This is a genomic window from Priestia sp. YIM B13486 (genome assembly GCF_042787865.1).
GTDB classification, from domain to species: domain Bacteria; phylum Bacillota; class Bacilli; order Bacillales; family Bacillaceae_H; genus Priestia; species Priestia megaterium.
The window spans coordinates 170,051-280,555 of record NZ_JBHZOZ010000007.1 but is presented as its reverse complement, the minus strand read 5'-3'; the positions used below and the strand labels follow the sequence as shown (position 1 = coordinate 280,555).

The 110,505-nt window shown below is 38.6% G+C and carries 104 protein-coding genes, 4 tRNA genes, 6 pseudogenes and 1 other annotated feature (1 of these 115 running past the window's edge); of the genes and pseudogenes, 96 read left to right on the top strand and 18 right to left on the bottom strand.

Features of this window, described 5'->3' with window-relative positions; genetic code table 11:
- The first annotated feature begins 70 nt into the window (after nt 1–70).
- From ACFX4G_RS19640 to ACFX4G_RS19595, 10 genes and pseudogenes are all read left to right on the top strand, one after another.
- Nucleotides 71–144 (top strand) — tRNA-Pro (locus ACFX4G_RS19640).
- A 63-nt stretch (nt 145–207) separates the two neighbouring features.
- A tRNA-Ser gene (locus ACFX4G_RS19635) sits at nt 208–300 on the top strand.
- 69 nt (nt 301–369) lie between these two features.
- Nucleotides 370–446 (top strand) — tRNA-Ile (locus ACFX4G_RS19630).
- Nucleotides 447–485: 39 nt separating this feature from the next.
- Nucleotides 486–557, top strand: a tRNA-Glu gene (locus tag ACFX4G_RS19625).
- 211 nt (nt 558–768) lie between these two features.
- Entirely contained in the window at nt 769–1,116 is a 348-nt protein-coding gene (locus ACFX4G_RS19620) for a hypothetical protein (RefSeq protein WP_025753676.1), read from the top strand.
- Nucleotides 1,117–1,164: 48 nt separating this feature from the next.
- Entirely contained in the window at nt 1,165–1,371 is a 207-nt protein-coding gene (locus tag ACFX4G_RS19615) for a hypothetical protein (protein ID WP_016766132.1), read from the top strand.
- Nucleotides 1,372–1,851: 480 nt separating this feature from the next.
- Entirely contained in the window at nt 1,852–2,262 is a 411-nt protein-coding gene (locus ACFX4G_RS19610) for a hypothetical protein (RefSeq protein WP_043983110.1), read from the top strand.
- Nucleotides 2,263–2,732: 470 nt separating this feature from the next.
- Complete coding sequence (locus tag ACFX4G_RS19605) at nt 2,733–3,011, top strand: hypothetical protein (protein ID WP_028408159.1); 279 nt, start codon at nt 2,733–2,735, stop codon at nt 3,009–3,011.
- A 255-nt stretch (nt 3,012–3,266) separates the two neighbouring features.
- A complete protein-coding gene (locus ACFX4G_RS19600) occupies nt 3,267–4,268 on the top strand; it encodes a DUF3231 family protein (RefSeq protein ID WP_377576347.1) in 1,002 nt (333 codons plus the stop codon).
- A gap of 160 nt (nt 4,269–4,428) precedes the next feature.
- Nucleotides 4,429–4,778: pseudogene (locus tag ACFX4G_RS19595) on the top strand (DUF805 domain-containing protein).
- A 32-nt stretch (nt 4,779–4,810) separates the two neighbouring features.
- Here the strand turns inward: ACFX4G_RS19595 and ACFX4G_RS19590 are convergent.
- Nucleotides 4,811–5,995, bottom strand: coding sequence for an iron-containing alcohol dehydrogenase (locus tag ACFX4G_RS19590; RefSeq protein ID WP_043983104.1), 1,185 nt, complete (start codon nt 5,993–5,995; stop codon nt 4,811–4,813).
- Between the two features lie 158 nt (nt 5,996–6,153).
- On the opposite strand from ACFX4G_RS19590, the gene ACFX4G_RS19585 reads away from it, so the two are divergent.
- The 4 genes and pseudogenes from ACFX4G_RS19585 to ACFX4G_RS19570 form a co-directional block, all read left to right on the top strand.
- Complete coding sequence (locus tag ACFX4G_RS19585) at nt 6,154–7,254, top strand: sugar diacid recognition domain-containing protein (protein WP_377576344.1); 1,101 nt, start codon at nt 6,154–6,156, stop codon at nt 7,252–7,254.
- 127 nt (nt 7,255–7,381) lie between these two features.
- Nucleotides 7,382–8,650, top strand: coding sequence for a GntP family permease (locus ACFX4G_RS19580; protein WP_377576341.1), 1,269 nt, complete (start codon nt 7,382–7,384; stop codon nt 8,648–8,650).
- 22 nt (nt 8,651–8,672) lie between these two features.
- A complete protein-coding gene (locus tag ACFX4G_RS19575) occupies nt 8,673–9,809 on the top strand; it encodes a glycerate kinase (protein ID WP_377576338.1) in 1,137 nt (378 codons plus the stop codon).
- 284 nt (nt 9,810–10,093) lie between these two features.
- Nucleotides 10,094–10,396 (top strand): annotated as a pseudogene (locus tag ACFX4G_RS19570) (alpha/beta fold hydrolase); the annotation flags it as partial.
- Nucleotides 10,397–10,482: 86 nt separating this feature from the next.
- Here ACFX4G_RS19570 and ACFX4G_RS19565 read toward each other — a convergent pair.
- Nucleotides 10,483–11,235, bottom strand: coding sequence for a hypothetical protein (locus ACFX4G_RS19565; protein WP_377576335.1), 753 nt, complete (start codon nt 11,233–11,235; stop codon nt 10,483–10,485).
- Between the two features lie 333 nt (nt 11,236–11,568).
- Between ACFX4G_RS19565 and ACFX4G_RS19560 the strand changes: the two genes are divergently transcribed.
- From ACFX4G_RS19560 to abc-f, 6 genes are all read left to right on the top strand, one after another.
- Nucleotides 11,569–12,603 (top strand): LacI family DNA-binding transcriptional regulator, encoded by a 1,035-nt coding sequence (locus ACFX4G_RS19560; protein WP_377576332.1) that lies wholly within the window; start codon nt 11,569–11,571, stop codon nt 12,601–12,603.
- Between the two features lie 311 nt (nt 12,604–12,914).
- Nucleotides 12,915–14,174, top strand: coding sequence for an ABC transporter substrate-binding protein (locus ACFX4G_RS19555; RefSeq protein WP_377576329.1), 1,260 nt, complete (start codon nt 12,915–12,917; stop codon nt 14,172–14,174).
- An 89-nt stretch (nt 14,175–14,263) separates the two neighbouring features.
- Entirely contained in the window at nt 14,264–15,196 is a 933-nt protein-coding gene (locus ACFX4G_RS19550; RefSeq protein ID WP_013083531.1) for a carbohydrate ABC transporter permease, read from the top strand.
- Nucleotides 15,196–16,026 carry a carbohydrate ABC transporter permease gene (locus ACFX4G_RS19545; protein WP_043983089.1) on the top strand — a complete coding sequence of 277 codons (831 nt, stop codon included), beginning with the start codon at nt 15,196–15,198 and terminating at the stop codon, nt 16,024–16,026. The genes ACFX4G_RS19550 and ACFX4G_RS19545 overlap by 1 nt, the downstream gene beginning before the upstream one ends.
- Before the next feature lie 26 nt (nt 16,027–16,052).
- Nucleotides 16,053–17,375 (top strand): alpha-glucosidase/alpha-galactosidase, encoded by a 1,323-nt coding sequence (melA, locus tag ACFX4G_RS19540; RefSeq protein ID WP_377576326.1) that lies wholly within the window; start codon nt 16,053–16,055, stop codon nt 17,373–17,375.
- A 370-nt stretch (nt 17,376–17,745) separates the two neighbouring features.
- A complete protein-coding gene (gene abc-f, locus ACFX4G_RS19535; RefSeq protein ID WP_377576323.1) occupies nt 17,746–19,374 on the top strand; it encodes a ribosomal protection-like ABC-F family protein in 1,629 nt (542 codons plus the stop codon).
- A 221-nt stretch (nt 19,375–19,595) separates the two neighbouring features.
- Here abc-f and ACFX4G_RS19530 read toward each other — a convergent pair whose 3' ends face one another.
- Nucleotides 19,596–21,728: a GDYXXLXY domain-containing protein gene (locus tag ACFX4G_RS19530; RefSeq protein ID WP_377576320.1), complete on the bottom strand. Its 2,133-nt coding sequence runs from the start codon at nt 21,726–21,728 to the stop codon at nt 19,596–19,598.
- 336 nt (nt 21,729–22,064) lie between these two features.
- On the opposite strand from ACFX4G_RS19530, the gene ACFX4G_RS19525 reads away from it, so the two are divergent.
- The 5 genes from ACFX4G_RS19525 to ACFX4G_RS19505 all read left to right on the top strand — a co-directional run bounded on the left by ACFX4G_RS19525 (nt 22,065) and on the right by ACFX4G_RS19505 (nt 28,367).
- Entirely contained in the window at nt 22,065–22,418 is a 354-nt protein-coding gene (locus ACFX4G_RS19525) for a YwqH-like family protein (RefSeq protein ID WP_377576317.1), read from the top strand.
- Between the two features lie 6 nt (nt 22,419–22,424).
- The gene (locus ACFX4G_RS19520) at nt 22,425–22,697 is read left to right on the top strand and encodes a DUF5344 family protein (RefSeq protein ID WP_377576314.1); all 273 of its coding nucleotides are present in this window, start codon (nt 22,425–22,427) and stop codon (nt 22,695–22,697) included.
- 205 nt (nt 22,698–22,902) lie between these two features.
- Nucleotides 22,903–25,293 (top strand): T7SS effector LXG polymorphic toxin, encoded by a 2,391-nt coding sequence (locus ACFX4G_RS19515; RefSeq protein WP_377576311.1) that lies wholly within the window; start codon nt 22,903–22,905, stop codon nt 25,291–25,293.
- 21 nt (nt 25,294–25,314) lie between these two features.
- Nucleotides 25,315–25,671 (top strand): Imm3 family immunity protein, encoded by a 357-nt coding sequence (locus ACFX4G_RS19510; RefSeq protein ID WP_328241230.1) that lies wholly within the window; start codon nt 25,315–25,317, stop codon nt 25,669–25,671.
- A gap of 1,193 nt (nt 25,672–26,864) precedes the next feature.
- Nucleotides 26,865–28,367, top strand: a complete 1,503-nt coding sequence (locus ACFX4G_RS19505) for a malate:quinone oxidoreductase (protein ID WP_013083523.1) — start codon at nt 26,865–26,867, stop codon at nt 28,365–28,367.
- A gap of 116 nt (nt 28,368–28,483) precedes the next feature.
- Here ACFX4G_RS19505 and ACFX4G_RS19500 read toward each other — a convergent pair whose 3' ends face one another.
- Nucleotides 28,484–29,050: a DUF6434 domain-containing protein gene (locus ACFX4G_RS19500; protein ID WP_377576307.1), complete on the bottom strand. Its 567-nt coding sequence runs from the start codon at nt 29,048–29,050 to the stop codon at nt 28,484–28,486.
- A gap of 191 nt (nt 29,051–29,241) precedes the next feature.
- Between ACFX4G_RS19500 and ACFX4G_RS19495 the strand changes: the two genes are divergently transcribed.
- The 9 genes from ACFX4G_RS19495 (at nt 29,242) to ACFX4G_RS19455 (ending at nt 38,091) form a co-directional block, all read left to right on the top strand.
- Nucleotides 29,242–30,171 (top strand): ADP-ribosylglycohydrolase family protein, encoded by a 930-nt coding sequence (locus ACFX4G_RS19495; RefSeq protein WP_377576305.1) that lies wholly within the window; start codon nt 29,242–29,244, stop codon nt 30,169–30,171.
- A gap of 51 nt (nt 30,172–30,222) precedes the next feature.
- Complete coding sequence (locus ACFX4G_RS19490; RefSeq protein WP_377576365.1) at nt 30,223–30,729, top strand: hypothetical protein; 507 nt, start codon at nt 30,223–30,225, stop codon at nt 30,727–30,729.
- Between the two features lie 174 nt (nt 30,730–30,903).
- Nucleotides 30,904–31,812: a phosphotransferase gene (locus ACFX4G_RS19485; RefSeq protein WP_377576302.1), complete on the top strand. Its 909-nt coding sequence runs from the start codon at nt 30,904–30,906 to the stop codon at nt 31,810–31,812.
- Between the two features lie 79 nt (nt 31,813–31,891).
- Nucleotides 31,892–33,604 (top strand): TcaA NTF2-like domain-containing protein, encoded by a 1,713-nt coding sequence (locus tag ACFX4G_RS19480; RefSeq protein ID WP_377576299.1) that lies wholly within the window; start codon nt 31,892–31,894, stop codon nt 33,602–33,604.
- Nucleotides 33,605–34,040: 436 nt separating this feature from the next.
- Entirely contained in the window at nt 34,041–34,682 is a 642-nt protein-coding gene (locus ACFX4G_RS19475) for a DNA/RNA non-specific endonuclease (RefSeq protein WP_377576296.1), read from the top strand.
- Between the two features lie 5 nt (nt 34,683–34,687).
- A complete protein-coding gene (locus ACFX4G_RS19470) occupies nt 34,688–35,167 on the top strand; it encodes an immunity protein YezG family protein (RefSeq protein WP_377576293.1) in 480 nt (159 codons plus the stop codon).
- Nucleotides 35,168–35,880: 713 nt separating this feature from the next.
- Complete coding sequence (locus ACFX4G_RS19465; RefSeq protein WP_377576290.1) at nt 35,881–36,111, top strand: hypothetical protein; 231 nt, start codon at nt 35,881–35,883, stop codon at nt 36,109–36,111.
- Nucleotides 36,112–36,381: 270 nt separating this feature from the next.
- On the top strand, nt 36,382–36,786 hold the full coding sequence (gene imm48 / locus ACFX4G_RS19460; protein ID WP_162214400.1) for an Imm48 family immunity protein: 405 nt from the start codon (nt 36,382–36,384) through the stop codon (nt 36,784–36,786).
- Nucleotides 36,787–36,940: 154 nt separating this feature from the next.
- Nucleotides 36,941–38,091 (top strand): IS3 family transposase gene (locus tag ACFX4G_RS19455; RefSeq protein ID WP_377576287.1). Its coding sequence is split into 2 segments (ribosomal slippage): nt 36,941–37,193 and nt 37,193–38,091, totalling 1,152 coding nucleotides; the frame shifts between segments, so codons are not numbered across the junction.
- A 9-nt stretch (nt 38,092–38,100) separates the two neighbouring features.
- Here the strand turns inward: ACFX4G_RS19455 and ACFX4G_RS19450 are convergent.
- A pseudogene (locus ACFX4G_RS19450) lies at nt 38,101–38,387 on the bottom strand (IS3 family transposase); the annotation flags it as partial.
- Nucleotides 38,388–38,582: 195 nt separating this feature from the next.
- Between ACFX4G_RS19450 and ACFX4G_RS19445 the strand changes: the two are divergent.
- From ACFX4G_RS19445 to ACFX4G_RS19425, 4 genes are all read left to right on the top strand, one after another.
- A complete protein-coding gene (locus ACFX4G_RS19445; RefSeq protein ID WP_162214398.1) occupies nt 38,583–39,029 on the top strand; it encodes an SMI1/KNR4 family protein in 447 nt (148 codons plus the stop codon).
- Nucleotides 39,030–39,275: 246 nt separating this feature from the next.
- Nucleotides 39,276–39,815, top strand: a complete 540-nt coding sequence (locus tag ACFX4G_RS19440) for a SecY-interacting protein Syd (protein WP_377576284.1) — start codon at nt 39,276–39,278, stop codon at nt 39,813–39,815.
- A gap of 86 nt (nt 39,816–39,901) precedes the next feature.
- A complete protein-coding gene (locus tag ACFX4G_RS19435) occupies nt 39,902–40,048 on the top strand; it encodes a hypothetical protein (protein WP_377576281.1) in 147 nt (48 codons plus the stop codon).
- Nucleotides 40,049–40,689: 641 nt separating this feature from the next.
- Nucleotides 40,690–41,124, top strand: coding sequence for an SMI1/KNR4 family protein (locus tag ACFX4G_RS19425; protein WP_377576278.1), 435 nt, complete (start codon nt 40,690–40,692; stop codon nt 41,122–41,124).
- Nucleotides 41,125–41,469: 345 nt separating this feature from the next.
- Here the strand turns inward: ACFX4G_RS19425 and ACFX4G_RS19420 are convergent, their stop codons facing one another.
- The gene (locus ACFX4G_RS19420; RefSeq protein WP_377576275.1) at nt 41,470–42,426 is read right to left on the bottom strand and encodes a patatin-like phospholipase family protein; all 957 of its coding nucleotides are present in this window, start codon (nt 42,424–42,426) and stop codon (nt 41,470–41,472) included.
- A 238-nt stretch (nt 42,427–42,664) separates the two neighbouring features.
- Here ACFX4G_RS19420 and ACFX4G_RS19415 point away from each other — a divergent pair, with 238 nt between their 5' ends.
- A complete protein-coding gene (locus ACFX4G_RS19415; protein ID WP_377576272.1) occupies nt 42,665–44,014 on the top strand; it encodes an FAD-binding oxidoreductase in 1,350 nt (449 codons plus the stop codon).
- 218 nt (nt 44,015–44,232) lie between these two features.
- Nucleotides 44,233–44,474 (top strand) — a binding site (T-box leader).
- 52 nt (nt 44,475–44,526) lie between these two features.
- Nucleotides 44,527–47,625, top strand: a complete 3,099-nt coding sequence (ileS, locus tag ACFX4G_RS19410) for an isoleucine--tRNA ligase (RefSeq protein WP_377576269.1) — start codon at nt 44,527–44,529, stop codon at nt 47,623–47,625.
- 318 nt (nt 47,626–47,943) lie between these two features.
- Here the strand turns inward: ileS and ACFX4G_RS19405 are convergent, their stop codons facing one another.
- Nucleotides 47,944–48,447 carry an immunoglobulin-like domain-containing protein gene (locus ACFX4G_RS19405; protein ID WP_377576266.1) on the bottom strand — a complete coding sequence of 168 codons (504 nt, stop codon included), beginning with the start codon at nt 48,445–48,447 and terminating at the stop codon, nt 47,944–47,946.
- Between the two features lie 108 nt (nt 48,448–48,555).
- Here ACFX4G_RS19405 and ACFX4G_RS19400 point away from each other — a divergent pair, with 108 nt between their 5' ends.
- The 3 genes from ACFX4G_RS19400 to ACFX4G_RS19390 all read left to right on the top strand — a co-directional run bounded on the left by ACFX4G_RS19400 (nt 48,556) and on the right by ACFX4G_RS19390 (nt 50,236).
- Nucleotides 48,556–49,263, top strand: coding sequence for a Type 1 glutamine amidotransferase-like domain-containing protein (locus ACFX4G_RS19400; protein WP_377576263.1), 708 nt, complete (start codon nt 48,556–48,558; stop codon nt 49,261–49,263).
- 96 nt (nt 49,264–49,359) lie between these two features.
- Nucleotides 49,360–49,944, top strand: a complete 585-nt coding sequence (locus tag ACFX4G_RS19395; RefSeq protein WP_230184232.1) for a hypothetical protein — start codon at nt 49,360–49,362, stop codon at nt 49,942–49,944.
- Nucleotides 49,945–49,999: 55 nt separating this feature from the next.
- The gene (locus ACFX4G_RS19390) at nt 50,000–50,236 is read left to right on the top strand and encodes a hypothetical protein (protein WP_224357852.1); all 237 of its coding nucleotides are present in this window, start codon (nt 50,000–50,002) and stop codon (nt 50,234–50,236) included.
- A 53-nt stretch (nt 50,237–50,289) separates the two neighbouring features.
- Here the strand turns inward: ACFX4G_RS19390 and ACFX4G_RS19385 are convergent, their stop codons facing one another.
- On the bottom strand, nt 50,290–50,955 hold the full coding sequence (locus ACFX4G_RS19385; protein ID WP_230184231.1) for a cupin domain-containing protein: 666 nt from the start codon (nt 50,953–50,955) through the stop codon (nt 50,290–50,292).
- 231 nt (nt 50,956–51,186) lie between these two features.
- On the opposite strand from ACFX4G_RS19385, the gene ACFX4G_RS19380 reads away from it, so the two are divergent.
- The 4 genes from ACFX4G_RS19380 (at nt 51,187) to ACFX4G_RS19365 (ending at nt 55,992) form a co-directional block, all read left to right on the top strand.
- Entirely contained in the window at nt 51,187–52,017 is an 831-nt protein-coding gene (locus tag ACFX4G_RS19380) for a glycosyl transferase family 2 (protein ID WP_230184230.1), read from the top strand.
- Between the two features lie 140 nt (nt 52,018–52,157).
- Nucleotides 52,158–53,042, top strand: a complete 885-nt coding sequence (locus ACFX4G_RS19375; RefSeq protein WP_034651345.1) for a superoxide dismutase — start codon at nt 52,158–52,160, stop codon at nt 53,040–53,042.
- A 625-nt stretch (nt 53,043–53,667) separates the two neighbouring features.
- Nucleotides 53,668–54,225, top strand: coding sequence for a 3D domain-containing protein (locus ACFX4G_RS19370; protein ID WP_014459735.1), 558 nt, complete (start codon nt 53,668–53,670; stop codon nt 54,223–54,225).
- 279 nt (nt 54,226–54,504) lie between these two features.
- Nucleotides 54,505–55,992: a DHA2 family efflux MFS transporter permease subunit gene (locus ACFX4G_RS19365; protein ID WP_377576258.1), complete on the top strand. Its 1,488-nt coding sequence runs from the start codon at nt 54,505–54,507 to the stop codon at nt 55,990–55,992.
- A gap of 33 nt (nt 55,993–56,025) precedes the next feature.
- Here the strand turns inward: ACFX4G_RS19365 and ACFX4G_RS19360 are convergent, their stop codons facing one another.
- Nucleotides 56,026–56,706: a DUF421 domain-containing protein gene (locus ACFX4G_RS19360; RefSeq protein ID WP_377576254.1), complete on the bottom strand. Its 681-nt coding sequence runs from the start codon at nt 56,704–56,706 to the stop codon at nt 56,026–56,028.
- Nucleotides 56,707–56,864: 158 nt separating this feature from the next.
- Here ACFX4G_RS19360 and ACFX4G_RS19355 point away from each other — a divergent pair, with 158 nt between their 5' ends.
- From ACFX4G_RS19355 to ACFX4G_RS19340, 4 genes are all read left to right on the top strand, one after another.
- Nucleotides 56,865–57,509 carry a LytTR family DNA-binding domain-containing protein gene (locus ACFX4G_RS19355; RefSeq protein WP_050690645.1) on the top strand — a complete coding sequence of 215 codons (645 nt, stop codon included), beginning with the start codon at nt 56,865–56,867 and terminating at the stop codon, nt 57,507–57,509.
- Nucleotides 57,510–57,641: 132 nt separating this feature from the next.
- Nucleotides 57,642–59,156 (top strand): succinyl-CoA:acetate CoA-transferase ScpC, encoded by a 1,515-nt coding sequence (gene scpC, locus ACFX4G_RS19350; RefSeq protein ID WP_043983030.1) that lies wholly within the window; start codon nt 57,642–57,644, stop codon nt 59,154–59,156.
- Between the two features lie 119 nt (nt 59,157–59,275).
- Nucleotides 59,276–60,238 (top strand): quinone oxidoreductase family protein, encoded by a 963-nt coding sequence (locus ACFX4G_RS19345; RefSeq protein ID WP_377576251.1) that lies wholly within the window; start codon nt 59,276–59,278, stop codon nt 60,236–60,238.
- A 104-nt stretch (nt 60,239–60,342) separates the two neighbouring features.
- A complete protein-coding gene (locus ACFX4G_RS19340; protein WP_043983026.1) occupies nt 60,343–61,113 on the top strand; it encodes an SDR family oxidoreductase in 771 nt (256 codons plus the stop codon).
- 22 nt (nt 61,114–61,135) lie between these two features.
- Here the strand turns inward: ACFX4G_RS19340 and ACFX4G_RS19335 are convergent, their stop codons facing one another.
- Nucleotides 61,136–61,918, bottom strand: a complete 783-nt coding sequence (locus tag ACFX4G_RS19335; protein WP_043983024.1) for an SDR family oxidoreductase — start codon at nt 61,916–61,918, stop codon at nt 61,136–61,138.
- Between the two features lie 308 nt (nt 61,919–62,226).
- Here ACFX4G_RS19335 and ACFX4G_RS19330 point away from each other — a divergent pair, with 308 nt between their 5' ends.
- Both ACFX4G_RS19330 and ACFX4G_RS19325 read left to right on the top strand, forming a co-directional pair.
- Nucleotides 62,227–62,424, top strand: coding sequence for a hypothetical protein (locus tag ACFX4G_RS19330; protein WP_014459743.1), 198 nt, complete (start codon nt 62,227–62,229; stop codon nt 62,422–62,424).
- 143 nt (nt 62,425–62,567) lie between these two features.
- Entirely contained in the window at nt 62,568–62,840 is a 273-nt protein-coding gene (locus tag ACFX4G_RS19325) for a hypothetical protein (RefSeq protein WP_043983023.1), read from the top strand.
- A gap of 29 nt (nt 62,841–62,869) precedes the next feature.
- Here the strand turns inward: ACFX4G_RS19325 and ACFX4G_RS19320 are convergent, their stop codons facing one another.
- A complete protein-coding gene (locus ACFX4G_RS19320) occupies nt 62,870–63,106 on the bottom strand; it encodes a hypothetical protein (RefSeq protein ID WP_013057410.1) in 237 nt (78 codons plus the stop codon).
- A gap of 267 nt (nt 63,107–63,373) precedes the next feature.
- Here ACFX4G_RS19320 and yjcZ point away from each other — a divergent pair, with 267 nt between their 5' ends.
- On the top strand, nt 63,374–63,511 hold the full coding sequence (gene yjcZ / locus ACFX4G_RS19315) for a sporulation protein YjcZ (RefSeq protein WP_013057409.1): 138 nt from the start codon (nt 63,374–63,376) through the stop codon (nt 63,509–63,511).
- Between the two features lie 192 nt (nt 63,512–63,703).
- Here yjcZ and ACFX4G_RS19310 read toward each other — a convergent pair whose 3' ends face one another.
- Entirely contained in the window at nt 63,704–63,904 is a 201-nt protein-coding gene (locus ACFX4G_RS19310) for a cold-shock protein (RefSeq protein ID WP_013057408.1), read from the bottom strand.
- Between the two features lie 282 nt (nt 63,905–64,186).
- Here ACFX4G_RS19310 and ACFX4G_RS19305 point away from each other — a divergent pair, with 282 nt between their 5' ends.
- Nucleotides 64,187–65,887: a pyruvate oxidase gene (locus ACFX4G_RS19305; RefSeq protein ID WP_025751607.1), complete on the top strand. Its 1,701-nt coding sequence runs from the start codon at nt 64,187–64,189 to the stop codon at nt 65,885–65,887.
- Between the two features lie 302 nt (nt 65,888–66,189).
- The gene (pdxR, locus tag ACFX4G_RS19300) at nt 66,190–67,623 is read left to right on the top strand and encodes a MocR-like pyridoxine biosynthesis transcription factor PdxR (RefSeq protein WP_013057406.1); all 1,434 of its coding nucleotides are present in this window, start codon (nt 66,190–66,192) and stop codon (nt 67,621–67,623) included.
- A gap of 205 nt (nt 67,624–67,828) precedes the next feature.
- Here pdxR and ACFX4G_RS19295 read toward each other — a convergent pair whose 3' ends face one another.
- Complete coding sequence (locus ACFX4G_RS19295) at nt 67,829–68,029, bottom strand: cold-shock protein (RefSeq protein ID WP_013057405.1); 201 nt, start codon at nt 68,027–68,029, stop codon at nt 67,829–67,831.
- A 348-nt stretch (nt 68,030–68,377) separates the two neighbouring features.
- Here ACFX4G_RS19295 and ACFX4G_RS19290 point away from each other — a divergent pair.
- The 14 genes and pseudogenes from ACFX4G_RS19290 (at nt 68,378) to ACFX4G_RS19225 (ending at nt 84,568) form a co-directional block, all read left to right on the top strand.
- A pseudogene (locus tag ACFX4G_RS19290) lies at nt 68,378–69,255 on the top strand (NAD(P)-dependent oxidoreductase).
- Between the two features lie 23 nt (nt 69,256–69,278).
- Entirely contained in the window at nt 69,279–70,073 is a 795-nt protein-coding gene (locus ACFX4G_RS19285; RefSeq protein WP_217599173.1) for an SGNH/GDSL hydrolase family protein, read from the top strand.
- Nucleotides 70,074–70,086: 13 nt separating this feature from the next.
- Nucleotides 70,087–70,998: an ABC transporter ATP-binding protein gene (locus tag ACFX4G_RS19280; RefSeq protein WP_230184224.1), complete on the top strand. Its 912-nt coding sequence runs from the start codon at nt 70,087–70,089 to the stop codon at nt 70,996–70,998.
- Nucleotides 70,991–71,971: an ABC transporter permease gene (locus ACFX4G_RS19275; RefSeq protein ID WP_013057401.1), complete on the top strand. Its 981-nt coding sequence runs from the start codon at nt 70,991–70,993 to the stop codon at nt 71,969–71,971. Before ACFX4G_RS19280 ends, ACFX4G_RS19275 begins: the two co-directional genes overlap by 8 nt.
- 397 nt (nt 71,972–72,368) lie before the next feature.
- Nucleotides 72,369–72,815 carry a DUF6376 family protein gene (locus ACFX4G_RS19270; protein ID WP_377576246.1) on the top strand — a complete coding sequence of 149 codons (447 nt, stop codon included), beginning with the start codon at nt 72,369–72,371 and terminating at the stop codon, nt 72,813–72,815.
- Nucleotides 72,816–73,411: 596 nt separating this feature from the next.
- Nucleotides 73,412–77,050 carry a multifunctional 2',3'-cyclic-nucleotide 2'-phosphodiesterase/3'-nucleotidase/5'-nucleotidase gene (locus ACFX4G_RS19265; protein WP_377576242.1) on the top strand — a complete coding sequence of 1,213 codons (3,639 nt, stop codon included), beginning with the start codon at nt 73,412–73,414 and terminating at the stop codon, nt 77,048–77,050.
- A gap of 286 nt (nt 77,051–77,336) precedes the next feature.
- Nucleotides 77,337–77,933, top strand: coding sequence for a TerD family protein (locus ACFX4G_RS19260; protein ID WP_034651381.1), 597 nt, complete (start codon nt 77,337–77,339; stop codon nt 77,931–77,933).
- Between the two features lie 24 nt (nt 77,934–77,957).
- On the top strand, nt 77,958–78,536 hold the full coding sequence (locus ACFX4G_RS19255) for a TerD family protein (protein WP_013057396.1): 579 nt from the start codon (nt 77,958–77,960) through the stop codon (nt 78,534–78,536).
- A 35-nt stretch (nt 78,537–78,571) separates the two neighbouring features.
- Nucleotides 78,572–79,150: a TerD family protein gene (locus tag ACFX4G_RS19250; protein ID WP_013057395.1), complete on the top strand. Its 579-nt coding sequence runs from the start codon at nt 78,572–78,574 to the stop codon at nt 79,148–79,150.
- A 94-nt stretch (nt 79,151–79,244) separates the two neighbouring features.
- Nucleotides 79,245–80,861: a YceG family protein gene (locus ACFX4G_RS19245; RefSeq protein WP_377576239.1), complete on the top strand. Its 1,617-nt coding sequence runs from the start codon at nt 79,245–79,247 to the stop codon at nt 80,859–80,861.
- An 18-nt stretch (nt 80,862–80,879) separates the two neighbouring features.
- Entirely contained in the window at nt 80,880–81,971 is a 1,092-nt protein-coding gene (locus tag ACFX4G_RS19240; RefSeq protein WP_377576236.1) for a toxic anion resistance protein, read from the top strand.
- A gap of 308 nt (nt 81,972–82,279) precedes the next feature.
- Nucleotides 82,280–83,050, top strand: coding sequence for a DeoR/GlpR family DNA-binding transcription regulator (locus tag ACFX4G_RS19235; RefSeq protein ID WP_377576233.1), 771 nt, complete (start codon nt 82,280–82,282; stop codon nt 83,048–83,050).
- Complete coding sequence (locus ACFX4G_RS19230) at nt 83,047–84,081, top strand: oxidoreductase (protein WP_377576230.1); 1,035 nt, start codon at nt 83,047–83,049, stop codon at nt 84,079–84,081. Before ACFX4G_RS19235 ends, ACFX4G_RS19230 begins: the two co-directional genes overlap by 4 nt.
- A gap of 13 nt (nt 84,082–84,094) precedes the next feature.
- Nucleotides 84,095–84,568 carry a heme-degrading domain-containing protein gene (locus tag ACFX4G_RS19225; RefSeq protein ID WP_377576227.1) on the top strand — a complete coding sequence of 158 codons (474 nt, stop codon included), beginning with the start codon at nt 84,095–84,097 and terminating at the stop codon, nt 84,566–84,568.
- A gap of 36 nt (nt 84,569–84,604) precedes the next feature.
- Here ACFX4G_RS19225 and ACFX4G_RS19220 read toward each other — a convergent pair whose 3' ends face one another.
- A complete protein-coding gene (locus tag ACFX4G_RS19220) occupies nt 84,605–85,864 on the bottom strand; it encodes an erythromycin esterase family protein (RefSeq protein ID WP_377576224.1) in 1,260 nt (419 codons plus the stop codon).
- An 86-nt stretch (nt 85,865–85,950) separates the two neighbouring features.
- Nucleotides 85,951–86,109, bottom strand: a complete 159-nt coding sequence (locus ACFX4G_RS19215) for a hypothetical protein (RefSeq protein WP_165802510.1) — start codon at nt 86,107–86,109, stop codon at nt 85,951–85,953.
- Between the two features lie 171 nt (nt 86,110–86,280).
- Between ACFX4G_RS19215 and ACFX4G_RS19210 the strand changes: the two genes are divergently transcribed.
- From ACFX4G_RS19210 to ACFX4G_RS19115, 20 genes and pseudogenes are all read left to right on the top strand, one after another.
- The gene (locus ACFX4G_RS19210; RefSeq protein ID WP_230184216.1) at nt 86,281–87,042 is read left to right on the top strand and encodes an exodeoxyribonuclease III; all 762 of its coding nucleotides are present in this window, start codon (nt 86,281–86,283) and stop codon (nt 87,040–87,042) included.
- Between the two features lie 117 nt (nt 87,043–87,159).
- On the top strand, nt 87,160–87,597 hold the full coding sequence (locus ACFX4G_RS19205; protein ID WP_043982995.1) for a MarR family winged helix-turn-helix transcriptional regulator: 438 nt from the start codon (nt 87,160–87,162) through the stop codon (nt 87,595–87,597).
- Nucleotides 87,598–87,790: 193 nt separating this feature from the next.
- Nucleotides 87,791–89,446, top strand: a complete 1,656-nt coding sequence (locus ACFX4G_RS19200) for an MFS transporter (protein WP_377576220.1) — start codon at nt 87,791–87,793, stop codon at nt 89,444–89,446.
- A gap of 29 nt (nt 89,447–89,475) precedes the next feature.
- Complete coding sequence (locus tag ACFX4G_RS19195; RefSeq protein WP_377576217.1) at nt 89,476–90,108, top strand: biotin/lipoyl-containing protein; 633 nt, start codon at nt 89,476–89,478, stop codon at nt 90,106–90,108.
- Between the two features lie 154 nt (nt 90,109–90,262).
- Entirely contained in the window at nt 90,263–91,657 is a 1,395-nt protein-coding gene (locus ACFX4G_RS19190) for an MATE family efflux transporter (RefSeq protein ID WP_014459767.1), read from the top strand.
- A 336-nt stretch (nt 91,658–91,993) separates the two neighbouring features.
- Nucleotides 91,994–92,425: a YwqH-like family protein gene (locus ACFX4G_RS19185; RefSeq protein ID WP_377576214.1), complete on the top strand. Its 432-nt coding sequence runs from the start codon at nt 91,994–91,996 to the stop codon at nt 92,423–92,425.
- The gene (locus ACFX4G_RS19180) at nt 92,422–92,679 is read left to right on the top strand and encodes a YwqI/YxiC family protein (protein ID WP_013083474.1); all 258 of its coding nucleotides are present in this window, start codon (nt 92,422–92,424) and stop codon (nt 92,677–92,679) included. The genes ACFX4G_RS19185 and ACFX4G_RS19180 overlap by 4 nt, the downstream gene beginning before the upstream one ends.
- An 18-nt stretch (nt 92,680–92,697) precedes the next feature.
- Nucleotides 92,698–94,887, top strand: a complete 2,190-nt coding sequence (locus ACFX4G_RS19175) for a T7SS effector LXG polymorphic toxin (RefSeq protein ID WP_377576211.1) — start codon at nt 92,698–92,700, stop codon at nt 94,885–94,887.
- Between the two features lie 8 nt (nt 94,888–94,895).
- The gene (locus ACFX4G_RS19170; protein ID WP_013057379.1) at nt 94,896–95,351 is read left to right on the top strand and encodes an immunity protein YezG family protein; all 456 of its coding nucleotides are present in this window, start codon (nt 94,896–94,898) and stop codon (nt 95,349–95,351) included.
- Nucleotides 95,352–95,435: 84 nt separating this feature from the next.
- Nucleotides 95,436–95,600: an immunity protein YezG family protein gene (locus ACFX4G_RS19165; protein WP_080518339.1), complete on the top strand. Its 165-nt coding sequence runs from the start codon at nt 95,436–95,438 to the stop codon at nt 95,598–95,600.
- A gap of 685 nt (nt 95,601–96,285) precedes the next feature.
- Nucleotides 96,286–96,756 carry a polymorphic toxin type 15 domain-containing protein gene (locus tag ACFX4G_RS19160; RefSeq protein ID WP_041816698.1) on the top strand — a complete coding sequence of 157 codons (471 nt, stop codon included), beginning with the start codon at nt 96,286–96,288 and terminating at the stop codon, nt 96,754–96,756.
- Between the two features lie 13 nt (nt 96,757–96,769).
- Complete coding sequence (locus ACFX4G_RS19155; RefSeq protein ID WP_377576206.1) at nt 96,770–97,315, top strand: T6SS immunity protein Tdi1 domain-containing protein; 546 nt, start codon at nt 96,770–96,772, stop codon at nt 97,313–97,315.
- A gap of 159 nt (nt 97,316–97,474) precedes the next feature.
- Nucleotides 97,475–97,795: pseudogene (locus ACFX4G_RS19150) on the top strand (DUF4274 domain-containing protein); the annotation flags it as partial.
- A gap of 227 nt (nt 97,796–98,022) precedes the next feature.
- Nucleotides 98,023–98,508, top strand: a pseudogene (locus tag ACFX4G_RS19145) (immunity protein YezG family protein); the annotation flags it as partial.
- A gap of 30 nt (nt 98,509–98,538) precedes the next feature.
- The gene (locus tag ACFX4G_RS19140; protein ID WP_377576361.1) at nt 98,539–99,045 is read left to right on the top strand and encodes an ankyrin repeat domain-containing protein; all 507 of its coding nucleotides are present in this window, start codon (nt 98,539–98,541) and stop codon (nt 99,043–99,045) included.
- A 321-nt stretch (nt 99,046–99,366) separates the two neighbouring features.
- A complete protein-coding gene (locus ACFX4G_RS19135; protein WP_377576358.1) occupies nt 99,367–99,855 on the top strand; it encodes an immunity protein YezG family protein in 489 nt (162 codons plus the stop codon).
- A gap of 244 nt (nt 99,856–100,099) precedes the next feature.
- The gene (cdiI, locus tag ACFX4G_RS19130; RefSeq protein ID WP_377576203.1) at nt 100,100–100,477 is read left to right on the top strand and encodes a ribonuclease toxin immunity protein CdiI; all 378 of its coding nucleotides are present in this window, start codon (nt 100,100–100,102) and stop codon (nt 100,475–100,477) included.
- Between the two features lie 139 nt (nt 100,478–100,616).
- A complete protein-coding gene (locus ACFX4G_RS19125) occupies nt 100,617–101,117 on the top strand; it encodes an ankyrin repeat domain-containing protein (RefSeq protein ID WP_377576200.1) in 501 nt (166 codons plus the stop codon).
- 30 nt (nt 101,118–101,147) lie between these two features.
- A complete protein-coding gene (imm47, locus tag ACFX4G_RS19120) occupies nt 101,148–101,942 on the top strand; it encodes an Imm47 family immunity protein (RefSeq protein WP_377576197.1) in 795 nt (264 codons plus the stop codon).
- Between the two features lie 74 nt (nt 101,943–102,016).
- Nucleotides 102,017–102,646: an immunity protein Imm33 domain-containing protein gene (locus ACFX4G_RS19115; protein ID WP_377576194.1), complete on the top strand. Its 630-nt coding sequence runs from the start codon at nt 102,017–102,019 to the stop codon at nt 102,644–102,646.
- 44 nt (nt 102,647–102,690) lie between these two features.
- On the opposite strand, the gene ACFX4G_RS19110 is transcribed toward ACFX4G_RS19115, so the two are convergent.
- Both ACFX4G_RS19110 and ACFX4G_RS19105 read right to left on the bottom strand, forming a co-directional pair.
- Complete coding sequence (locus ACFX4G_RS19110) at nt 102,691–104,085, bottom strand: APC family permease (RefSeq protein ID WP_377576191.1); 1,395 nt, start codon at nt 104,083–104,085, stop codon at nt 102,691–102,693.
- A gap of 41 nt (nt 104,086–104,126) precedes the next feature.
- Nucleotides 104,127–104,897: a carbon-nitrogen hydrolase family protein gene (locus tag ACFX4G_RS19105; RefSeq protein WP_377576188.1), complete on the bottom strand. Its 771-nt coding sequence runs from the start codon at nt 104,895–104,897 to the stop codon at nt 104,127–104,129.
- Between the two features lie 243 nt (nt 104,898–105,140).
- On the opposite strand from ACFX4G_RS19105, the gene ACFX4G_RS19100 reads away from it, so the two are divergent.
- Nucleotides 105,141–106,400 (top strand): sigma-54 interaction domain-containing protein, encoded by a 1,260-nt coding sequence (locus ACFX4G_RS19100; protein ID WP_328244971.1) that lies wholly within the window; start codon nt 105,141–105,143, stop codon nt 106,398–106,400.
- A 12-nt stretch (nt 106,401–106,412) separates the two neighbouring features.
- Entirely contained in the window at nt 106,413–107,207 is a 795-nt protein-coding gene (locus ACFX4G_RS19095) for a carbon-nitrogen hydrolase family protein (protein WP_377576184.1), read from the top strand.
- A 26-nt stretch (nt 107,208–107,233) separates the two neighbouring features.
- Here the strand turns inward: ACFX4G_RS19095 and ACFX4G_RS19090 are convergent, their stop codons facing one another.
- Entirely contained in the window at nt 107,234–108,106 is an 873-nt protein-coding gene (locus ACFX4G_RS19090; protein WP_377576181.1) for a glycerophosphodiester phosphodiesterase, read from the bottom strand.
- Nucleotides 108,107–108,374: 268 nt separating this feature from the next.
- On the opposite strand from ACFX4G_RS19090, the gene ACFX4G_RS19085 reads away from it, so the two are divergent.
- The 4 genes from ACFX4G_RS19085 to ACFX4G_RS19070 all read left to right on the top strand — a co-directional run.
- Entirely contained in the window at nt 108,375–109,094 is a 720-nt protein-coding gene (locus tag ACFX4G_RS19085; protein WP_377576178.1) for an endonuclease V, read from the top strand.
- Between the two features lie 94 nt (nt 109,095–109,188).
- On the top strand, nt 109,189–109,782 hold the full coding sequence (uptA, locus tag ACFX4G_RS19080; RefSeq protein ID WP_013057365.1) for an undecaprenyl phosphate transporter UptA: 594 nt from the start codon (nt 109,189–109,191) through the stop codon (nt 109,780–109,782).
- Between the two features lie 135 nt (nt 109,783–109,917).
- The gene (locus ACFX4G_RS19075) at nt 109,918–110,202 is read left to right on the top strand and encodes a DUF3219 family protein (RefSeq protein ID WP_014459792.1); all 285 of its coding nucleotides are present in this window, start codon (nt 109,918–109,920) and stop codon (nt 110,200–110,202) included.
- Between the two features lie 14 nt (nt 110,203–110,216).
- Nucleotides 110,217–110,505, top strand: the 5' portion of a protein-coding gene (locus tag ACFX4G_RS19070; protein ID WP_377576175.1) for an LLM class flavin-dependent oxidoreductase. Its footprint extends 707 nt past the window's final position; 289 of the gene's 996 nt are visible here — the first part of the coding sequence; its start codon is at nt 110,217–110,219; the stop codon falls past the right edge of the window.

Sequence of the window (110,505 nt, the reverse complement as noted above, 5' to 3'; positions counted from 1 at the left end):
TCAATTGGATAGAGCGTTTGACTACGGATCAAAAGGTTAGGGGTTCGACTCCTCTCGGGCGCGCCATAAACGGGAAGTAGCTCAGCTTGGTAGAGCACTTGGTTTGGGACCAAGGGGTCGCAGGTTCGAATCCTGTCTTCCCGATCAGAAGTATCATAGGACCTTAGTTTAATTGTTTAGAGTAGAAGGTTCATCAGTTACAATATCGGAGGAATACCCAAGTCCGGCTGAAGGGATCGGTCTTGAAAACCGACAGGGGTGTCAAAGCCCGCGGGGGTTCGAATCCCTCTTCCTCCTCCATTTATTTTTATCATCATCGCGGGTTCAATTCCTACTGCCCCTGCCATTTTAGATACATATGAGGATTATGGGCCTATAGCTCAGCTGGTTAGAGCGCACGCCTGATAAGCGTGAGGTCGGTGGTTCGAGTCCACTTAGGCCCACCAGTATAACAAACCGTTAAGTTAAACTTAAAAAACAATCACGGCCCGTTGGTCAAGTGGTTAAGACACCGCCCTTTCACGGCGGTAACACGGGTTCGAATCCCGTACGGGTCATCGAAAGAGCAGTTTGCAAATGCAAACTGCTCTTTTATTTATGTTAGATAACTACAGATTTTGATTGAGACTGTATAAAATTCTAATGTGAAAACTTCAAAATTTTTGAGTCTAATCTCTGAAATTTGAACATAACGATACTAGTACTTTAAGAATAACACTAGGATAACGTGCTATAATGGATAAAACTGAATACTAGGGGTAATGAATAATGGAGGAATTAAAGCGAAAAAACCAAGGTGCTGCGGAATTAGACGAAAAGGGATTTAAGTGGATGCGTTTCGTCAGCTTCTTTATGATTGTGAACCTCATTTTCACCGTAGCTTTAGTAGCAGTTGTTCTAATAGTTCCACAAATTCAAGAAACTTTTCAATGGGTAGCATTTGGTGTATATGGGTTTACAGTTCTTTATCTCATCTTTATGCGTGAAGTAGCCTTTAAAAAGACATATGGTTCTTTAGCAGTTTGGATGCGCACTGTATGGAATTTTAGTTTTATTGCTAGTGCGTTTGGGGCCATTAGCATGTTTATAGGGAACACTCACTGGACTTTATTTTAAAGGAATCTGTCTTCTTGTGTTGAAAGTGAAAGTAAGGGAGGAATTTATATGAATCCATATGAACAATTACAATTAAACAAAGAAGTAGAAGCGATTGCTAAACAACGAATTGAAATTCATAAACAGCGAATAAAGCTATCTGAAGAGTTAGAGCAAGACTTTGATAATACAGAGCTCCAAAATAAAATTATTGAGTTAGAAGAAGAAAGTCAAAAACTAAAGAAAAAGAGTGAAGCTTTACAAGCTAACTATTAAACATCCTCTCAGGGTGTTTTTTTAATCAACGTATTTTAAAAAAACTGTGATTTTATTGAAGCTATAAGCTTGATTATGAACAAACTGTTGAGTCACTTATTTTGTTAGGACGTCCAATAAAATTATGAAGCGAAGAAAACTTTACTTCCTTGCCTCGTATACTTTTACCTTATTGTAAAATGTCTCTTTCTTCATGTCTACTTCTGATTTAAAAGAAAAAGTGGAAGATAAAATACAGTCCAAGACAGAGTAGCTGCATTCGAGTATGTAGTTTGGCTATGCTTTGAATGGGATTCACAATGCTAATTCTAAATAAGTTTGCTTTGATCCCCATGTAGACTACATTTAAAAGGGAAGCACATATCAAGAATATGAGAGAAAACGTTGGAATAGCCAATAATGTTATAATAATAAACGAGTTGGTATAAAGGAGTTGGTACTATCACCATACAAAATCTTATTGACTCAAAAGATTTAGAATTGCCATTTGTTTTTTATTATGACGGGGATTTTGTACGTCAATCAATTAAAAATGGAACGAACATACTAGAAAGATATGATTACGTCGGAGAAGCTGAATTAGAATTACTTCAAGAAACTGGATTTATTGAAATTTGTATAGAGGGTTATGGTGGGATGAGAATAGGTGATAAAATTGATGTCTCTGTTGGTAATTTAGAAACTAAAAATGTTACCGAACCATTTGTTTTAGAAAAACTTGATAAGCGATTTTATTTTTTAATACCCTTTCATCCTTATTGGGTGAGTACAATGGAAGATGGGGGTATCCTCATCTCATATTCTATAAAAAGTGTACTAAATATGACTACTTATAGTTCTGAAACAGTACGTTTTCATAAAGATATTCTATCTAGCTCAACTGTATATTAAAATAAATATAGTAGCTTAATCTATTGCTTGTTAATATGCCGTTAGATATGTATCTTTTTAGAAAAAAATAAAATAACTTACTGAAATAGTCTTTATATAGAGCAGAACAAGCAGATTCTTAATTATTAAGAGCCTGCTTGTTTTACTTTATACCCAGCATTAGATTCTTTATTTAACAGCTTCTTTAAATTCTTTTCCTGGCTTAAAGGCTGGAGCCTTTGTAGCATCAATAAATTCAGCTTTATTCATATCTAAATACCTCATTCCTTACTGTGTATAGTCTGTATAGACAAAAAATATATCATAGTTTCCTTATAAGGATCAAACCTATGTTCTTTTAAATGCATCATGCATCTGCTAGAAAACTCTAAAAAAAGTTAACATTGCATGTTTTGTTTCCTTTTTGTTAGGGAAATGGAAATAAAAGAAAGATAAAAATGATTAAAAATGAGGAGAAGGAGTGTAAAAAAGTGGTATATAGTCAAGTAGTAAGAAAACCTGAGTTTCAACAAGCGGAATCGGAAGGGTTAAATGAAGCCATTCACGAGTACATAACTCGTCGTACACGTCACAATGCACCGGTTGTGGATGCGCTTCGATATATTATGACCATTGAACATAAACATGAACGCATGCAGGTAGCAGCAGAACTGTTCGGATCAGCTATTCAGCGTGTAAAAGATCAAGATATTATTCAATATCTAAAAAAATGCGGAAGCTACAAAAGAATTTCTGATACGATGGAATAAAAACGTTTTCTTTGAAAAAGCGCCTTTAATGAGAGGGGGCTTTTTTTGTTTCCTCCATTTAAAAGCGAGGGTAAATACATAGAATTCTTCCAATTTGTGCATAGTAAATGAAGCAGAATTAATTGAGGAAGAGACAGAGTTGTGTATCTGACTGCGGGGACGAATGTTAAGGTCTAGAATAAAGTCTTCATTACAGATACCCACTCTTGAATAAATGAAGATTTACGTATGTATCCCTAGCAGGAGGTTTAGTGCATGAGTCAAGAAATACCGTTAAGTTCAAGTGAAATTGCTACTCTTTGGATGACCTATCAGCAAAAAACAATGACCCAAAGAATTTTGGAATATTTTATTGCACAGGCAGAAGATGACGGGGCAAAGGAAATTATGCAGGATACGCATAGGCAAGTGGTGAACTACATTGAAGATATCAAAACAATTTTACAGAATGAAGGGGCTTCCATACCAGTAGGATATACAGAAAAAGATGTAAATATAGGCGTTCCTAAGCTCTATGATAAGATGTTTGATATTATGTTTCTTCGCCTTTTAAAAGAAATTAGTATGGGTCTACATACGCTTCATTTAACCATGTCCTACAGAAAAGACATAATCTCTCTCTATAAAAAGCTTACCGCTTTCACGCAAAATGGCTATGACAAATGTGTAGATTATCTTCAGGATAAAAACGTGCTTCCAAGGCCTCCAGCTGTTTCCGTACCTAAAAAAGCGAAGTTTGTTGAAGGCACAGATTACATGAATGGAATCCATTTATTTTCGAATAAACGGGCATTAAATACTGTAGAGGTAGCACATATTTATTACGCAATTGAAAGCAACATTTTTGGCATGCAAATGATTACAGGGTTCGCTCAAGTAGCAAGTGAGCCTGAAGTGAAGAAGTACTTTGTAAAAGGAAAAAAGTTAGCCAAGAAAATTGTAAATGATTATAGTAAAATTCTTTTGGAAAGCGATATCCAAACGCCTGCGACGTGGGGAGCGAAAGCGACCGAGTCAAAAGTAGCACCCTTTTCAGATAAACTAATGATGTACTGCGTGAGTTTATTCTGCAGTTTCGGGCTGGGAAGCAACGCTTTAGGCACTGCGTTTAGTTTACGTGGAGATCTTCCTCTTACTCTTGTCAGTACCGCCAAAGACATTTTAACATACGGACAAGACGGGGGAAAAATCATGGCTAAAAACGGATGGCTTGAAGAACCGCCAAGTATGGAAGACCGAAATGATTTGATTAAATAGAAAAGCATAATACATTACGAAAACTTCTTTTTTTGAAAGAAGTTTTTTCTTTTGCATAAAAAATGTCGTTATTTGTTCGTTTAACGGTTTGTTTTTTGAATAAAAAGGATATATAAACTATAAATTTACAATTTTATACTAAAAAGGGAGGTTGTTGCATATGAAGTGGTACATAAAAGTGTTGAAAAATTACGGGACGTTTTCTGGCAGAGCAAGCCGAACTGAATACTGGATGTTTGTATTGGTCAACTTTGTTATTTCATTTATTCTTTCTTTCATTCAGCTCGTTATTGATAAGCCTCTTTTTCTGCCGGTAATCTATTCGCTATTGATTGCAGTCCCTTCTCGTTAGCGGTAGGAGCAAGAAGGCTCCACGATATGGGAAAAAGCGGATGGTGGCAGCCCATTACATTAGTTCCATTAATCGGAAGTATTTGGCTGATTATTTTATTCTGCCAGCCTAGCGATCCAAAAGAGAATCGTTTTGGTACAACGGCTAAAGCAGCATAAATAGAACTCCCCCTTACACAAGGGGGAGTTTTTTAGTGCACAGGTTCTACTATAGCACCATCATACGCCGATTGGTAAATAGCTCGGATGTCTTTTTCAAGAAGAGGCAAAGGACTGCGAGCGAGAATTCGTTTTTGCTGGACGCCATCTTCTGTCAGCTTTTGAAGGGCACTTTCTGGAATATCAAATCCGCGAAGGGTTTGAGGAATGCCTACGTCTTCGACAAGTGACTGCAGCTGTTTTACACACTGATAAGAAGCTTCTTCTGTTGATAAAGAGTTAGCGTTTCCGCCCAGTGCTTCAAAAATATCTCGCATCTTTTCCACACAGCTGCTGCGTATGTAACCCATCACATATGGAAGCAATACGGCGTTTGATTCACCGTGTGAAATATGAAACTGTCCACCTAACGGATAAGCAAGCGCATGAACACCAGCAACACCAGCGTTAAAAAAAGCAAGGCCCGCTAAATAGCTTCCGTAGCTCATCTGAGTTCGCGCTTCTTTATCTTTGCCATTTTCTACAGCTGTTCGCAAAGAAGAGCTAATCATGCGTATAGCCTTTAGTGCTAAGGCATCGGTTGCTGGATTTGCATTTACTGATACATAAGCTTCAACGGCATGAGTTAATGCATCAACCCCTGTAGCCGCCGTTACTTTAGAAGGCACGCTTAGCGTAAGCTCAGGATCTACAATCGCAGCGTCTGCAAGCAAATAGTCGTGGGTCACAACGTCTTTGGTGCTTTCAAGAGATAATACAGAAATATTCGTTACTTCTGAGCCCGTGCCGGAAGTTGTGGGAATTAAAATTTTAGGAAGACCTTTTTTTGAAATTTGTTTTGTACCAGTTAAGTTCAAGTATTCTTCTACAGCGCCGTCGTGAACGGCTAAAACGGCCGTAAGTTTTGCTAAATCTAACGCGCTGCCGCCGCCAACCCCAATGACTAAATCAAATTTTCGGCTTTTTGCGTAGGATACGAGTTTTTCACCGAGTGCTAAAGGCGGTTCTGGTGCCGTATCTGCATATACATCTACTTCGTATCCATTTTTAATGAGGGGAGAACTCACTTTATCCACAAGTCCAATGTCTTTTAACACGGGATCTGTGACAATTAAAATATGAGCAGGGTGATATTTTTTTACTTCCGGAAGCAGTTGCTGAAGTGATCCCCATCCTGTATAGCTAAGAGGGGTAAAAACTAGTTTTGACACAGTCATTCTTTTATCCTCCTATAGGCACTGTTTTGTTGGCGGTTTCAAAGATGTGGTTTTGCTTCTACGTATATTATAATGAAGTATTGCAAATTTTTCATTGAATACAAATTAGCTGTCACGAAAAAATTGAGCTTTACTTCACAGAGGCAAAGGATGAGGAAATGTTGAGATACGTAACAAAAGAATTAGCTCAGAAAATTGTGTGTAGAACGATGGAGATTATTGATTGCAACATTAACGTGATGAACGAAAAAGGAGTCATTATTGGTTCGGGTGACAAAAAGCGAATGAATCAAATCCACGAAGGAGCGTTGATGGTATTAAAAAGCGGCAGTTCCTACGAAATTACTCAACAGCAGGCTGACTCGCTGCGCGGGGCCAAACCGGGCGTGAATTTGCCTATTTTCTTTAACGGAGAAATTGTTGGAGTCGTGGGATTAACAGGACTGCCAGAACAGATTCGTAATTACGGAGAACTCGTGCGCATGGCGGCTGAAATGATTTTTCAAGAAATGATTTTAATAGAGGAAATTCAATGGGATGAGCGATTAAAAGAAGAGGTGGTTCATCAGCTTCTTCAGCAAGAAGAGCCGTTTGACTCTTTATTTTTTGACCGAGCGAACCGCTTTGATATTAATTTATACCTTCCACGAGTGGCACTGATTGTTACAGCGGACAATCGCCATGAAGTTATGAAGCTTGTAAAGAAATACATAGCTAACAATGACCTATACGCTATGCTTCCAGACGGAGTGGTCATATTAAAATCTACAGAAGCAGGCAGCGCTAGCAGCTATGCGGAACAGCTGGAAAAACAGCTTCGGGCGTCTGGTATGGTGTGTAAGTTAGCGGCAGGATCTGTTCAAGCTGACTTTAAAGGCCTTCATGTATCTTATCAGCAGGCAAAAGATACGCTTGCCGTCGGTTCAAAGCTTCACCCAGAAGCTGTTTTCTACTGCTATTCGGATTATCAAATTCCCGTGCTGTTACGTCAAAGCGCCGGTTTTCAAGAAAATCATGAACTGTTGCATCACTATGAAAAGCTTAAGGAATACGATAAGAAAAAAGAACTTATCGAAACGTTAACGGTCTACATACAAGAAAATGGCGAAGGAAGCACAGCAGCTAAAAAGCTTTTTATACATCGAAATACGCTAAGCTACCGTCTAGATAAAATCCAAAGCATTACGGGAAAAGATCCAAGAAAAGTCAAAGATCTTCTTGAACTGTATGTAGCGCTACTGCTATCTAAAATTTCATAATTGTGCACGTGCATAAAAGATCTTGCGATAGTGAGGTCTTTTTCTGTTGAAGTGACTAATGAAAGAATATAAGATAGCGCTTACAATTAACGTTAAGGACAGGAGAAATAAGAAAGGGGATGGTTTTATGGACGTTCAAGTAAGCGCGTTAGGCGCGATTTGTGCATTAGTAATTGCTATTATATTAATCTTAAAGAAAGTGGCTCCCGCATACGGAATGATAGCCGGAGCTTTAATTGGCGGACTGATTGGCGGAGTTAATACTGCTGATACCGTTAATTTAATGATTGAAGGGGCACAAGGCATCATTCCCGCAGTGCTGCGGATTCTTGCAGCTGGTATATTGGCCGGCGTATTAATAGAATCGGGTGCTGCAGCGGTTATAGCAGAAACCATTGTAAAAAAACTAGGGGAAACAAAAGCGCTTTTAGCTCTAGCGCTAGCCACACTCATTCTTACGACAGTAGGTGTGTTTGTTGATGTGGCTGTGATCACAGTGGCGCCTATTGCTTTAGCCATTGCTAAACGTACGGGTATGTCAAAGCCTGCTATTTTATTAGCAATGATTGGAGGAGGAAAGGCAGGAAATTTAATGTCTCCTAATCCTAACGCTATTGCTGCTTCGGATGCATTTAATATTCCGCTTACATCCGTGATGGCTGCAGGAATTATTCCCGCTGTATTTGGCGTAGCGGTCACTTATCTAGTAGCCAAACGATTAGTGAAAAAAGGAACAATGGTTCAAGCTGAAGAAATAGATACAGTGGATGCAAGCAGCTTGCCGCTCTTTTTAACGGCCATCATAGCTCCCATTGTTACCATCGTGCTGCTGGCGCTGCGACCGCTTTTTGATCTTAATATTGATCCAATGGTTGCGCTTCCTGCAGGAGGAATTGTTGGTGCTATTGTGATGAAAAAAGGAAAACAGCTTAATACATATGCTATTTCTGGATTAGGAAAAATGTCAGGTGTAGCCATTATGCTACTTGGAACGGGGACATTAGCAGGTATTATTGCTAACTCTCAGCTAAAAGACGTTATTATTCAAGGCTTGTCTGCCATTGGATTGCCAGCTTATGTTTTAGCTCCGGTTTCAGGTATCTTTATGTCAGCGGCAACTGCTTCGACAACGGCAGGAACAGCAGTCGCAAGCCAAGTTTTTGGATCGACAATTTTAGAGCTAGGCGTTTCTACTTTAGCCGGAGCTGCTATGGTTCATGCCGGGGCGACCGTACTTGATCACCTCCCGCACGGAAGCTTTTTCCACGCAACGGGCGGAAGTGTAAATATGAAAATAAAAGAACGTTTAAAATTAATCCCTTACGAATCGCTTATTGGACTCATTATGGCAATTGTATCCACGCTGATATTTGGTGTATTAAAGCTATATGGCTAAAAACTAAAAGGAGTGTTTACGCATGAAAATTGTGATTGCGCCGGATTCATTTAAAGAAAGCTTAACAGCTCTGAACGTTTGTGAAGCGGTTGAAAAAGGAATAAGAACTCATTTTCCTAACGCGGAGATTAGTAAAGTACCTATGGCAGACGGAGGAGAAGGAACCGTTCAGTCGCTTGTGGACGCGACGGGCGGACAAATCATACAAGCTAAAGTAACGGGACCTTTAGGTAAAGAGGTGGAAGCTTTTTATGGAATTCTTGGAGACGGCAAAGCGGCTGTTATTGAAATGGCAGCCGCTTCAGGCCTTCAGCATGTTCCGGTGGATAAACGCAATCCGTTTATCACAACAACGCGAGGAACCGGTGAGCTCATTCTCAAAGCGTTAGATCATAAAGTGAAGCATATCATTATTGGCATCGGAGGAAGTGCTACAAATGATGGAGGAGCCGGTATGGCAAAAGCTTTAGGGGCAAAGCTTATTGATGCTAACGGAGCAGAAATAAAAGAAGGAGGCGGCAGTTTAAACCAGTTAGCTGCTATTGATCTGACAAACTTGGATTCCCGGCTTGCTGAAGTCAAAGTAGAAGTGGCTTGCGATGTAGACAATCCGTTAACGGGTGAAACCGGAGCATCTGCGGTATTTGGCCCTCAAAAAGGCGCAACTCCTGATATGGTTAAACAGCTTGACCGTAATCTAGCTCATTACGCAGCAGTTATTGAAAAAGAAATGGATATTCATATTCAGAACGTTCCTGGTGCCGGGGCGGCAGGAGGACTAGGAGGGGGCCTGCTGGCATTTTTATCTGCGGAGTTAAAGCCAGGTGTAGACATTGTCATTGAAGCAACTCAGCTAGAAAGCTATATTAAAGATGCTGACCTTGTCATTACCGGTGAAGGAAGAATAGATGGACAAACCATTTACGGAAAAACACCCATCGGCGTAGCCAAAACAGCAAAAAAGCATAGCGTTCCTGTGGTAGCAATAGCAGGGAGCATTGGAGCGGGAAGCGAAGCTGTGTATGAACACGGTATTTCGGCTTTATTCAGCGTCGTGCCCGGGGCAGTGACTCTTCCGGAAGCGCTAGAAAAAGCTGATGAAAATATTGAAAGAACGGCTAAAAACGTAGCGTCAGTTATACGCTTAGGCGTAAAGTAAAGGGGTTACAGTTTTTATTGTTCTCTTTTTAATAAATAGTAAAAGGTCTCTTCTGATGAAAGAGGCCTTTTTTTTCGTTTAGTGCTGAAGTAAGCTGCTATCATTCTTTTAAATTTTATATAGGAAATAGAACTAAACGTTTTCTGAAGCGTCACAGTAAGTAAGCAGTTACAAAGATTCACTAGCATGGGCATCTGCTTGTTAAATGCTACTTACGGAAAGGAGAGGTAAACGTGCAAAAAAAGTTTAGGTTCTTGAGAATTTTACGAAACATGATAGTAGCTATGTTAGGGATATGCATCATTTGGGTTGTAACGAATCAAGTTATAACGGCAGTAGAAAAGAAAAAGTATCCGCCTATTGGTCAATTAGTAGAGGTTGATGGCAGAAGCATTCATGTATATACAAAAGGTAGAGGGGAAAATACGATTGTACTACTAAGCGGGTTGGGAACGACTGCGCCTGCACTGGATTTTGAACCGTTAGTAAATGAACTGTCGAAGGATAATAAAGTTGTGGTAGTAGAACCATTTGGATACGGATGGAGTGACATTACGAATAAAAAACGGACGGTAGAAAATAGTGTATTCTTCTAAATTTGTTAACATAAAAGCGGACCTCCGTGTAGGCGTATTTTTACATAATTATAGCAAAAAAAGAGCTGAAACTATTTTCAGCTCTTTCTTTTTACAGCCCACCCCTCCACAATTTCCGTAAATTCACCTAGGTGTTCTTCAAATATCCGTTTTCGATGTCCGTTTGCTCCAGATGGATGAGGAAAGCCAAATAAATACGTATGCCGAGAAAACGAAGGTTCATTTGAAAGCTTTCTTAAAACATTCTCAACCGCTTTTCCTAGTGGAACGATTAAGCATGGATTCTTTATTTCGCTCAATTCATGTGGAAACACTTCAAAGGCATAGCGAGAAAGAAGCGCTGATCGTTCGATTGGTGGCTGATGTCCCGTGTAGTTTTTTCCTTTATAAAACACAGGATATTTCAGTACGGACGTTGTATGCAGCAAATCTCTCTGTGAAGCAAATAGCTCAGCGGCACCGTTAATGCCCATGACTTTTGCAACTCCGCATTGATCTAACATGTCTATTAAATTGACTCTCATCGTTCCGCTAAAGCTAGCTGCTTTTTTTGTTTCGTACAGTACTTGTTCAAGCTGATGATGAGATAGGCTGGAAACGCATTGTTTAAAAGCAGTTTTCATTTGAAACCAGCCTGGTGTGATGCCGGCAATGACAATATGAGCGTCTGGATTTATGTAATCGTTATGGGGCGAGTAGTACATGCTTAGTTCCCGTTCTTGAGCGATTAAAAAGTCTTTTTGCAACAGCTGTTCTTTCGTAAAATTCATATCATGCAATTGTTGAATGGCATGCAGACATTGTTGAAAATAAGAATGTTCGCTAATCATAGGCTCTCTCTTTCTTTATCACTATTTCTTCTTTTATTTTCCCCAACAAACCGTTTTATATCAAATATGAACAAATTCTTACGAAAATTAATATTTACTAAAAGTTTACTTAAGTTTTAGTTCGGTGTGATAAAAATAAAGTAGTAATAGCGGCTTTTTTGTCATTTTAACGGCGAAACTAACAAAATAAATGAAGAATTTTAGAGAATATTTTAATGAATTTACTGAAATTTTAAAATTATTTATTGAAAGCGTTTTATTAATGTGCTATTCTTCCAATATAAGAGATAAATATTTAGTAAAAATAGAAGATTGTAATAGAGAGGTAAAAAGATGGCAACTTTAAAAGATGTAGCGGCGTACGCTAATGTTTCCAGTTCAACTGTATCCAGAGTACTAAATAATGATCATACGCTTTCTGTATCTGAGGTTACTCGTGAACGCATTCTCCATGCAGCCAAAGAGCTGCAATATACGCCCGTGAAGATACGAAAAGGAACGGCAAACGGAAAGGATATAGAAGCTCCTCAAATAGGTATTATTTTTGCTCAATCCCTTGAAGAAGAGTTAGTAGACCCTTTTTTCTCCTCTATTCGCCATGGAATAGAAAGTGAATGCGTAGAAAAAGAAATTTTTACAGTAAAGTCATTTAGGCTAAAAGGCATGAAGCAAGAAGAGATGCTGCAGGATCTTGATGGAGTGATTGTAGTGGGAAGAGTTAGTCCAGAAACGGTTCAAGAAGTGAGCAATCATTTAGATACTATTGTTTTTATTAATCACAAAGCGGATGAGGATTTGTACGATTCGGTCATGATTGATTTTGAGGAAGCTACTAAACACGCATTAAATCATTTATTTGACCTCGGTTATAAAAGAATTGGCTATATCGGAGGGACAGAAAGAGAACATTATATCAATGGAAGTTCTATTATTGAAGATCAGCGTCAAACGGTTTTTGAACGCGTTATGCATGAAAAAGGCCTGCTCGATTCTGAGAAAGTTTATATAGGAGAGTACTCAATGACTGAAGGCTATGAGCTGATGGGACAAGCGATTAAGCAAGGAAATCTTCCGGAGGCATTTTTTATCGCAAGTGATGCAATGGCGATAGGAGCAATGCGTGCCCTGCAGCAATCAAATATAAAGGTTCCTGAAGACGTAGCGATTGTAAGCTTTGATGATGTGGACATCGCAGCATTTGCGAGCACGCCGCTCACAACGGTTAAAGTATATACTGAAGAAATGGGAAGGCAGGCTGTTAAAATGCTAGTAGATCGGTTAAGCGGCAGATCCGTTCCTTTAAAAGTCATGGTGCCGACTAAATTAATTTATCGTGAAAGCTGCGGAGCCTTACTCAAAAAACAGTAGCCTAAAAGCTATAACTTGAAAGGGGGTGATAGAAAAGAAGAATTCATACATAAAGAGTGATGAGGGGGAAGAAAAATAGAAAAAACCATAGAAAAAGCAGGTTAAAAAGCCCTAGAAACTACATACTTATTGGCAGATAAGTATGTAAATGAAAAAGCTTTTTCATCTCTAGGACTCTTTGAACCTTTGTAAAAGTATAGGATTAAATTATAAGTGACTTTATTTCGTTGTGCAATGAATTTGTCTATGTATAAATAACTGAATATTCAGTTATTTATGTCTTGATAGAGTATAAGGAGGAAAAAAGATAAATGAAAAAGCTTACGTATCTTTTCGTTCTATTACTAGTCTTTTCTGTTGTGGCAGCGGGCTGCGGAAATAAAGAAGCGGCAACAGGCGGAAATGGGAAAACAACGCTAACGCTTTTTTCTACGATGAGTAATAAAGGGGAGAGAAAAGCGCTTCAAAATGCGATTGCAGAATTTGAAAAACAAAATCCAGATATTAAAATTGATGCGAATTTTCCGGGTAACGGCTATGAAGATATGCTTCGTGTGAAAATGGGTGCAAATGATATGCCGGATTTATTTGATACGCACGGCTGGTCTCAGCTTCGCTACGGGGAATATGTAGCAGATTTAAAAGATATGGATTGGGTTCAGCATTTGGATCCGGCGCTAAATCAAATTTTAAAAGATAAAAGCGGCAAAGTGTATGCGTATCCTTTAAATCAAGCAAAAGATGGAATTAGCTATAATGCGACGCTGTTAGAAAAATACGGAATAAAGCCTCCTAACACAATGGATGAGTTTATAACAGCATTAGAAACAGTAAAAAAGAAGAGCAAAGGAGAAATAGCGCCTCTATGGATCCCGGGAGGGGAAAATGGCAATATTGCTCAAGTGTTTGATCAGCTGGCTACACCTCAGCTTATTACAGCAAAAAATAAGAACTACGCTAAGCAGTTGGAAAAAGGAACGTTTAATTGGTCAAACTACACGCCGCTAGCGGAAACAATGGCAGGAATGAAGAAAAAAGGGCTGCTGAATGAAGATGTATTAACCGCAAAAGTATCTCAAGCAACGGAATTAATGGCTCAAAATAAAATTGCTTTCACATTTGTGGGCGGATCTCTTGGACCGGATGCAACAGAATTAAATCCTGAAGTAAAAGTAGGAACAGTACCGGTGCCTGCTATTCATAAAGGCGGTACGCAAAGCTGGATCGGCGGAGAGCGCTTTACCCTTGCTGCGTGGAAAGATTCTAAGCACCTTAAAGAAGCCAAGAAATTTATTGAATTTGTGTCACAGCCCGAAGTTGCCAAAAAGATTGCCGAAGGAACGTCTTCAGCATCGGCTCTGACAAACAATAAAACACAAAACTACTACTCTGAATACTACGATAAGTATAGCGATATTAAAGTTGAGCCATACTTCGACCGAAAGTATTTACCGAGCGGTATGTGGGCAGTGATGTCTTCTACAGGTCAAGAATTGCTAGCGGGAAGTTTAACGCCAAAGCAATTATCAAAAGAGATGGAAAAAGAGTACAAGCGTCTCAGTAAACAATAAAATAGTGTGCAAAAGTTCCTTGTTCGCCGAGAAGCAGGTAGATAGGCTTCTGCTTCTTTTCAACACAAGCTGAAATAGGAGTGAACACGATGAATGAATTAGTCAGGAAAGAGCCGGTTTCTGTAGTAAGAGATACGAAAAAACGAAAGAAAAAATTAAAAACAGAGTCCTCTTTATGGTGGATGTACCTTCCCGGCTTAGTAATTATCACCGTTTTTATTATCTATCCTTTTATTAACGGAATTAGACTTTCCTTTACTAATTGGAATGGATTTTCACAAACATATGATTGGATTGGGCTCCAGCAGTATAAACGTTTGCTTGCAGATCCAACGACTTGGCTTGTGATAAAAAATACGCTGCTCTACGGAATAGGCAGTACTATTTTTCAAAATATTATTGGCTTGTTATACGCTTTGCTTCTGAATCAAAGCATTAAAATGAAAGCTGTAACAAGAACAATTGTCTACCTTCCGGTTATTATCAGCCCAATTATTATGGGTTATATCTGGTACTTCTTTTTTGCCTACCAAGGAGGCGCTTTAAATGACCTTCTTGTATTTTTAGGTTTTGAGAAGATTAATGCTTTGGGAACTCCAGAGCTTAACTCTTGGATTATCGTGTTCGTCAATACGTATCAATTCGTTGGAATTGCGATGATTATTTATTTAGCGGGGCTGCAAAGTATTTCAAAAGATTATTACGAGGCAGCGCAGCTTGACGGAGCATCGGCTCTTCAGCAGTTTAAAAACATCACGCTTCCACTGCTTATGCCTTCGATTACAATTAATGTCGTTTTAAATATTATTGGGGGTTTAAAACTGTTTGACGTAATTGTTGCACTGACAGGAGGAGGGCCTGGAGATGCATCGCAGTCAATGTCTACTTTTATGTATGACTTATATTTTAGAAGACAGGACGCCGGCTATGCTGCAACTCAAGGTGTGTGCATGGCGCTCATTATCTTAGTCATTAGCTTATCAGCACTTGTGTACTTTAAGCGAAAGGAGACAGAAGCGTGATGGACTATACAAATAAACGGAAAAAGCGATTTTTTACCTTTCTAGCTCTTTGTATAACGCTCGTTCATATTGTCCCTTTTTATATTCTTGTTACGACTTCTTTAAAAGCAACCGGGGATTTTAGTTCCAAATGGGTATTTCCAAAAAGCATAAACCTTGAAAATTTCACAGCGGCTTGGGAGCAAGCGAATTTAGGCAGTTCTTTTATGAATACGTTTATCATTACGTTCGTTTCGGCGGTTCTGCTTATTTTTTTAGGATCAATGGCTGCGTATCCTCTAGCGCGCCGCCAAACGAAACTAAATAAGTACGTCTATTTTATCTTTATCGCCGTGATGGTAATACCGCCTTTAACAGCGTTAGTTCCGCTGTACAAAATGGTTGTGAATATGGGGATGATGAACACGTACCAAATTGCTATTTTAAATAATGTCGCAGCATTTTTGCCGCTAACGATCTTTTTGTATGCGGGCTTCATTCGCTCCACTATTTCTAAAGAGCTCGAGGAAGCAGCAAGAATTGATGGGGCCGGCACGTTAACGATTTTCTTTAAAATCGTATTTCCACTGCTAAAGCCTGTCACTGCGTCTATTTTAATTATTGCAAGCGTCTACATTTGGAACGACTATCAGTTTGCAATTTTCTTCCTTCAAGATAAGGAAATGCATACATTAACCGTTACGTTAGCAAGCTTTTTTGCCGAAAATCAAAATAATCTTAGCTTAGTAGGAGCAGCTGCGATTATTGCGATGCTTCCAATGACCATTTTATTTTTAGTGCTACAAAAATACTTTATTGCAGGGCTTTCATCAGGATCTGTAAAAGGATAAAACCAATACGAGGAAGGAAGATGACAATGTCTAAAATCACATTTATCGGAGCGGGAAGTACAGTTTTTGCAAAAAATATTTTAGGAGACTGCATGTTTGTGCCTGCTTTAGCTGGCTTTGAGTTTGCTCTTTACGATATAGATGCTGAGCGTTTAAGAGATTCGGAAAATATGCTAAACAATCTAAAAGAAAACTACAAAGTGAATATTACAGTTAAAGCCTATTTGAACTGCAGAGAAGCTTTAACAGGAGCAAAGTATGTGATTAACGCCATTCAAGTAGGCGGTTACAAACCAAGCACCGTCATTGATTTTGAAATTCCTAAAAAATACGGCTTGCGTCAGACGATTGGAGATACAGTAGGAATTGGAGGAATCTTCAGATCACTGCGCACGATTCCGGTCCTGTTTGATTTTGCAAAAGATATTGAAGAAGTATGTCCAGATGCGCTGTTTTTAAATTACACCAATCCAATGGCAACACTAACGGGTGCAATGCTGCGCTATACCAAAGTAAAGGCGGTAGGCCTTTGTCACAGTGTTCAAGTATGTACAAAAGATTTATTTGATTCTCTCGGAATGAATCATGAAGGAATACAAGAGAAAATCGCAGGCATTAACCATATGGCATGGCTGCTAGAAGTAAAAAGAGATGGACAAGACTTATACCCAGAAATCAAGCGTCTGGCAAAAGAAAAACAAAAGACAAAGCATCACGATATGGTGCGTTTTGAGCTAATGGATAAGTTCGGTTATTATATTACCGAATCGTCTGAGCATAACGCAGAGTATCATCCATACTTTATTAAACATAAATATCCAAATCTTGTTGATCAGTTTAACATCCCTCTGGATGAATACCCGCGCCGATGCGAAGAGCAAATTAGCAATTGGGAATCAATGAGAGAAGAAATGGTTAACAACAGTCAGTTAACTCATACACGTTCACATGAGTACGGCTCTAGAATCATTGAAGCAATGGAGACAAACGTGCCGTTTAAATTTGCCGGTAACGTATTAAATACCGGGGGCTTAATTAGTAACCTGCCGACAAAAGCGTGCGTAGAAGTTCCATGTATTGTAGACCGAAGCGGCATTATGCCGACTTATGTAGGAGACTTACCTGAGCAGCTTGCGGCGTTAAATCGTACGAATATTAATACGCAATTGCTAACAATTGAAGCAGCGGTCACTAGAAAAAGAGAGCACATCTATCAAGCAGCGATGCTAGATCCTCATACAAATGCGGAATTATCTATGGATGACATCATTCGTATGTGCGATGATTTAATTGAAGCCCACGGCGAGTGGCTGCCTGATTTTACAGGGAAAGTGAACCAATACGTGTAAGAAAAGAATCCTCGGCTGAGATCAGCTGAGGATCTTTTGTGCTTAGGAAGAGAAGGGAATATCATCCAAATCGATATTGACATTTAAAAATGTTCATCATACACTGTAAGAAGTAAGTCATTTTATACTAAGAAAGGAAAGGTACCGTAGACAATGGATAAGTAATCCTATTTTTTTAGACATTCTTTTAAAACTTTATTTTAAATGAACATTTGTCTAGATAGGATTAGTCTGTACATTTTTAGGTGCCATTTCTATATGTCTTATATGAAGTGATTTCTCCCTTTTTTACTCTATAAAAAGGGTGCATATTTGCGTATGCCTAATTATGACCTCTAATCCTCTCTAGAAATCCTAGGGAGGTTTTTTTATGTTATTGTTAGAAGCTATAAATATTGAAAAAAGCTATGGAGATCGCCTGCTGTTTCAAGCAGAGAAACTTCAAGTACATCGCGGAGAGCGAATTGGAATTGTGGGGAAAAATGGCGAAGGCAAATCGACGTTGCTTCATATTTTAATGAAAAAAATGAGTCCAGATCAAGGAATTGTGCAAACATATGGCCGTTCCTCATTGATTCCGCAGCTTGATATTCAAGCTACATCGGCTGTTTCTCCTGAGATGAAAAGTCAGTGGAGTGTGCCAAATGAAGCCGACTTTCTTAGCGGAGGAGAAGAAACAAGAAAGAAAATTGCAGCTGCTCTTTCGTCCGGCGCGGAACTACTGGCAGCCGATGAGCCAACGAGCCACTTAGATGTAAAAGGCGTAGAGAAGTTTGAAGAAGAAATGAAGTCTTTTACAGGCAGTCTGCTGCTGATTTCACATGACCGAGAATTATTAAACCGCCTTTGTACGTCTATTTGGGAAGTAGAAGGCGGCAAAATTCACTGTTATGAAGGGAATTATCAAGAATATGTGACGCAAAAAAAACACGCAGTTGAAAGACAGCAGTTTGAATATGAACAGTATGTAAAAGAAAAGCAGCGGCTTGAACTGGCGTCTGAAGAAAAAAGCCAAAAATCAAAGTCGCTTAAAAAAGCGCCGAGCCGCATGGGCAACTCTGAAGCGAGACTTCATAAGCGAGCGGTCGGAAAACAAAAAGCGAAGCTAGACAGAAGCGCAAAAGCGATTGAAACAAGAATTGAAAAGCTGGAGAAAAAAGAAAAGCCAAAAGAAATGGAAGAAATTCATTTTGACCTATCGCAGTTTCACCAAGTGCACAGCAAGCAGGTACTAAGCTTTGACAAAGTCTCAGCATCAGCTGGTAATCATATCTTGTTTCAAAACCTAAAAGGCGGTGTGAAGCCAGGAGCGAAAGTAGCGATTGTCGGCAAAAACGGCGCCGGAAAATCTACGCTGCTGAATATGATTGAGCAGCGAACAGAAGGAATCACGGTTGCGAAGCCTGTAAAACTCGGCTTTTTCCATCAGCGCCTTGAAAATCTAGATCCCGCTAAAAGCATTTTAGAAAACATTAAAGAAGACAGTCCGTACACCGAGCAGTTTATTCGTACGGTGCTATCGCGCTTACTTTTCAAACGTGAAGACGTGTATAAAAAAGTAGAGATGCTAAGCGGAGGAGAACGAGTCAAAACGGCATTAGCAAAAGTCTTTTTAGGAAATTATAACGTTCTTCTTTTAGATGAACCGACCAACTATCTTGATCTTCATACAAAAGAAGCGCTTCAAGAAGTGTTAAAAGCTTATCCAGGGACGATTTTATTTGTGACGCACGACCGCTACTTTGTTAAAAAGCTTGCGACGCATGTTTTGACGTTAAAACAGTCCAAAGCGGAGCTTGCGGCGATTGAAGATACGGGTCAAAGCAAAAAAGCGTCACAGCAGCAAAATGAAGCAGAGAAACTTGCGCTTCAACTAGAAGTAACAAAAGTGATTAGCGAGCTTTCTATCACGCCAGAAGGAAAAGAAAAGCAGCTGCTTGAAAAAAGATATGAAGAGCTGTTAGAGGAAAGAAAACGATTAAATACAAAGGAAGGGTAATATCACTTCGCCTAACAATGAATACAATGATGTTACTGAACATCAAAAGCGTATTGAAGGAAAAATAACGGATATGAATGTAAAAGGAACGTCCAAAAGAATAAAATGGATTGGCTATGGAATCATTATTTTCTTTGTGCTTCTTATTTTAACGATGATCGTTGGCGTATTTATCAATTAAAACAAAAAACAGCCGCTTCAATGTTGAAGCGGCTGTTTTTTTATTTGCCTACTTTTGTAACAATGGCATCTCCGTTTTTTCCAACGCGTACAGTAGCAAAACGAGCTTCGCTTTCCACTTTGCTGCCGGTTCCTTCTGGAATAAAGTAATGCTCAATTCCGTACTGAATTCCCCAGTCGTGATAGCTGCCCGTAATGACAACGTCTTTTTCTTTAGAAACATACGGCTTATTCCAGTCATCATCCGCTTGGTAGATTTTTGCGTATTCATACACACCTTGTTTGTTAGGGCGAAGAACGAGCTTCACTTTTTCTCCGTCTTTCACATGAGGTAAGGTAACGGGCGCAATGTCGTAATTCAGCTCAACGTAATCGCCTTGCAGCAGCGAGCGCGGATCGATCGGCTGTAAAGCGAGCTTAATTTCTTTTCCGTTTTGAAGAAGCACTTCGTTTTTAGTGAAAATGCCGCCCAGAATAATGAGCTGAACAAGAATGATGATCCATACAGCGGTTCGGCTGCGTTCAAGAAACGACGACTGCGGCTGATCAGGCGTTGACAGGTCCCATTTCCTGCTTAGGAAAAGAAAGATCAGGCCTAAAATAACGAGCACAAGTGATTTATTAAATAAATCCCACACAAAGTCGTAATATTTCATCGCTAAAAAAACAAACCAGAAAATCATGCCAACAATAAAATCATATTTTGGCTCTTTTCGTACCGTCACAAATAAAAAGACGGTCGAAATCACAAAAAACACCGTGCAGTAAATGATATTTAAAAAAGACGGTTCGCTTAATTCAGTCAGCGACAGTAAAAAGATAAAAGCAAGAAGCAGCGCTGCTTTTTTAAACGCGTGGTGTACGTTTATCGCGTACACAGCGGCATTTAATAGAAACAAAGCGAGCAGCACATAATGTATTTTGATAGTGTCATAGTAAGCAGTCGGAACCTTTATTAACAGAAGCCCTTGCACTAGCACAAAAAGCAACAGGCGAACGGGCGTATGCTTCGTGAATACTAAAAGCGCTACAAGTGCGATGACGTAGATAAAAAACAGAATGTCGTTCACAAAAAAAGAAGCGCCGCCGCTAATTAATACGCCCATCATTAAAAGCGTATATTTTACCGTTGGAATATCTGCTTTAATCAAATAACATGCCACAATCAACAAAACGCCGATCACAAGCATTCCGTTCGTTGGGTACGTTCCTGTAATAAGTGTGATGAGTCCTCCTAAAGAGCTGCTGCCGATCACCGATGCAATGGCCGTAATCCCAATCACCGCTATTCGTTTGATTACGCGGAGCGAGGTTTTTTGTGCTGACGTGTTGGCAGTGAGCCATTTGACAAACCATACGCTTGCACCAATAAATAAAATCACGAATCCTAAAGCTAAGAATAGTGACCATTCAGCGTAGTGTTTAAAAATAAAAGAGAAAAACTGTTCAATAACAAATAAAGCAAATGCCACAATGGAAATCCCTAAAAACGACCTTTGCGGCTCCACTTTTGAAAAATAAAAAAAGGAGCTTAGTAAAAACAGCAAATAAAAAATAATAAGACCAATCCGTAAGCTAGAGCTGCCTGTGAAATCCGGCAGGGAAACAGTTAAAAAAATGTAGTGAAACAAACAAAACGCCGCATACATGATCACAGGAGACGAGCGCTGTTTCTTTTTTATGATCCAAAAGATGAGTAAGTTCACAAACGCCATTCCTGCGTAAAGTAAAAGCGTCTCGTGTTCGCCTCGCTGTGAAACTGCACCTGTTGGTGAAATAAAAAAAGCCATGGTGAATTGAAATAAAACAAACGATAACACGTAAAACGGCTGATACTTTGTAAAAAAGCTAAACAAAATAACCGGCACAAGCCAAATTAAAAACAGCCAGTACGATTCAGCGTGCGTGTTGTAAATTTGAGAAAGAAGCGCGATACTTAATCCAAATGAAAGAGCGCCGGCCAAAAGCGTCCAGTGACTTAAAAACGCCTGCTGAGGAAGCAGCTTTCGCACCGCAAACGCACTTCCATAAAACAGCAGCATCAGCCCCACGCTCAGCGCAATTTTAGTGTAGCGGTCAAAGGCTTGCCAGTTCGATGCAAAGAAATATAAAATGCCGGACAAAACAAGAGCCAACCCCAGTAAATAACCGAGTCTTACGAGCTTTTCTCTCATACTCAACCTCCTCTTTATATTATGTATATACTAGCGCATGTTTAAATATTTGGAAATAGAAAGAATGAATGCGTTTTAACAAAAAAATTGTGTAAAAAGGCCTTTTAGTGGCGTGGAAATAACAAGCGAAGTAGTCCAAAAATCTTGATAAATTGTCAATGGTAAGATAGTTTTGGTTATTTTATCCTGAAGAGTGGGTATTGAACTAAAAACCTACATTATTCCCAAAAAATATAAGAAAACGTGCCGATGTGCTCTCTTTCTTTATTTGATAAGCTATAAAAGGGAATTACTGTTAGAAGAACCAAGAGATAGATATAAAGGAAGTGTCATCATATGAATGAGATGTTTGTTGCTCATCTGTATACCCAAGTGAAGCGGGCACATGAAGATATCCAGCAGCTTACGGCTAGTAAAAACACGTTAACGGAAGTCAAAGGAGAGCTTGAAGGTGCAAAGGAAAAGGTAAAAGAACCAGAGCTCACTTCCGCCACTTGGTCAGGCAGCCTTGCTGTTGGGTTTGAAGACATCCGGACCGCTATGTTAGACGAATACGATGATTTGCTGACCCGTCAGCTGACGGATGCCATTGCGACAATTGATGCAAAAATTACGGCGCTTCAATCAGATATACAAGGGATGGAACGCGCCATTAAAATGCAAGAAGACGAAGCAAAAGATAAGGTGTGATGCAGTATGGCAGACGAAATTAAAGTAATAGATGGTGAAATTAATAGAACGCTTAGTGACCTAAGCGCTTCTGCGCAGCAGTTTCAGTCGCTTTTTCCGTTTCACGTAGGAAGCGGACAAGAACTAGCGGTGCTCGATGAATTAAACCAGCTGAACCAGCAGCTGCAAACGTTAATTGTGGACTACAAACAAACGCTCCTCGATGATTTGAACGCCACCAAAAAATCCGTGCAGTCCATAAAAGAAGCAGATGAAAAAGCTGCAAACGCCGCTAAATAATGTTCATATTTTATATAAAGCTATCAAAAACAACCTTTCAAACACCATGAATTTAGCATTCAAATAAAATAAAAAGGTTTTATTTAGAGGATGATGCAAGCCTTGTAAAGAGGAGCGTCCGCTTAGGTTTAGAAAAATGACGGGCGATTGTTCGTTAAACGTTTGTTGTTTTTCTACATCGATACAGCTAGGAGGTTACAGGTTATTGAAAACACTTGATGTCGATGCTTTTCACGAAAATATTCAAGCTATCTTAGACTCTATTAAAAGTCAAAAAGAACAAATTCAGGGCCTGATTTCACAGGTTCAGGCATTTTCAAGCTTAGATGATGCGTTTAAAGGAAAAGGAGGAGAAGCGATACGGTCTTTTTACGAAACGGGACATGCTTCTTTTTTAACGCTGTATCATTCATTACTCACTTCCTATGAAGCTCGACTAACTCAAATCATACATGCGCTGCGCTCATTCGAACCGAGCGAAGACGGCTACATCACGCAGCCCTTTCTGCAAGACACTATTCCTGCGCATTTAAATCAAACAAGAAATACAACCGTTTCGCTTGTCGATCAAGCGAATGCAGCGATTCAAAAAATCAGTCACCTTGCTTCTGTTTCAGCGCTTAACGATCAAGGTTTTTTAACAGAAGTAGAACAAGCAAAACACAAAGCGGACAAAACGATGAACGATTTAGTCCGTTTTGACGAACAGCAAACGCAAAGCCTTTCAGCCATTCAAGATCAGCTGACGTCTTTAAACTCGCTGCTTTCTAAAGTGAAAGCTGGGTTTCAAAATGGTTCCATTCAGCCGGGCAATGTAAGTGAGCTGAGTGCGTTGGCGAAAAAAGCGATGACCCATTCAGGAGGCGTCTCGGTTTTTGAAAAAGGCATTCAAACAACCTTGACAAGAAAAGAAAAACAAGAGAAAGTGATAAAGGAAGTAGGCCTTGAAAAACTGATTCAGCTTCAGGCGATGACGCCTGCTGAACAGTTAAAAGAAATTCACAAGCTTGAAAAAAACTCGCCTTACATAAGAGAAGTGCTAACGCAAATTCAGCAGGATACAGCACCTGCTAACATGAAAAAACTAGCGGAACTGTCACCTGCAGAGCAAGCAGTGGAACTTGAAAAAAGTCCATACCTGCAGGCGCTCAACGATTCTTCAACTGTGGGCATGCTAACGTCTCAACAGATTCTTCAAAACGCTACGGGCGTTGAGGGAATGCTTATGCAGTCGGTGGTGCGTCAGGGTCAGGTTAGAGATGTGACACCTGAAAAAACTGCTGAATCCTTTGACTTTACAGAAATCTGCGAGAACCCTGTGGCTAAAAAAGAAGAAACCGGTATAAAAGCTGTAGTCAAGGACGTAGGAGAAGGGGCTATAACTTTAGCAAAAGGTACAGTTACGGGTACTAAAGGCGTAGCACAAGACATTTGGGCCGGTATGGGAGAGAGAGCAGATAAACGGTACAACTCCTTGTATGACTTTGGAAACTATATAACGATGGGCGGATTTGATGGAGCTGTTTCCTTCAAAGAGGGGTTGAATGAACGAGGGGAAAAATCGTTTGATTCACCGTATGACTTTGTCAATCACGCCACGATGGGACTCTTAGATGTAGGGCAGCAGGCACTTAATCCGGACAAACCTCTTTCAAAAGAGCACTGGGAAAACAGCATGTTTCTGTTTGCGAGCGTCATTGGAGGAGCGAAACCCGCAGGAGCCGTAAAATCTGTTCCAAAAGTAACAAACGTTCCGCGTGTACCTGCACATAAAGCAGCCAAAACATTAAGCGATATGCGAAATGTCGTCAGCCCAAAAGCAGCAAGCAATTGGTCGAAGAAGGTGTATGAACCGTTTCAAAAGCAGATCAAACCTTTACTAGATGCGGAGATACCGACTTTACGTCCTCAACCTCAACTGGTAGGGATAGGAGAGGCGTTACCTGGAAAGACCTTTGGGGAAGCGTTAAATGGGTTAACGACGTATAAGATGGGAAATGTTTCGAAAGGTCAGTCCAAAGCGTTGGAGAAAGTGGAAGAGTCGGGTAGTAAGGCGAATGTTGAAGGCGTTTATAATCAGGATGCTGTTTCTAAGGGTACGGGAAAAGTGTATCCAACGAGACAAATAGATTCAGCTGCGGAAGCACATATAATTGATAGAGTGAAAGAGCTAAGAGGGAGTTTGACTAGTGGGTATAAAAAGTCTGGGAACTTTGCTCTAGCAGAAGTGGATGTCAATGGTATTGATAAATCAGAGTTTTTTGCCCAAAGTAGCATAGATGAGTTTACAGATAGTATAAAGGAAAGAGTTCCTAATATTTCTTTACAACCCCAAAATCCTACGTTTAAAGCAACAGAAGCACCAGACAAAAAAGGAAGTATGTATTTAAGGGATTCGGATACAGAGTATAAAATATTAAATGATATTGCTTCTCAGCTTGGAGATAATATTGATGCGAAAGGAAGAATTAAGTTATTTACAGAATTAGATACGTGTGATAGTTGTAGCCAAGTAATAGCAGAGTTTGCAAAAAAATATAAAAACATTGAATTAGAGGTAATACATAACAACGGAGCAAGACTAAAACCAAATTAATAAGTAATGGAGAGATTGTTAATGGAAGACTGGACATACGATGAATTGTTTGAAACAATTCAAGAGGTATATAAAGAGTTTTTATCTCAAAATAGAGGACGTAGGCATGCGATAGCAAGAATAGTAGATGATTTCAATAACTTAGGTAAAATAGAGGATATTATTGTAGATGTTGCTATAGGAGAGATTTTAATCACGTATGATAAAATTTTCGTTGGTTACGTTGAAGATATAACAAAAAGTTTAAGTATGTTTAATCCAAAAGAAGCAGAAGACGAACTAACAGTAAAGGAAATAAAAGACTTATCGAGACGAATAAATAAAGTAATAGAAGGACTAAAAACTGCAGAGTTAGATTATAATCCTTCAGCAGAATAGTAATGCTTATAAAGAGATGAGCATATAAAAGTGAAAAATTCGTAATGGTTGTATCATTGGGGATTTTTTATCTACTACTGTAGAATAGAAAGATATGAGCAGAGCTTAAGCAAGATGACACTTCAAACGTTTGAAGTATTGTTACAAGGAAGAAGTCTTAAACTTATGGAACTGAAATTGACTAAGTTTATTCAATTAAGCATGATATTTGTGACAAACGTTTAGAAATGAATCAAAAAGCACTTGATTGTCTACTAAAGGCTACAAGTGCTTTTTTCATTTTATGTATATTATTTTAGCTATGCCATCTCAATGAGAAAAAACAAGTTATATGTCAAAATAGACCTGTTTAGATGATTTTAAGATAATGCTTCGAAAACGCGTGAATTGTTGTTCATTAAGGTATGAGCTATCTATTTGACAAGGGAATTGACAGTAATAATACTGTCAATAGTGATATACATGAAATAAACGGATCAACCGAAAAATAGTTGGTTGATTGGAGAATGTTCAGTTCATCAATCAATACGCTTTAAATCTGAGTATTATTAATGTTCCTATACTCAAATTTATATTTGATGTAAAAGTCAACATACATGTTAGGTTTTATAACATAAATTTCTGAATAATCATTTACTTATTCACTTATTTCATGGTATGTTATATGACATAGATATTGTAACTTGCAATATGGGCTGAAAATTAGCCATTGCAATATATACTTATTTTTCTAAAAATGCACCTGGATGAGCTGGTGCTCTATACATATATACGTCTACGTATAACTAGTCAAAAAGAATGAAGGCTTTTCTATTTCTAGTGCTGTTTGTTCGTTCGAGTGAGTATAGTTATAGTAGGTGAAATTTTCAAGGCAGTTATTTTGGTTTTTAAGCTGAATTTTTGGAATAGTTTGTTATTTCGTTAATCAATGCTTTGCCACTTAGAAGTAGGTATAAAAGTTTACTAATAAAAGAAAATTCAGACGGAATTTAATAAGTTTTTTGGAATTTGTGGGCGATTTTCTCACTTTTTTATCATTTTTGAATAGTTTATAATCATCAGACAATTATACTGTGATATAGTTATAAGTGAGACAGAAAAAGGTGTGTTCTTAGGTCGCACCTGAATTTTTTTACTACGTAAGCAGGAGCGCCTACATCTTTTTACAAATATAGGGGATGAGGAAGGTTATAATGAGCAACGTACAGAAAAAAACAGACGTTATCTTAATTGGTGCCGGAGTCATGAGCGCAACTTTGGGGTCATTACTCAAAGAGTTAGCACCTGAATGGGACATTAAAGTATTTGAAAAACTCGCAGACGCAGGGGAAGAAAGCTCGAACGAATGGAATAATGCAGGGACGGGCCATTCTGCGCTGTGCGAACTAAACTATACATCAGAAAAAGCTGATGGATCTATAGATATAACGAAAGCGATTCGAATTAACGAGCAGTTTCAGCTGTCAAGACAGTTTTGGTCTTATCTGGTAAGCAGCAAGTTGATTCGCAATCCGCAAGACTTTATCATGCCAATTCCGCATATGAGTTTGGTACAAGGGGAAAAAAATGTATCGTTTCTGAAAAAGCGTTTTGAAGCGCTGTCAAACAATCCGTTGTTTCAAGGAATGGAGTATTCCGACAGTCCTGACAAACTAAAAGAATGGATTCCGCTAATCATGAAGGGGCGCACGTCAAATGAACCAATTGCCGCAACTAAAATTGATTCGGGGACAGACGTAAACTTCGGTGCTTTAACACGCATGTTGTTTGACCATCTGAAGAATAAAGGGGTTCACGTTCATTACAAACGAAGTGTAAAAGATATTAAACGTAAAAGTGACGGTATGTGGGAAGTAAAAGTCGCAGATGTAGACAGCGGCAAAGTTGAGTACCACACGGCAAAGTTCATCTTTATCGGTGGCGGAGGCGGAAGCTTGCCTTTACTTCAAAAAACAGGTATTCCTGAATCCAAGCATATTGGGGGATTCCCGGTAAGCGGATTATTTATGGTATGCAATAATCCTGAAGTCATTGCGCAGCATCACGGAAAAGTATACGGAAAAGCCAAAGTCGGAGCTCCGCCAATGTCGGTTCCGCACCTTGATACACGCTATATTGATAACAAAAAGACGCTGTTGTTTGGTCCATTTGCCGGCTTTTCACCGAAGTTCTTAAAAACAGGTTCAAACCTGGATTTAATCAGTTCTGTAAAGCCGAATAATATTTTAACCATGCTAGCAGCAGGCGTCAAAGAAATGGCGTTAACAAAATATTTAATTCAGCAAGTGCTGTTATCAAATGAAAAACGTGTAGAAGAACTGCGTGAGTTTATCCCGAACGCGAAAAGCGAAGACTGGGATATCGTCGTAGCGGGTCAACGTGTGCAGGTAATCAAAGACACGGAAGCCGGAGGAAAAGGAACGCTTCAGTTTGGTACAGAAGTTGTAAGTGCCGCTGATGGTTCTGTTGCTGCACTTCTTGGCGCTTCTCCAGGTGCGTCAACAGCCGTTCACGTTATGCTTGAAGTATTGGAAAAATGCTTCCCAGAAAACATGAACAAGTGGGAGCCAAAAATAAAAGAAATGATTCCTTCCTATGGCATGTCGTTAGTTGATCATCCAGACTTCTTTAACGAAATTCATGCGTCTACTTCACAGACGCTTGGTTTAATTAAAAAAGAGTCTGTTTATAGTTAAAGATTTTACGCCGTAACAAACAGCACCTGTGTATGTGAAGAAATCTACAGGCGTGCACAAACACCACCTTTTCTTGAGGTGGTGTTTTAATGGTCTTTATTTATGTAGAGTTTGATTTAAGAGAGGTATTGATTGCTTCCAGGCTGAAGTTTCAAATGCTTCCACGCCGCAATTGCATCATCGCGGCTTTTTCCTTTGTTTTTCGGATCGTTAAAAAAATCGCGAATAAAGCGGTTGTACTCAAACTGAGACGCAATTTCTTTTTGATAAGAAGGCTGCTTTTTTCGTTTTTCTTCTTCATGCCACGCTTTTACCACATCTCGATAGGTTTTCCCTACATTTTCTTTAAAGTAGTTTTGAATATAAGTGGAAAAATGAAATGTAGGATGAATGGCTTTTTTTAAAAAAGCCCGTACTTCTTGACTGCAGCGGTGATTTTCCCCAATGACGGTATCTAATGTTAGCGGAGCTTTCGTTTTAGAGGACGAGCGTCTTTTGGAAGGTGATTTTGATTGTTGAGTGTCACTGGTTGTTAAAAACACTTCAATTCTTTTTGAAAGTTCCATTTTAGATCCAGACGGGCTCATATTGTTTTCACGGCAAAATTGCTGCAGCTCGGTTTTGAGCCAGTAAAAATCCGTGAAGTTATTGATAGATAAATTTTTTGTAAGTTCAGGTCGCATCGTTTTCGCCTCCATATATTTACAAAAATAATTATAGAACTCTTGTTCTTATTGGTCAATTGTTTTAGAGAATTATGAAGGGATGTCTTTATATTTCTTCCTATTTTATAAAGAAGAAAAAGCATCTAGGCAAGAGATCTCTTGCAAATTCCAAAATCAAACAATTACAATAATAGAAAGGAGTTGATTGCATGACGCTACATAAAAAAGTACTTTCTACGATTCTAGGAGGAGCTGTTGGAGACGCTTTAGGCGTTCCAGTTGAGTTTAAAAAACGCGATTCATTTCGGATTACGGCTATGACCGGCTACGGTACATACAACCAGCCTAAAGGAACGTGGTCAGATGATACATCTCTGACGATGTGCTTGATTGATAATTTACTAGAAAAACAAGATGAATATGATTTGATGCAAAAGTTTGAGAGCTATTGGGCGAATGGCTACTGGACACCGTACGGAGAAATGTTTGATATTGGCATTGCCACAAGCGAAGCAATTCGCCGATATAAAAGCGGGCTTCCTAAAGAAGAGTGGGGAGGAAGCGCTGAATATGACAACGGAAACGGAGCGCTTATGCGTATTGCTCCGCTTGCGTTTACACTACGTCAGGAACCTAGCTTTATAAAAAGAAAAGAAGAAATAGAAAGAATTGCTCACGTCACGCACCGCCATGTGCGCTCTACGCTTGGCTGCATTATATACGTGGAGCTGCTTATTCGTCTTCTTGACGGCAATGAGCCTTTTGAAGCATATGAAAACGCGGTAAATCTCTGTCAAAAGCAGTTAACAGGTACGGAGTATGAAGCAGAGTTCACTGCGTATGAACGAGTGTTAAACCTAAGCTTGCCGCACGCAGCGAGAAAGGAAATCGGGTCAACCGGATACGTCGTCAGCTCGTTAGAAGCGTCAGTTTGGTCTCTTCTTCAAAGCGATGACTACAAAGAAGCTGTACTTACTGCTGTGAATTTAGGAGAAGACACAGATACAATAGGCTTTATTACAGGTACTATGGCAGGATCATATTATCAGCTGGATGGCATTCCTGAAGAGTGGGTTTGTCAGCTTGCTAAAAAAGAAGAGTTAGAGAAAGCGTGTAAGAAGTTTGCGGATATATGTTAATGGATAATAAAAATTACTTTAAAGAGCAGAGGAGATAAAATGAAATTTTCTATGGATTTTGGCGATACCAATTTTATCGGAGTGGCAAACGCAAAAGAGTACCAATCATTTGTCGATGAGGACTGGGAGCTAGACCAGCTTCTGAACCATTTCGGCAGTGAAATGAAAAAGAGAAATATTCTAGTATGTCAAATGACAGAAGAAGGAATTGAACACTCCTGGAACGTAGAAGTGAAGATTGGAACAGAGTCGGATATAGATACATACTTTAGGAAAGCAACAGGTTATATAAATGTAACCAATCATCAGCTTTATCTCGTAGATTATGACTGCCTTACGATGGCCGCCCAGTTTGAAGATCAGTTAGTGCCTGATGAAAACTGTTCTAAGTATAGAATTGATATTAAAAACGGTATGTACAAGCTCGAGCTTATTCAATTTTATAATGTTGACCAAGATGAGTATACAGGAAATGACCAAACGGATCTTTTATTGAACTTTATTAAGGTGGAGCACGTTGAAGAAACGGTCGATGAGGTATTTTGGTGTACGTATTAAGTAGTAAACGTACCGTAGGCTACTAACTTAGAAGTGGGGTGCGCCGTTCTAAGGCAACTATCTTATTTATATATTGACTGAAACCCTCTGGCTTTGCGTCAGAGGGTTTTTATGGGCAAAATTATTTATAGTATACTTTACATACAAACTTCACGTTAAAGAAAGGTGATCACAGTGCCAAACGCATGGGATGCAGAACAAATCGTATCAGCACCGCTTGCCAAAACGCTAATCGAGACGCAGTTTCCAGAACTTGCGCCCGCTGCGATTTCACTGCTTGGCTACGGCTTTGACAATACGGTTTATCAAGTAAACGACAGCTTTGTTTTCAGGTTTCCAAGAAGAGAACTCGCAGTAGGACTATTAAAAACAGAAAATCGGCTTTTACCAAGCCTTGCTTCTCAATTGCCTCTATCGATTGCAGAGCCCATTTTTTTCGGTAAGCCGAATGCAGGCTATCCTTGGCCTTTTATGGGCTATCACTACGTGCAAGGAACTCCGCCTGCAAGATTAACAGAAGAAGAACGCATAAAATCTGCTTCTGTACTAGCAAGGTTTCTTCGTACGCTACATCACTATTCTCATTTAAAAGCCCAAGAGTTCGGCGTGCCGTTTGATGAGCTGAATCGACTTGATATGATGAAGCGAAAGCCGGCACTAGAGAAATATGTCAAGCAAATGAAAGAGCGTAGTCTTTATTCAAAACAAGAGATTCTCGAAGACTACGTAAATGACATACAAGAAATTCACTATCAAGAAAAAAACGTACTGGTTCACGGAGATCTTCATATTAAAAACATGATGGTCGATCAAAACAGCATTGTTTCAGGCATCATTGACTGGGGAGATGTTCATATTGGTTACCCGGCAGTTGACCTAGCGATTGCCTACAGCTTTTTACCTCCTAAAGGAAGAGCACGTTTTTTTAAGGAATACGGAAAAGTAGGCGAAGAAACGCACAGACTGGCAAAATGGAAAGCTGTATTTACAACTGTAGTCTTAGTGGCACACAGCTACGATCAAAGAGACAAACAAACGCTAGAAGCGGCTCTAGAAAGCTTGAACCTGATTTTTCAAGAGTAATAAAACTGTAATAGAATTTCTGTTAAATTCCTGTATAGTTAAAAAAGGATAAAAATAAAAACAACAGGTGAAGCAAACGATGAATACAAGCCACTGGAATAAATCAGCAGCGCAGCTGCTAGAAGCATGGATACAGCTATATAAAGAAAAAACATTTCTTATTGAAGAAACGGAATCTTTAAACATGCTAAAAGAAGAAGTAGACGGGATGGACAAAGAAAAATTTCTCTCCATAGTAGAACGTCATCTGCAGAAAGTGTATGACGAACTGGAAAAAGAACGGACAGAGTACAACATGAACAACAGTGAATATACAATGGTGACGTTTCTTTCAAGCGACTATCCCGAGTACATAAAAAAGCGTCAAAGCAATACGAGACAGATTGAACAATTAACAAGCATACATAGGAATGTGACAGAGCTTTTCGGAAAAGAACTTTTTTCTGAAGCGGATATGATAGCGTTTAGAAACGACTTTTTTCAACTAACAGAAAAACATGCTAACACGTCATTGTTAAAAGAAATGAAGGAAAACTGGAATACGTATTTGTCAGCGTTCGTTGACTTTCAAAAAAAGCATGAACATGTAAAACAAGCGATAGCTACAGTACTTGAAGAAGATAAGAGCTTAAAGCAGGAGTGGAAGCAATTAAGCAAAAATAAAGTAGTGACCAAACAAAAAGCGACCGCCTTTCGCACAAAGCAGCATGAGCTAAATGAAAGTATTCGAAAAGCCACGACTGCACAAAAACAGTTACTCGAACTTCACTGGCCTGATGTTCGCAGTCAGTTTGATGCCTTGCAAGAAAAAATGAGTAAGAGTCTTTCTACTGTGCTAAAAGAAACGCAACGCAGTATGGAAGTCATTAGCCAAAACGATGCAAATGAACATGCCAAGTTAAAGCAATCACTTACCGACCTACATGCAGTCCACAAAGTCGACGCTCATCAAACGTGGTTAGCGGCTTTTATTAAAAAATCACGACCATTTTTTAACGAACTGAGTGAAGATATAAAGGCTACTCGATGTCGAGAACTGTGGAACCGAATTTACGGCATGTATAAAGGAATAGCAGTAAACGAGTTTATTGTTACCTACGAAGAATTTTTAGCACTTCAGCCGCTTAATAGTATAAAAAGCACGGAGATGCCAAAGCCGTTAGCTCGGTTAAAGGTAGATATAGAACCTGTTACACTGCCATCCTACGCAGACTTTCCCGTGCTCAAAAAGCAGCAATCATCACGGCGCACTTTTCCTATTTTAATAGGAGCCGCTATCGTCCTTGTCTTATTAATGACGATTGTATATATGAATCATGACAATCAAACGGCAGAAACAAGCTCAGATATAAAAGAAACGCCCAGCACGAAGCCGTTAAAAAATGAAGATGTCAAACCAGATTCTGTAAGCAAAACGGATCTTGAAAACTTTTTTATCTCCTATAAAGCTGCTTACTTTTCAAGTTTAAACAGTGGAGACTTTAGTGGGATGGCACCCTATATCGACTCGAATCAGCCAGTGTATAAACAGCTGAAAAGCTACATCACATCACTCGCCGGCAAAAACGTATCGTTTGCTAACGATCAGTTTCTCGTGAAAAAGACAGAATCACATGACGACGGAACTTACGACATTTATACAAACGAAGTATATACATTCACCGACTCATATGATGCAAGCACGCAGTTTAAGAAAGAACGAATTTATCATGTGAAAGCTGCTGGCAAAGAAAAACTTCAAATTACTAAGATTGATACATTAACAGATGAGCAGAAGCCGGTGGAAGAGTGAATGGTTTCTAGGAGATTATGAACAACCGCTAGTTCCTTTTGGGGGCTAGCGGTTGTTGTGGTTGGTTGGTGTGATTGAGGTTAGGGTGACCGCTACGCTGCCAGCGTGGAAAATGAAACTTCCTGTAGTCTTCTACTATGTTCAGAAATAGCTCTATATCAAGGATTCAAGGAGATTTTTAAAATTTAAATGAACTATAGTTTCCCTTGATTTTTTATAGTGTATGACCAAAATATGACCAGAGTGTGACCAACATTTTTGGGGTGAATGTAGCTTTTCTTTTGTAGAATGATAGGAGTTTGAGATGTGATAGTATGCCGTAAGTTACCTTTCCACTTAGGTGGAATTACAAGAAAGCAATTAAGAATAATGTAGTCTGACCATGAAGCATAGTGTTTTTATACGTAATATAAACTAGAAATAAATATTTATACCTATGATTATTCTCTTCTACATTGAAGTTATATACTTTTTAACGCCGGTTGAATCGATTAAAGCAAGGGAAGAAGGTTTAGGAGTAGAAGAAACTAAGGGGCAGTTGACTGAGGGTACTGGTAAAGGTAATATAGTCAACGAAGTTAAAGAAATTGACTTCGGAAAGCACATAATAAAAGGAAAAAATGGTAAGAAACAACTACTTCCAAATACTAAGTATGTAACCAATGATGACTACAAATATACTACTGATGAACTTGGACGTATTGTAAATGTAGATGCTCCTGAACTTGTATTGAAAAAGGCTGATAGAAATAAATATGCTCAAGCAAATGTAGGGGGAAAAGACAGATTACCAGATGATGATGGCGGACATTTAATTGGAGCACAATTTAATGGTCCTCCCGATATTGATAATCTTGTACCACAAAATAGTCAAATTAATAGGAGGGGTGGAGTTTGGTACGAAATGGAGACTGAGTGGACCAATGCATTGAAAGAGATACCGCCTAAGAAAGTCGCTGTTAGCATTGAACCAATCTATTCTAAAAATTCAATGCGACCTGATTCCTTTATGGTTGAATATGAAATTGAAGGCCAATTCCCAGTGATTCGTGAGATTGCAAATAAATCCGGAGGCTGATATTGATGAGTTTTGAAATAGAATTAAACAAGTTATATAAAGAAATTGCACAACAGGTTAACGATATGATTCCAACTGAATGGGATAATTTCTGTTTTAATGGTGAAGTTAAGAAGGGAGAAGGAGGAGTTTTCTTCTTTTTTACACCCAAAGGTGAGCAGCAACACGTTTTTTCACATTATATTCCAAAATTATATAGTGTAGATAAGAGGGCTTACAATAAAGAACTACATAAATTATTTCAACTAACTGTTGAACTCCAAAAAGTTTTTACTGATAACGACCAAGAACCTTGGTTTTCAGTGACATTATTATTAAATGATACAGGAAAATTAAATGTACATTTTGATTATACAAATTGGCATGAAAGTGAATTTGGTCCAACAGCTAGAATTAAGTATTTTGAATATAAATATATAAGCCAAAACAACGAACAGCTAGATTTCGATTTAATAGAGAGAATGAAGGAATTTGAAGAAAAGTAAACAATAAAGCACTTGATTGCCTTTTAGGCAACAGGTGCTTTTGTTTTTGGTGAGAAATTTAAGCATAAAACAAGATGAATGATGGTATCTGAAATTCAGAGATCAAGAAGGGAGTACCATCATGGAGTAATGTAGTAATACTTACATAGAATGAAAAGTACGATAATTAGGAGAGATGACATTTTACATGGTTATGACGCGGAATAGCTAACAAACATTAGAAATTGTTTATATGCCAATGATTATAGGTACCAAATAAGGGATCTGCAAACTTATCTTCAAGACCATGTGATAAGTTTAATGCCGGTCTGGAAAATTCTATTATGGATTGCAGCTAACAATTTTTTACCCAATTTGGTTTAATGCTAGTTTATAATAAATACATAGGAAAATATATCCTTAAATAAGATGTATATTAAGAATCACTGTCCTAAATTGAGAACGGTCTTAACTATAAAATGCAACTTTCGTATAAAATTTATAACTAGGGGAGAGAGTATGGTGGATTTTATTGAATTTCTAAAAAATAGACATTTAATAATTCAAAATGTTAGAGAAATACAAGATACTTCTGCCAGCCAGTACAATAGTCGGCTTACTAAGTCCACCAAAATAGAAAATAAAAAAGATAGAGAACAGTATATTATTAGAATTTGTCCCAAGAATACCTGGGAGAATTAATTTACCTAAACTTAAATAGAGGAGAAAACTATATGGAACTAAATAATGCCGTAGTTGAAGCAATAACATCTAATAATTGGCTAGAATACTGTGGAGTTGAAACTAATCTTCCAAAAGGAAGTAATTATTCTTATTTATCAAATAAAAAAGTAGTTAATAAGAATGTAAAAGGAGTGAAATGGGAAAATATTTGTCTTGAAGAGAGAAATATTTTAACGGGTTATTTAGCCAAGAATAAACCGGAGCTGTATAATAAAAATTGAAATGTATTAGTGAGAGAAGTTAAGACAGAGGTACTACCTAAAGTTATTGATAAAATTGAAAGCCAAGTAAGCATATTAGGGTTATCAAGTGATATAGTGAATTCTGTTAAATTTGATATTATCAACATCATTATGGTGCTTACATATGAGAAATATTATAATTCAGATTTTTATACTAGTATGTTAGACATCTATTTAAGTGGTCATATTCCTTGTGGATGGGATGGAGATTATCCAAATGGAAACATATTAGTATATTAAGAGGAAAAAATGGAGCGTAATTTAGCATATTATAGCGAGATGAAAAAGGTGGTTAATCATTTTTTAGAAATATGTCAATTACCCCCGGAAAATTTAGATGAACAAGAAAAACAAGTTGTATCGACATTTTGTTTCGGTATGATAAACGGCTATTCTCTTAAAGAGAAAAAAGATGCTATACAGATTCAGGGAGCTACCATAAATATACTTATAGAAGTATTTTCTTATTCTCCCCCAGCTAGTGCAGAGTTTTTTGATTTTTTAATTGAGTGTACAGATAAGTCGTTTCATCCTACTATGAATGCTATTATTCATAGGGGAATTCAGGCATATCATCAGTATAAAGAGAATAGGAATCAAGAATTAAAAGAAAACATTCATAATATAATAGATATAATTAAAAGTGGTTCCTAAAGAACTTTTATCCATTAAATATTAGTAAGCTATAATCTGAAAAGAGCCTTAAGTTTTGAAGTGATCCCATAAAGTTAGACAGGTTATTTTGGCAGGCAATGGAGATGGTACGATAAACTGGACACTAAATTAAGAGAAAAAGGTGATTCAGTTTATGGGTAGAAAAGTTTATGATCGTCAATTTAAAATGGCTGCCGTGCAGTTAGTGCTGGAAGAGAACCTATTTGTAAAAGAGGTTGCGAAAGAATTATCTATTCATCCAAATACGCTATATCGTTGGATAAGTGAATATGAAGAATATGGGGAAAGTGCGTTTCCAGGCCGTGGAAGCGCACTTTATAATTTCCAGTATGAAATGAAAAAGCTCAAGCGTGAGAATGAAGAACTTAGAAAAGAGCTTGATTTATTAAAAAAGTTCCGGGTCTTCTTGAAGAAAAAGAATGTGTAAGATTTCAATTCTTAAAAGAGAATAAACACAACTATAACATCAAGAAGGCTTGTAAAACATTAAATATCTCACGATCAGGTTACTATGAATATTTACAGAGAAAACCTTCTAAAAGGGCTTTAGAGAATGAAGTGTTACGTACGGAAATACAGGAGATATTTAAGGAACATAAGGGGCGATATGGATCCTTAAGAATTACAAAGGCCCTTGAAAAGAAAGGAATCAAGGTAAATCGAAAAAGAGTAGGAAAACTGATGCGTCAAATGAACCTGTATGCGAAAGGAAGTCGGTATCGCTATAAGCGTTATAATAAAAAATCACCTTCTATAGAAAGACCCAACCTCTTAAATCAAGTTTTTCACACAGATGGACGAAATAAAATATGGGTCGGTGATATTACCTATATCCCTACTCAAAAGGGCACTTTATACCTTGCGGTATTTGTGGATATGTACTCGAGAAAAGTAAGTGGTTGGTCCATGAGTACACGGATGAAAGATTCTCTTGTGATAGATGCTTTTTTACAAGGATATAACAAAGAACATCCTCCAACAGGATTAATTATCCATACAGATCAGGGATCCCAATATACAGGTGGTAATTTTCAAGCCATACTGAAAAAGTATGGTGCTGTTTCAAGTGTTAGTAGAAAAGGAAATCCTTATGATAATGCATTAATGGAATCTTTTTATAAGACCATAAAAAGAGAGCTCATTCATGGTGCCAAATTTACGACACCAGAACAAGCTCGAAGAGAAGTATTTAAATATATAGAGCTCTATTACAATACCAAAAGAATGCATTCTTCTCTGCATTATCTTTCCCCTATTAAATACGAAAAAGCCTATTCATCATAATAGCCTAACTTAGTGTCCAATAAATATTGACAAGTCCACAACTTGCAGGGCATGAGTTCGGTATTGGACTGGACTCATGCCTTTTAATTTTGTTTTGATCCCTCTATGCTTATAGTAAGTACACTTCTTCAATTCCTTTTTAAAATGTTCAACACTTTCAAATTGCTTAAAAGGTTCAGACTTCATAATTCCAAAGAAGATTCGACTATACCATTGTCACAACAACTCCATTTTCGTGACATACTCTGTGTAATTCCTTGTTGATTTAGGGAATAGGGGATTTCTTTATTACTATATCATTAAATACGAAAGTGCTGAGGCTGTTACCGTAAGAAACACTAGCTGGGTTAAGTGTAGATTTTGATTAGCGGTTTATGATACATTGATAAATATGTTTAAGAATATAATACACTTTATTGGATAGTCTACTGCACTATATAGAGGTCTCAAAAGAACTTATTGTAGAGGATTTTAATGAGGAGAGAAATAATTTGAACCAAAAAGAAATCAGTGAATTTATTCAATTCAATTCTAAGATTAACGATTTTACTGGAGGAGTCTTAGACGAAATTATTAAAGAAGTTGAAAAAGCACTTAAAGTGAAATTTCCGGATAGTTATATCTGGTTTCTTGAAAATTATGGTTCTGGAGGACTGTTTGGAGTAGATATACTTGGCTGGGGGAAATCCGCAACTCCATCTGTAATAACAAACACTGAAAGATTTCGGAACATTGGATTGCCAATTCAATACGTAGTTGTTGAAAACTGTGAAGAGTTTGTATATTGTTTAGATACTGAAAACCTAATTGACGCTGAATGTGTAGTTGTGTCGTGGGACAGAATTGATGGATATAGTGGCAAAAGAGCAGATAACTTTTATGAGTTTTTAACAAATAGACTTCTTGATGCCAAAGAAAATTGGGACGAAGACTTTTAAAATTAATCTATATGGTTGTTAAGTTATTTACCCTTGATTGGCTCTATACCTTTCAAGGTTTTTTATTATGTTTAAATGTATAGAGGGATGTCTGAAACTTTAAAACCTATGGTATAAACAAGATGAACATTTCAAAAAGTTATTCTATTAATTATTAGAAAACGCCAAGAGAAAAGCTTTAGAAGGAAATTAAAAGGAGAAATCGAGCAAATTTCAGTCGGTAAGCTTAAATAAAGGAGACTTAGGATGAGTGTAAAAGGGACAATGACGGATTATTTTGAGGGACTGCTAGATTATTGGAATGAAAAATATAATACATTTCCAAAGGCTCCATGGGATGGAGACATAAATCCACTGCTATATTTAAGTGAGCCTGATGAAGAAGAATATATTTTTTGGAAACCAGTAGAAAAAAAGGATGTTGAAAGCTTTAGTGCAATTGAGACTGAAATTAGAATGCCGCTGCATCACTCAATCAAAGACTATTTCAATAGTTATTTATTTTTAAGCTTAGAGGGGCTTTATCATTCAAATTATATATACCTTGAACCTGTCGAGCCGGATAAAGATTTATTAAGTTATTTTAAAAATCTTAAGAACTACGAAGAGAGTCAAGGTAAGGGATTTAGATATGTACAGATAGGTTTTATTTCCCCGGATGAAATGGCAATTAACGTAGATAATGAAACAGGAAAAATTTATATAGAGGATTATGAAACAAATGAATTAAAATTATTAGCAAGTTCTCTTGAGGAATTAATTGGGGAAATAAAGTTGAAGAAATAATAATTTATTGAATAAATTATTATAAGGTAGGGTTCTTCGGAGTCCTACTTTTATTGTGTATCCATTTTATTCAAGGAATATTAACTGTGAAACAAGCAATGGAAATATACTTTAGTAAGCTGTTAAAGGAATGGGAAGGTTTTAACGGTACTTTACCTATGACTCAATGGATCGAAGGGACAGAAGATTTTATCTTTGAAGGTGAAAAAGATGAAGAAGATTGTATATCTTAGAAACCTTTAAAAAAAGATATTAAGAGTAATTTTGAAGATATAGAAAAAGAACTTAACGTTCATCTGCATCCGGATATTAAGGCATATTATAATTGTTACTGGTTTTTAGAGTTAGCTGGAAACTATAATAGGTATGATCTAGTGTTGAACCCTGTTATACCAGGTGTAGAATTAAAAGACTTTAAACAAGAAACAGAGCTTTATAAAGAAGCCAATGATAACTAGCTTTTTAATACCCGTATAAGTATATAGGATAACGGTTTACTTTTAGTTGTAGATAATGAAACCGGAGAGGTAAAATTAGAAGATTATGAAAGAAATTCATTTGAAGTTATTAGTGAAAATCTATCAAAATTAATTGGGAAGTTATAAGTGTGTTTAAATATTTTATTTTTATTAAAATGATTAAAAGAAGCTAAACTAAACAAAATTTCTTTTTGAAACACAAAACATATTGGTGTCAAAAACTTTCATTAAAAGGCGGCAGCGTGGTCTATAAAACAGCAAAAGGCATGAGAGCCATGTATCATGCGATGCTCTTTACCAAACGCTAAAGGTTTCAAAGCAATCGAACAAAGGGCTTTATGGACCTGTATTCTGGATCAACAGTTAAGGAATGATTTAAAGGGGATAACTAAATTATGAGATACGATTTTGTTAAGAATCAAAAAGATAATCAATTTTATCCTGTAAGTAAAAATGATATTGAAGAGGTAGAAGGAACATTAGGGTTGAAGTTCCCTTTTGAATTAAGGAAGTTTCTTTTAGAGGTTGGTTATGGCTTCCTCCAAAGATCAGAATATAATATCAATCGTATTATGGGGCCTTCTTCTATCAGGGATGCTAGATTAAAAGTTAATGATTTTGAATTTTATCCTGATATAGAAGTTTACGAAGATTTGGAGGAGGACAAATTAATATTTTTTGAGGCTAATGAAAGTGCGTTGCTACTAATAGAAATAAGTGAAGAACAAAATAATGCTATTCATTATGATGATATAAAAATCGCAGATTCCTTAGAAGAATTCTTAAAGAAAATCATGGAGAACGATAAGTATTATATTGATTTAGAATGATACAATACTTATTGAATATTAAAGGCTTTATTTATATTAAACAATGAACGATAGATAAAATAAAGAACCCGACAAATTAAAAACATTGGCTAAGCTTTAGCCAATGTTTTTAATTTAGGAAGATATTATTAAGAAGAATAATCCTAAAACATTCCAAGGATATAAATTACATTATATTCAAATGTAATAAAAATAATCTGTAATATAGCGTACTTAAATAAATTAGCGAGAAATAAAAACACTCCAATTCATACATTGTACAACACTGCCAGCGTGGATATCTTGCTATATAAAATTTTAAATACTTCAAATAGAAACAAGAAATTAATCTAAAGTACGGTCATATTAATTCCAGTTTCTCTCTATAAATTGAAATGCCGGTCGTAAATTTGTTTTATTAGCAATTGAAATAAGAGCGGGCACCACTGAAGGATCCGTTTTAGAGAAATTAGGAATCCTCGGATTTAACCGGAAAAACTGTTCGCCTAAAAGCTCAGAGCTAACCATTGATTCATAATAGCTCGATCCACCAGAGATAATCTGAAGAAACGGCAGTAACGGTTCATTAGGAGACCGGTCTAAAAGTACTCCCCAATTTGGCGGAAGGTCCTCCATATCTTCAGGACGTATGTTATCGGCACTAACCATTCCCCATCCCTTGGTATCTCTTTTTAATTGAGTTGGCTGCTCACCTGTTCCGATGGATAATACGGCAATTTGATCCAACGGCTGCTTTGCTTTTCCCACTGCAAACGCGATACTAGCTGTACTGGTGTTAGTTGCTACTGTATACCCATCCACATAGTTTTGATAAGCTCTTTGTGTTGCGGGTGCAGCGCTGCTCCTAAGTATTACGTCACTTGCTTTTTCATTAAGATAGGGAGAACCAGGAAAATTATGAAATAACACAGGATTCCAACGATTCAGCTCCGGTGAAAATAAGTGAAAGGATGGCACAACAATTCGTTTCTTTAAGTCTCTAAGACGAAGGTCTCGGGGGAAAAACGTTCGTATGGCTTTAATAAAACCAGAATAGGGTAGTTGTTGGTTAAAAACAGGTCCGCCCGGTCGGGAAACGCTGAACGCCGGTAAGATATGATCTTTGAAAAACTGAAACGTCTCTTCTGGTGATCTTCCGCTTGCTAGTGCAAGAGCAGTGAATGAGCCAATGGAATTTCCTGAAAAAACATTAGTTTCACTAATTAACTTGGGATTTTGATGAGCTAATCTATTCAAAAGCTGTAAACTTAAAGCACCTAAAGTACCGCCTCCATCAAAGGTCATAATCCGATATGTTGTCAAAGGTGATTTCTCCTTTCGAATCTCATGAGAGTATTCTGTATATATTTATTTTATTTGTTGTAGAGGTATGATTATCTCTTTTGCGGATTCTTCAGGATTCAAGTTATGCAGATAAGTATACGAGGAACCCCTCCAGTAAGTTTTCTATTCTCTGTTCCCTTCCTTTAAACTGTGTGTCTTTTTTGGAGAAAATTCATAGGATATAGCATCTTATCTGTATTAAGAAAGGGGTTATATCGTGGAGGAAACAAAGCTTACTGGACGAATCGTTACACCTGATGATGCGGAATATGATCAGGCTAGAACAAATAATAATTTAGGTGTGCCTAAATTTCCAAGAATAATTGTATTTTGTCAGAATACAAACGATGTAGTAAATGCATTGAAGTGGGTAAAGGAAAATCATGTCCCATTTCGAATAAGAAGCGGTAGGCATAGCTATGAAAATTTTTCATTAGTAAACGGTGGATTAGTGATTGATGTCAGTGAAATGGATAGAATCACGTTCAACTCTAAAGACATGACAGCGAAAATAGAAGCAGGAGCTAATCTAGGGAAAGTATATAATGAATTATGGGAAAAAGGAACGACTATCCCTGCAGGTACGGAAAGCAGTGTTGGTCTTGTAGGCCTTGTGCTTGGCGGAGGAATTGGGATGTTATCAAGGTTGTTTGGGCTTACCTGTGATAATTTGCTTGAAGTTGAAATGGCCATAGTAAATGAACAGAGAGAAGTTGAACTCATTAAGGCAAATAAAAATCACAACAGTGATCTCTTTTGGGCTTGTTGTGGAGGCGGAGGCGGAAACTTTGGTATTGTTACGTCCCTTACATTCAAAGTGCAGCCTATCTCAAAGGTGTCAATCTTTTCAATTACATGGGAATGGGAAGATTTCGAAGCTGCTTTTGATGCATGGCAGCACTGGGCCACAAATACCGATAAGCGTTTAACTTCGGAGATTGAGTTAAAATCCAAGGAAGCAAATCAGATTATCGCTCAAGGTGAATTCGTTGGTTCATCATTCAAGTTAAAGGAACTTCTGCAGCCTTTAATAGATGTTAGGTGTCCTAAAAAAGTAGTAATAAAGGAAGTTTCATATATTGAAGCTGTACAATTTTTTGACGATCCGAGCGGAAACCAACCTGCCCCTCGAAAAAGGTCAGGTTCTTTTCTTAATAAACCTTTTCCAAAAGACGCTATTTTAACAATGAAGCATTTTTTAGAAAATGCTCCGAATGAAAAATCTAGTATTTGGCACCAGTCTCTTGGAGGAGCAGTGGAGGAAGTTGCCTCTAATGAAACGGCCTTCTATTATAGAGATGCTATTATCGCACAGGAGTACCTTGCTACATGGAGCCATCCTTCAGAAGAGCGAGCAAACATTCGATGGATTGAAGAATTAAGAAATGCTTTATCGAGATATACAACTGGAGATTATGTGAACTGGCCGGACCGGTTCATCAGAGATTGGCCGACAGCTTATTATGGAGAGAATTTTAAAAAGCTTCGAGAAGTGAAACGAGCATATGATCCGTGCAATCTATTTCATTTCCCTCAAAGCATCCCGCCATTTGTTAACTGGTTTTAAAGATCATCTTTCAAGTCGTAGAGGCAAATAATACCCACCTTAAATAAGGTGGTTTTTTGTGTACATTGCCTTTTTCTAAGAGCGTGAAAAAGGCAGCAAACAGTGGTAAGCAGTTATTTTATCAATAGACGGCTGTATTATAAGAAGAAACATACATAAATATCATAAACATTGACATTCCCTTCCAAACCGCATACAATAGCTACTAATAAAAGCACACAAATTCGTTGAAGAGAATCAGTACGCTGCAAGTTTGTTCCACAGAGAGCCGGTGATAGCTGAAAGCCGGTGTTCAAGCTGCAGGGGAATATCCTCTCTGAGAAGTCAAACTGAACGATAAGTAAGTTTGAACGGTAGTCTACCGTTAAAAAGAACGCGTATGATTGTACGTTGCTGAGTGCTATTGATGAACGGATCAATAGAAGCCAGGGTGGTACCGCGGTTAAAACCCGTCCCTAGTCATAGGGACGGGTTTCTTTGTGTGCTTTTAACTTTAAAAGGAGTGGTATCACATGAAAGAAGTGAATGTAAAGGAGTCTTCGCAAGAGCGCGAACAGCGTATCCAGCAGCAGTGGCAAAAAGGAAATGTGTTTCAGCAGTCGGTTCAAAACCGAGAAGGGCATCCGCCGTTTGTATTTTATGAAGGGCCTCCGACAGCAAACGGTTTGCCTCACGTGGGGCACGCGCTAGGCCGGACAATTAAAGACGTGGTGGCTCGTTATAAGACGATGACGGGGCATCAAGTGATTCGAAAAGCAGGCTGGGATACGCACGGACTGCCGGTTGAGCTCGGTGTTGAAAAGCAGCTCGGAATTTCAGGGAAGCATGATATTGAAAAATACGGCGTAGAAGCTTTTATCAACAAGTGTAAGGAAAGTGTGTTTGTGTATGAAAAGCAGTGGCGCACGTTCACGGAGCAGCTTGGCTATTGGGTTGATATGGAAGATCCTTACATCACCTTGGAGAATTCATACATTGAAAGTGTATGGAACGTGCTTGGCACGATTCATGATAAAGGACTTCTTTATAAAGGCCACCGCGTATCACCTTACTGCCCGAGCTGTCAAACATCATTAAGTTCGCATGAAGTGGCGCAAGGGTATAAAGATGTAAAAGATTTAACGGTAACGGTGAAATTTAAAGTGAAAAACCGCGATAATGAGTATTTTTTAGGCTGGACGACAACGCCTTGGACGCTTCCGTCAAACGTGGCGCTCGCGGTGCATGAAGAGATGAGTTATGTCCGCGCTGAGCAAGGCGACAGCGTGTATATAGTGGCAGAAGCACTCGCAGACAAAGTGTTAAAAGGAGAGTATACGGTTTTATCTCAACATAAAGGAAATGAGTTAAAAGGGATGTCGTATGAGCCGCCGTTTCATTTTGTGAAAGTGGAAAAAGGGCATGAAGTCGTAACGGCTGATTACGTAACGGATCAAAGTGGAACAGGAGTTGTTCATTTAGCACCTGCATACGGCGAAGATGATTACAGAGTTGTAAAAGAAAACGACTTTTCATTTGTGAACGTAGTGGATGAAAAAGGACAGTACACGTCTGAAGTGCCGCTTTTTCAAGGACGTTTCGTGAAAGACTGCGACGTTGATATCGTTCGTTATTTAGCCAATCAAGACGTGCTGTATCATAAAGAAAAGCATGAGCACAGCTATCCGTTTTGCTGGCGATGCGACTCGCCGCTTCTTTATTACGCAAATGAAAGCTGGTTTATCCAAACGACGGCGTTGAAGGAACAGTTTTTGAAAAACAATGAAAGCGTGACGTGGTACCCGGATCATATCAAGCACGGTCGATTTGGCAACTTTTTAGAAAATATGGTGGATTGGAACATCAGCAGAAAGCGCTACTGGGGAACACCGCTGAACGTATGGGAATGCGAGGGGTGTCAGCATCAAGTAGCACCGAAAAGCATCAAAGAGCTTCAGGAATATGCGTCTCATTCCGTTGATGACAGCATTGAACTTCATAAGCCGTATGTAGATGACGTGCAGCTGACGTGTCCGGCCTGCAGTGGAGAAATGAAGCGAACGCCGGAAGTGATTGACGTTTGGTTTGACAGCGGCTCGATGCCGTTTGCACAGTATCACTATCCGTTTGAAAATAATGAACTGTTTCAAAAACAGTTTCCAGCAGACGTTATCGCAGAAGGAATTGATCAAACGCGCGGCTGGTTTTACAGCTTGATGGCAGTTTCAACACTGTTTACAGGAAAAGCACCGTATAAGCGCGTTTTGTCTCTTGGCCACGTCTTAGATGAAAACGGTCAAAAGATGTCTAAAAGTAAAGGAAATGCGCTGGACCCTGTTGATCTTATTCATACATTTGGTGCCGATGCGCTTAGATGGGCGCTTTTAGCTGACAGTGCGCCTTGGAATCCGAAGAAATTTTCAGAGCGCGTCGTGCAGGAAGCAAAGTCAAAAGTGATTGATACACTCGTGAACGTGTACGGCTTTTACGTGTTGTACGCCAAGCTTGACGGCTATGACCCGAAGCAAACGTATGAATTGAAAAAAACAAAATTGGATGAGTGGATTCTTTCACGTTTGCACAGCACGGTCAAGCGCGTAACAGTACATCTTGAAGATTACGGATTTACAAGCGCCGCTCGTGAAATCGCGGTATTTATTGAAGAGCTAAGCAACTGGTATGTGCGACGTTCCCGCGATCGTTTTTGGTCAGAAGGAATGGACGGAGAAAAAGCAGCGGCTTACGATACGCTTCATAAAGTACTAGTGACGTTAAGTCAGCTATTAGCACCGTTTACGCCGTTTGTTGCGGATGATGTTCATGAAAATCTAACAGGGAAAAGCGTTCATTTAGCAGACTATCCTGCATGTGATCAAACGAAAGTGAACGAAAAGCTGGAAAAAGAAATGACAGCGGTGCTTCAAGTAGTGGAACTAGGTCGAAGCATCCGAAATACGCATTCGTTAAAAGTAAAGCAGCCTTTGCAAAGTCTTTCGCTTGTAGTAACGGAAGAAGATGTAGAGTGGAAAGCATATCGTGATGTCATCAAAGATGAGCTTAATGTAAAGAACTTTAACGTTGAGCAAGACGACGACAAACTTGTTTCCTATGTATTAAAACTCGATTTTAAACAGGCGGGACCGAAGTTTGGAAAACGAGTAAATGAGGTCAACCAAGCGCTGAAAAACCTTTCAGAAGAGGAAGGGAAAGAGTTTGTTGAACAAGGCAAGCTAAGTGTTACGCTTGCTTCAGGAGAAAGCTCAACGCTTGAAACGGCTGACGTACTTGTTGAAAAAGTGCCAAAAGAAGGTTTTGCGGTTGCATCAAACGGCACGTATACTGCGGTGTTGGATACGGCGTTAACCGAAGAACTCGTGCAGGAAGGAGTCGCTCGTGAAGTAATTCGAGCGGTTCAAGATTATCGCAAAAAGCTGGATTTACCCGTGAATTTACGTATTGATTTAGAGCTTAGCGGAGACAAAGAAGTGCAGAAAGCCGTGGCGAAGTTTGAAACGCTGCTTCAAGAAAATCTTTTGCTGCACAGTCTTCATGTGACAGAAACTATTAAAAACGGAGAGACGGTAAAAGTCGGAACAAAGCAAGTTACGCTTCGTGTTTTAAATCAGAGCTGATAAAGAGAGGCAAGGATAAGTTGAATTAATGTACGAACGGTTTATCTATTAACCGTTCGTTTTTTCTGTTTTTATAGTGAACGTAGCAGCTTCTAGCTGTGGATTGGAGGGCAAGACGAAGACTCCTGCGGGAAAAGCGGAACAGGTGAGACCCCGCAGGAGCGAAAGCGACGAGGAGGCTCACCGGCCGCCCGCGGAAAGCGAAGTCTTGCACGGAAATCAACAGCGGGGTAACAAACAATTCATACTAATCGTTCACCCGATTTGCTCGTCTTTAGGTGAGATGAATTTCGGTATTTCTAACTCTCTCTTTTACCTTTAATCAAACTGCCCGAGAACGTTCTTAAGACTCGGCCAGACAATTTCAAAAGGAGCCGCTAATACATACTCTTTGCCATTTTCATCTTTAAAGTGCTGCACAAAACGATATTTTCCTACCTTGTAGTTAGGAGTTGCGATATCTTGTTTGAAGGATTTCCCTGGCTTCAGCGTGACATTTTTATCAGGAAACTCTAATCCGTTTAGCATAACTTCGTACCACTTTCCGTCTTTTAAGTGATCCGCCGTATTTTCATAAGGAATCGTTAAGGTATGCGTCGAATTGTTTTGAATAACAAAAAAGCCAAACTGCGTTTTATCGTATTTTTTACTGACAGCAGATAGCGTAATGGTTCCTCCGTCAGTGTTAATGGAAGAAGGAATATTTTTTTCTTGTTTGGCTCCTAGCTCCATTTTTTGACCGTTATAATCGATATAGCCAAAGATACAAAACAAGATAATAAAAATGCCTAGTATTAGTAAAAGTGTTCGTACTATTTTCAAAAGCTTTACACCACCTTTTTTTTACTCTTCCATTATACGGAAAACTATCTATTGGAAATAGTATGAATTTCCATTTTTTATATCACTTTTTTGAAAGGGAGAATTGAAATGAGACAAATTATAGCCATGGGCGGCGGAGGCTTTTCAATGGAGCCAGATAACCTGCTGCTGGATCAATACATACTTTCACAAGCTCATACGGACGTACCGAAGATCTGCTTTATCCCTACAGCAAGCGGAGATGCGGATAATTATATAGAAAGGTTTTATGAAGCGTTTGGGAAGTTAGAATGCAGACCGGCTCATTTATCGCTGTTTTCTCAAAACTTTATGAATTTAAAAGCATATGTGTTGCAGCAGGATATTTTGTATGTAGGCGGCGGTAATACAAGGAATATGCTTCTTTTATGGAAAGAATGGGGACTGGATACGATTTTAAAAGCGGCTTATAAAAAAGGAATTATTTTGGCAGGAATAAGCGCAGGTTCACTTTGCTGGTTTGAAGAAGGCGTCACTGATTCAATGAATAACAAACTGTCTAAACTAGATTGTTTAGGGTTTTTAACGGGGAGCAACTGCCCTCACTATGACGGAGAAAGCAATCGCAGACCCTCGTATCATGAATTAATTGCAAGCGGGGAAATGAAAGAAGGTTACGCTGTAGATGACGGAGTCGCGCTGCATTTTAAAGACGAAAAGCTGTCTGCATCACTTAGCTCAAGACCTACAGCAAAAGCGTATGTTGTTAATCGGAAAGCGGAAGACGTAATTGAACGTGAGCTTCCGGTGACCTATTTGGGTGATCGCAAGCAATAAATGGCCGCTTCTCATGTTTCTCTGTATAAATCTCTGTATAAAATGGAGCTTATTTGTACATACATAAGCAGAGATTCTATCTAGGAGGGTACTTCAGTGAGCTATAAACAATACTGGGGAAACATACATGAACAAAGCGATAAGCTGCAGGAGTTATTATCTTCGTATTGGCATCAGTATTCAGATTTTGGGAACTGGCAGTTTTGGGTGGTACTTGCTTCGCTCGTTCTTCCTCTTGTGTTGTTGTATTTTACCGCAGACCGAACACGGATCTTTGAGGTGTTTTTCTTTGGGTATACGGTGCATGTGCTTTGGGCATATACGGATATTGCACTGGGAAGAACCGGTTATTTAACACACACATTTTTCTTAACGCCGCAGCTTCCAAACGCAACGAATATTACAGCTTCTATTTTGCCAGTAGGTTTTCTCCTGCTTTATCAATATTGCACGAATCATCAAAAGAGCTTCTATCTGTATACCATTCTGTTAAGCGCTGTTTTTTCATTTGGATTGGCGCCTCTTGAAGACTATTTTGGGTTTATTGATTCAGGAAAAGGAATGAGTTTGTTTTATATTTTTCTTATTGATATAGGAATAACGCTAGTAGCGTACTGGTTTACAAGGCTGCTTGTAAAAGCAAAAGCCGCGGCCTATCGTAAAGCGGAAAAAGAACGTTGAAAAAATGTTTGAAGGTTATTAGTTAGGGGTATACATATATTTAAGATAAATTGAGGTGAAAAAATTGTATTACTACCGCATTTCAGAAGGACAAGATGAAACGTACTCTGAGACAATTGTTGTTCATGAAGAACAGTTTGATCAAGGTACATTTGAAAAAATGGTGAAAGAAGCGATGGTCGATAAGCCTGGAAAAATTGATCAAGTGGATATTGTGAAATATTTAATTGGACATTATCATTTCCAAGTTGCATATATTGAAGCAGCCTTTCATAGTACATATACAGACTAATAATGTTATGTATTCAACAAAAAACCGTTGCGTTGGCAGCGGTTTTTTTGTTTCTACCAGTACCGATAGTGATAGGGGCTTTGAGGGTGATAGTAGGGATTCTGAGGCGGAGGATACATATAAGGAGACGTATGATAGTAGGCTGAGCCAACTTGTTTTTCCTTTTTATAGTGTTCTTTTTCTCCGCATTCGTCTGTTGGTCCAATCACGATGGTTTGATTTTTTAACGGAGCCAGCGTTTTCTTTAGTTGCTCCGGATCTAAGCAGTACGTGTGAGCAAGGACTTCAATAGGCGTCTTATTTAAAATGTCCGATCCAAAAATGTATTCCGGGTAAGGGGCGTCAAAAATGGCAAGTAAATGCGTATTGTCTTCAGACGCAATCTCCCAGTGCCACCAGCCTTGAGGGATATTGGCTACTTGACCGGGAGTAATTGGAATATTTGTGACTTCGTTGTTAAACGGATTGATTAATGAAACGACGGCTGAGCCTGAAATGCAGTAAACAAGCTCAGCGGCATTTTGATGATAGTGCGGTTCGACCACGCGGCTTTTGCTTAAGTAAATATCGAGTAACGATACGTTTCCAAGAGTATTTAGCACATCTCTTCCTAGCCGGTTAATATAGTTTTCATCATTGCGCGTATTAAGTCTGTTTTTGTTCAAATCGGAAAAGTATTGTACGTTTGGGTTATTGTAATCCATATAAGACGTTGACAAGGGTCTTCAGCTCCGATCCTTGAATTTTTATGATGCTGTATCGTATGTGAAGCGTTGTATTTCGTGACAGAAGCCTAGAAGGATATATAGGTAAGGGCCTCTTTTTGATAAGGTGTACAATCATTTGTCCACTGATTTTCATATACTGTAACAGGTTCTTTTTTTACAGAGCCATGATCAATGTCAGACACATATGACGGATCATTTTAAGGAAAGTGGGTTGCAGAGCTGTTGCTTGATCAATATGAAAAAATAACTAGTACGTATGAGAAGCTGGACGAACTTCAGCTGCCGTTTAATAAGCCCGTTTTAGTCGCGGTTGAGTGGAACGGAGTGCTGTTTGAGTTTTTAGTGAGATTAAAAAAAGAGTCTTCTCATTTGCTTGTGTTTGGTTCAGGAGGAGGGGCAAGTCAGGAAATGCCTGCAGGCCCTCCATATTTTCAGCGCCATTCGTGGATGAATGAATTCCAAGATTCCATTATTTATTACAACGACCCCACGCTTTATTTAGGAAAAGTGTCGCTTGCGTGGGGACAAGGGACAAGCGATCGTTTTTATTTAAAAGACATTGCGGTTGTAATTGAAAAGTTCATGAAAAAAGTACAGGTGAGTTCGTCTAATGTGCTATTTTACGGATCATCGGGCGGCGGCTTTATGTCGATGTTTTTAGCGGGGTACGTAAAAGGAGCAAAAGCGCTTGTCAACAATCCGCAGACTTGCTTGACCAAGTGGCTGAAAACGCCGGTTCGGCAAGTGTTTAATTTATCTTATCCGAACTTGACAGAAGATGAAGTGATAGCCTTATACGGTGAGCGAATTAACGTAGTGAAGTTTTTTCGCCATATTAACTATGTGCCGAAGGTGTATTACTTGCAAAACGGGGCGTTTGAATACGATATGAACAATCACTTGCTGCCATTTTTAATGGATTTGCAGGATATGCCAGATGACTGTGAAATCAATAATATAAAAGTCGAGCTCTATTATAATCCAAAGCTGAAGCACGCGGCTGTTAGCAAGCAAGAAACGATTGATTATGTAAATATGGCAAAGAAGATATAATAAAAAAGGCAAGAGTTCAAGCTTAAAGGAACTCTTGCCTTTTTTATGTCGAATTTTCTAACTCAATAGATACAAGTAGGAAGTTATGTTGCTTTTTCTTTTGAATATGATAGTGAAGATGAGGTGTAAGGAGGGAAAGTATGGCCGATCAAGATGAGAGAAAAAGATACTTGATGGAAGTTCAGACCTGGCTTGAACAAGTATGTGATCCTGTATTTGAAGAAGCCATTACAGAAGTAGATATAACGTCATATATAACGCGCACGCAAGAAGACGTTCTTGAATATTTAAGCGAAGAAGATGTCAACGAATATACGTTAGAAGAAATCAATAATGCAGTGCGGCATATTGATAAAGTTTTAAAAGAGCGGCTTGGAGACGACGGAAGGGAGCGAGAATCAATAGCGCCAGGACAGCACGAGCTGCCGCCGCTTGGCTATAGCTATTCAGCTCTCGAACCGTATATTAACCGGGAGATCATGCGTCTTCATCACAGCAAGCATCATCAAAGCTATGTAGATGGATTAAATAAAGCAGAGCTCATGCTGCAGCAAGCCCGTAACACAAACAATTTTGACCTCATAAAACATTGGGAACGGGAAGCTTCTTTTCATGGCTCGGGTCATTATTTGCATACAATTTTTTGGGAAATTATGAGTCCAGAAGGAGGAGGGAGGCCGAGACGACAGCTGCTGCAGCAGCTTCAAAAAGACTTTGGCAGCTATGAGAAATTTATGATGCACTTTTCTCAAGCTGCAAAAAAAGTGGAAGGTGTGGGCTGGGCTATCTTAGTATGGTCGCCGCGTTCGCGAAAGCTTGAAGTCTTGCAGGCTGAGCGTCATCAGCTTCTCACGCAGTGGGATACGATTCCGCTGCTCGTATTAGACGTATGGGAACACGCCTATTATTTGCAGTACAAAAATGAACGTGATCCGTACGTTGATAATTGGTGGAAAATAGTTTACTGGCCCAATGTAGAAAAAAGGTTCGAGGCAGCTAAAATGCTTCAGTGGCAGCCATATTAACAAGGAATGCAGGCATTTTAATTTCAAATAAAAAGGCTATGATAAAAGTATTTTAGTTGAAGAAAGATCCGAACGATGAATTGAGATTCTTGATGGAGAATCCAACTCGTTCGGATTTTTTTATTGTTATGGCGATCATGTATGTATGCGTTTCTAGCAGTTAATTGGAGAGCAAGACGAAGATTCCTGAGGAAATAGTGGAATAGATGAGACCCCGCAGGAGCGCAAGCGACAAGGAGGCTCATCGGCCACCCGCCGAAAGCGAAGTCTTGCACGGAAATCAACAGCGGTGTAAAAAGTGAGGTATATTAAGCTCCTTTAACGCATTTATTAATTTTAAATAAACTATGTTCTAAATAACCAATATAAAACAAAGTATAAGCCTCTAGAACCAGTGAAATGTTACAAATGAAATAATCCAGTGTAAATGTGTGTAAAAGCACCGTCATATACCTAAATATGTATGTTTTTGAAGAGTAAAGGTGATTAATTTACTAGTTTAAAAGGAAGAATCTTTATTTTTACTGTAACTAAACTATCAAACTATTGACATGATACTGAAATATAACTGTAATATTCATGTGTTATTTTTTATGTATTGGTAGATAAAGGGGAAATCAATTACATGAAAAAGACAATGATTACGTTCAGTTTAGTTCTAATGTCACTGTTCGGAGTGGCAAGTGGTGCATCAGCTGCAACAAATACATATACAGTAAAAAGCGGAGATTCGCTATACAAAATTGCAAAGACATATAAAGTATCGGTTAGTCAGCTGAAACAGTGGAATAACTTAAAGTCAGACAGCATTCATCCGAAACAAGTATTAAAAGTATCTCAAGTAAAATCAAGCACGCCTGCTAAAGCAGCGCCTGCGAAGTCTTCAAACGTTGTGAAAGAATTTAAAGTAACAGCAACAGCGTACACAGCGAACTGCAAAGGCTGCAGCGGAAAAACAGCGATTGGAATTGACTTGAAAAAGAATCCAAATCAAAAAGTGATTTCTGTCGATCCAAAAGTGATTAAGCTTGGTTCAAAAGTATACGTAGAGGGTTACGGCACGGCAATCGCAGCTGATACGGGCGGCGCAATTAAAGGAAATAAAATTGACGTTCTTCTTCCTTCTCAAAAAGAAGCGTTAAAATGGGGAAGAAAAACAGTAAAAGTTCAAATCTTAAAATAAGTATTTCTTAAGGAAATGAGAGCCTTCGTTGAAGGGCTCTCATTTTTTTCTTCATTAAAGGGCATGCTACTTTATATATACTGATGGAAAAGTTTTACGAAAATGATCATATTTGTTGACAAATATTTCGGAAACGGATATATTTATCCGGTATATAATTAAGTTCATTAAATATTCGTGACATAAATTAATAGAATGAACACATAAAATATATTCTTAACCTGTTTGTCATCTGAAGATTTACATACAGATAATTTTAAAGGGAAAGGTCTTGTTAAAATGAATACACTAACACCACAGTCCGATCAAGCCCGAACTCGGTCTATTTTTGGCGTAATGATAATGGGAGCGCTCGTCGCTTTTTTAAATCAAACGCTGATTAACATTGCGCTTCCGCAAATGATGGATCATTTCCATGTAACGGCGGCTACGGGCAACTGGTTAACAACCATCTTTATGTTAGTAAACGGAATTGTTATTCCAATTACAGCATTTTTAATGAATCGATTTACTACAAGGCAGCTGTATATTACAGCAATGAGTCTGTTTACAGTAGGAACACTGCTTTGCGGTATTGCACCGACATTTTCCGTTATTTTAGTGGGACGCGTCGTGCAAGCAGCAGGAGCAGGGATTTTATTTCCGTTAATTACCAACGTTATCTTTACATTATTCCCGCCTGACCGACGCGGTTTTGCGATGGGGATTTTTGGTGTAGCGATGAACTTCGCACCGGCAGTAGGGCCGACGCTTTCTGGTTTAATAGTTGAGCACTACTCATGGCGCGTTTTATTCTTTATGATGTTTCCAATTGCACTTATTAACGTAATTGCGGCTATTATTTTAGTGAAAAACGTGACAGAAACAAGCCGACCTAAGCTAGACGTGCTTGGCGTTATTTTGTCAACAATTGGATTTGGCGGCTTGCTTTATGCGTTCGCTACGGGCGGTACAAAGGGCTGGACCAGCACTGAAGTATTAGCCATGTTCATTGTAGGCGGTATTTCAATTCTGTTCTTTATTTTCCGTCAGTTAAAAATCGATCAGCCGCTTCTTGAATTTCGTATTTTCCGTTACCGTATGTTCACATTAACAACAATCATTAACGTGATTGTGACAATGGCAATGTTTTCAGGTATGATTTTAATGCCGATTTATATGCAAAACGTACGCGGTTTTTCACCGTTTCTTTCAGGCTTGCTGTTACTGCCAGGGGGAATTGTAATGGGGATTATGTCTCCGATTACAGGACGTCTGTTTGATAAGTTTGGCGCAAGATGGCTTGCTGTTATTGGTTTAGCGATTACCGTTGTAACAACATATGAACTAACAAAACTTGAAACAACAACAACATTTATGTATGTAATGATTGTTTATACTGTTCGTATGTTTGGTATGTCGCTGCTCATGATGCCAATCTTTACAGCAGGATTAAATGAGCTTGCGCTTAGCTTAAATAAATACGGCACAGCGATGGTTAATACGCTTCGAATGGTTGCTGGAGCTGTAGGAATGGCGTTCTTTGTATCTATTATGATGAATCAAGGTGAAAAACACGTGAAAAACATCGTCACGAATCAGCAAATTTTGCCGACAGATAAAGGCAGTATGGCTGAAGCTGTGAATCAAGGTACGGCAATGGGTATTAACGATGCGTTTATGATTGCAACGATTTTAAGTGTGATCGCGTTTGTTTTAGCCTTCTTTATTCGTAAAACATCACCAAAAGAAGATACCATTACAAATCGTGTAAAAAAAGCAAGCTAATAAAAAATCCGTGCCTTTTGGTACGGATTTTTTTTATGAGTTAAATTTGTCTTTTTTATAGTCAATGTAAAGCGATCCGTCGGACTGAACCTCAGCGTAAAAGACGTCATCAATTGAGTTGACTCCCGCTTTTTCTAGCTGTTTATGCAGCCAATTATTATCTACATGCAGGTCCTTCAAGGCATCTTCATTCGCTTTTCCATCGTAAATAACGCCTGTTGAAGTGGGGAATAAAAGCGTTTTTGACCACGAGTTCGGCTTTTTATCTTGTTTTTGCATAACGGAAAGGTTTCCGTTGATTTTTAATATGGCGTATTCTACATCTTTTATGGAAAATACATTTTGCTGCCTCAGCATGCCTAAAAGAGATTCAATATCTAGCCGGACTTGTTTTAACGCCTTTTCCATCACTTTCCCTTGCTTAATCACAATTTTAGGCTCACCGGTAATAAGATGCCGCGCTTTTTTCGATTTCATTCCAAGATAGCCCATAGCGATCGTTAAAAATGTCCATCCTAGCAGAGAATACACTCCTTTATCAATCTCTACTCGCTTATCAGTGGAGAGGGAAGAAGCGATATTACCAATCGTAATCGCCGTAATGAATGTAAACACATTTAACTGGCTGATTTCTGTTTTTCCCATGAGCCGCGTTAAAAGAAGCAGCACAAAAAATGAACAGGCGATTCGAAACGTCGATTCAGCATAGCCCATACATTTCACCCTTCCTTCATTTCATTGTTTTATGTTGTGAAAAAATAGAAATTTTATGCAGTTAAAAGGATAAATTCCATGCTTGTCTCCCAATCGCTTTTGCTTTTGCGCTACAATAAAGAAGCAGCGTGTTTAACTAGACAAAAGAAGGTGAAAAGATGAAACCGTTTAAAGCATCCGCATTATTAGATGTCATCAGTGAATTGTTCTCCGATGAAGCGTCGATTGCCGTTTCAGATCTAGAAACGTACGTGTATTACCGAGCAAGCAAACGAATTAACTTAAAAATCAGCCCTGGAGATCAAATAAAAAAAGGAACGATTACATATAAAGCATTAGAACGAAAGCAAAAAGTGTCGGAATTTATTCACCGAGACGTATTCGGCACACCTTACTATGGCATGGCCGTGCCTTTTTTAGATGAAGGAGAGGTTCAAGGGTGCGTGACGGCGATTTTTCCCGCGTTAACGAGCGGAAAGTCAGTTGTGACGTTAAAGGTGAACGAGGGATGGATACCGGTTCCTTTCTCAAAAATTATCTACGTAGAAGCGCGTGACCGAAAAACATATGTGTACGCACAGAAGTATACGGGTACGCATAAATACACGTTAAATGAATTTGATTATGTGCTTCCAAAAGAAGAGTTTGTGCGCTGTCATCGTTCTTTTATCGTCAATGTGACGCAAATTCAAGAAATTTATCCTGATACACATTCAACTTTTTTATTAGTGATGAACAACGGAGAAAAAATTCCGGTCAGTCAGTCGTACGCCAGCTATTTTCGAAAACTCCTTGGGTTTTAACCGTCATTTTGCTTAATTATCATCAAATATGCTGTTTTATCGCTATTTTTGTCCATTTCATTCCAAAAACTCTTGTGTACGCTCGCTTTACAGTAAAATGGTAAAAAAGAGCAAAAACAAGGAGTGAACAGAATGGAAAACGTTTGCAGTCGAATTAAGGATGAAGCACTAAAGAATCGAGTTGTCTCTGCTGAAGAAGCAGCGTCTTGGATTCAAGATGGAATGACTCTTGGTCTAAGCGGTTTTACACGCGCGGGGGATGTCAAAGCTGTCCCGTTTGCGCTAGCGAAACGAGCAGAAACAGAACCGATAAAAGTAAGCGTGTATACCGGTGCTTCACTTGGATCAGATGTGGATAAGCTATTTGCAGAAAAAGGCATGTTAAACAAGCGCCTGCCGTTTCAAGCGGACCCAACCATGCGTAAAAAAATTAATGAAGGTGAATTTCAGTTTATTGACCAGCATTTATCGCATACTTCTGAATGGGTGCGTTCAGGCGTGTTAGATTCAATAGATTTCGCTATTTTGGAAGCGGTTTCTATTACGGATGACGGAATGATGATTCCAACAACGTCAATTGGCAATTCAATGGTGTTTGCCGAGCATGCAAAATCTATTATTATTGAAATTAACACAGCGCAGCCAGAGCTGTTAGAAGGCATTCATGACCTATATGATCCGGGCGTTCAAGGACAAAGAGATGCAATTCCTTTGAAAAAATCTGATGATCGTATTGGTTCATTAGGCATACCAATTGATTTAGATAAAGTAAAGGGTATTGTGTTTACAAATCAGCTAGATTCACCGTCTACGATTGTAGCACCTGACGAAGAAACGGTTGTGATGGCTCAAAATCTGATTTCATTTTTACGTGAAGAAATTAAAGAAGGGCGATTAACTGAATCGCTTGCTCCTTTACAATCTGGAATTGGATCTGTGGCAAATGCCGTTTTCCACGGTTTGTTAGATTCAGAGTTTCATGATTTAGAAGTGTATTCAGAAGTATTGCAGGACGCTGTGTTTGATTTATTTGACGCAGGAAAAGTTACGTTTGCTTCCTGCTGCTCAATTACGCTTTCAGCGGATAAAATGAAACAAGTTTTCTCTAATTTTGAAGCCTATCGAGATAAGCTCATTCTTCGCCCGCAGGAAATTTCAAACCATCCAGAAATCATTCGTCGCTTAGGACTGATTTCAATTAATACTGCGCTAGAACTAGACATTTACGGAAACGTTAATTCAACGCATGTGATGGGAACAAAAATGATGAACGGAATCGGAGGCTCAGGAGATTTTGCCCGAAATGCGCGTCTCGGTATTTTTGTAACAAAATCTATTGCCAAAAACGGCGATATTTCAAGTATAGTGCCGTTTGTTTCACACGTTGATCATACGGAACACGATGTGGATGTGATTGTAACAGAGCAAGGATACGCAGACCTGCGCGGACTCGCTCCAAGAGAACGAGCAAAACGAATCATTGAAAATTGTGCACATCCAATGTACCGCGACCAGCTTATGGCGTATTACGAAGAAGCGCTCACGCGAGGCGGACAAACACCGCACGTTCTTGAAAAAGCCTTTTCTTTTCATATGTCTTATCAAAAAAATGGAACGATGCGAGAAGTTGTAGAGCAAACAAAGTAAAAGAACGCTTTATCTCCTTAGGAGACAAAGCGTTTTTCCCTTGAGTCAGAAACTTGTGTTTGTTATCTCTTTGAATTACGATGAAAGGGAATACATAAAGAAAACGAGGTAACTTATATATGAAAGCATTAGTGTTTGAAAGATTTGGAGGACCTGACGTTCTCCACTATCAAGATATACCGAACCCCTCTATTGGTCCAACAGACGTATTAGTAAGAACAAAAGCAATTGGACTTAATTTTGCTGATGTGTACCGAAGAAAAGGGAACTACCACTTAACGGGTACACCTCCGTATATTTTAGGATATGAAGGAGCAGGTGTGGTAGAAGAAGTAGGAGCAGAAGTAAGTCACGTTAACGTAGGAGACCGTATTGCGTTTGCTGACGTCCCTTTTGCAAATGCAGAGCTTGTTGCCGTGCCACAAGATAAAATCATTGCCGTACCTGACGATATTTCGTTTGACGCAGCTGCTTCTGTGCTTTTACAAGGGTTAACGGCTCACTATTTAACACAAGACAGCTACAGCATTCAGCCCGGCGATTATGTACTTGTTCACGCAGCTGCTGGAGGTGTAGGTCAGCTTTTAGTTCAAATTGCCAAGCTATTAGGCGGACAAGTCATTGGCTTAACGTCATCTTCTGAAAAAGCAAAAGCAGCGGCTCAAGTAGGTGCTGACTATGTCTTTTTATACGAAGATAACTGGGTGGAACAAGTGAAAGAAGTAACGAAGCGAGGCGCAGATGTTGCCTATGAATCTGTAGGAGTTACACTAGAAAAAAGCTTTGAAGCCGTAAAAACAGGCGGAACCGTGGTATTTTACGGAATGGCAGGAGGCGATCCGGCCCCGGTCGACCCGCGTATGCTGATGGACACCTCTAAAGCGCTTACAGGTGGAGACTTATGGAACGTGCTCGTATCTTATGAAGAACGTAAAGTACGTTCACAGCAGCTGTTTGAGTGGATCAGTAAAGATCAGCTTGTGTTAACTGATCCCGTGGTGTTCGATTTAAAAGACGGAGCAAAAGCGCATGAGCTGCTTGAAAGCCGGAAAAGTACAGGGAAAATTTTGTTAAGACCGTAAAAGAAAGGCCCTTTAGTCAAGGGCTTTTTTCTGTTAGTAAAGGATAAACTAAGGAGCTGTCTAATATATATAGTAGATAAGTAGAGTGAAAGAGGTGAAGGTAGATGAAACATGCATTGATTACAGCGGGTCATAAAGGTATTGGCAAGAAGGTAACAGAAAATTTTTTAAAAAAGCAGTATTCCGTTACCGTCCATTTTCGGAGTGATAAAAATAAAGTGCGAGAACTGCAAGAAGAATGGCATCAATATAAAGACAACGTACAGTTTGTAGAAGGGGATATAACGAATAAAGCAGATATTGAACACGTCGTTGCGCAGGCTATGGAGCGATTTGGACGTATTGATGTTTTAATTAATAATGCAGGTCCGTATGTATTTGAAAGAAAAAAATTAATAGAATACACAGACAGTGAATGGTATGAAATGCTGGAAGGAAATTTAAGCTCCGTTTTTCATTTTGTAAAAGCGGTTGTTCCAGCTATGAAAAAGCAGCAGTTTGGAAGAATTATTACATACGGTTTTCAAGATGTAGAGCACACCCCTGGATGGATGTACCGCGCGGCTTTTAGTGCCGCTAAGTCAGGACTAGCTTCTCTGACCAAATCGCTTGCTCTAGAAGTAGCCGAATACGGGATTACGGTCAATATGGTCTGTCCCGGAGATATTGTAGGGGACATGAAAGAAAGTGACATTATAAAAGCAAGATTACTAGAAGACAAGGAAACGCCTGTCGGTCGATCAGGGACAGGAGAAGACATTGCGCGTATTATTGAGTTTCTTTGTGATGAAAACTCAGATATGATTACAGGCAGCATTATATCTGCTTCGGGCGGAGTAGATGTTGTTCATAAAAGTAAAAAAACAAGCCCCTGACGTTGACGCAGGGGCTTGTACGTTACAGCAGTGATTCTCCGCCGTCGATAAACATTTCACTTCCGGTAATATGTTTGGACGCGTCAGAAGCTAAAAAGAAGATTAACTCCGCTACTTCTTCGGGCTTAGCTGAGCGCTTAGCAAGCGGCTGATTGCCATTTGGATATTCAATTGGAATCGCCACTTCTTTTAATTTGTCTTCTTGACGGAATGTATTGCTTTCAATATTTGTATCAACTGCTCCTGGACAAATGACGTTTACCCGTATTCCGTATGTAGAAAGTTCAAGGGCTGCCATTTTGCCGAACGCCATTTGGCCAGCCTTTGAGGAACTGTATGCGCTCATGCCGATATTTGAAAATGTACGGTTGCCGTTAATTGAGCTAGTAATAATAATGCTTCCTCCCTGAGCTTTCAAATAAGGAATAGAATGCTTCACAGTTAAAAAAGTGCTTGTTAAATTTGTATCAATCGTTTTTGTCCAATCTTCTGGTGATAGTTCTTCAATAGAAGAGAACGTACCGTTGATGCCTGCGTTAATAGAAACAATATGTAATTGACTCCATAAGCTGCGGATCGTTTCGATACTCTCTTTTATACTTTCAGAGTCAGATACGTCTGTTTTAATGGCTATACACTCTCCGCCGCTCGACATGATGGTCTCTTTTACTTCATGTAATTTTTCTTCCTCTAAATCTAAAAGAGCAACGCGCGCTCCTTGTTCAGCTAGTGTAATGGCTGAAGCGCGTCCAATTCCAGACGCCGCTCCCGTCACAAGCGCAACTTTTCCAGTTAATGCAATCATTTGGAACCCCTCCATATAAAAATGTTGTTTCCTTTCTTTAGCCTATACGAAGGAAATAAAAACCTCTTTTAAAATATTTGTGTTTAAATTTTCTAAAAGATGCCAAAAGGAAAAGAGAAAACAGCGGCGAATTATTAATATGACGCCAGAACATGAAAAAGCTAATGTCAAATGGGCCTACTTGAGCAGCTAAAGATTATACCCTGTCTTTTCAGAAGAATGTTTATATAAAATTTTACATCAGAGGGACTTGCAAATCGTTCCTTGAAAGCTTACACTAGTAAAGCACAGAAAAAGGACGGTGTTTTATGAAGAAGAAAGATAATGTGATTCCATTCCCGCAAAGAAGGGAAGCGGCTGCTTATGTTCCCGCTTCTATTAGTTTAGATAAGGATATTGTGGAATTTTTAGAAATTATGAATTTTGAAGATCGCAATGATTTTTTAAATGAAATGATTGATTCATTTTTTAAATATGTAAAAGGTGAAGAAGACGAAGTAAGATAAAAGGTAACGTTAAAGACATCCAACGAGATGTTTTTTATTTTGTGGCCAATTGCTTAAAAGGCATGCTTAAGCCTCGTATAGTTATTTATGGTATAGTATACATTAGATACTATCTAGCAGGTGCAAATGCGAGGAGTGATAAGATGAGTGGATTTAAAAAAGACATTCGTGCCGGATTCGAAGAACCACACTCACTAGAACAATTAAAGCATGAAATGGAGCAAAGCCTGTGGAATTTAAGAAAAGATTTGCGAAATGAAAATCGCTCGGAAACGGAAATGGCAATGATTAAAATTTCGCTGCTGTCACTATTTGAGGAACAGGCAAATAAATTGAGTAAAACTGAGCTTTCTGACTACCTTGCTGATTACCACAAAAGAGTCGAGCAGTTATTCGACAGGTATAGCTATAAATAAGACAAGCATCCTTGCGGGGATGCTTGTTTTTATTTGAGCAAAATTCGCTTGTATTCATTGCGCTTCAGAGGTTTGGATACATACCCGTCGGCTTCTAGCTGATAAATAATGGTGGCAGCTGCATACACGCTAAAGGCATGATCAAGACCAAAGTAGTCTTGCAAAGCGGCGACGCTCACTTCCTCTTGAAAGATTTTACTGCGATTTGATAAGACAATAGGGTAGACGTTTTTAACGATTTGCTTTGAAATTTCGAGTGTTAACATATAAAATCCCTCCTGTGTGAGTGTACATAACTAAAGGTATTCAGCACGGTGTACATTCATGAAAAAGGGAGCGATTACATTTTTAAAAGATAAAGAAAAGAGGAGTAAATGCCCATAAAATCAAAGGTTTTATCTCTTTGTGGGGCATGTTTGAAAAACGCAGTATTTTTAGTGTATGACAAACATTTCCAAAAGTTCTATGGAATTATTAGGAGCAATTTAACTAAATCCACATATCTTAAAGTATAGCAAATGGAGGTGAAACACATGGGATACTACGGAGGTTACGGATACGGTTGTGGTTATGGCGGCGGTGGCTGCGGCGGCGGTTTCGCTTTAATCATTGTACTTTTCATCTTATTAATCATCATCGGCGCTTCTTGCTTCGGCGGCGGCTGGTGCTAATTATTAAAAAATGATGACGACGCAACATCCACACTTTATTTCTTCAACTATTTCTTCCACAAAAGGTCTCTTCGGGATGAAGAGACTTTTTTAGTTTATTATTTATAATAACGTGTACAAACTGCGCGTTAAAAAGGTTTTATGCGTGGTTCTACATAAAAAAAAGACTCTGAAATCAGAGTCTTTTTCTACTTATGCTTTTTGAACGTTAGCAGCTTGAGGTCCGCGTTGACCTTCTTCAACGTCGAATGTTACAGCTTGACCTTCGTCTAAAGATTTGAATCCTTCGCTTTGGATTGCTGAGAAATGTACGAATACATCGTCACCGTTTTCGCGCTCGATAAATCCGAAACCTTTTTCTGCGTTAAACCATTTTACTGTACCTTTTTCCATGAATGTTGCCTCCTCGTGTGCTATGCACACATTGTATTACTATCCTTGCTCATGATCAAAATCTTTAAGACGAAAGTATTCACCTATCGATTGTTGCCGAACAAAAATAATTCTTCTTATAGAATAGCAAAAGTTAATGATAATTGCAAGGAATGAAGAAAATTTAACGAAGACGATCATTCATTTAATGAAAGAAAACGAAAATTATACGAGTGAAAATAAGTAAGAAAGAGCGTATCAGGTCACACTATCTCTATATATAAGAAGAAAGGGGTCAGTCATATGTTTAAACAAAAAGCAGGGGAAAAACTGATTGAACTGTTAATTGAATGGGGCGTTGATCATATTTACGGAATGCCAGGAGACTCCATTAATTCAATTATTGAACCGCTTCGCAAAGCCCAGGACAAAATTAAATTTATTCAAGTGAGGCATGAAGAAGCGGGAGCTCTCGCAGCGGCTGCATATGCAAAGCTAACGGGTAAAATCGGTGTATGCACGGCTATTGCCGGACCGGGAGCGATTCATTTATTGAATGGTTTGTATGATGCAAAGTTAGACAAAGCTCCCGTTTTAGCACTTACGGGGCAAGTGGAGTCTGATCTTATCGGAAGCGATGCGTTTCAAGAAATTAATTTAGAGCGAATGTTCGATGACGTGGCTGTATATAACCAGCGAATCATGTCCGCTGAACAGCTTCCCACTGTTGTCAATCAAGCGATTCGAACAGCTTATGCTAAAAAAGGTGTGGCTGTGTTAACCATTCCCGATGATATCCCTCGTTTTGAAGTCGGATCAGAGGCACGAGAAACATCAAGCATAATCGTTAAACAAGACGTCTTTCCTCACAGAGAAGACCTTGAAAAAGCAAAAGATTTGATTGGTAAAGCAGAAAGTCCGGTTATTTTAGCCGGTCGAGGCACACATGAAATGAGAGAAGAGCTGCTTGCGTTTGCCGAAAAGATCGCAGCACCTATTGTTCTTACGCTTCCTGGAAAAGGCGCAATACCGGATGAACATCCATATTGTCTCGGAGGACTTGGATTAATCGGTACAAAGCCAGCGTATGAAGCGATGCAAGAAGCGGATACGCTCATCATGATTGGAACGTCCTATCCGTTTACAGGATTTTTGCCAGACCATGCGAAAACGATTCATATTGATATTGATCCTGCACAAATTGGTAAAAGATATCCTGTAGATGCAGGGCTTGCAGGAGAAGCAAAAACAACCATTCAGTGGTTCTTAGAAAACGTTGGCCGCTCAGAACATCGCCAGTTTTTAGAGCAAAGTCAAGAACGTATGAAAAAGTGGTGGAGCCAGCTTGATACCCAAGAAGCAAAAGAAAGTCTACCTATCAAGCCACAGCGAGTGATTCGAGCGCTTCAGCACGTAGCGGCTGATAACGCGGTCTTGTCCGTAGATGTAGGAAACGTCACAGTATGGATGGCGCGTCATTTTCGTATGACAAATCAGCAGTTTGTGATTTCAAGCTGGCTAGCGACTCTTGGATGCGGGCTGCCGGGCGCACTTGCTGGAAAAATTGCTTATCCCGAGAAGCAGGTGTTTGCGGTCTGTGGAGACGGCGGCTTTGCGATGACGATGGCAGATTTTATTACAGCTGTTAAATACAATCTTCCGCTAGTTGTGGTGCTATTTAATAACCATAAAATCGGTATGATTAAATTTGAACAAGAAGTAATGGGAAATGCTGAATTCGGAACAGACTTAACAAATCCGAACTTTGCCAGGTATGCAGATATTTGCGGAGGTGTTGGCTACCGAGTAGAAAAAGAAGAAGAGCTGCTGCCTGCTTTTGAAAGTGCTGTTAGGCAAAACAAGCCGTGTATTATCGATGTAATCGTTGATGCAAACGAAGCGCCTATGCCAGCTAAGATTACGCTAGGACAAGCAACGGGTTATGCCAAGCATATGGTGAAAGAATTATTTCAAGAAGGCAAGCTAGATTTACCGCCTCTATAAAAAATAGGCTGTGACAAAAGTACTTTAGTAAAGATCCAAACGATGAATTGAGACTCTTAATAGAGAATCAACTTCGTTTGGATTTTTTTGTTGGAATGGTGAAGGTAATTTGATTAACTATAAAATTATTATGTAAACTTAAATGTCGGCAAGTAACAAAGAGGTGATATTATTTATTTTATAAAGTGGATGAGCAAAAAAACACCAAATTGGATGGTCTTTTTTTATAAAACTGCTTTAAGATAAGAGAGATAAAGGATAAACTACTAATAAGAAAGTTTAAACGTAAGGACTGACGCCGCATGAACTGGAGACCAGATCGCGCTAGCAAAAAAGCGATTTATAAACAAATTGCAGAATATATTGAAAGCTGTATTTCATCGGGAGCGTTTCCGCCGGATTCTATGCTGCCATCAGAACGAACGCTTGCTGCTGAGCTAAACGTGAACAGAAGCACGGTAGTAGCTGCTTATGAAGAACTGCAGGCACTTGGAATCGTAGAACGTAAAAAAGGAAGCGGCACGCGAGTTAGTTCGAGCATCTGGGGAATTTCCCGTAAACGTATTCCAAACTGGGGAAGATATGTAGAAGACGGTTCATTTTTGCCTAATTTACCGCTCGTACAGCGAATAAGAAGCGAAGCTTTGCGAACAGACTTTGTAAACTTAGCGAGCGGAGAATTAGCGCCTAGCTTATTTCCAAGTGAAGATTTTCAGCGAATATTAGCGGGCATGCCGTTTAATGAGCATTTAGGCTATGATCATCCTCACGGCAATGAACGTCTGCGTGACGCTATTGCTGCTCATGTTCATGAGTACCGGAAAATCTCCACCGATGCTAATTCCATTTTAATCACATCAGGTGCACAGCAAGCACTTCATTTGATTGTGCAGTGTTTGTTAAAACCAGGAGATGCAGTAGCGATTGAAGATCCGTCCTATAGCTATTCACTGCCGCTTTTTCAATCAGCAGGTTTACGAACGTTTTTGCTGCCTGTAGATAAAAATGGAGCCAACCCGGACGACTTAGTAGAATTACATAAAAAGCATCGCATTCGTATGGTTTTTTTAAATCCGTATTATCAAAACCCGACCGGTATTGTGTTATCAGAAGCGCGTCGAAAGCGGTTTTTAGAGCTTTCTTCAGAATACGGCATTCCGCTTATTGAAGATGATCCTTATTCACTCACGGCATTTGACGGAAATGTACATCAAACGCTGAAATCGATGGACGAGAACGGAAATGTCCTCTATATCAGCTCGCTTTCTAAAATTGTGGCATCGGGCCTTCGAATTGGCTGGATAGTGGGGCCAGAGCAAGTGATTCAGCGCCTGGCAGACGCTAAGCAGCAAATTGACTTTGGCCACAGCATCTTTCCGCAGTGGATTGCTTATCAATTCTTAGATTCTCCTACGTTTTCTTCGCATATTGAAAAGCTTAGACAAGAGCTCAAAAAGCAAGAGTATGCCCTGTCGTCGAGTCTGAACGAATTGCTCGGATCAAAAGTATCTTTCGATTCGCCTCAAGGCGGGATTCACTTATGGTGCAAAGTGAATCAGCCGGTCGATGACTATCGTCTATTGGAAGAATCGCTTAAAAGAGGAGTGGCTTTTGTACCAGGAAGCGTGCTGAGTTCTCAAAGCGGAGCTATTCGCTTTACGTTTGGCAGAGGGGAAGAAGAGGTCATTCGAGAAGGAATCAAACGATTTGCGAGCGCCCTAGAGAGTCTGGAATAGCTATAATCATAGGTAAACGTGCCGGATGAAAGTTTTATTTTATTATTTCGTATAGATTGTTATGATCTTGTGCTATACTAAGAGTACCATTAACTTTACTTCTGTATTTGTACCGACTGGCCCTGTTGAAAAACGGGGCTTTTTTTATGTTTGTACACAAAAAAACAGATCCTTTAAAGGATCTGTTTCTGATATGTTGTGTTTCTTATGCTTTTTGAACGTTAGCAGCTTGAGGTCCGCGTTGACCTTGTTCTACGTCAAATGTTACAGCTTGACCTTCGTCTAAAGATTTGAAGCCTTCGCTTTGGATTGCTGAGAAGTGTACGAATACATCGTCTCCACCTTCGCGCTCGATGAATCCAAAACCTTTTTCTGCGTTAAACCATTTTACTTTACCTTGTTCCATAATTGTTGCCTCCTCGTGCGGACTCGCACATTGTGGTACTATTCTTGCTCAAATCTAAAGACGAAAAGTGACAATACTCATACATCCCCACCGAACAAAAATAATTCTCTTACATCTTAGCAGAAATTTCCTATGTTTGCAAGCGCTTTATTTAAAAACCATTCGTATTTTTTAGACAAGTTTTTTATAAATCATGTCTAAAAAATGTCACATTTTGAACATTATAGAAAGGCTATTCTTTGTATTCGCTTTTACTGTAGTTATATAATAATGAAAATATGCTTTTTCTAAAGATAGACGACAAGCATAAGAAACGTACATACTGAGTGCTGAAATGGAGTGGTAAAGATGAAGGTGGGTTTAATTGGTTTAGGAAATATGGGATTACCGATGGCGGAAAATATGATAAAGGCGGGTCATGAACTTGTTATTTATAACCGCACTGCTTCGAAGGCGGAAAGTCTTGTGAAAAAAGGAGCAAAGGTTGTGGAGACACCTGCTCAAGCAGCACAAGAAGCGAATCTTGTCTTTACGATTCTTTCAAATGATGAGGCTTTAGAAGAAGTAACGCTTTCAGAAGCCGGTGTACTTGCAGGCCTTCAAGAAGGTGGTATTCACGTCTCTGTGAGTACTATTAGCGTAGATTTATCGGAAAAATTAACAAGCGCACATGCTGCATCAGGACAGCATTTTGTTGCAGCGACTGTTTTAGGTCGACCCGACGCAGCAGCAGCCGCGGCTCTCAAAGTAATAGTTGCAGGTAATAAAGAAGCAAGAGAGCACGTTTGGCCGCTGTTTGAAGCGATTGGTCAAACTATTTTCACTGTAGGAGACGAGCTTACTTATCAAATGTAGCTAAGCTTGGCAATAATTTTTTATTAGTATCGATGTTAGAAGCTGTTTCTGAAGCAGTAGTCATGGTAGAACAGTATGGCATGCAAGCGGAGGAGTTTCTTGAAGTGGTTAATAGCTTATTTGCATCTCCTGTGTATAAAAATTACGGCAATTTAATTGCTAAAAGAGACTTTGATCCGGCCGGGTTCAAGCTGGAGCTTGGACTAAAGGATGTAAACCTGGCTATTGATGCAGCCAAAAAAGTGTCCGCTCCGCTTCCGTTAGGAGAGCTTGTGAAAGGTCATTATGAACAAGGAATCGAAAATGGCTGGGGTCATTTAGACTGGTCCGCTTTACTAAAAACAGTTGAAGCTCTAAAAAAAGATAACTAAAAAGACGAAAAGGAGTGCAGCCAGTGAAAGCGAAAGGAAAGTGGGTATGGATTGTATCCTTGATTTCGATTATTTCGTGTCTGCTGTTTGCAGTGGGGCTTGGAATGTCTATTTATGATTATGTTAGCGCCTCAAAAGCTACTGTAAAAGAAATGCCAAAGCCGAAGCAAGAAACAAGCAGCAGTAACAAAAGTACAAAGAATTATACGATTGTCGCTTTAGGTGATTCCCTGACAAGAGGAACAGGAGACGCAGCGGGAAAAGGGTACGTTGGGTATTTAAAAGATAATCTTGAAGAAAAAACGAAGAAGAAAATTCTCTTAAGTAACTTTGGAATAAAAGGTCAAACGTCTTCGCAGCTGGCAAGTCAAGTAAAGCAGCAGGAAATTCAGCGGCAGGTTAAGTCGGCAGATACCGTGCTGATCACCATTGGAGGAAATGACTTATTTCAAGGCGGACAAACGCTGCAGAACTTAAATAAAAACAATATTCAAAAGCTAGAAAATGACTATTTAAAAAACGTAGACAGCATCTTAAAAAGCATCCGGTCGGCAAATAAAGACGCGACGATTTTTTTAATTGGTTTATATAATCCGTTTAGTAACCTGCAAGATGCAAAAACGACAACGGCTATTGTACGAGAATGGAATTACAAAAGCAGTGAATTAAGTGCTAATTATAAGCAAACTGTTTTTGTTCCGACCTTTGATTTGTTTCAGCTAAAGGTAGATGACTACTTATATACTGATAAGTTTCATCCTAATGCAAAAGGCTACAAGCTGATCGCAGAACGTGTAGCATCGCTTATTACGTGGTAAGGGAGGGAATGATATGAGTGAAGTAACGCTTTCAGTAAAAGGACTGAAAAAAGTAATAGGAAAACGAGAGATTATCAAAAATATTGATTTTGAACTAAAAAGAGGCGAAGTGTTCGGCTTTTTAGGACCCAATGGAGCCGGTAAAACGACAACGATCCGAATGCTTGTCGGTCTGATTCGCCCGACGGCTGGTTCCATTTATATTTGTGGATACAGCGTATCAAAGCAGTTTACAAAAGCGATGGAGCATATCGGCTGTATTGTTGAAAATCCTGAGCTGTATCCATACTTAAGCGGCTGGGAAAATCTGCAGCACTTTTCACGCATGATTCCTTCTATGACAGAAGAACGCATTCATGAAGTGGTGGAATTAGTTGGCTTGCAAGAGCGTATCCACGATTTAGTTCGCACGTATTCGTTAGGTATGAGGCAGCGTTTAGGAATTGCGCAAGCGCTTCTCGGAAAACCAAAAGTGCTTATTTTAGACGAGCCAACGAACGGACTAGACCCTTCTGGAATTCGGGATATGCGTAAATTTATTCGCTTTTTAGCTGAAAGTGAAGGTCTAAGCGTCTTAGTATCGAGTCATTTACTGAGCGAGATTCAGCTAATGTGTGACCGAGTAGCGATTATCGCAAAAGGAGAAGTTATTCACACAGAATCGGTGAAGACCCTGTTAACTCAGCAAGAGCGTTTACTGTGGAAGCTAGATCCGCAGCCTGCAGGAATAGACATTTTAAAACAAGTGACGGACTTTGTGCAAGTGCAGGGGGAGTATGTCACGACGTTTTATGAAGAAGCTGAAGTGGGAGAGTGGAACAAACAGCTCATTCAAGCAGGAGTAACGGTAAAAGAAATGAATCGAAAGCTTCCAACTCTTGAAGATTTATTTATCGAAATGACAGGAGGCGAATCGATTGATTAGTTTGGTTCAAAATGAAATGATCAAGCTCGTTCGAAAAAAGCGCCTGTTAATCGTTACCCTTATTATGGGCGTTTTGATTTCTATGTTCACCTACGCTCAGCTTCGCGAAACACAGCGCCTTCAAGAAAAGCTAGGAACGACCGATTGGCGCAGTACGCTGCAGCAAGAAATTATCGATACGCAAAACCGGCTGAGCGGAAGCCAAATTTCAGATGATTGGCGCAAGCAGCTTGAAATTCGCGTGGCGCAGCAACAGTATTATTTAGATAATGATATCAATCCTTCGGAACCAGGGGCACCAACGTTTGTGCGAGGGTTCATTGAAAACGCCATTCAGCTTTTGCTGCCGCTGATGATTATGATTATTGCAGCGGATTTAGTGTCTTCAGAGTACAGCTTGGGATCCATCAAGGTATTGTTGACGAGGCCTGTGAAACGGTGGAAAATCCTGCTTAGTAAATATATCACGCTCGTCATGTCCGTCTCGTTTTTAATTTTAATGTTTGGCGTTTTGTCGTACCTCATTTCTGGCGTTGTATTTGGATTTAAAGGCTGGACAGCCCCTATTCTTACGGGATTTAGCGTGCAGGGAAATGACTTAAATACAGCTGACGTTCATTTAATTTCGCAGTGGAGATATATTTTAATGGAGTTTGGTCTTGCTTGGTTTGTCTCACTTGTTGTTGGAACGCTTGCTTTTATGCTATCTGTTTTAATTAAAAGTACAGCTGCGGGTATGGGTGTGATGCTTGCTTGTTTGATTGCAGGTACGATTTTAAGCAGCATGGTTTCTTCATGGCATTCGGCTAAGTATTTGTTTATGGTTAATTTAAATTTAACTTCTTATCTGCAAGGCACAGCTCCTCCGACTGAAGGAATGACATTAGGGTTTTCCTTGGGTGTTTTAACCATTTGGGGACTTGCGGGGCTGCTCGTGTCGTTTCTGGTATTTACCAAAAAAGACGTGTACTAATTTCGTATAAGTTGACGATAATCAGGAACGTGCGTTATGATTGTGTTAACAAAAAATGCTGTTTTGCTCAAAGGGGAGTAGCTCTTGCAGTAAAGTCGTCATTTCGAGATTATTATCTCCGGCTTTATTGACAATGCAAATTGTTAGCGAGACCTTTGCCAATGTTGCCATTGGTAAAGGTCTGGATACAAACACCTTTACCACATGTGGTAAAGGTGTTTTTTGTTATTTCAAAATGAGAGAGGAGCTTAAAAATGTCAAAACTATCGAGACTGTTAAAAAGCCCCGCTGTAAAAAAAGGAATAAAAAAAGCTGTACCCATTATTATGAAAGAGTTAAAGAAACGAAAATCGAAAAGAAGATAGCAGAAAAGAAAATAAGAAAGGTTGAGTGCTAAGTGAAAAAGTGGATGCTAGTCATATCAACTGCTGTTCTTTTTATGGTCGGCGGCTGTTCTTTTCTTGAAGATACAAGCAGTACGTTGAACTATGCAAACGATGCGAAAGATTACGTGAGTGAAGCACAAAAGTTTGCTGAAGAAATACCGCCTCTAGCGGAAAAAGCTGTTAATGACGACGAGGCAATAAAGAAGCTAGAGCAAAAGTTGCAGGAAATGAAAGGAAGAGCTGAAGAATTTAATCAAACAAAAGCTCCTGACATCGCTTCTGATGTGCACGATCAGCTTGTTCAACAAAACGAAAAAATCATTAGTGGAATTGAAGCGTATGAAGCCAATATAAAGGATGGCAGCTTCAATCCAGAAGCGCTAAAAAACAGTGAATTGTTTCAATCAATTCAAGATGTATCAAGTATTATGAAACAAATTAAAGAATTAGGTCAGTAAGAAAACGCGGCTGAGAAAAAAGTATGTTAACTAAAGAACATCCGAACGATGAATCAAGATTCTTGATGGAGAATCAACTTCGTTCGGATTTTTTTATTTGTAGGTGAACGTAGGTTTCATGTAGGTATGTCTTATGACTCAACCTCGTTTCCTTGTTGTAAATGTAAAATTATATAAATATATCTATTTATTAGAAGACAAAAACCTTCTCTTTCTTTTTTATATCTACGAAATTTTGTTAGAAGCTGTGACAAACTTAATGTCTGTTTTTCATATCCTATGTATAGTACATATATACACACCGCTTGAAATAAATTTTTTTTGAATTAATAGAGGGTGTGGGAACGTTGATTTATTAGGTAATAAGACTCATTTAAAAAGGAGGGTTCATCCAATTAATAAAAACTATAGTCCTTGATTTTGAAGAGGAAAACTAAAAAAATTTTTTCGGTTTACAAAAAGTTAATAAAACGCATACAAATGGTTTACTAAAAAATCAAAAAATTTACATCCTTTATAAATCTTTTCTGCTATACTATTTTTGAACAGTTGCTAGATTTATAGCGATGATAACTTACTTGAAAGGTGAATGGTAGATGAAAAAGAACAAAAGTAGTAAAACGAAAAAAATCCTATCCACATCACTGGCACTTTCTCTATTATCTATGCCTTTTTTAACTACACAGGCAGGAGCGGAAGAACGTCATCCTGGACAAAGCTCACAGCAAAGCAAGCATCAAGGCCATAATAAAAAAGATGCGCTTGTGAACATACGCCTGATGGAAACAACCGATGTTCATACGAATCTATTAAACTATGATTACTTCAAAGATGCCTCTTATGAAAAAGTGGGTTTAGCTAAAACCGCTACCTTAATCAAAAACGCTCGAAAAGAAGTGAAAAACAGCTTATTAGTAGATAACGGAGACCTCATTCAAGGAACGCCTCTAGGCACGTATAAAGCTAAGATTAATCCGCTAAAAAAAGGGGAAGTTCATCCTGTATTTAAAGCAATGAATCAGCTGGATTATGATATTGCAACACTTGGAAATCATGAGTTCAACTATGGATTAGACTTCTTAACAGAAGCGTATAACGACGCGAACTTTCCTTACATAAATGCTAATGTCTACGTTGATGATCATGACAACAACCCGAAAAACGATAAAAATAAATTTACGCCTTATAAAATTATGAATAAAAAAGTCGTCGATGAAAATGGAAAGAAACGGACGATTAAAGTTGGTTTCATTGGCTTTGTGCCCCCTCAAATTAACGATTGGGATAAAGCAAACCTTGATGGGAAAGTCATTACAAAAGGCATTGTGGAAACAGCCAACAAATACATTCCAGAAATGAAGAAAAAAGGTGCAGACGTAGTTGTTGCAATGGCTCACTCTGGATTTAGCAGCAACAAGCAAAACACGGAAGATGTTATTTATTCATTAAGTGAAGTAAAAGGCGTTGACGCTATTACGTTTTCACACACGCATAAAGTCTTCCCTGCTAAAACGGAAGCTTCATTAGACGGTTTGTTCCTCGGAGCAGATAAAAAGCCTCTTCCTGGAGTTGATAATGCAAAAGGAACGATCAACGGCGTTCCGGCTGTTCAAGCAGGTTACGGCGGAGGGTCACTTGGTTTAATCGACTTAACGTTAAAAGAAGAAAAAGGAAAATGGAAAGTAGTAAGCTCTCAATCGTCCACGCGTGAAACGTATAAAGACGTAAAAGATGCATCAGGGAAAACGGTTACGCAAAGTACGGTAGAACCGGATAAAGGCGTTATTAAAGCGGTTCAAAAAGATCACGATGCAACGGTTAAATACGTGAACACACCAATCGGTAAAACGACCGATGATATCCACAGCTATTTTTCTCTTGTGCAAGATGACCCGTCTATTCAAGTTGTGACAAACGCACAAAAAGATTACGTAGAAAAATATGTTTCTCAAAACAAGCCGCAATACAAAGACCTTCCAATTTTATCAGTTGGAGCACCTTTTAAAGCAGGAAGGAACGGCGTGGATGAATATACTGAAATTAAAAAAGGTGACTTAACGATCCGAAGCGCTGGCGACCTGTATCTATATGACAACACATTAAAAGCGGTTAAAGTAAAAGGTTCTGTTGTAAAAGACTGGATTGATATGTCTGCGGGTAAGTTTAATCAAATTACACCGAATAAAACAGAAGAGCAGGAATTATTAAACCCAAGCTTCCCTGTTTATAACTTCGACGTAATTGACGGCGTTCAATACCAAATCGACGTCACAAAACCAGCAAAATACGATGTGAATGGAAACGTGATTCACGGAGATTCAAGCCGCGTTGTTAACTTAACGTATAACGGCAAGCCGGTTGATCCGAACCAAGAGTTTATCGTTGTGACAAATAACTACCGAGCTGGCGGAGGCGGAAACTTCCCTGGTCTAAAAGGAAGCGAGCTTGTGGTGGATTCAGCGGATGAAAACCGTCAAATTCTAATGGACTACATCACTGAGCAAAAAGAAATTACACCAACAGCTGACGATAACTGGTCCATTGCACCAATTAACGGAACGGCTAACGTGACGTTCACAAGCTCACCGCGCGGAGAAAGCTATTTAACTGAAGGAAGCAACATTACGTATACAAATAAAACGGATGACAAAGGGTTCGGCATTTACAAAATTAATTTAAACGGCGAATCAAAAGATAATACAAAGGTTCAGCTTTTAGGCATGAACGACCTGCACGGTCAGCTCGATACAGATACAAAAATCAATTCAAATGGCCAAGCGCTTTTAGCTGGAAATATGAAATATACAGCAGCAGCTATTCGTAAACAAGAAGCTGAAAATCCGAATACGCTTTTAGTTCATGCTGGAGATATGATTGGCGGAAGCCCGTTAGTTTCAGCGCTGTTTCAAGATGAGCCAACGGTTGAAGTGATGGAATCACTTGGATTTGATGTAGGTACGCTTGGAAATCATGAGTTTGATGAAGGCATTGCTGAGCTTCACCGTATGATTGAAGGCGGCGATCATCCAAAAGGAACAAAAGGATACGACGGCATGAATTTCCCGGTTGTAGCGGCAAATGCTTATGATACTTCAACTAATAAATTAATTACGGAGCCTTATGCAATAAAAGAAGTAGGCGGCAAGAAGATCGGCTTTATCGGCGTTGTCACACAAGAAACACCAAGCATGATCGTTCGTAAAGGAAATGAAAACTTAAAAATTACGGACGAAGCAGAAGCAATTGATAAATATACGGCAGAGTTGAAAAAGCAAGGTATTAAAGCCATTGTGGTACTTGCTCATAATCCATCTAATCAAAATGGAACTTCTACCGAGTTTGATGCAGCAGATATTGCTAAAAAAGTTGACGATGAAGTTGACGTTATCTTTTCAGCTCACAATCACGTATACAACAACAAAGTAGTAGATAACAAACTAATTGTTCAAGCTTATTCATACGGCTCAGCGTTTTCTGACGTAGACGTTGAAATCGATAATACGGGTGACATCGTGAAAAAAGATGCCAAAATTGTGACCGTATATCAAAAAGACTACACGCCAGATCCTGAAGTTTCAAGCATTATGAAAAAGTACGAAGACTTAGCAGCACCTATTAAAGCAGAAGTGGTTGGGAAGTCATCTACAGATTTGGCAAAAGGCTATCCGTCTAGCGGACCAACAGGCGATATCGCGCTTGGAAACTTAATTGCTGACGGCATGAAAGCAGAAATGAACGCTGACTTTGCTTTAATGAATGGCGGAGGCGTTCGTTCACAGCTTGATGCAGGTGACGTAACATACGGTGATTTGTTTGCGATTCAGCCGTTTGGCAACGTCTTAAATAAAGTAAAGCTAAGCGGAGCGGATTTAGAAACGGTGTTAAACAATCAAATTACATCATCCGGACTAGATTTCCATGTTGCAGGCTTTAACTATACGTGGGATGGAAGCACGAATAAAGTAGTCGATATCACGCTTCCAGATGGAAGTAAAATTGACAAAGAAAAAGAATACACGGTAGTAGTCAATAACTATATGTATGGAAACGAAAAATACGGTATTGGTGCACTTTCTTCAGATATGGAAGTGGGACCAGAAGATTTACAAGCAACGGTAAACTATATTAAAACCCTTAACAGCCCGTTTGAATACAAAGCTGAAGGCCGTATTCAAAACGTGGCAGCTGCTAAAACAGCTGAACAGCAAGAACCTACTTTAAAAATAGCTCAATAAGCCAAAAAAGACTGTCTCATAACTCGGATTTCCGGTTTAGAGACAGTCTTTTTTAGTAGAATATCTTTACTTTCAAACTTTAAATCAATTAATTTACCCTATAACAGACCGCTTAATTTTTGAAACAATCACCAGATTGTGGTATTCTTTCCATGGAAAGAAGATTTACGTAAACGTTAAAAGTGGTATAAAAATTTCACTATTTTTTCATTTATCTGCGCTATGATATAGAGCTATATAGAACCTGAAATAGAATATGTTCGTTACAGTAAAGGAGTAAATAAAAGTGGCTATTAATCTACAAAAAGGTCAAAAAATTGATTTAACAAAAGGAAGAGAAGGCCTATCTTCTATTACAGTTGGATTAGGATGGGATCCTGTAAAAAAACGCAGCTTTTTTGGTTTCGGAGGAAACGGACCAAGTATTGACTGTGATGCATCTGTTCTTATGCTAAATTCAAACGATAAGCTTGTAAGTAACTCAGCCGTTGTGTATTTTGGAAATCGTCACAGTAACTGCGGGAGCGTTAAGCATTCAGGCGATAACCTTACCGGAGCAGGTGAAGGAGACGATGAACAAATTTTTGTTGATTTAAAAAAGGTTCCTGGAAACGTACATAAACTTGTGTTTGTAGTCAACATCTATCAGTGTGTTGAGCGAAACCAAGATTTCGGTATGATTAAAAATGCGTTTATTCGCGTTGTAGACAGCGCTAAAAACGAAGAGCTTGTCTACTTTAATCTATCTGAAGACCATTCAGGAGCAACCGCTCTATTTGCAGGTGAAATTTACCGAGACGGGAATGAATGGAAGTTTTCAGCAACTGGAGATGCAACGAGAGATACTGGATTAGGAGAAATTGCAAATAAATATACAAAATAAACAACTTGAAAAGAGGGAAACGAAATGGCTATTAATCTTTCAAAAGGACAAAAAGTAGATTTAACAAAAACGAATCCAGGATTAACAAACGTAGTAGTAGGTCTTGGATGGGATGTAAATAAGTATGACGGTGGAAACGATTTTGATTTAGATTCATCTGTCTTTTTATTAAACGGAGCGGGAAAATGCGCTTCAGAATCTGATTTTATTTTTTACAACAATACGACGGGTGCAAACGGAGCGGTTGAGCATACAGGAGATAACCGTACAGGCGTAGGTGAAGGAGACGATGAGCAGGTTCAAGTAGATTTGAAAAATGTGCCTCAATCTATTGAACGTATCGCATTCACCATTACGATTCATGAAGCGGAAGCGCGCGGTCAAAACTTTGGCCAAGTAAGCAATGCTTACGTTCGTATTTTAAATGCAACAAATGACGAAGAGCTAATTCGCTATGATTTAGGTGAAGACTTCTCGATCGAAACAGCCGTTGTAGTAGGAGAGCTGTATCGACACGGCGGAGAATGGAAGTTTAATGCTATTGGCAGCGGCTATCAGGGCGGTTTAGCAGCACTTGTAAACGACTTTGGTTTAAACGCCTAATCATTAAAGTAAGAAAACGTACGGAGGATGTTTTTATGTCAATTTCTTTATCAAAAGGTCAGCGCATTGACCTAACGAAAACCAACCCAGGATTAACAAAAGTAATAGTAGGCCTTGGATGGGATACAAACAAATATGCTGGATCTCAGGATTTCGATTTAGATGCATGTGCATTTTTAGCCAATAAATCAAGTCAGGTTGTAAATGACGAGGAGTTTGTTTTTTACAACAATTTAAAAAGTCCAAATGGAGCTGTGGAGCATACCGGTGACAACCGTACGGGTGCAGGAGATGGAGACGATGAGCAAATAGCCGTTGATTTTTCCCTTCTTCCTGACCACGTTGAAAAAATCGGAATTAGCGTCACGATTCACGATGCAGATGCTCGCGGACAAAACTTTGGACAAGTATCCAACGCGTTTGTTCGTCTGATTGATGCTGAAACAAATGAAGAAGTACTGCGCTATGATTTAGGTGAAGATTTTTCAATCGAAACAGCTGTCGTTGTATGCGAGCTATACAAGCACGGAAACGACTGGAAGTTTAATGCCATTGGCAGCGGATTTTCCGGTGGCTTGGCCGACCTTTGCCGCAACTACGGATTATCCGTATAAAAAAGGCATGGGATAAATGAAAAAGAAAGGGTGCTTTAACGAGTACCCTTTCTTTTTAGCATGTATATGTCTGAAAAGAAAGGAGCTGTAAGGCGTGAGTAAACTAATTGATCCTCATATCATTAATCTTAACGAGCAAAATGGAACTTCTCTTTTTTCTCAAGATGTTTCTCTGCGAGGTGACTTTATACAAAATGAGCAGCAAACTTCCTACAAACAAGTGGCGGGAAGATATGTAGGCACCCATCTTGATGCGGACGAGTACGCAGCTTTTCTTTATGAACTTGCGCATTCATCATCATCGATCCTTGTCCTGCACGATAAGCTTGATAAGTCCATTTCAAATGATAGATTAAAAGAAGTACAAACGATTCTTAAAATTAATCAAGAAGAACGCGGCCTTTCTGTCAATCGACTGTTTGCTTTTTTAGAAGGAAAAAAGCTGATCGTGAAGTCAGAAAATCCCGCTATACATAGAAGAATACGCGAAAAATTTATTGAAACGTTAACGTGTTTTAAAGAACAGCACGCAGACGGTTTTATGGACGGGCAGTTTCAACGTGTATTAATCGATTTAATAAAGTGGCAGTGGAATCATGTGAAGTCTTGGATGGTCGATCAAGCATTTCCTGAACACGCGCCTCGCATCATGTGGTATGGAGATGCGAATAAAAGCGAGCGGTATTTTCTCTATTATTTAATTTTACTAGGTTTTGACGTCCTTACCTTTCATCCAGAGGGAAAGGATCATTTAAAAGAAGTAGATGAGAATCAGCGCTTAACAACTGTTTATACGTTTCCTTCTACTAGCGCGCTTTTACCTTTTCCAACGGATAAACCGGTTCGAAAAGGTACGGTAGCATTTCGAGCTTCTCAAGAAATTGAGCAAGTGCTTCATTCAGAGGAGTCTATGCTGTATAAACCGTGGCAATTTCGTTCGTATTTTCCAACTTCAGTTACTCTTAAAACGACGTATGATGAGATTTTTTTATTAATGAGAGAACGGGCGTTTATTCGTCCTAATTTTGAAGTGTCAAAGCCATATGTACAAGTGCCGGTTCTGTTTTCAAAAGTGCTTGGCATTTCCAAAAACCGAAAAGAGTACTGGAGTAAAGTGCATGAGCTCATGCAAACAGAAAATGAGTTAGCTCTGACTGTTGATTGTGTTCCTTTTGCTAAAAAAATAGAAGGAAATAATCACTTTCACTACCAAGGCGCTCTCGGAAGTGATGGGACGCTCAGTCCTGATAAAATGATTGAAAGCAACTGGTGGCGCTATAAAGAACTGCCTATCGGGCTTCAGCAAGGGCTAGCTGCAGCTATTTCCAGATACTGTGCACATTCAAAGCTCCTTCGGTTGGATCATGAAGATGCGTATCAGCATCAAATGTACTTGTTTAATCAGTCTTTGAAGCTTCCAAACAACGTGCTTCGCATGCTTCAAAAATTTGATTATACGCAGCACGTCCCTCGGCTCATTATCTATCACGGAAATGAACATGAAACGTTTACGCGTGAAGATGCAGCTTTACTGCTTCTGTTAAATGAATTTGGCGTTGATATTGTTCTTTTTAATCCGACCGGTCAAATAGATATAGAAGCGTTTGTCGAAGAAAAATATTTCGATATACATTGGCTAGAAGATATTAGCTTTAATGAAGAATTCAAAGAGCCGTCGCTCATTCAAAAATGGTTAAAACGAATCTTTTAAAGAAAGAAGGGTTTTTAAATGGCAACAAACGAATTACAGCCTTTAGATGTAAACGAAGCCGAAGAAGTTTTAGAAACAAAGCCTAATGAAGTAAAAGCAAAACTGCGAGAAGAGCCGGAAGTACGTCGCTTAGCAGAACAAATTGATTATAAAAATCAGCTGGCTTTACTTGAGTATGGGAAAGAAACAGCCAATGAAATTTCCTCGTTTTCCGGAAAAGTGCTTAGTACAATTAAATCGTCTAGCATGGAAGAGTCAAGTCAATTATTAAAGCAGCTTGGAAAGATTATGGACAAATTTGACGCAAAGGATTTTGTTGAAGATAAAGGGTTTTTCTCTAAGCTTTTTAAACGCGGTCAAAAAATAGTGGATAAGCTGTTTCAAAAATATGAAACAATGGGCTCTGAAATTGATAAAGTATATGTAGAGATTACAAAATATGAAACTGAAATGAAGCATTCAACCACGACGCTTGAACAGCTTTACGAGCAAAACTATCAGTATTATATGGAGCTTGAAAAATACATTGTAGCGGGCGAAGTGAAAGTAGAAGAGTTAAAACAAGAGCTAAAGGTGCTTGAAGAAAGAGCGTCGAGTGGAAATCAGCTGGCGGCAATGGAGCTTCAAACCTTAAAAAATGCGGTTGAGCTGATGGAGCAGCGATTATATGATTTAGAAATGGCAAAACAAGTATCTTATCAATCCGCTCCTCAAATCCGTATGCTGCAGCGAGGAAATACAAAGCTGATTGGCAAAATCAATTCTGCGTTTATTACAACGATTCCTATTTTTAAAAATGGGCTCATTAACGCAATCGCAGCAAAACGTCAAAATTTAGTAGCGGAGTCTATGAACGAATTAGACAAACGCACAAATGAGCTGCTTATTCAAAATGCAGAAAATATTTCACAGCAAAGCGTTAAAATTGCCAAAATGTCGGGTGCGCCCAGCGTAAAAGTAGAAACGATGGAGCAAACGTGGAATATTATTATGAAAGGAATGCAGGAAACAAAAGCGATCGAAGAAGAAAACAAACGCCTTCGTGAAGAAGGACTTGTTCGCTTGGAGCAATTTCAAGAAAACTTCAAGGCGCTTGAACATAAGATGTAACGAAAAAGTGGGAATCTTTACGATTCCCGCTTTTTTTGCCTATACGTTTGCCGGAAGTCTGAACCGTAAGCGATTAGTGAAAAGCGTGAAAGGGTATCAGATATAAAACAAGTATTATCCAAAATAAGATAGTTATTTCCAGAAAGCGTTTGTACACTTTTATGCTTTTTTTCGAATTTGTTTAAACAATCTTTTATAATTTAAGTTAAAAACTTAAAAAAATTAATCTTTTTAAGTTTTTTAGTGGTTTTTAGTTTTTCTTTGCGCTACAATTAGCTCATATCAAAGTAAAAAAGGAGGGTATTTCAATGTATCAAGAACAGCGCATGAGTGCGATTGTTGAATACCTTCATACACACCGTACGATTACGTTAGACGAAATTTGCGATATGTTTACCGTTTCAAAAGATACGGCGAGGCGTGATTTAGTCAAGCTTGAAGAAAACGGCGAGGTTATGAGAGTTAAAGGCGGAGCGACGCTATCGTCAAGTCATATCATTGATTACAGTGAACGAACGCCTACCAAAGCGAAAGAACAAATTGCTAAAGAAGCAGCTTCGTTAATGTCGGAGGGGTATGACGTGCTTTTAGATACGTCTTCTACCATCTCACTGATGGCGAAGTATATGGATTTAAAGCATGTAACCGTTATTACAAATTCCATTGATAATGTGGATTTGCTCGATCAATATACGCCGTGTGATACGTTTTTGCTGCCGGGCAAGTTTAACGGGAAAAACCGTAACGTCACCGGGCCAAGAACGATTTCTACGTTGCAGGAATACAAAGTAGATCAGCTGTTTTTAGGTACGTGCGGGGTTGGTGCAGATGGTATTACATCTCCAAGTGAAGAAGAAGCATTTTTAAAAAGACAGATGATTCAATGTGCAAGACAAGTTATTATGCTTGCGGATCATACGAAGTTTGAACGTGAATTTTTACATCGAGTATGTGATATGAGCGATATTGATATCTTAATCACAAATAAAGAGCCAGAAGCGGATGTAAAAGAAAAAATAGAACAAAATCAAGTGCGGCTTATCGTAACAGATTTTGATAAAGGAGAGGAAACACAATGAAGAAAATAAAAGTAGGATTAGTAGGATACGGATTTTCAGCAACGGTCTTTCACACGCCGCTTTTAAGCGTGTTAGACGAATTTCATATTTCAAAGGTAATGAGCTCAAATCCTGAAAAAGTAAAGAGTGACTTAGAAGATGTTGAAGTAGTGAGCACTCTATCTGAACTTCTAGAAGATGACAGCATTGATTTAGTTATTATTACAACGCCTAGCGGCATGCACTATGAAATGGTGAAAGACGCACTACGCGCAGGCAAGCATGTAATTGTTGAAAAGCCAATGGTTGTATCAGAAAAAGAAGCAAATGAATTAATTCAATTAGCAAAAGAACAAGATGTTCAACTAAGCGTCTATCATAACCGCAGATGGGATAATGATTATTTGACGGTGAAACAGCTGATTGAAGAAGGGAAATTAGGCGACGTTAAAATTTATGAAGCGCATTTTGACCGCTATCGTCCAGCTGTTCGAGACCGCTGGAGAGAAAATGAAGGACCTGGGTCAGGAGCGCTTTACGATTTAGGCTCTCATTTAATAGACCAAGCCTTACACCTTTTTGGAATGCCTGAATTTGTTCAAGCTGATGTATTTGGTCAGCGAGATCATGCACGTACGGATGATTACTTCCACGTAGTGCTTGGATACGGTTCTCTTCGCGTTATTTTACATTCAAGTGCCATTGTGCCAAGCAACGGGCCGCGCTTTCAAGTTCACGGAACAAAAGCAAGCTATATTAAATACGGCATTGACGGCCAAGAAGATATGCTAAGAGCCGGCAAGAAGCCTGTGGACGATACGTGGGGAGCCGACAGCCCTGAACACTACGGGAAGCTGACAACTGGCGAAGGCGAAACGAAAGAAATTCAAACACTGCACGGTTCTTATGTGACGTATTATCAAAAAATTGCCGACAGCCTGCTTCGAGGAGAAGAGCTTCCGGTTTCAGCAGAAGAAGCTCGTGACGTAGTTAAAGTTATCGAAGCGGCATTTGAAAGCAGCAAAGAAAAACGAGCGGTTTATTTTAACTAAGGAGCGAGAAACAGTGAGTAATCATTCGACAGAGAAACTGCTTGAAAAAGTAGTTCAGCAGGAAAAAGAACTGATCTTTCATCAATTTACAAATGACCAAGCGTTACAGATAGGAACAGCAATTATTAATGAAGCAAAAAATAAGGGGAAAGCCGTTACAGTAAGCATAAAACGAAATGGTCAAACTCTCTTTCAACATGCGATGGAAGGGGCCATTCCCGACCATGAAGAATGGATTAAACGAAAATCAAATACCGTTCTTCGCCACCATCACAGCTCGTATTATATGAAGCTGTACTGCGAGCTAAAAGATCGTTCTTACGCGCAGTTTTATGCAGCGAATCCTCAGGAATTCGAAGCGGTAGGCGGGTCATTTCCGATTTCGGTTAAAAACGTTGGCGTAATTGGAACCATTACTGTATCAGGCATGTCGCAAGAAGAAGATCATGAACTTGTGACAGATACGATTCGTAGCTTTTTGCAATAAAAATAAGCGGACTTCGTTGGAAGTCCGCTTATTTCATTAAAGGATGAGTGGTGATAAGGCGTGTGTTTTTTCTACATAAATAAAAGCATCATATCGTTTTGACAAGCGAGAAGGAACATAATTTCCGTATTGTTCAATCTCTGGGTCGTAGACAACACCAATGGCGCGGTGGCCTATCGTTGAATGAAAAAATGTTCGGTTTTCCTCTGTGAACATGAGATATTGATCAAAAGCACCTGCTCGGTGAATGGCATCTTCCCAGCTTCCTTCTATAGCTGGAGGAACGGTTAATTCCTGATGAGGATTACCCCAGCTATCAGAAGCAATGACCGTGCCGTGATGAGTTCCAAATCCGACGGCGTAAACATGCTTCTGTCCGTATTCTTCACGGGTAAGCTGACCTACATTCACCATGCCGCTGCTTTTCATGTCCGTTGCTCTTGCATCTCCGATGTGAGTGTTATGCTCCCATACAATTCCTTTAGCGCTATCTTTGTAGTAAGATTGAATATATTTTAAAGCTTCTACCATATGACGATCGCGAATATTCCACGATTCATTGTCGTTGGTAATCATCGTATGATAATAAGCTTCAGCATTGCTTGCTACCAGCGCATTTACCTGCATACTAAGCGAAGCCTCAGGCTCATGAGTATAGGTATCTTTTTTTTGCTGAATGGTTTGTAAAAGCTCTAAGATTTCTACCATGCAGTTTTTTCCGTAAAGGGCAGAAGAAATTCCGTACATCTGTGCTTCGCGATGAAAAGGTTCAAAGCATTCAAAGGCTTTTTTCGCTTTCTTTGCATCAGGAGCGTGGTTGTTTTCTAAGTACTCAATAATAGCTTCTATCGATTCCCACAGGCTGTATACATCTAAGCCGTAAAAACCTACTTTTGGCTGATGTGCTGGCAAGTTGTTGTTATAATCACGAAGCCATTCAATCAATTCTTTTATTTCTTGATTGGCCCATATCCATGAAGGCCAGCGGCTAAAAGATCTTAAGACATCTTCGGCATTCGCGTATTGAGTTGTATATCCTTTAATATAGCGATTAACTTCAAAACACGAAGGCCAGTCTCCTTCCACTGCTATAAAGGAAAAATCATGATGCTGAATTAATTCTTTCGTAATAGCTGCTCGAATTTCGTAAAATTCAGATGTGCCGTGAGAGGCTTCTCCGAGAAGTACGTATTGAGCGCGGCTTGCTGTGTTAATAAGCGGCAGTAAGTCATCGACATCAGCAAAAGGCATAGAATGTTTTTTAATGGCTTCTATCATTTGAATAGTTTTTAGCATACGACCACCTTATGTTTAAGAAATGGATAGCAAGAGCTTGAGACAGCGAGTCTTGCTACCAGTTAACGCGTTTTTATTTTTATGAATTACCTGCTAAAGTGCTTAATGGCAGAATCATTTAAAGAAAAATCTTCTTTAGTAAGCGCTGTTTGATTCTGTGTTTCGCATTCTTTAGTAGGGTGCTCTTCTTTTTTAGAAACAGCAGAAACTTCTTCGTTATTTTCATACGTGTGGTTTGTTGACATTATGTTTCACCTCTTATATCTAGTGTTTGAGGTACAGAAAATAAAATAAGAAGAAATATCAGGAATACCTTGAAAAGAAAAGTATACGCTTTAAATTATTTGAACTCATGCAAGAAATTGTCTACACTAAACACTGATACATAAATCGAGTGAGGAGAACGTGAAGAGTTTATGAAGTTGATTTCGTGGAACGTAAATGGCATTCGCGCTTGTGTGCGAAAAGGATTTTTAGATTATTTTCAAGAAGTGAATGCGGATGTATTTTGTATTCAAGAGACGAAGCTGCAGGAAGGCCAAATTGATTTGCAGCTAGAAGGATATTATCAGTACTGGAATTATGCCGTGAAAAAAGGGTATTCCGGAACGGCTGTTTTTACAAAGCAAAAGCCTTTATCCGTTTCATACGGTGTGGATAAAGAATCAGAAGACGAAGGACGTATTATTACGCTCGAGTTTGAACAATGCTATGTAGTAAATGTGTATACGCCAAATTCTAAAAGAGACTTAGCAAGGCTTGAAGAAAGGCTTCAATGGGAAGATGATCTGCTCGTGTACTTAAAAAAATTAAATAGCCGTAAAGCGGTAGTTTTATGCGGAGACTTAAATGTAGCACACGAAGAAATTGACTTGCGTAATCCGAAGCCAAACCGAGGAAATTCTGGTTTTACCATAGAAGAGCGAGGGAAAATGACGACGCTTCTTGCTAGCGGATTTCTTGATACATTCCGCTATTTATATCCGAATCAAGAAGGATCCTATACCTGGTGGTCATATATGAACAAAGTGCGAGAACGAAATATCGGGTGGCGCATTGATTATTTTATCGTATCGGAGAGAATGAAAGACGTTACTCAAGAAGCTGCTATTCATCCGCATGTAATGGGAAGCGACCACTGTCCTGTGATGCTAGAATTAAATGTACCCCATCTATGATATCTTTCTATATAATAGAAGAAAAACGGAAAAAAGGTTGGTTCACGCGAACGGTTGCGGTATAGTAAACATATTAAAAAATACAGAATGTTTTATGAGATAAAGGGGGAGACAGAGGTGAAGCGAGACTCGCTGCAAACCATTGAGCACGAAATTGCGCTGCTTGTTCGTCTAACAACGACGCACAGTCCTAAGCTTGGAAGCTTGGACCGTTCTGAATATTTACTGTTAAGCGAGCTAGATCAGCGCAGTCCGCTCGGGATTAATGCATTAGCTGAAAATTTAAAGCTAAGCTTATCTACAGCTAGCCGGCAAGTATCTGCGCTTGAAACCAAACAGTTTGTTCGCCGCTTTCCAAGTCCAGAAAACGGGCGAATTAGTTTAATTGAAATGACGGATTCAGGAAAAGATATTTTGCAGCATGTACAAAACAAGCGTAAACAAGCCTATGCTGAAGTATTGGAAGACTGGTCGGAAGAAGAGATTTTAGCACTGGAAAAAAGCTTATCCCGCTTGAATCTCGATTTTAAAAAATGGCGCAGTAATGGATGTTAAAGCGAATACATATAGATGAACAAAAAGGCTATTGAAAAATAGTCTTTTTAAGTTGAAACAAAGAAGTTGATTTCTTCTTTAAAAGATGTATAATATGTAGTGCTGCTATAACTTGCATGATACAACTTGTACAATAAAATATGTAAGGAATTGTTAGTCATATGAAAAGAATTTAATAAAAGGAGGAATAAATATGAGTCAGAATAATCCAGCAGTAGCCTCCGACAAACAAGGTTTAAGCGTACCTAAATACTTGATTATGGCGATTTTAACGCTATTTTCAATTGGTCCTCAGTATTTTTTGAATTTATCTTACACGGTCAATCAAGTATTGATTCAAAATCGATTTGATGCGAGTACACAAAGCTTACTATTGCCATCTATTATTTCTAACTTGGCATTTGGACTTGGGGTACCGATTGGTCCGATGCTCACGAAAAAATATGGCGTGCGTAAAGCATACTTAACGTTCGTTTTGGTCTTTTTAGCGGGTTCAATTATCAATGTTTTTTCAGAAAACGTTGCGTTTTTATCCCTTGGTCGTTTGATTCAAGGCTTAAGTTCAGGAATGCTGTTTTTAACCATTATTCCAGCTGCGCTGATCTCGTTTCCGAATAAAATCCGAAACTTCTTTTTAGTGTTAGCAATCGGCGGACTGTTCGGTTCAACGGCGATTGGAGCCTTTTTAGGTGCTGTATCTCTTAGTATGGATAATTGGCGCTGGGTTTTTGTTTTAGGAATAATAGCTTCTCTTGTCTGTCTGTTTATTGGATATAAGGTATTACCTGCTCATGATCCAACTCAGCAAGAAGATCGATCAGTGGATAAGAAAAGTATCTTTATTCTTAGTCTTATTATGATTTTATTGGTGTATCCACTGTATGAACTAAGATACGAAGGATTTGCTTCTATTCAAGTGTGGCCGTTCTTACTAGCTGCAGCAGGATTAGTTGTCATTTTTGTCTTAGTTGATTTAGCGGCTGAAAATCCGTTAGTACCATTAAAATCGCTGCTAGCCGTAAAACCAGTTGCAGGTACAATTATGGCAATTGGCGGTCATATGGCGTATATTCTAGCCATTGCAGGTATTAATGGCGTCATGCAAAATGTGCAAAATGCATCGTACACCACGCTTTCTTATTTTTATTTGTACTTCTTTATTGGGGTACTGATTTCAGCATTTGCGACGACATTTTTGTATGACAAGTTTGGCCCAGGCTACCTTGGAGCGATTGGATCACTTCTTATTGTCATTGTGGGATTCAGCTGGGTGAACGTATCAGCTGATACATCACTAGTGAGCTTGTATATTCACATTATGCTCTTTGGTATGGGTGTTAGTATGGCACTGGTATCTGGCGCGCTAGGAGCGGCACTAGCCGGAGATTTACATCAAGCTTCCATGCGTTCGATTTCACTGCACTCCATTCGAAATTTACTAGGAGCCATTATAGCACCTGTAATAGGATGGTTTGTTGTTCGACAAAACGCGATTTATTATGAAGATTTTCGAGGTCAAATTAGCTCAGTAGATCCTCAGGTGAAGCTGCAGCTGTCTGAAATGATTAAACGCTATATGGGTATGGGAATGAGTCAAGCGGATGCAAAAACATCGGCTGTGACGGCTGTTGTAGCAGGCGCTAAAAAAGCGTCGATTTTACATGCGTATCACAACTTATTTTTCATGCTTGGTATTTTAGGCGTAATTATGCTCATTGCTTCACTAAGTAAAGCGTGGAGCGGTAAAAATAGAATTCTTGTTCAAAAAGAAGAGGTGCAAGAAAAAGCTGAGCCGCAAGAAGAAAGAAAAATGCTGCCGGCACCTCAAACAGAAGAAGCATCTGTATAATATACTAACTATAGAAAGAAGGAATTCCTATGAGTAAAAGTCGTTTATTGGTTACTAACATTGTTGGAATCATTGTGATTTTATTACTAGTAGGCTTTGGTGGATATTATTTCTACGAAAAAGCAAATTATGTTAAAATCGATGAAGCGCAGGTAGAAGCACCGCTTTCACAAGTTATGGCTTCAGCTAACGGTCAGTTAAGCGAATGGAATGTAAAAGAAGGAGATAGCGTTTCTCAAGGTGACTCTGTTGGAAGCTTAAAAGAAGCCGACAAATCAACAGACGTAACGTCTATGATTGACGGAACAATTATTAAAAACAACGCATCTCAAAATCAATTAGTAAAAGCTGGCGATGTGTTAGCACAAACAGCTGATTTATCTAAAATCTACATCAATGCAAACATTAAAGAAACAGACCTAGGTGACTTAGAAGAAGGAGACAGCGTCGACATTACAGTGGACGGAGATTCAGGTAAAGTCTTTAAAGGCCATGTTGAAGCAATCGGTCGCGCAACAAACTCAGTGTCTTCTATGCTTCCTGCTCAAAATACAGGAAACTACACAAAGGTAACGCAAAAAGTACCGGTGAAAATTTCAATTGATGACGCATCAGATAAAGTTCTTCCAGGTATGAATGCGGAAGTGAAAATTTCAATTTAATAACGGAAAAAAAGCTGCTTCCTCTAAGGGAGCGGCTTTTTTTATGCCTAAACAAATAAAATAAAAAATGTGCTAAAAAGGGGATGTATACAAAGGAAATGTGTGGTAAGATACTTCTTGTTTGAAATTGGATATCGGTAAAGAAGGTGATGGGATGACCGCGGTCGAAACAAAAAAAGGGCCAAAAGAAAAGCTGAATTTGTTTTTCTTAACGTGGCCGATCTTTTTAGAAGTGTTTCTTTTTATGTTAATGGGGATTGCTGATACCTTTATGCTAAGTGCGCTGTCGGATGATGCCGTATCAGGAGTCGGAGCAGCCAATCAATACCTTCACATTGCGATTTTGGTGTTAGAGGTCATTGGTAACGGGGCGGCAATTGTTGTCTCTCAGTATTTAGGATCAAAACGGTATATGGAAGCGTCAAAGATTTCTGCTTTGGCCGTTACGTTAAATTTAGGAGTCGGGCTAGTCATTAGCGCGGGTTTTCTTTTGTTTTCAAGACATATGATGGAAGCGATGAACTTACAAGGTGACGTGCTGATGTATGCACAAAGCTATTTATCCATCGTTGGAGGAGCTATTTTTCTTCAAGCGATTATTAACTCTCTTGCAGCGATTATTCGCGTACACGGCTTTACGAAGCAGGCAATGTTTGTTTCACTTGGAATGAACATTTTTCATATTGCAGGAAACTATGCTTTAATCTTCGGGAAGTTCGGCTTTCCGGAAATGGGCGTGCAAGGAGCAGCAATTTCATCTGCGTTCAGCCGATTTGTTGCCCTTATTGTGTTCTTTTGGCTGCTGTATCAAGTGATGGAATATAGAGTGAAATTTCAATACTACATTACGCTTTCAAAAGAATATATCGGTAAAATTTTAAAAATTGGTATTCCGTCGGCTTTTGAACAAGTGATGTATCAAGGCTGTCAAATTGTCTTTTTATACTATGCAACCTACCTAGGAGCAGAATCACTTGCTGCGAGACAGTACGCGATGAATATTTCAATGTTCATTTACTTATTTGCCATTGCAATTGGAATGGGTACAGCGATTATTGTCGGCCGTTTAGTAGGCGGAAACGAAAAAGATGAAGCGTACCATCGCGTATGGAAAAGCGTCAAATGGGCCAGTGCCGTAACGATGATGATGGTTGTTCTTGTGATGACATTCAGAACACAGCTGATCAGCGTGTTTACAGACAATCCGCATATCATTGAGCTTGGGGCGACGGTGCTGCTTCTGAGCATTGTGCTTGAAACGGGAAGAACGATGAACATTGTGCTGATTAACTCGCTGCGGGCAGCGGGAGATGCCAAATATCCGGTGTTAATTGGTGCGATGTCGATGGTCATGATGAGCTTGCCGCTCGGTTATTTCTTCGTTTTCCATTTAGACATGGGGCTCGCTGGCATTTGGCTTGCCATCGCAGCCGATGAATGGACGCGCGCAGTTATTATGTTTTTCCGCTGGAAAAGCCGAGCATGGGAAAACTACGGACTTATACAGCACGAACAAACAGCTGAAGAACCAACGCCGGTTCAAGTATAAAACAAAACCTCTGCAGGATGTGCAGAGGTTTTTTGCTGTGTAAAAAAACGAAGTGAAGCTGGTCTTTTTACGCAAAAAGCTTTAATTTGTGGGGAAAAACGGGTATGGGTACAAAGGAATGGTTTTATTCTGCTTATTCTTTGTTTTAGATAACGGTATATGGTTGGATAACGTATTTAGACATGAGTCTTTTTTCTCTGATTTTTCATTTTTATCTCAATTCATGAAACTAGAAGCATAAAAAAGAGAGTTTTTTCCTATTTAGCTATAATGAGACAAATTTTATACTTATAATTATTGGATTAAACTCGAAATGTGCGGAACAGGAGGAACGATATGGGGTTAGGAAGCGTATTAGACGGACTGCTGGGTGAAGTATCTGGAAGAGTCTCAGATGTAGAAGGGAAAATTTCTAAGCTAAGAACGGCTAAAAGTAAAATTGAGCATGAACAAGCTGTTTCATTAAAAGAAATTGAACACATCAAAAAGCCTGAGCTGGGAGACAAATGGACGGGTACGTTATCGGATGATTTTGACGAAAAACGTACGGCAGCCTACGACAACATAACAGGCATTTTAGACGGTGATTACGATGGATACATTCGTGAAATTGAAACAAAGATATGGGCGCTAGAAGCTGAAAAAGGAGCTTTGAGCGGCTTGAACGCCGTTATTGGAGAAGCGGATTCTTTATTAGCTAAAGGTGAAGAAGCCTATGACGCAGTAGAAAACAAGATTAGTGAAATTAGAAGGGGGCTGTTTTCATGACAATTAAGCTTGATCACGCTGACGTTATCAAAAAGCTTGAAGCAGTCAGCACAGCGATTGGAAATTTATCCATTAGCAAAATGCCTGACCTTGGAAAAAACAGCCTTGATACTACAGAGAAATGGGAAGCGCGCGAAGAAGAAATTCAAACGCTTATTTCTACTTATATAAAAGCACTAAACAAAAACGTAAAAGATACAAAATCTAATGTAGACTTACTAAAAGAACAAGACGAATCTATTATCCATTCGTAGCAGCAAAGGGGGATGACTGTGGGAAAGGTATACGATGCAAAAGCGCTGTTTGATGTAGCAAAAGACAGGGAAAAAGCCTACGATGAGTTACTCAGCCAGCTGGGTGAATTGAAAAAAGCGCTGCAGGGCGTAGCAGACTTAGAAGGCAGCTTAGAAGGAAAAGGCGCTGACAATATAAAATCTTTTTATAAGCAGCACGTCGATACGGCCGGACAGTGGGAAAACTTAATTAAAATGCAGCAAAGCTATTTTTCAACGCTTCACGTCAAAGCTGAAAAAGCAAAGCTATCAGGAAGCACGATTGTAACTGAATCATTTTTAGAAACAGAGCTAAAAAACGCCAACAGCAATGCTAAAGAAATGGTTGCGCAGCAGCACGACGATCTGCAGAGTATTTTAAACGGTATTGACGATATCGTCTCTATTTCAGCGTTTTCAACGAGTGAGTTTAACGATAAAATAGAAGAAGCAGAGAAAAAACGCACCGATACAATTGAAGCAGTGAACCAGCTTGACGCTGAATGGTCAAAAGAATACAGCGAAATGGACGATTTCTATGCGGTAGTGGATACGCTAGTAAGCGGCTTAGAGCTTGCTACGAGTCAAGGAGGAAGTGTCTATCAGCTTGCCTTTGACGAAAAAGCCTATCACGACAGCGAGCTTTATAAAGTTCAAACAAAGCTAAACGACTATGCCACTTCATATGTTGACTACAACAAGCAGCAAGAAGAAGTATACGAGCTGGAAAAAAAGCAAGAAGAAGAAGCAAACAAGCCGTGGTATGAAAAAACGTGGGACGCGGTTTCTACCTTTACAGGAGAGGTCAGCGGATATTATGATTATAAGCGAGCAGCAGAAGGCGTGGACCCTGTTACGGGTGAAAAACTTTCCACCTCACAGCGCGTCGCAGCAGGAGCCATGGCAGCAGCCGGCTTCATTCCGGTTGTCGGCTGGGTAGGAAGAGCCGCAAAAGGCGGAAAAGCAATCTACAAAACAGCTAAAGGCCTAAGCGCAGCGGATCACGCCCTAGACGCCTATAAATCCGCCAAATCCTTCAAAGTCCTGGAGCAAACCGAAAAAGGGCTCTACGGTCTTGTGGCTGCAAACGGACTAGGCGAATACATGACCGGACGCGACATGTTCGGGAATAAAATCAGTGAAGAGCAGCGTAAAGCAAGTCTTCTGCAAGCATTAGGAATTGCTGGAGCTGGAGCGCTTTCTACGAAGGTAGCGGGGAAAATGGGACAAAGCCTTGCGACCAAAGGAACCGAAAAGCTCAATAACATGCGCAACACGCTTCGGACAAGCGCCGTTGCCAACGTCACAAAGCAAGCCTATCAAAGCGTCAAAAACGCACCGGCCTCTTGGACGCAGTCGCTACATAAAACGTATAACAACATCCTAGACAGCAGTATGCCGAGACTTGTGCCAGAACTTGTGCCGGCTGGTCCAGCGCTTGCCCAGCAGACGGTGAGGGAGACCTTGCAGAATGTGAAGAAACAGACGATGCAGATGATTGGTAAGGTGACCTACGATCCTGTTCATAATCGCTATCGCAGAGCTGATGGAAGGTTTATGTCCAAGCGTGATGTGGAGAAGCTGGGTGATTCGGTTAAGGTAGAGACGGTTCGGAGAGTTGATAAGCCTGTAAAAGTAGAGCGTGTGAGTGAGCCTCAAATCTCAAAGGCTACAAGCCAACGTATTCCTAGGTCTAGTGGATCTAAAAGGTTAATTGCATCAGGAGAACATTTTACAAATGGGAGAAGAAATAGGTTAAAGCCCGACGTTAGGTATAAAACGGGGGAGCATGACTACTTTTACGAAACAGATAGCATGGGTAGAATTGTAAAATTCGAAACAGAAAATTTACAGTTAACAACAAGAACCGAGAGGTTATCACATAGTAAAAACACACCAGGTAAAATAAAAGGCCAAGACCACGCAGGACATTTGGCAGCAGATAGGTTTGGTGGTTCACCTAAAATCGATAATTTGGTTTCGCAGTTGTCTGATGTAAATTTAATTGAATATAAGAAAATTGAAGAGGAATGGGCCACAGCTTTGAAGAAAAACCCTCCCCAAAAAGTAACAGTTGATGTTGAAGTTATTTATGCGGAAAACGATATGCGCCCAGATAAATTTGTAGTGAGGTATACTATTGATGGTGACCTCGTTTCTAAAACGATTAAAAATGAACCTAAGGAGTAAAAAATGCGATGAAAGAATTTGAAGATTTATTTAGTGAATTGCAGGCAGATATGATTTCCATCTGTATGGAATATGTTGAGGACAGAGCAGACAAAGTTTATGTGTATGCTTCGTGTGAAGGAAATATTATTTCAAGTAAGTTCTTTTATCTCATCAACAATCAGTACGTAAAATCTCATCAAGTGAACGATGCATTGGAGGATGGAGAGGAAAGGTATGATGCATCCCCGCAAAGAGGATTTATGGTATTAGATATTTTAAATGAAGACATTGAAAAAATCGAAGCGTTGTGTGAAGAATATAAGCGAGACGTGCCGACAGAGATGAAATTAATTTATGATGTGAAGAGTGGTCATTTTAAAGCTGAATATAATTACGAGTTGGTTTACACAAATGATGATAGTAAAACATCTAATTATATTGCTAATGAATGGTATGAAGAAGTGAAAAATAATAAGCTTTAATTTCGTATGGATGTGTGAGTTTAGTAGAATTCATTTTGGTTTGAATCAATAGATCATCATATTTGATATTCTTTTGAAGTTTTTTTGTATATAACGACTGATTATACAGATTGGTTGAATACAGATTACGGATTTGTAGCACAGAAAAAGATTTGGAAGTACAAATATTTAGATGAAGTACCAACAGATGAAAAAACTAAGAATTTAATAGATCAATATTTAAAAGAGTATCCCAGTAATCCCATTTAAATAATTATTAAAGTTATAAGTAAACACACTGTATTTTATGAAAATCAGTGTGTTTTTATATTATAGAACAACTAAGACTTTTAATTTAAGCCTTTCTCACTGATGTAAAACTCTTCAAATCTCAACTCACTATAGCAACCGCCTTGATAAGGAATAAGGAAGAGTTGCAAACGGACTAGGAGAATACATGACCGGACGCGACATGTTCGGGAATAAAATCAGTGAAGAGCAGCGTAAAGCAAGTCTTCTGCAAGCATTAGGAATTGCTGGAGCTGGGGCGCTTTCTACGAAGGTAGCGGGGAAAATGGGACAAAGCCTTGCGACCAAAGGAACCGAAAAGCTCAACAACATGCGCAACACGCTTCGCACAAGCGCCGTTGCCAACGTCACAAAGCAAGCCTACCAAAGCGTCAAAAATGCACCGGCCTCTTGGACACAGTCGCTACATAAAACGTATAACAACATCCTAGACAGCAGTATGCCACGACTCATGCCAGATCTTGTGCCGGCAGGTCCAGCGCTTGCCCAGCAGACGGTGAGGGAGACCTTGCAGAATGTGAAGCAGCAGACGATGCAGATGATTGAAAAGCCTGTAAAAGCAGAGCGTGTGAATGAACGTCAAATTCAAAAGGGTACGGGTGAAGTCAAGCATTTAGATAATATACCTAGAACAAAAGAAATTGAAGTGAAATGTAAATACAAAACTAAATTCGATTCAGAAGAATTTGCAAGACAGTTAAAGGATCAAGAAAAAGGTATGAATGAATTAACCGTACATGAATACCAGGAAAATCGAGAGCGATTTATTGATAAAGGCAGGGCAATAGAGGGAAATGTTGCTCAACAAACAGCTAGAGAAGAAGCTTTATCTGACAAAATTACCGAATTTATGGATAAAGGAAAATCATTTGATGAAGCAGAGGAAGAGGCGAAAAAATGGCTGAAAACCCAAGCGGCACTTCATAATCCAGATCAGGTTGCGGGAGGAAGGCCTGAAATAATAGGAGGAATGGGAGATAAGAGGGTTAATTTCTCTATAGGTAGTCAATGGAGGTCTAGAATCAAAATTGTTGATAAACAAATCGAGGGAATGGCAAACAACATGACACCAGAACAACTAAAAAATACGTATTTGAATATAAAGTTAACACATTAGAGGAGGAGTTTAAATGGAGCAATATTTAAAAGATTTTAAGTTACATAGTAAAGTTCCGAGTGAAATTATTGAAAAGTATAAAGAATTAGTACCAAATGAAGTAATAAATTTTTGGGGTAATTATGGATTTGGTACATTTATGCAAGGATATTTTAAAAGCGTAAATCCAGAGGAATTTAAAGACATTTTAGAGGAGAGTTATCCAAGATTTAAGGATTCAATCGTATTGTTTGCTACAAGTATGGGAGACTTGATTATTTGGGCGGATGGATATGTTGGATTACTTAATTACAGGTATGGCATAGTAAAGATCATTATGTTTACATTTGAATTTTTCTTTCAAAATATTGCTAATTTAGAATTCAGGGATGAAGATTTATCTTGGCAGCCTTATCCCGAAGCGCTTAAACAATACAATGAGTTAGAGTATGATGAGTGTTTTGGTTATACACCTCTATTAGGGTTAGGTGGAGCAGAAAAAGTAGAGAACTTAAAAAAGGTCAAATTGAAGGAACATATTCTTATTATTACTGGTTTTATGGGGCCAGTAGAGGTATAAGGTTCGTTCTAATGAAGTAGACTTACTACTTATTTTATATTTTACAAGCAGATCGTATAGGAAACACAATAACGAATATATAAATAAAAAAACAAAGTACGTGTGAAATGAGTAGAAAAAGAATTACGAGTCTAGGTGAGATGACATTTTATCATGTTAGGATTTGAAGTGCCAACAGTTATTCTAGAAAATGCAGCTTGTGATTTTGGAACAGGTTTACTGATGTTTCATTATGCAGACGGGTATCGTATGTTAGAAGATCCTGGTGAGGTTTTAAATTCTCCCTTGGAAAATTGGAAAAAATTTTTAGAGGAAGTTTACAACAAACTCATAAACTTAGAGTTTACATCTCAGGATATTTCTTTCAATCCTGAATTAACAAATATTCGAAAATATAAATTAAAGAAGAGTAATCCAAACATTCCTGAACTCCTTATTAATAAATCTCCAGGAGATGTGGTTGATATTTTTAAAATATAATGAATTAGTAACTAACCTTAGGGAGTAATAAACGCGTTATAACAAGAGAAAAGAGTTAGGTCTAAATCCGAAATACATAAGGGAAGTTAGATATACATATCAAGCAGCTGAATCTGGAAGAATGGCAGGTATAGAATTTGAGCGAACTGAAGTCATGAAAAGAGTGGCAGATGAGACCGTTTTTGTTGGCGTTTCATTAAGGTCAAATGTATCGGAGGTTGCTAAAAGTGGAAAATGAAATGAAGCAATTACATAAAGAAATAGCTGAAACAGTGAATAAAATGATACCAGAAGAATGGGGAAAGTTTTATTTTTATGCTCAAATATAAGAAACTGGGGGAGGTACTTATTTTTTTTATAATACACCTCAGAATACACAAAGTTTTACGTATAGCTTGAAAATCCCGTTTGAGTATCATGTGGATCAACAAGAATTTAAAAAATGTAAAAGAAAACTGTTTGAATTGAGCAATCAATTAAGAAGCAGTTTTGAAAATAATCATCAAGAGCTTTGGTATTCATTTACAATGTCTGTAGATAGTAACAGGAAGTTGAACATACACTATGATTATACGAATTGGTTCGATACAAAGTATAGTTTTAGTGACCAAATGATAATTTGGAAACGTAAATATCTAGGTGAAGAAGCAAGTGAAGAAAAAGATAGAGCATTAATTGCAAAGTACGATAGTGAATTTCCGAATGATCCTATTCGAGTAGATGATAATGAAGGAGTTTGCATAGTGGACCGAAACCATAGTAAGAAATTGATAAGAAATGCCATTAAAACTGGCGATATCAACGCAGTGAAAAAACTAATAGGTGATGATATAGAGGTTTTAAATACTTTGACTGTATTTGGTACGTGGTTACATGTAGCGGTTAAAAAGGAGAACCTTCAAATCGTCCGATATTTAGTTGAAAAAGGAATTGACGTTAATACGCAAGGCGGGACATTTGATGCTTCTGCGTTAAATCTAGCAGCTGGGTCCGGTAATTTAGAGATAGTAAAGTATTTAATAGAATCTGGAGCAGAACTAGATGTGAGCTTAGCGAAGAGAAATCCATTGTTCGCAGCAATTTATGGGGGGCATCAAGAAGTAGTTAAATATTTAGTACAAAAAGGAATAGATGTGTCCATTAGATACATGGGAGAAAATATCAAAAATATGAATGCCTATGAATATGCAAGAGAGTTTGGGCAGACTGAGATTGCTGAATATTTAAAGCAAAGGATGACTGAAAATTGATTGGGTTTAGATTGTCTCTCAGGCAGGTGGTACAAATTGCTTAAGAGCAAAAAAATGAGGAAATAAGTTGTTAAATTGGGAAAAGGATTCGAAAACAGTCGAATTCTTTTTTATGTTGGAGTAAAAAGTTAGTATTTGAAGTGTAAAGAATGCAATGCAGGAAGTAGAGAGAAAGTATTTAGTACTTTAGTATTTTATGATAAGAGTAATGATGAGTTTATTGTAGTGGTTTATAATAGTTATAGAGAAACATTAATGGATGGTACAGTAAGGAACGCGTTATAAACTGGAAAAACAGTTAGGTGGTCGAACATATTGAGTATGGAAACAGAAATAAATCAAATTTATAGAGAAATTTCTGAAACAGTGAATGAAATGATTCCTACCAAATGGACAAAGATTTATTTTTACGCTCAAATATCCGAAACGGGCGGAGGCACTTACTTTTTTTATAATACCCTTGAGAATGAAAAGAACTATAAATATAGTTTAGAAATTCCTTGTGAATACGATATTGATAAAGGATTCTATAAAGTAAAGGATCGAACTTTATTTGAGTTAAGTAATAGATTAAGAAACGTTTTTAAAGATAATCAGCAAGAACTTTGGTACTCTTTTACGCTATCTGTTAATAGGGATGGCAAATTGAAGGTGCATTATGATTATACAAATTGGTTTGACACGGATTATAGCTTTGATGACCAGCTAGTGATTTGGGAATATAAATATTTAGGAACAGAACCAGATGATAGCGAAAGCAAGATTTTAATCAATAAGTATTTAAATGAGTATCCCAATAATCCAATTTAGCATAAATCCAGTATTTGTGGTTAAATTCCCACCTCATGAAGGTACTAAATTAACCCTGGAAAAATTACATCAAGAGGACTTTTTATAAGTGTATAAATAAACATTTATTACCAATTTTTATTTTATTTGCAGGAGATTTTGTGTGTTTAGATTATAGAGGTTCAAGAGATGACCCTAGCGTTTGCGTAGTGATTACGGTCAAATAGTAAACGTTGATTCAATTAATTATAAAAAGGGGATACGAATGAAGAAGATCGTAGAATTATTTCATGATATAGATTGTACGTTGTCTCCCATGATAAGTTTTTATAGCGCTTTATCAGATCAAAAATTTTTAAAAGTCTTACACTATTTTTTAGAGGAAACTGGTTATGGAAATGAGTACCACATTTGTACATTTTCAGGCGACTTAGAGCCGTGGGAAGAGGACCATGTTGAAAACGGTATTGAATTTCTAGACGGTACGGGTGACACTGACAAAAGTGTTATTGTCGATTATGAAACGTTTTTAACTTACTTGCACAAAATCTGCCGCGTATATATTGAAGATCATGCCCATGATAAAGAAAAAGTGATGGCTCTTTTACATAAAATCAAACAAAATTATAGTATTGAAGACTAGTAGGAGTATATGAAGAAGCAACGAATCGAGTCTTGCTATAGACAATAAGCTCCCGACACTACAGCGCATTACACCAAGCAGAGAGACGATATATTTTGGAGAGAATTCTACAAGGTAGAAAGTAGAGGGAAAACGAAAAATGGAAATAACTCAAATGACAAAAGCTATTAGAGACGCTATAAAAGGTGGTCACTTAAATAAGGTAAGAGACTTATTGGAGAAAAATCCAGAAATGTTAACATGGATTACACCTTTTGGCACATGGCTACATGTAGCGACAGCTCATGGTCATTTAGAAATCGTACAATACCTTATTCGTGCTGGAATAGATGTTAGTGCACAAGGAGGAACTTTTTCTACCAATTCCTTAGAAAGAGCGGCTGCAAAAGGACATATAGATATTGCTAAGTATCTTATTAACCATAATATTGAACTTGATATCAGTGAACCAGATAGAAATCCGCTGTTTGCTGCCATATATAACGGTCATTTTGAGATGGTTAAACTGTTAGTTGAGAATCATATCAATATATCGATTACATACTCTGGTGAAAATATGAAAGAGATGGATGCTTACGCATTTGCGATTGAACGAGGACAAATAGAAATTGCTGAATATTTAAAGGGAAAGTTGAAATAGATAATTTACTTAGCGAAAGCAGGTGTAATGATGGTAGGCTCAAGAAACCTTATGAATAGTATATGCTTTGGTGAAAAAACCACTTTATCTCAAGCTGAAATAAAAGAACATCTATTGAAAAGCCATACAGAAAGGGACATTTTATTTAATTTAATAGAGTTATATAAAATAGGGGATTTTACTCAAAAGCCGCTATTAATTCAATTGATGAACGGGACTAAAGATGAAGCAGTTTTGAATTTGTGTATAAGGGTCTTTTTCGCTATCGCAACACATGACGACTTAAGAGATTCAAACAACCTGCGATTTCTTAGTGAAGGTACTGAAGAAACGATTGATACGTTTGCATCCGCAGCGACAACATCATTTTCTCTTGAAGTAGTTCCGTATTTATTGGCTTTACTTGAAGACTGGAATGAAATTGACGATACGGCTATTATCATAAAGGATTCGCTTGATTTTTTCCTTGACTATGAAGCAAAAATCGGAGAAGAGGCGACTGTCGAGGGAATAGGAGACTATTATGTTGAGTATTACAATGAGAATGATACAGAAAGTTATTACTTTCAACAAAATTTAGCTTTTCCCGGAGACTTAGCAAAAAAATTAGTCCAAAGAGCGATGATTGCAGCACATAACGAAGAACCATTAAAAATGGAGTTGATTCCATCTTTATTATCCATTTTGACTGGTGAAAAAGTACCTGGAGATTACCACATAATTATGAATGCAAGCCATTATAAAAAAGTGATGGAGTATATTAATAATCTTTCCATTAAAAACTGGGAAAAAGGACAAAAGTATTTTTATGGGTATAAGCTATAGAAAGAAACCTTACGTACTGTCCAAACGCAATATATTTGGTAACAAAATTAGTGAAAAAAGAAAGGGAAGAATAATTGAAAAAATTCATTAAAAATATAGGAGATAAAGTAGTCGTAGTTCAAGCAGAACATGAATTAAAAATGCAGGTTGAGAGCCTATTTCGTATCTTTGAAACGATAGAAAAAGAAAAATGGACTGACGGCTTTTCGATACAAATAGGGTGGTCGAACTTTATTGTTTCTGTAAAGGGTGAAGAGTATTACATTCTTTCACCGGACTATTCAGGGAATCCCTTTGAGGATTATACAGAAGATTTAACGCTTGCTCTATGGGTGCAGTTGGAACAAGTTCACTTTTTGCGCAAGTTAAACATGAAAAACGGTAAAGATGTAAGCTTCAGAGATAAAGTCGTGATAGCTAAAAATATACTAGAAGTAGATAGTATTTACTTACAAAGAAGCGGCGGAGCTGAACGAGGAGATTCTGGCTGGTACATAGGGCCGGTACATGAAGAAGATGATACAGAAGAGCTTGAGGCTTTTTATGTCTATCAATTATTAAAGATTCGTCCATCCTTTATTCAAGTCTTAGCTTTACCATATGAATATATGGTGATTTTTGAAAGAGATAAAGTGAAGGCAGTATTAAATGAAAGAGATGAAGATATTTTTAGTGGAGGAAGAAATTCGAGTATTCAAGACTGACATGAGAAAGAGATGCTGTAAATAGCATCCCTTTTTTTAAAAAGTTACAATGTCTTTTCGGCAGCTTTTTGATGTACAAGAGAGGAAGATTTCATTATTTCCTCTTCATCGAAGTCCATTTCTGGAGGAGAAAGCTTAAATCCTTTTGTAAGAAAGGTTAAGTACACAAGTCCTATGGCAGTCCAGATGCTTCCTAGCACTAAGGCGTGTTTATCTAGATTAATAAAGAGATAGAAATCAAGGGCTGCTCCGATAGCTGGTATAAGAAAGTAAAGAAGAAAACGATTTTTTCTTTCATTTTTTAACGTGAAGTAATAGTGAAAAATGACCGAAAGATTTACAAAAATAAATGTTAAAAATGCTCCAAAGTTAATAAAAGAAGTAGATGTACTTACATCAAGCTTAACGGCCAGTAATGAAATGCCTCCTATGAGTAAAATATTCAATAGGGGTGTTTTCGACTTTCGATGAAGATAACCAAATATTTTAGCAGGAAGTACGCCGTCCCTTCCCATTGCAAATAATAAACGGGCTCCGCTTGTTTGAGCAGATAAGCCAGATGCGAATTGAGCAATAATTAATCCAGCTAGAAAAATAGAGCTAAATAAATTGCCGCCGATCTGTACGGCAATTTCAAATGCTGCTGAATCAATATTTTTAAAAGATGTATAGTCAGGATGAACAAGCTGTAGAAAATAAGAAGCTCCAATAAAAATGGTGCCTCCAATTAATGTAATAAGAAAGATAGCTCTTGGCATGGTTTTTTCAGGATTAATGGTTTCTTCAGATAGAGTTGTAACAGCATCAAATCCTAAAAAAGAATAACAAGCAATGGAAGCGCCAGCGGCTACAAACGAAAAGGAAAAATGCTCGTTCAAGAATGGGTTAAAGCTAAAGAGTGCAAAAGGTGATGAGCCTTTTATAAGGTATATAATGCTTAGTGAAATAAAAATACCGACTACGAGCAATTGAAAAATCATCATTAATGTATTGACGCTCGCCGCTGCTTTTAAGCCAATCATGTTGATAACAGTTGTAATAAAAATAAAGGCTAGTACAAATGTCCAAAGAGGAATGTTAGGGAAAGCTGTATGTAAATAAACAGCTCCTATCAGCCAAATAACCATAGGAAGAAACAGATAGTCTAGTAAAACAGCCCATCCAATCATAAATCCGACATATGGATTTATGGATTTTCTTGTATACGTATAAGCAGACCCTGCAATAGGAAAAGCTTTAGTCATTTTACCGTAGCTATAAGCCGTAAATAGCATAGCAGCTAAAGCCACTATGTAAGCAGTGGAAACTAGTCCATGAGTGGTTTCAGCCAACAAGCCATAAATACCAAATACAATCATTGGAGTCATATAAGCAAGTCCAAACAAAACAATATGTGACAACTTCAAAGTTGGAACTGCTTGATTTCTTTTTGTTTCCATCTTTGTGCCTCCCTTAAAAATTGTTTTTAATCTTCTTATGTCTATTTGTACAAACCCGATCTTCTGTGCATAAGGTAATTAAGCTTCTGATCTTTTGATTCCTCTAAAGAAATAGCTACTGTTGAGATTTGTTCCTTGCTACCCATTTTTAAAAGAACTTCTCCTTTACTGTTCACCACTGAACTGTGTCCAAAAAAGAATGTATCTTCTTCATTGCCGATTCGGTTGCATAGAGCAATCGGAAGCTCATTTTCCATAGCACGGCTTTTTAAATAGGTTATTTGATAGTCTTCGTAAGGGCTCATGTTAGCAAGCGGGATGATGAGTAAATCCGCTCCTTTTATTTTTAAAGTTCGGGCCACTTCAGGGAATTCAAGGTCATAGCAAATCATTAATCCAATGGTTCCGAATTTGGTTTTGAAAACAGGTAAAGTGTTGCCTGGGTGAAAGATTTCAGCTTCCCTGTCAAAAAGATGTGTTTTTTGATACGTACCAATCACAGTTCCGGTATCATCTATAAGAGCGGATGTAATATGATAATGCCCGTTAGCTGTTACTTCAGGAAAAGATATAACGGCGTGGATGCTGTGATCGCTGCAGCTTTGTTGGAAAAGCTGTAAGCTGTCACCACTGACGGATTCAGCTAGCTCCTCAATATCATCCCAAATAAAATAACCTGTTAAACAAAGTTCCGGAAAGACAATAAGGTCAGCCTCTTCGCTTGCAGCTTGCTTGATACATTCATTTATTTTCCGAATGTTTTCTTTTTTATTGCCTAGTACAGGACAAAACTGAGCAATTGTAATATTCACTGTAAAATACCTCCTTATAATCGTTTTCACTATAAATACAAGCAAGAAGTGTGCCAACGTATTTTTTTCAGTTAATTCTGATTTTTGAGCTTTAAAAAGATGAATTTTTTCATTATACTAATAGGGATAAAAAGAGAATAAATCATATTTTTTGTATCTAGTTATTTAAAAAGCTAAGATGATGATTTTTATCATCAATGATGCAATTTTTCATTAGGAACAATAGAAAGGAGGGAATGCATAGTGAATAATTCTTTAATAGATACCTGTGAATCAATAGTAGTCGTCACAAATCATGAAGGCCGCATTGATACCGTATCTATCAATAATAAACAAACCAGTCACTTATCGTTGTTTCAAAAAAATATGTTACTTGAAGAAGTTCAGTGGAAAAAGGTCTTTACTGCTGCTCCAAGTGACTCTACTCAGTTATTAAGCACCTATGAAGGAAGAACCTATCTGTTTACTCTTCACCTTGTCCAAGCGAACGCTTACATAAATCAAATCGTGACATTAGCGAATATATCTCAAAGTATGTTTAATCCTTATTCCAATGAAGATCAGCATAAAACCGATGAGTTAATTATGGAATCATCTGCTATGAAAAGAATTAGTAAAATTATAAAAACAATTGCTCATGTAGGCTCCACTGTTCTTCTACTAGGTGAATCGGGAGTGGGAAAAAGTCAAATTGCTAAATTTATTCATAGTACTAGTACACGTTCAACGCAGCCTTTTATTTCTGTTAATTGTGGTGCTATTCCAGAAAGTTTGATTGAATCAGAGCTATTTGGGTATGAAGAAGGAACTTTTACAGGCGGAAAAAAAGGAGGAAAGGTCGGCTTATTTGAAGCTGCTCATAAGGGAACAATTTTTCTAGATGAAATTGCGGAATTTCCTTTAAACCTACAAGCAAAACTGCTAGGTGTTTTGCAAGAAAACGCGGTGCGAAAAGTAGGAAGTACAGAGGAAAAGAAAGTAGATGTACGAGTAATTGCTGCAACAAATAAAAATCTACAGGAGCTTGTTGAGAAAAAATTATTTCGTGAAGATTTGTTCTATAGGCTTAATGTCGTACCGCTCACTATACCGCCTCTTAGAGAGCGAGAAAAGGACATACATATCTTAATTGATCATTTTCTGTTTAAATATAATACAAAATATCATCTTCGAAAAGAAATTAATGATGAAGTAAAACAAGAGCTTATCCAATATAAATGGCCAGGAAACATAAGGGAATTGGAAAACACGATAGAAAGAATTGTCGTAACAAATATGACTGAAAAAGAAGTGCTAGAAGAAAAAAGTATACGTGAAAACGTTTGGTCATTTTCTCCTAAAGCACCAATATCTTTGAAAGAAGCTAAAAGACAAGTAGAAAAGGAATTAATCTTAAAAGCTTACGGTGAATACAAAAGTACTTACAAAGTAGCAGAAGTATTGCAGGTTGACCAGTCTACTATTTCAAAAAAATTAAAAGTATACAAAAAAGAAGGTTTTTAAAGAGGTGAAGGGATGCGTCTATTAAAAATTGCATTAGCCCAGCTTAGAAGCAATTTGCATGATAAAAATAAAAATTTAAAGAGAGTTTTTGGAACGATGGAAGCGGCTAAAAATCAAGGTGCGGATTTTGTGTTATTCCCTGAATTATTTTTGACTGGTTTTTTGTTAAATGAACATGTGGAGGAATTAGCTGAATCAGTAGAAGGAGAATTAATCACGAAAGTAAAAAAGTATGCGAAAGAATTACAAATAGGAGTTATTCTTGGTTTTCCAGAAAGGCATCACTTTAAAATATATAATTCCGCTGTATTTATTAATAAGGAAGGTGAGATAGTAGGAACTTATCGTAAAATTCACCTTTTTGATCATGAACATTCATATTTTACTTCTGGAGATAGTATACCAGTCTTTGATACACCTCAAGGAAAGTTTGGAGTAATGATTACATATGATATGGAATTCCCTGAAGTGGCGCGAATTCTGGCGTTAAAAGGAGCTGAAGTTGTCTTTGTGCTTTGTGCGAACATGATTCCTTACGAGCATCATCAGCACATTTATTTGAGGTCAAGAGCTTTAGAAAATCATATTTTTATTGCAGCTGCTAATAAAGTTGGATTAGAAGACGACTATGTCTATTTTGGTGAAAGTGAAGTTATTAATCCTAATGGGCACTGTGTGTTTAAATCTCTTAATAATGAGGACCTTGCGATTGTTGACATAGACCTATCATCTTCGGCAAGTTCAAAGGGAATTTTGAACTATTTGGATAATCGAAAGTCAGAGTTATACAGAAGAGAAGGGTTATAAGAGCTCTTTATTAAAGAAAGCTGCTATTATCTTTTCAGGCCAACTAAGCGGGCAGTGTGACTCGCGGAGCTTGCGTGAATGGTCTTCCCTATTTTTGCTGATGTTTGCACCCAATTCACTTCATCCGGATAATTCGTAATCACTCCGTCACTTTTTGTTTTCCACAAAAATGAAGCGGGAAGCCGCTTGGTTCCAGACCACGGCGATATTTTCATTCCGGCAGAATGGACTTGGTGGATGAGAGCAGGCGTTAGGATGTCATAGGAAGGGTTAAAGTAAGTGGCAAAGTCAGCAAATTGCCGGATTGAGTTTGGGTTTGTATCTCGCTCTGAAGAAGTTAGTATGCCTATAGGAACGTTTGGGAGAAGCTCATGCATCTTTTTCATGGATGAAACGTTAAAAGACTGAATGATAACGTGATCGAGCTTTCGCTTGTTGATTTCAAAAGCTACTTTTTTTTCAATTCCAGGATAAAGTTCCGGGGCTTTTAACTCTATTAATATACCGATTTTTCCTTGAAATTCATCTAACACTCGTGAAAGAGTTGGAATTTTTTCATTCGCAAATGAATTGTCTTTCCAGCTTCCTGCATCCAAGCGCTGAAGCTCCGCGTACGTTAACTCTCGAATGTGTCCGCTTCCGTTTGTCGTTCGGTCTACGGTACGGTCATGCATAATAACGAGTACACCGTCTTTGCTTTGCTGCACGTCAAGTTCAATGTAATCCGCATTCATTTCTAGGGCTTGGTGAAAAGCAGCCATTGTATTTTCAGGTGCGTAAGCGGAGGCTCCTCGGTGCGCGATATTTGTGAGTTTTTCTTCCGTGCGTGCAAAAGCAGAAGAAGCAATCGAACAGCATAACAAGGCGACTGCACTTAGCCCAGCTAAATATTTTTTCATCACGTTTCCCTCCTATGCGTTGGTATAGAAACAGCATAACGAAAAAATGTGATGCTGATATAGAGAAAGTGTGTAGAAAGCGTTGACATTTCGTAAAGAAAACTAGGGATTTTTTCATGGCGATGTTTACAAAAAATGCGTAAACGAATAGGGATTTTAATCAAACGTTAAGGAAACAGCGCTATAATAAAAGGTGTGAAAAAAAGAATAGGAATTTCTTAGAAAATAGTTGTATAATAGGTGAGTCAGTCAATGAAAGGAATGGAACATGGATATTCAGTACATACATACGTTTACGATGCAAACGAAAGAGGAGTGCCGGACGCTTCAGCAAAAGCTAAAAGCACAAATTGATTTAACATCAGGCGTCAAAATGACGCATATACATAACTGTGCTGGTGTTGATGTTGCGTATTGGGAAGAAAACGGCATATCTTACGGAGCTTGCAGCATTGTAGTGGTTGATTATCAGACGAAAAACGTTGTAGAAAAAGTGCACAGTGTAGGAGAAGTAACCGTTCCTTATCTTCCTGGATTCCTAGCTTTTCGAGAGCTTCCTTTAATTCTTGAAGCGGCTAAAAAACTTCAAATAGAGCCCGACGTGTTTTTATTTGATGGCAACGGATATTTGCACTACGAGCACATGGGAGTAGCCACACATGCTTCGTTTTTTCTCAATAAACCTACCGTTGGAATTGGGAAAAGCTATTTGAAAATCAAGGGACATGATTACGTTATGCCTGAAGATACAGCAGGCGCTTATGAAGATATTGTGATTGATGATGAAGTTTATGGTAGAGTAGTAAGGACAGCCAAAGGGGTAAAGCCTATTTTTCTGTCGTGCGGAAACTATATTGATTTGGACATGTCGTATCAGTTTATGATGCATTTTATTTCAAAAGAAAGTAAGCTTCCGATTCCGGTCCGCCTAGCGGATCTGCATACGCATGAGCTGCGGAAAAGGTACCGGCAGTCAACAGGGAAGTAAGCTGTTCATAGTGAGTTCATAGTTTCCTTTTATACTGATGGTTGGAATATGGTAGTAGTGTAAAATTATTAAAGAATGAGTAAGGTGATTAAAGGTGAGTTCATTTGTTGCGAGTATTTTGGATTTTTTAACGAGCCTTGGCTATTTAGGTATTGCGCTCGGCTTAATGATTGAAATCATTCCAAGTGAAATTGTACTAGCCTACGGGGGGTATATGATTTCTCAAGGCATGATTAGTTTTCCTGGAGCAGTCATTGCCGGAATTATTGGCGGAACGATTGCACAGTGGTTTTTATATTGGATTGGAGCCTACGGAGGACGTCCGTTTCTTCAAAAATACGGCAAGTACTTATTCATTCATGATAAGCATATTGATCTTGCGGAAAACTGGTTTAATAAATACGGCGCGGGCGTTGTTTTCTCCGCTCGTTTTGTCCCGGTTGTTCGACATGCAATTTCGATCCCTGCAGGTATTGCTAAAATGCCGTTTTGGAAGTTTACGTCTTTAACCGTGTTAGCGATGATTCCTTGGTCGATTTTATTTATTTACTTAGGCGGAAAGCTAGGGGAGAACTGGGCGAACATTGAAGACGTAGCAAGCAAATATACGCTTCCGTTTGTGGTTGCGGCATTTGTTATTATTGTTCTTTATTTCGTATTCAAACGCACGCGTACAAAGCGCGTATAAGATCGTTTTTGGACTACAAGCATGGCAAAAAGCCATGCTTTTTTTTGCATGAACAAAAACAAGCTCTTTTATTTGCTCATGACTTCTTCAAGTGCTATTATTTTTCATACGCACTAAAAAAGGAGACGATTTAACGTGGTACAAGAAATTGTATTAAATGATACGCCTATTCAAATTTACAGCTATGAACAAGAGATTGTAAAAGGCAAAACAAAAGTTTCAGTTGATTTTAAAGTAACAAGTGAGGAATATCATGATATTACTACACTTTTATATAAAGGTACTTTTCATGTAAATGTCCCGGAAGAAGATCTCGATTTCCAAGGAACGATTCACCAGTACTCTACGTCTTTTACCAATTTATATGAAAAAGGCCAGGTAGGGGATTTTTCATTAAGTTTAATTGAAGTGAACGAATAAGGAGCAGATGCGTGATGAAAGTAAGTATACTTGACCAATCGCCCGTTTCATCCCATCAGACCCCAGCGGAAGCGTTAGAAGCATCAATGCAGCTAGCTAAAGCGGGTGACAAGCTTGGCTATGAACGCTACTGGATTGCAGAGCATCATGATTTGTCTGGACTTGCCTGTTCGGCTCCTGAAGTGATGCTTGGCTATATCGGCGCACAGACTAATAGAATTCGAATTGGATCGGGAGCGGTGCTGCTGCCTCACTACAAGCCGTATAAAGTAGCTGAAACGTATAACATGCTCGCAACGCTGT

Bases quoted from the DNA above. Each gene is read 5' to 3' on its own strand.
- ACFX4G_RS19135 (WP_377576358.1), top strand. From the start codon at position 99,367: ATGGAAACAGAAATAAATCAAATTTATAGAGAAATTTCTGAAACAGTG.
- ACFX4G_RS19365 (WP_377576258.1), top strand. From the start codon at position 54,505: ATGAATACACTAACACCACAGTCCGATCAAGCCCGAACTCGGTCTATT.
- ACFX4G_RS19370 (WP_014459735.1), top strand. From the start codon at position 53,668: ATGAAAAAGACAATGATTACGTTCAGTTTAGTTCTAATGTCACTGTTC.
- ACFX4G_RS19200 (WP_377576220.1), top strand. From the start codon at position 87,791: ATGAGTCAGAATAATCCAGCAGTAGCCTCCGACAAACAAGGTTTAAGC.
- imm48 (WP_162214400.1), top strand. From the start codon at position 36,382: ATGGAGCGTAATTTAGCATATTATAGCGAGATGAAAAAGGTGGTTAAT.
- yjcZ (WP_013057409.1), top strand. From the start codon at position 63,374: ATGGGATACTACGGAGGTTACGGATACGGTTGTGGTTATGGCGGCGGT.
- ACFX4G_RS19615 (WP_016766132.1), top strand. From the start codon at position 1,165: ATGAATCCATATGAACAATTACAATTAAACAAAGAAGTAGAAGCGATT.
- ACFX4G_RS19230 (WP_377576230.1), top strand. From the start codon at position 83,047: ATGAAGAAAATAAAAGTAGGATTAGTAGGATACGGATTTTCAGCAACG.
- ACFX4G_RS19575 (WP_377576338.1), top strand. From the start codon at position 8,673: ATGAAAATTGTGATTGCGCCGGATTCATTTAAAGAAAGCTTAACAGCT.
- ACFX4G_RS19125 (WP_377576200.1), top strand. From the start codon at position 100,617: ATGGAAATAACTCAAATGACAAAAGCTATTAGAGACGCTATAAAAGGT.
- abc-f (WP_377576323.1), top strand. From the start codon at position 17,746: ATGTTATTGTTAGAAGCTATAAATATTGAAAAAAGCTATGGAGATCGC.
- ACFX4G_RS19560 (WP_377576332.1), top strand. From the start codon at position 11,569: ATGGCAACTTTAAAAGATGTAGCGGCGTACGCTAATGTTTCCAGTTCA.
- ACFX4G_RS19545 (WP_043983089.1), top strand. From the start codon at position 15,196: ATGGACTATACAAATAAACGGAAAAAGCGATTTTTTACCTTTCTAGCT.
- ACFX4G_RS19220 (WP_377576224.1), bottom strand. From the start codon at position 85,864: ATGCTAAAAACTATTCAAATGATAGAAGCCATTAAAAAACATTCTATG.
- pdxR (WP_013057406.1), top strand. From the start codon at position 66,190: ATGAACTGGAGACCAGATCGCGCTAGCAAAAAAGCGATTTATAAACAA.
- ACFX4G_RS19480 (WP_377576299.1), top strand. From the start codon at position 31,892: ATGAATACAAGCCACTGGAATAAATCAGCAGCGCAGCTGCTAGAAGCA.
- ACFX4G_RS19235 (WP_377576233.1), top strand. From the start codon at position 82,280: ATGTATCAAGAACAGCGCATGAGTGCGATTGTTGAATACCTTCATACA.
- ACFX4G_RS19620 (WP_025753676.1), top strand. From the start codon at position 769: ATGGAGGAATTAAAGCGAAAAAACCAAGGTGCTGCGGAATTAGACGAA.
- ACFX4G_RS19330 (WP_014459743.1), top strand. From the start codon at position 62,227: ATGAAGAAGAAAGATAATGTGATTCCATTCCCGCAAAGAAGGGAAGCG.
- ACFX4G_RS19155 (WP_377576206.1), top strand. From the start codon at position 96,770: ATGGAGCAATATTTAAAAGATTTTAAGTTACATAGTAAAGTTCCGAGT.
- ACFX4G_RS19095 (WP_377576184.1), top strand. From the start codon at position 106,413: ATGCGTCTATTAAAAATTGCATTAGCCCAGCTTAGAAGCAATTTGCAT.
- ACFX4G_RS19495 (WP_377576305.1), top strand. From the start codon at position 29,242: ATGACGCTACATAAAAAAGTACTTTCTACGATTCTAGGAGGAGCTGTT.
- cdiI (WP_377576203.1), top strand. From the start codon at position 100,100: ATGAAGAAGATCGTAGAATTATTTCATGATATAGATTGTACGTTGTCT.
- ACFX4G_RS19185 (WP_377576214.1), top strand. From the start codon at position 91,994: ATGGGGTTAGGAAGCGTATTAGACGGACTGCTGGGTGAAGTATCTGGA.
- ACFX4G_RS19265 (WP_377576242.1), top strand. From the start codon at position 73,412: ATGAAAAAGAACAAAAGTAGTAAAACGAAAAAAATCCTATCCACATCA.
- ACFX4G_RS19520 (WP_377576314.1), top strand. From the start codon at position 22,425: ATGGCAGACGAAATTAAAGTAATAGATGGTGAAATTAATAGAACGCTT.
- ACFX4G_RS19085 (WP_377576178.1), top strand. From the start codon at position 108,375: ATGGATATTCAGTACATACATACGTTTACGATGCAAACGAAAGAGGAG.
- imm47 (WP_377576197.1), top strand. From the start codon at position 101,148: ATGGTAGGCTCAAGAAACCTTATGAATAGTATATGCTTTGGTGAAAAA.
- ACFX4G_RS19280 (WP_230184224.1), top strand. From the start codon at position 70,087: ATGAGTGAAGTAACGCTTTCAGTAAAAGGACTGAAAAAAGTAATAGGA.
- ACFX4G_RS19490 (WP_377576365.1), top strand. From the start codon at position 30,223: ATGGATTTTGGCGATACCAATTTTATCGGAGTGGCAAACGCAAAAGAG.
- ACFX4G_RS19215 (WP_165802510.1), bottom strand. From the start codon at position 86,109: ATGTCAACAAACCACACGTATGAAAATAACGAAGAAGTTTCTGCTGTT.
- ACFX4G_RS19565 (WP_377576335.1), bottom strand. From the start codon at position 11,235: ATGATTAGCGAACATTCTTATTTTCAACAATGTCTGCATGCCATTCAA.
- ACFX4G_RS19210 (WP_230184216.1), top strand. From the start codon at position 86,281: ATGAAGTTGATTTCGTGGAACGTAAATGGCATTCGCGCTTGTGTGCGA.
- ACFX4G_RS19340 (WP_043983026.1), top strand. From the start codon at position 60,343: ATGAAACATGCATTGATTACAGCGGGTCATAAAGGTATTGGCAAGAAG.
- ACFX4G_RS19530 (WP_377576320.1), bottom strand. From the start codon at position 21,728: ATGAGAGAAAAGCTCGTAAGACTCGGTTATTTACTGGGGTTGGCTCTT.
- ACFX4G_RS19470 (WP_377576293.1), top strand. From the start codon at position 34,688: ATGAGTTTTGAAATAGAATTAAACAAGTTATATAAAGAAATTGCACAA.
- ACFX4G_RS19505 (WP_013083523.1), top strand. From the start codon at position 26,865: ATGAGCAACGTACAGAAAAAAACAGACGTTATCTTAATTGGTGCCGGA.
- ACFX4G_RS19375 (WP_034651345.1), top strand. From the start codon at position 52,158: ATGGCCGATCAAGATGAGAGAAAAAGATACTTGATGGAAGTTCAGACC.
- ACFX4G_RS19295 (WP_013057405.1), bottom strand. From the start codon at position 68,029: ATGGAACAAGGTAAAGTAAAATGGTTTAACGCAGAAAAAGGTTTTGGA.
- ileS (WP_377576269.1), top strand. From the start codon at position 44,527: ATGAAAGAAGTGAATGTAAAGGAGTCTTCGCAAGAGCGCGAACAGCGT.
- ACFX4G_RS19355 (WP_050690645.1), top strand. From the start codon at position 56,865: ATGAAACCGTTTAAAGCATCCGCATTATTAGATGTCATCAGTGAATTG.
- ACFX4G_RS19110 (WP_377576191.1), bottom strand. From the start codon at position 104,085: ATGGAAACAAAAAGAAATCAAGCAGTTCCAACTTTGAAGTTGTCACAT.
- ACFX4G_RS19525 (WP_377576317.1), top strand. From the start codon at position 22,065: ATGAATGAGATGTTTGTTGCTCATCTGTATACCCAAGTGAAGCGGGCA.
- ACFX4G_RS19425 (WP_377576278.1), top strand. From the start codon at position 40,690: ATGAGATACGATTTTGTTAAGAATCAAAAAGATAATCAATTTTATCCT.
- ACFX4G_RS19320 (WP_013057410.1), bottom strand. From the start codon at position 63,106: ATGTTAACACTCGAAATTTCAAAGCAAATCGTTAAAAACGTCTACCCT.
- ACFX4G_RS19195 (WP_377576217.1), top strand. From the start codon at position 89,476: ATGAGTAAAAGTCGTTTATTGGTTACTAACATTGTTGGAATCATTGTG.
- melA (WP_377576326.1), top strand. From the start codon at position 16,053: ATGTCTAAAATCACATTTATCGGAGCGGGAAGTACAGTTTTTGCAAAA.
- ACFX4G_RS19440 (WP_377576284.1), top strand. From the start codon at position 39,276: ATGAGTGTAAAAGGGACAATGACGGATTATTTTGAGGGACTGCTAGAT.
- ACFX4G_RS19240 (WP_377576236.1), top strand. From the start codon at position 80,880: ATGGCAACAAACGAATTACAGCCTTTAGATGTAAACGAAGCCGAAGAA.
- ACFX4G_RS19500 (WP_377576307.1), bottom strand. From the start codon at position 29,050: ATGCGACCTGAACTTACAAAAAATTTATCTATCAATAACTTCACGGAT.
- ACFX4G_RS19550 (WP_013083531.1), top strand. From the start codon at position 14,264: ATGAATGAATTAGTCAGGAAAGAGCCGGTTTCTGTAGTAAGAGATACG.
- ACFX4G_RS19510 (WP_328241230.1), top strand. From the start codon at position 25,315: ATGGAAGACTGGACATACGATGAATTGTTTGAAACAATTCAAGAGGTA.
- ACFX4G_RS19475 (WP_377576296.1), top strand. From the start codon at position 34,041: ATGATTATTCTCTTCTACATTGAAGTTATATACTTTTTAACGCCGGTT.
- ACFX4G_RS19555 (WP_377576329.1), top strand. From the start codon at position 12,915: ATGAAAAAGCTTACGTATCTTTTCGTTCTATTACTAGTCTTTTCTGTT.
- ACFX4G_RS19255 (WP_013057396.1), top strand. From the start codon at position 77,958: ATGGCTATTAATCTTTCAAAAGGACAAAAAGTAGATTTAACAAAAACG.
- scpC (WP_043983030.1), top strand. From the start codon at position 57,642: ATGGAAAACGTTTGCAGTCGAATTAAGGATGAAGCACTAAAGAATCGA.
- ACFX4G_RS19190 (WP_014459767.1), top strand. From the start codon at position 90,263: ATGACCGCGGTCGAAACAAAAAAAGGGCCAAAAGAAAAGCTGAATTTG.
- ACFX4G_RS19400 (WP_377576263.1), top strand. From the start codon at position 48,556: ATGAGACAAATTATAGCCATGGGCGGCGGAGGCTTTTCAATGGAGCCA.
- ACFX4G_RS19335 (WP_043983024.1), bottom strand. From the start codon at position 61,918: ATGATTGCATTAACTGGAAAAGTTGCGCTTGTGACGGGAGCGGCGTCT.
- ACFX4G_RS19170 (WP_013057379.1), top strand. From the start codon at position 94,896: ATGAAAGAATTTGAAGATTTATTTAGTGAATTGCAGGCAGATATGATT.
- ACFX4G_RS19600 (WP_377576347.1), top strand. From the start codon at position 3,267: ATGAGTCAAGAAATACCGTTAAGTTCAAGTGAAATTGCTACTCTTTGG.
- ACFX4G_RS19360 (WP_377576254.1), bottom strand. From the start codon at position 56,706: ATGGGCTATGCTGAATCGACGTTTCGAATCGCCTGTTCATTTTTTGTG.
- ACFX4G_RS19580 (WP_377576341.1), top strand. From the start codon at position 7,382: ATGGACGTTCAAGTAAGCGCGTTAGGCGCGATTTGTGCATTAGTAATT.
- ACFX4G_RS19180 (WP_013083474.1), top strand. From the start codon at position 92,422: ATGACAATTAAGCTTGATCACGCTGACGTTATCAAAAAGCTTGAAGCA.
- ACFX4G_RS19325 (WP_043983023.1), top strand. From the start codon at position 62,568: ATGAGTGGATTTAAAAAAGACATTCGTGCCGGATTCGAAGAACCACAC.
- ACFX4G_RS19585 (WP_377576344.1), top strand. From the start codon at position 6,154: ATGTTGAGATACGTAACAAAAGAATTAGCTCAGAAAATTGTGTGTAGA.
- ACFX4G_RS19345 (WP_377576251.1), top strand. From the start codon at position 59,276: ATGAAAGCATTAGTGTTTGAAAGATTTGGAGGACCTGACGTTCTCCAC.
- ACFX4G_RS19590 (WP_043983104.1), bottom strand. From the start codon at position 5,995: ATGACTGTGTCAAAACTAGTTTTTACCCCTCTTAGCTATACAGGATGG.
- ACFX4G_RS19250 (WP_013057395.1), top strand. From the start codon at position 78,572: ATGTCAATTTCTTTATCAAAAGGTCAGCGCATTGACCTAACGAAAACC.
- ACFX4G_RS19310 (WP_013057408.1), bottom strand. From the start codon at position 63,904: ATGGAAAAAGGTACAGTAAAATGGTTTAACGCAGAAAAAGGTTTCGGA.
- ACFX4G_RS19090 (WP_377576181.1), bottom strand. From the start codon at position 108,106: ATGAAAAAATATTTAGCTGGGCTAAGTGCAGTCGCCTTGTTATGCTGT.
- ACFX4G_RS19305 (WP_025751607.1), top strand. From the start codon at position 64,187: ATGTTTAAACAAAAAGCAGGGGAAAAACTGATTGAACTGTTAATTGAA.
- ACFX4G_RS19465 (WP_377576290.1), top strand. From the start codon at position 35,881: ATGGAACTAAATAATGCCGTAGTTGAAGCAATAACATCTAATAATTGG.